The sequence below is a fragment of the Paenibacillus sp. DP01 genome (genome assembly GCF_044784315.1).
GTDB classification, from domain to species: Bacteria; Bacillota; Bacilli; order Paenibacillales; family Paenibacillaceae; genus Paenibacillus; species Paenibacillus polymyxa.
Genome location: NZ_CP173059.1, coordinates 182,501 through 297,843, shown reverse-complemented (window position 1 = coordinate 297,843; position 115,343 = coordinate 182,501). Strand labels below are relative to the sequence as shown.

General features: G+C 44.2%; 93 protein-coding genes, 9 tRNA genes, 1 rRNA gene, 1 other RNA gene and 1 pseudogene (2 of these 105 running past the window's edge). 21 read left to right on the top strand and 84 right to left on the bottom strand.

Annotation, left to right across the window (positions count from 1 at the left end; all coding sequences use genetic code 11):
* The 6 genes from ACH59B_RS01270 to ACH59B_RS01245 all read left to right on the top strand — a co-directional run.
* Positions 1-275, top strand: partial view of a response regulator transcription factor gene (locus ACH59B_RS01270; RefSeq protein ID WP_016820165.1) — the final stretch only. The gene continues 1,291 nt to the left of window position 1, outside the view; 275 of the gene's 1,566 nt are visible here — the last part of the coding sequence; its start codon lies beyond the left edge, outside the window; it ends in the stop codon at positions 273-275.
* A 39-nt stretch (positions 276-314) separates the two neighbouring features.
* Positions 315-2,129 carry a sensor histidine kinase gene (locus ACH59B_RS01265; protein WP_044786830.1) on the top strand — a complete coding sequence of 605 codons (1,815 nt, stop codon included), beginning with the start codon at positions 315-317 and terminating at the stop codon, positions 2,127-2,129.
* 344 nt (positions 2,130-2,473) lie between these two features.
* Positions 2,474-3,763 (top strand): ABC transporter substrate-binding protein, encoded by a 1,290-nt coding sequence (locus ACH59B_RS01260; RefSeq protein ID WP_016820162.1) that lies wholly within the window; start codon positions 2,474-2,476, stop codon positions 3,761-3,763.
* A gap of 101 nt (positions 3,764-3,864) precedes the next feature.
* On the top strand, positions 3,865-4,761 hold the full coding sequence (locus tag ACH59B_RS01255; RefSeq protein ID WP_016820161.1) for a carbohydrate ABC transporter permease: 897 nt from the start codon (positions 3,865-3,867) through the stop codon (positions 4,759-4,761).
* Positions 4,758-5,582 (top strand): carbohydrate ABC transporter permease, encoded by an 825-nt coding sequence (locus ACH59B_RS01250; protein ID WP_013368914.1) that lies wholly within the window; start codon positions 4,758-4,760, stop codon positions 5,580-5,582. Before ACH59B_RS01255 ends, ACH59B_RS01250 begins: the two co-directional genes overlap by 4 nt.
* 51 nt (positions 5,583-5,633) lie before the next feature.
* Entirely contained in the window at positions 5,634-8,678 is a 3,045-nt protein-coding gene (locus ACH59B_RS01245; RefSeq protein ID WP_019685818.1) for a glycoside hydrolase family 2 TIM barrel-domain containing protein, read from the top strand.
* Between the two features lie 117 nt (positions 8,679-8,795).
* On the opposite strand, the gene ACH59B_RS01240 is transcribed toward ACH59B_RS01245, so the two are convergent.
* The 3 genes from ACH59B_RS01240 to ACH59B_RS01230 all read right to left on the bottom strand — a co-directional run bounded on the left by ACH59B_RS01240 (position 8,796) and on the right by ACH59B_RS01230 (position 11,118).
* Positions 8,796-9,212, bottom strand: a complete 417-nt coding sequence (locus ACH59B_RS01240) for a hypothetical protein (protein WP_226888813.1) — start codon at positions 9,210-9,212, stop codon at positions 8,796-8,798.
* On the bottom strand, positions 9,172-10,110 hold the full coding sequence (locus tag ACH59B_RS01235; RefSeq protein WP_019685816.1) for a YwqG family protein: 939 nt from the start codon (positions 10,108-10,110) through the stop codon (positions 9,172-9,174). Before ACH59B_RS01235 ends, ACH59B_RS01240 begins: the two co-directional genes overlap by 41 nt.
* A 114-nt stretch (positions 10,111-10,224) precedes the next feature.
* Complete coding sequence (locus tag ACH59B_RS01230) at positions 10,225-11,118, bottom strand: AraC family transcriptional regulator (RefSeq protein ID WP_016820157.1); 894 nt, start codon at positions 11,116-11,118, stop codon at positions 10,225-10,227.
* 130 nt (positions 11,119-11,248) lie between these two features.
* On the opposite strand from ACH59B_RS01230, the gene ACH59B_RS01225 reads away from it, so the two are divergent.
* Positions 11,249-13,507: a glycoside hydrolase family 127 protein gene (locus ACH59B_RS01225; RefSeq protein WP_019685815.1), complete on the top strand. Its 2,259-nt coding sequence runs from the start codon at positions 11,249-11,251 to the stop codon at positions 13,505-13,507.
* 221 nt (positions 13,508-13,728) lie between these two features.
* On the opposite strand, the gene ACH59B_RS01220 is transcribed toward ACH59B_RS01225, so the two are convergent.
* Together ACH59B_RS01220 and ACH59B_RS01215 are read right to left on the bottom strand one after the other, a co-directional pair.
* Complete coding sequence (locus ACH59B_RS01220; RefSeq protein ID WP_044786821.1) at positions 13,729-14,877, bottom strand: RDD family protein; 1,149 nt, start codon at positions 14,875-14,877, stop codon at positions 13,729-13,731.
* Positions 14,861-15,727 carry a LysR family transcriptional regulator gene (locus ACH59B_RS01215; RefSeq protein WP_029514355.1) on the bottom strand — a complete coding sequence of 289 codons (867 nt, stop codon included), beginning with the start codon at positions 15,725-15,727 and terminating at the stop codon, positions 14,861-14,863. The genes ACH59B_RS01220 and ACH59B_RS01215 overlap by 17 nt, the downstream gene beginning before the upstream one ends.
* Before the next feature lie 134 nt (positions 15,728-15,861).
* Between ACH59B_RS01215 and ACH59B_RS01210 the strand changes: the two genes are divergently transcribed.
* A complete protein-coding gene (locus tag ACH59B_RS01210; protein ID WP_016820154.1) occupies positions 15,862-16,851 on the top strand; it encodes a zinc-binding dehydrogenase in 990 nt (329 codons plus the stop codon).
* Between the two features lie 85 nt (positions 16,852-16,936).
* Here the strand turns inward: ACH59B_RS01210 and ACH59B_RS01205 are convergent, their stop codons facing one another.
* The 3 genes from ACH59B_RS01205 to ACH59B_RS01195 form a co-directional block, all read right to left on the bottom strand.
* Positions 16,937-18,328: an MATE family efflux transporter gene (locus tag ACH59B_RS01205; protein WP_016820153.1), complete on the bottom strand. Its 1,392-nt coding sequence runs from the start codon at positions 18,326-18,328 to the stop codon at positions 16,937-16,939.
* A 277-nt stretch (positions 18,329-18,605) separates the two neighbouring features.
* Complete coding sequence (locus ACH59B_RS01200) at positions 18,606-19,976, bottom strand: MFS transporter (protein ID WP_016820152.1); 1,371 nt, start codon at positions 19,974-19,976, stop codon at positions 18,606-18,608.
* A 27-nt stretch (positions 19,977-20,003) separates the two neighbouring features.
* Complete coding sequence (locus ACH59B_RS01195) at positions 20,004-21,947, bottom strand: glycoside hydrolase family 127 protein (RefSeq protein ID WP_404303149.1); 1,944 nt, start codon at positions 21,945-21,947, stop codon at positions 20,004-20,006.
* 193 nt (positions 21,948-22,140) lie between these two features.
* Between ACH59B_RS01195 and ACH59B_RS01190 the strand changes: the two genes are divergently transcribed.
* Together ACH59B_RS01190 and ACH59B_RS01185 are read left to right on the top strand one after the other, a co-directional pair.
* The gene (locus ACH59B_RS01190) at positions 22,141-23,019 is read left to right on the top strand and encodes a response regulator transcription factor (RefSeq protein ID WP_016820150.1); all 879 of its coding nucleotides are present in this window, start codon (positions 22,141-22,143) and stop codon (positions 23,017-23,019) included.
* A gap of 110 nt (positions 23,020-23,129) precedes the next feature.
* Positions 23,130-24,527 (top strand): phytase, encoded by a 1,398-nt coding sequence (locus tag ACH59B_RS01185; RefSeq protein WP_285693933.1) that lies wholly within the window; start codon positions 23,130-23,132, stop codon positions 24,525-24,527.
* A gap of 151 nt (positions 24,528-24,678) precedes the next feature.
* On the opposite strand, the gene ACH59B_RS01180 is transcribed toward ACH59B_RS01185, so the two are convergent.
* From ACH59B_RS01180 to ACH59B_RS01145, 8 genes are all read right to left on the bottom strand, one after another.
* The gene (locus ACH59B_RS01180) at positions 24,679-28,419 is read right to left on the bottom strand and encodes an alpha-L-arabinofuranosidase C-terminal domain-containing protein (RefSeq protein ID WP_285693931.1); all 3,741 of its coding nucleotides are present in this window, start codon (positions 28,417-28,419) and stop codon (positions 24,679-24,681) included.
* Between the two features lie 205 nt (positions 28,420-28,624).
* Positions 28,625-29,617 carry an SPFH domain-containing protein gene (locus ACH59B_RS01175; RefSeq protein WP_031462610.1) on the bottom strand — a complete coding sequence of 331 codons (993 nt, stop codon included), beginning with the start codon at positions 29,615-29,617 and terminating at the stop codon, positions 28,625-28,627.
* 21 nt (positions 29,618-29,638) lie between these two features.
* Positions 29,639-30,433 (bottom strand): YgcG family protein, encoded by a 795-nt coding sequence (locus tag ACH59B_RS01170; protein ID WP_016820146.1) that lies wholly within the window; start codon positions 30,431-30,433, stop codon positions 29,639-29,641.
* Positions 30,430-31,464 carry a TFIIB-type zinc ribbon-containing protein gene (locus ACH59B_RS01165; protein WP_016820145.1) on the bottom strand — a complete coding sequence of 345 codons (1,035 nt, stop codon included), beginning with the start codon at positions 31,462-31,464 and terminating at the stop codon, positions 30,430-30,432. The genes ACH59B_RS01170 and ACH59B_RS01165 overlap by 4 nt, the downstream gene beginning before the upstream one ends.
* A gap of 26 nt (positions 31,465-31,490) precedes the next feature.
* Positions 31,491-32,150 (bottom strand): PspA/IM30 family protein, encoded by a 660-nt coding sequence (locus tag ACH59B_RS01160; protein WP_016820144.1) that lies wholly within the window; start codon positions 32,148-32,150, stop codon positions 31,491-31,493.
* Between the two features lie 178 nt (positions 32,151-32,328).
* Entirely contained in the window at positions 32,329-33,171 is an 843-nt protein-coding gene (locus ACH59B_RS01155; protein WP_016820143.1) for an aldo/keto reductase, read from the bottom strand.
* Positions 33,172-33,454: 283 nt separating this feature from the next.
* Entirely contained in the window at positions 33,455-35,839 is a 2,385-nt protein-coding gene (locus ACH59B_RS01150; protein ID WP_045244942.1) for a phosphoketolase, read from the bottom strand.
* 292 nt (positions 35,840-36,131) lie between these two features.
* On the bottom strand, positions 36,132-36,854 hold the full coding sequence (locus tag ACH59B_RS01145; RefSeq protein WP_016820141.1) for a GntR family transcriptional regulator: 723 nt from the start codon (positions 36,852-36,854) through the stop codon (positions 36,132-36,134).
* Between the two features lie 317 nt (positions 36,855-37,171).
* On the opposite strand from ACH59B_RS01145, the gene ACH59B_RS01140 reads away from it, so the two are divergent.
* The gene (locus tag ACH59B_RS01140; RefSeq protein WP_016820140.1) at positions 37,172-38,320 is read left to right on the top strand and encodes a glycosyltransferase; all 1,149 of its coding nucleotides are present in this window, start codon (positions 37,172-37,174) and stop codon (positions 38,318-38,320) included.
* Positions 38,321-38,533: 213 nt separating this feature from the next.
* On the opposite strand, the gene ACH59B_RS01135 is transcribed toward ACH59B_RS01140, so the two are convergent.
* The 20 genes and pseudogenes from ACH59B_RS01135 to ACH59B_RS01040 form a co-directional block, all read right to left on the bottom strand.
* Positions 38,534-39,484, bottom strand: coding sequence for a ring-cleaving dioxygenase (locus tag ACH59B_RS01135; RefSeq protein ID WP_016820139.1), 951 nt, complete (start codon positions 39,482-39,484; stop codon positions 38,534-38,536).
* A 72-nt stretch (positions 39,485-39,556) separates the two neighbouring features.
* Complete coding sequence (locus ACH59B_RS01130) at positions 39,557-39,955, bottom strand: DoxX family protein (protein ID WP_016820138.1); 399 nt, start codon at positions 39,953-39,955, stop codon at positions 39,557-39,559.
* Positions 39,956-40,024: 69 nt separating this feature from the next.
* Positions 40,025-40,252 (bottom strand): DUF896 domain-containing protein, encoded by a 228-nt coding sequence (locus ACH59B_RS01125; RefSeq protein WP_016820137.1) that lies wholly within the window; start codon positions 40,250-40,252, stop codon positions 40,025-40,027.
* Between the two features lie 354 nt (positions 40,253-40,606).
* On the bottom strand, positions 40,607-41,023 hold the full coding sequence (locus ACH59B_RS01120; protein ID WP_016820136.1) for a DUF4280 domain-containing protein: 417 nt from the start codon (positions 41,021-41,023) through the stop codon (positions 40,607-40,609).
* Complete coding sequence (locus ACH59B_RS01115) at positions 41,024-41,545, bottom strand: hypothetical protein (RefSeq protein ID WP_016820135.1); 522 nt, start codon at positions 41,543-41,545, stop codon at positions 41,024-41,026.
* Positions 41,546-41,559: 14 nt separating this feature from the next.
* Complete coding sequence (locus ACH59B_RS01110; RefSeq protein ID WP_016820134.1) at positions 41,560-42,810, bottom strand: pentapeptide repeat-containing protein; 1,251 nt, start codon at positions 42,808-42,810, stop codon at positions 41,560-41,562.
* Positions 42,811-42,887: 77 nt separating this feature from the next.
* Positions 42,888-44,303 carry a contractile injection system protein, VgrG/Pvc8 family gene (locus ACH59B_RS01105; protein ID WP_016820133.1) on the bottom strand — a complete coding sequence of 472 codons (1,416 nt, stop codon included), beginning with the start codon at positions 44,301-44,303 and terminating at the stop codon, positions 42,888-42,890.
* Complete coding sequence (locus ACH59B_RS01100) at positions 44,300-44,974, bottom strand: hypothetical protein (RefSeq protein ID WP_016820132.1); 675 nt, start codon at positions 44,972-44,974, stop codon at positions 44,300-44,302. The genes ACH59B_RS01105 and ACH59B_RS01100 overlap by 4 nt, the downstream gene beginning before the upstream one ends.
* A gap of 580 nt (positions 44,975-45,554) precedes the next feature.
* A complete protein-coding gene (locus ACH59B_RS01095; protein WP_025363703.1) occupies positions 45,555-45,797 on the bottom strand; it encodes a hypothetical protein in 243 nt (80 codons plus the stop codon).
* A gap of 12 nt (positions 45,798-45,809) precedes the next feature.
* A complete protein-coding gene (locus ACH59B_RS01090; protein WP_025363702.1) occupies positions 45,810-46,277 on the bottom strand; it encodes a hypothetical protein in 468 nt (155 codons plus the stop codon).
* 1 nt (position 46,278) lies between these two features.
* A pseudogene (locus ACH59B_RS01085) lies at positions 46,279-49,137 on the bottom strand (hypothetical protein); the annotation flags it as partial.
* Positions 49,138-49,721: 584 nt separating this feature from the next.
* Positions 49,722-50,435, bottom strand: a complete 714-nt coding sequence (locus tag ACH59B_RS01080) for an NAD(P)/FAD-dependent oxidoreductase (RefSeq protein WP_257126541.1) — start codon at positions 50,433-50,435, stop codon at positions 49,722-49,724.
* A gap of 34 nt (positions 50,436-50,469) precedes the next feature.
* Positions 50,470-50,796 (bottom strand): NAD(P)/FAD-dependent oxidoreductase, encoded by a 327-nt coding sequence (locus ACH59B_RS01075; protein ID WP_257126540.1) that lies wholly within the window; start codon positions 50,794-50,796, stop codon positions 50,470-50,472.
* Positions 50,797-51,089: 293 nt separating this feature from the next.
* Entirely contained in the window at positions 51,090-54,428 is a 3,339-nt protein-coding gene (locus ACH59B_RS01070; RefSeq protein ID WP_257126539.1) for a DEAD/DEAH box helicase family protein, read from the bottom strand.
* Positions 54,429-54,452: 24 nt separating this feature from the next.
* Positions 54,453-55,664: a restriction endonuclease subunit S gene (locus ACH59B_RS01065; protein WP_404303147.1), complete on the bottom strand. Its 1,212-nt coding sequence runs from the start codon at positions 55,662-55,664 to the stop codon at positions 54,453-54,455.
* Positions 55,657-57,150, bottom strand: a complete 1,494-nt coding sequence (locus ACH59B_RS01060; protein WP_404303145.1) for an N-6 DNA methylase — start codon at positions 57,148-57,150, stop codon at positions 55,657-55,659. Before ACH59B_RS01060 ends, ACH59B_RS01065 begins: the two co-directional genes overlap by 8 nt.
* 414 nt (positions 57,151-57,564) lie before the next feature.
* On the bottom strand, positions 57,565-58,050 hold the full coding sequence (locus ACH59B_RS01055) for a hypothetical protein (protein WP_404303143.1): 486 nt from the start codon (positions 58,048-58,050) through the stop codon (positions 57,565-57,567).
* A 200-nt stretch (positions 58,051-58,250) separates the two neighbouring features.
* Positions 58,251-59,150, bottom strand: a complete 900-nt coding sequence (locus ACH59B_RS01050) for a hypothetical protein (RefSeq protein WP_404303141.1) — start codon at positions 59,148-59,150, stop codon at positions 58,251-58,253.
* Positions 59,151-59,163: 13 nt separating this feature from the next.
* On the bottom strand, positions 59,164-59,949 hold the full coding sequence (locus ACH59B_RS01045) for a hypothetical protein (RefSeq protein ID WP_404303139.1): 786 nt from the start codon (positions 59,947-59,949) through the stop codon (positions 59,164-59,166).
* Between the two features lie 87 nt (positions 59,950-60,036).
* On the bottom strand, positions 60,037-61,224 hold the full coding sequence (locus tag ACH59B_RS01040; protein WP_404303137.1) for an AIPR family protein: 1,188 nt from the start codon (positions 61,222-61,224) through the stop codon (positions 60,037-60,039).
* 168 nt (positions 61,225-61,392) lie between these two features.
* On the opposite strand from ACH59B_RS01040, the gene ACH59B_RS01035 reads away from it, so the two are divergent.
* Positions 61,393-61,620, top strand: a complete 228-nt coding sequence (locus ACH59B_RS01035; protein ID WP_404303135.1) for a helix-turn-helix domain-containing protein — start codon at positions 61,393-61,395, stop codon at positions 61,618-61,620.
* Between the two features lie 38 nt (positions 61,621-61,658).
* Here the strand turns inward: ACH59B_RS01035 and ACH59B_RS01030 are convergent, their stop codons facing one another.
* Positions 61,659-62,882 (bottom strand): DNA sulfur modification protein DndB, encoded by a 1,224-nt coding sequence (locus ACH59B_RS01030; protein WP_404303133.1) that lies wholly within the window; start codon positions 62,880-62,882, stop codon positions 61,659-61,661.
* A gap of 12 nt (positions 62,883-62,894) precedes the next feature.
* Complete coding sequence (locus tag ACH59B_RS01025) at positions 62,895-63,200, bottom strand: GIY-YIG nuclease family protein (RefSeq protein ID WP_404303131.1); 306 nt, start codon at positions 63,198-63,200, stop codon at positions 62,895-62,897.
* A 246-nt stretch (positions 63,201-63,446) separates the two neighbouring features.
* Between ACH59B_RS01025 and dndB the strand changes: the two genes are divergently transcribed.
* The 6 genes from dndB to ACH59B_RS00995 all read left to right on the top strand — a co-directional run bounded on the left by dndB (position 63,447) and on the right by ACH59B_RS00995 (position 70,145).
* Entirely contained in the window at positions 63,447-64,550 is a 1,104-nt protein-coding gene (gene dndB, locus ACH59B_RS01020; protein WP_404303129.1) for a DNA sulfur modification protein DndB, read from the top strand.
* Positions 64,547-65,935 (top strand): DNA phosphorothioation system sulfurtransferase DndC, encoded by a 1,389-nt coding sequence (gene dndC, locus ACH59B_RS01015; protein WP_404303127.1) that lies wholly within the window; start codon positions 64,547-64,549, stop codon positions 65,933-65,935. The genes dndB and dndC overlap by 4 nt, the downstream gene beginning before the upstream one ends.
* Positions 65,932-67,965 carry a DNA sulfur modification protein DndD gene (gene dndD, locus ACH59B_RS01010; RefSeq protein WP_404303125.1) on the top strand — a complete coding sequence of 678 codons (2,034 nt, stop codon included), beginning with the start codon at positions 65,932-65,934 and terminating at the stop codon, positions 67,963-67,965. Before dndC ends, dndD begins: the two co-directional genes overlap by 4 nt.
* Entirely contained in the window at positions 67,940-68,329 is a 390-nt protein-coding gene (dndE, locus tag ACH59B_RS01005; protein ID WP_404303123.1) for a DNA sulfur modification protein DndE, read from the top strand. Before dndD ends, dndE begins: the two co-directional genes overlap by 26 nt.
* Positions 68,326-69,453, top strand: a complete 1,128-nt coding sequence (locus ACH59B_RS01000) for a cysteine desulfurase family protein (protein ID WP_404303121.1) — start codon at positions 68,326-68,328, stop codon at positions 69,451-69,453. The genes dndE and ACH59B_RS01000 overlap by 4 nt, the downstream gene beginning before the upstream one ends.
* A 311-nt stretch (positions 69,454-69,764) precedes the next feature.
* Positions 69,765-70,145, top strand: a complete 381-nt coding sequence (locus tag ACH59B_RS00995; RefSeq protein ID WP_404303119.1) for a hypothetical protein — start codon at positions 69,765-69,767, stop codon at positions 70,143-70,145.
* A gap of 348 nt (positions 70,146-70,493) precedes the next feature.
* Here ACH59B_RS00995 and ACH59B_RS00990 read toward each other — a convergent pair whose 3' ends face one another.
* From ACH59B_RS00990 to ACH59B_RS00930, 13 genes are all read right to left on the bottom strand, one after another.
* Positions 70,494-71,045, bottom strand: coding sequence for a suppressor of fused domain protein (locus ACH59B_RS00990; RefSeq protein WP_404303117.1), 552 nt, complete (start codon positions 71,043-71,045; stop codon positions 70,494-70,496).
* Between the two features lie 217 nt (positions 71,046-71,262).
* A complete protein-coding gene (locus ACH59B_RS00985) occupies positions 71,263-71,733 on the bottom strand; it encodes a DUF600 domain-containing protein (protein ID WP_404303115.1) in 471 nt (156 codons plus the stop codon).
* Between the two features lie 13 nt (positions 71,734-71,746).
* Positions 71,747-74,857 carry a DNA/RNA non-specific endonuclease gene (locus ACH59B_RS00980; RefSeq protein ID WP_404303912.1) on the bottom strand — a complete coding sequence of 1,037 codons (3,111 nt, stop codon included), beginning with the start codon at positions 74,855-74,857 and terminating at the stop codon, positions 71,747-71,749.
* A 557-nt stretch (positions 74,858-75,414) separates the two neighbouring features.
* Positions 75,415-75,779, bottom strand: a transfer-messenger RNA (tmRNA) gene (ssrA, locus tag ACH59B_RS00975).
* 255 nt (positions 75,780-76,034) lie between these two features.
* Positions 76,035-76,514, bottom strand: coding sequence for an SsrA-binding protein SmpB (gene smpB / locus ACH59B_RS00970; protein WP_090890846.1), 480 nt, complete (start codon positions 76,512-76,514; stop codon positions 76,035-76,037).
* A 263-nt stretch (positions 76,515-76,777) separates the two neighbouring features.
* The gene (rnr, locus tag ACH59B_RS00965) at positions 76,778-79,387 is read right to left on the bottom strand and encodes a ribonuclease R (protein ID WP_090890848.1); all 2,610 of its coding nucleotides are present in this window, start codon (positions 79,385-79,387) and stop codon (positions 76,778-76,780) included.
* Positions 79,388-79,575: 188 nt separating this feature from the next.
* Positions 79,576-79,809, bottom strand: coding sequence for a preprotein translocase subunit SecG (gene secG, locus ACH59B_RS00960; protein ID WP_013368823.1), 234 nt, complete (start codon positions 79,807-79,809; stop codon positions 79,576-79,578).
* A 330-nt stretch (positions 79,810-80,139) separates the two neighbouring features.
* Positions 80,140-81,426: a phosphopyruvate hydratase gene (eno, locus tag ACH59B_RS00955; protein ID WP_013368821.1), complete on the bottom strand. Its 1,287-nt coding sequence runs from the start codon at positions 81,424-81,426 to the stop codon at positions 80,140-80,142.
* A gap of 63 nt (positions 81,427-81,489) precedes the next feature.
* Complete coding sequence (gpmI, locus tag ACH59B_RS00950; protein ID WP_016820126.1) at positions 81,490-83,034, bottom strand: 2,3-bisphosphoglycerate-independent phosphoglycerate mutase; 1,545 nt, start codon at positions 83,032-83,034, stop codon at positions 81,490-81,492.
* A gap of 1 nt (position 83,035) precedes the next feature.
* Positions 83,036-83,788, bottom strand: a complete 753-nt coding sequence (gene tpiA / locus ACH59B_RS00945) for a triose-phosphate isomerase (protein WP_013308264.1) — start codon at positions 83,786-83,788, stop codon at positions 83,036-83,038.
* Between the two features lie 59 nt (positions 83,789-83,847).
* Positions 83,848-85,029 carry a phosphoglycerate kinase gene (locus ACH59B_RS00940; RefSeq protein WP_016820125.1) on the bottom strand — a complete coding sequence of 394 codons (1,182 nt, stop codon included), beginning with the start codon at positions 85,027-85,029 and terminating at the stop codon, positions 83,848-83,850.
* A 122-nt stretch (positions 85,030-85,151) separates the two neighbouring features.
* The gene (gene gap / locus ACH59B_RS00935; RefSeq protein ID WP_017427870.1) at positions 85,152-86,162 is read right to left on the bottom strand and encodes a type I glyceraldehyde-3-phosphate dehydrogenase; all 1,011 of its coding nucleotides are present in this window, start codon (positions 86,160-86,162) and stop codon (positions 85,152-85,154) included.
* A gap of 92 nt (positions 86,163-86,254) precedes the next feature.
* Positions 86,255-87,292 (bottom strand): sugar-binding transcriptional regulator, encoded by a 1,038-nt coding sequence (locus ACH59B_RS00930; RefSeq protein ID WP_017427871.1) that lies wholly within the window; start codon positions 87,290-87,292, stop codon positions 86,255-86,257.
* A gap of 260 nt (positions 87,293-87,552) precedes the next feature.
* Between ACH59B_RS00930 and ACH59B_RS00925 the strand changes: the two genes are divergently transcribed.
* Both ACH59B_RS00925 and clpP read left to right on the top strand, forming a co-directional pair.
* Positions 87,553-87,624 (top strand) — tRNA-Arg (locus tag ACH59B_RS00925).
* A 210-nt stretch (positions 87,625-87,834) separates the two neighbouring features.
* Complete coding sequence (gene clpP / locus ACH59B_RS00920) at positions 87,835-88,431, top strand: ATP-dependent Clp endopeptidase proteolytic subunit ClpP (protein ID WP_013368815.1); 597 nt, start codon at positions 87,835-87,837, stop codon at positions 88,429-88,431.
* A gap of 114 nt (positions 88,432-88,545) precedes the next feature.
* Here clpP and ACH59B_RS00915 read toward each other — a convergent pair whose 3' ends face one another.
* From ACH59B_RS00915 to ACH59B_RS00830, 18 genes are all read right to left on the bottom strand, one after another.
* Complete coding sequence (locus tag ACH59B_RS00915) at positions 88,546-89,655, bottom strand: PdaC/SigV domain-containing protein (protein WP_123796633.1); 1,110 nt, start codon at positions 89,653-89,655, stop codon at positions 88,546-88,548.
* A gap of 237 nt (positions 89,656-89,892) precedes the next feature.
* Positions 89,893-90,648: an SIMPL domain-containing protein gene (locus ACH59B_RS00910; RefSeq protein WP_045244937.1), complete on the bottom strand. Its 756-nt coding sequence runs from the start codon at positions 90,646-90,648 to the stop codon at positions 89,893-89,895.
* Positions 90,649-90,918: 270 nt separating this feature from the next.
* Positions 90,919-91,188 (bottom strand): HPr family phosphocarrier protein, encoded by a 270-nt coding sequence (locus ACH59B_RS00905; protein ID WP_013368811.1) that lies wholly within the window; start codon positions 91,186-91,188, stop codon positions 90,919-90,921.
* Between the two features lie 135 nt (positions 91,189-91,323).
* Complete coding sequence (whiA, locus tag ACH59B_RS00900) at positions 91,324-92,268, bottom strand: DNA-binding protein WhiA (RefSeq protein WP_013368810.1); 945 nt, start codon at positions 92,266-92,268, stop codon at positions 91,324-91,326.
* A gap of 5 nt (positions 92,269-92,273) precedes the next feature.
* Positions 92,274-93,260 (bottom strand): YvcK family protein, encoded by a 987-nt coding sequence (yvcK, locus tag ACH59B_RS00895; protein WP_045244936.1) that lies wholly within the window; start codon positions 93,258-93,260, stop codon positions 92,274-92,276.
* 12 nt (positions 93,261-93,272) lie between these two features.
* The gene (rapZ, locus tag ACH59B_RS00890) at positions 93,273-94,172 is read right to left on the bottom strand and encodes an RNase adapter RapZ (protein ID WP_013368808.1); all 900 of its coding nucleotides are present in this window, start codon (positions 94,170-94,172) and stop codon (positions 93,273-93,275) included.
* A 62-nt stretch (positions 94,173-94,234) separates the two neighbouring features.
* Positions 94,235-95,185 (bottom strand): ROK family glucokinase, encoded by a 951-nt coding sequence (locus ACH59B_RS00885; protein ID WP_404303107.1) that lies wholly within the window; start codon positions 95,183-95,185, stop codon positions 94,235-94,237.
* 405 nt (positions 95,186-95,590) lie between these two features.
* Positions 95,591-96,544: a thioredoxin-disulfide reductase gene (gene trxB, locus ACH59B_RS00880; RefSeq protein ID WP_013368806.1), complete on the bottom strand. Its 954-nt coding sequence runs from the start codon at positions 96,542-96,544 to the stop codon at positions 95,591-95,593.
* A 39-nt stretch (positions 96,545-96,583) separates the two neighbouring features.
* A complete protein-coding gene (locus tag ACH59B_RS00875; protein WP_017427877.1) occupies positions 96,584-98,353 on the bottom strand; it encodes a tetratricopeptide repeat protein in 1,770 nt (589 codons plus the stop codon).
* A gap of 233 nt (positions 98,354-98,586) precedes the next feature.
* Positions 98,587-99,411, bottom strand: a complete 825-nt coding sequence (hisJ, locus tag ACH59B_RS00870) for a histidinol-phosphatase HisJ (RefSeq protein ID WP_017427878.1) — start codon at positions 99,409-99,411, stop codon at positions 98,587-98,589.
* 36 nt (positions 99,412-99,447) lie between these two features.
* Positions 99,448-100,188 (bottom strand): bifunctional phosphoribosyl-AMP cyclohydrolase/phosphoribosyl-ATP diphosphatase HisIE, encoded by a 741-nt coding sequence (gene hisIE / locus ACH59B_RS00865; RefSeq protein ID WP_017427879.1) that lies wholly within the window; start codon positions 100,186-100,188, stop codon positions 99,448-99,450.
* A complete protein-coding gene (gene hisF, locus ACH59B_RS00860; protein WP_016820119.1) occupies positions 100,185-100,943 on the bottom strand; it encodes an imidazole glycerol phosphate synthase subunit HisF in 759 nt (252 codons plus the stop codon). Before hisF ends, hisIE begins: the two co-directional genes overlap by 4 nt.
* Before the next feature lie 11 nt (positions 100,944-100,954).
* Positions 100,955-101,686 (bottom strand): 1-(5-phosphoribosyl)-5-[(5-phosphoribosylamino)methylideneamino]imidazole-4-carboxamide isomerase, encoded by a 732-nt coding sequence (gene hisA, locus ACH59B_RS00855; protein ID WP_016820118.1) that lies wholly within the window; start codon positions 101,684-101,686, stop codon positions 100,955-100,957.
* A gap of 96 nt (positions 101,687-101,782) precedes the next feature.
* The gene (gene hisH / locus ACH59B_RS00850) at positions 101,783-102,412 is read right to left on the bottom strand and encodes an imidazole glycerol phosphate synthase subunit HisH (RefSeq protein ID WP_016820117.1); all 630 of its coding nucleotides are present in this window, start codon (positions 102,410-102,412) and stop codon (positions 101,783-101,785) included.
* Between the two features lie 3 nt (positions 102,413-102,415).
* Entirely contained in the window at positions 102,416-103,024 is a 609-nt protein-coding gene (gene hisB, locus ACH59B_RS00845; RefSeq protein ID WP_026065472.1) for an imidazoleglycerol-phosphate dehydratase HisB, read from the bottom strand.
* Positions 103,008-104,321, bottom strand: a complete 1,314-nt coding sequence (hisD, locus tag ACH59B_RS00840) for a histidinol dehydrogenase (RefSeq protein ID WP_123796630.1) — start codon at positions 104,319-104,321, stop codon at positions 103,008-103,010. The genes hisB and hisD overlap by 17 nt, the downstream gene beginning before the upstream one ends.
* Before the next feature lie 62 nt (positions 104,322-104,383).
* Positions 104,384-105,028 carry an ATP phosphoribosyltransferase gene (gene hisG / locus ACH59B_RS00835; protein ID WP_016820114.1) on the bottom strand — a complete coding sequence of 215 codons (645 nt, stop codon included), beginning with the start codon at positions 105,026-105,028 and terminating at the stop codon, positions 104,384-104,386.
* Entirely contained in the window at positions 105,025-106,230 is a 1,206-nt protein-coding gene (locus ACH59B_RS00830) for an ATP phosphoribosyltransferase regulatory subunit (protein WP_016820113.1), read from the bottom strand. The genes hisG and ACH59B_RS00830 overlap by 4 nt, the downstream gene beginning before the upstream one ends.
* A 571-nt stretch (positions 106,231-106,801) precedes the next feature.
* Here ACH59B_RS00830 and ACH59B_RS00825 point away from each other — a divergent pair.
* The gene (locus ACH59B_RS00825) at positions 106,802-107,101 is read left to right on the top strand and encodes a hypothetical protein (RefSeq protein WP_404303102.1); all 300 of its coding nucleotides are present in this window, start codon (positions 106,802-106,804) and stop codon (positions 107,099-107,101) included.
* 261 nt (positions 107,102-107,362) lie between these two features.
* On the opposite strand, the gene ACH59B_RS00820 is transcribed toward ACH59B_RS00825, so the two are convergent.
* The 15 genes from ACH59B_RS00820 to ACH59B_RS00750 all read right to left on the bottom strand — a co-directional run.
* Positions 107,363-107,857, bottom strand: a complete 495-nt coding sequence (locus ACH59B_RS00820; RefSeq protein ID WP_019685786.1) for a DapH/DapD/GlmU-related protein — start codon at positions 107,855-107,857, stop codon at positions 107,363-107,365.
* Positions 107,854-108,507 carry a pyrophosphatase PpaX gene (ppaX, locus tag ACH59B_RS00815; RefSeq protein WP_404303100.1) on the bottom strand — a complete coding sequence of 218 codons (654 nt, stop codon included), beginning with the start codon at positions 108,505-108,507 and terminating at the stop codon, positions 107,854-107,856. Before ppaX ends, ACH59B_RS00820 begins: the two co-directional genes overlap by 4 nt.
* Positions 108,504-109,559: a prolipoprotein diacylglyceryl transferase gene (gene lgt, locus ACH59B_RS00810; protein ID WP_016820104.1), complete on the bottom strand. Its 1,056-nt coding sequence runs from the start codon at positions 109,557-109,559 to the stop codon at positions 108,504-108,506. The genes ppaX and lgt overlap by 4 nt, the downstream gene beginning before the upstream one ends.
* A 43-nt stretch (positions 109,560-109,602) precedes the next feature.
* Positions 109,603-110,541, bottom strand: coding sequence for an HPr(Ser) kinase/phosphatase (gene hprK, locus ACH59B_RS00805; protein WP_016820103.1), 939 nt, complete (start codon positions 110,539-110,541; stop codon positions 109,603-109,605).
* Positions 110,542-110,882: 341 nt separating this feature from the next.
* Positions 110,883-112,007, bottom strand: a complete 1,125-nt coding sequence (locus tag ACH59B_RS00800; protein WP_019685783.1) for an ABC transporter ATP-binding protein — start codon at positions 112,005-112,007, stop codon at positions 110,883-110,885.
* Between the two features lie 103 nt (positions 112,008-112,110).
* Entirely contained in the window at positions 112,111-113,253 is a 1,143-nt protein-coding gene (locus ACH59B_RS00795) for a CdaR family transcriptional regulator (RefSeq protein ID WP_123796628.1), read from the bottom strand.
* Positions 113,254-113,411: 158 nt separating this feature from the next.
* Positions 113,412-113,484 (bottom strand) — tRNA-Lys (locus ACH59B_RS00790).
* Positions 113,485-113,491: 7 nt separating this feature from the next.
* Positions 113,492-113,577 (bottom strand) — tRNA-Tyr (locus ACH59B_RS00785).
* Between the two features lie 9 nt (positions 113,578-113,586).
* A tRNA-Phe gene (locus tag ACH59B_RS00780) sits at positions 113,587-113,659 on the bottom strand.
* A 78-nt stretch (positions 113,660-113,737) separates the two neighbouring features.
* Positions 113,738-113,814: transfer RNA gene (locus tag ACH59B_RS00775), tRNA-Asp, on the bottom strand.
* 19 nt (positions 113,815-113,833) lie between these two features.
* Positions 113,834-113,909 (bottom strand) — tRNA-Thr (locus ACH59B_RS00770).
* A 4-nt stretch (positions 113,910-113,913) separates the two neighbouring features.
* Positions 113,914-113,989: transfer RNA gene (locus ACH59B_RS00765), tRNA-Val, on the bottom strand.
* 10 nt (positions 113,990-113,999) lie between these two features.
* Positions 114,000-114,076 (bottom strand) — tRNA-Met (locus tag ACH59B_RS00760).
* 28 nt (positions 114,077-114,104) lie between these two features.
* Positions 114,105-114,196: transfer RNA gene (locus tag ACH59B_RS00755), tRNA-Ser, on the bottom strand.
* A gap of 130 nt (positions 114,197-114,326) precedes the next feature.
* Positions 114,327-115,343: ribosomal RNA gene (locus tag ACH59B_RS00750) — 23S ribosomal RNA — on the bottom strand; it runs 1,909 nt beyond the window's last position.

The window sequence follows — 115,343 nt, the reverse complement described above, 5'->3', positions numbered from 1 at the left end:
CTGAAACACTCAATTTGACGACCCTTGGGCAATATTTCCATTTTAACCCCTCTTATTTGTCCAGTTATTTCACGGCACACCATACAGAGGGATTTAGCGAGTACCTGAACAAAATTCGGGTTGAAAAAGCTGCTGAACTACTGCGATCGGGGACGCTGCCCATTTCAGATATTAGCAGTACAGTAGGCTATTCGGACCCCAGCTATTTTACTAAAGTGTTCAAAAAAGTGAAGGGCTACTCGCCCAGCCAGTACCGCCGGGAGCATCTCCATTAGAGAGCAAGCGCATATCTGCCAGCAGAAAAGAGATCGAATATGAAAAGATATATCCACAAGATCAAATATCAAGGTCTGTTCTTCAAAATCTTTATTGTTATGGTGGTCAGCATCACTGCGGTATCGTTGCTGACCTCTTTGGTGACGATTCGAATGTCTGAACGACTATTCGCTGAGACATTCAGTATTACCAATGCCAAGGTGCTTAGCCAGATTCAATCCAGCTTTGAATCCTTCAATGACTCTATCGTGAATGCTGTAACCCACGCTTCGGAAAATGGAACCGTCAAAAACTATTTGACTAGCGGCCAATCTGACTCGATTAACTCGGCAAGGATTTACTTCGGTATGGCACAGCAAATGAAGCAAATTAAATCGAACGTCGATGCTTATGATGTCGGTGTCGCTGTAACAGGTCTGAACGGACGGAGCTTTTACTCCGATTCCTCCTATTGGCCTGTAACTGCGGAGCAGCTTAAGAGCAGTGCTATTACGGCCCGAAGTGTAGCACGCCCGGCACAGCTTATGTATCAAATGGATACGGAGTTGTTTCATCAACAAATGACTAGCACCATGCAAAAACCCACACCCTATATCATCGCCTCTAAACCATTTATGGAGCGAACCAGTGGCACCTTGTACGGAATGATCTACATTGCCATTCGGGAGCCAGAATTTCGGCGTTTTTATAACAATTTCACGAGTAACGGTAATGATGTGCTGATCTTGGACAAAACAGGACTGATTGTATCGAGCAACCGTCAGGACCTAGTCGGACAACGCTCCAGTGAGCTGCTGGGCTATGCCACCAAAATCAATGAACAGGGACTAAACTATATTAATGCGGATGTAATGAATAAAGAAAGTATCGTTCTTTCCAACTATATCCCTTCATTTGATTTTTATCTGGTGAACATGATCGATAGGCAAACCGCAGTTGGGCAAATTATTGACGTTAAATCTGTTGTCTGGATCTGTATCGCCATTGTACTGATTGCTTTGGTGATTGTTTTTCTCATTTCACGTCGCCTGATTCGTTCTCTGACTCGGCTGGTCAAGCAAATGTCGACTATACGCGAGAAAAATTTTGATAATTATATCCCGGTCACGGGTAGCTACGAGGTCAGACAGTTAAGTCATGCTTACAACTACATGCTTGATGAACTAAATGATTATATTCGTAAGCTTTTAGAAACCCAAAAAGGCCAACGAAATGCAGAGCTAGCTGCACTACAACGGCAGATCAATCCACATTTTCTGTACAATACATTGGCTTCAATCAAAATGCTAGTGCTCAAAGGAAACAAGGAAACTGCCGCCGAGACGATCAATGCACTCATTTCCTTGCTGCAAAATACAATCAGCAATGTGAGCGAAACGATCACCATCGAGCAAGAAATGGCCAACATGCAAAATTATGTATTCATTAATCATGTGCGTTATGGGCAACGGGTACAGGTAAATTATTTTGTATCACCCGATTGTCTGGAGTATCATGTGCCCAAGCTGATCATTCAGCCTTTTATCGAAAACTCTTTTTTCCATGCGTTTAATGAGAAAAACACAGGGCACATCTATATATTGGTGTCGAAAACAGAGGATACATTGATCTGTGAGGTGGTCGATGATGGAGATGGTATGGATTTGGACGGGCATACAGCGCAGGACGGACTGCCGAACCCCAAGAGCAAACGCCAACTATTTACAGGCATCGGCATTCAGAATGTACACAATCGCATTACCCTTTTATATGGAGAAGAATATGGTGTGACCATCTCCAGCAAGAAGGGCGAGGGCACCAAAGTAAGAATGACACTGCCACTGATCGTAAAACCCGCTCCTCCTACCTCATAAAAAATATAGGCTGAACGAAACAAAGAAGTGAAACAAGAATGGAGTGGGCGGAATGGTGCTAGCCATCTAGGCACAACAGCGATGGGAAGCACCATCCGGCCGCGCAGTGGCGCTTCGTGAAAATCTTTAGTTCAATCTATAAAAAGTACCTAAACCTAAAGAAAACACAAATGTAAGCGGTACCTTTTTGGATAAATCATAATAATAAGACCAATCTGTATAAAGATATTCCTAACTGCCAGTAAAGCAAGGATGATAAACTAAATTCATAAACAAGGTAACCGCTTTCAAAAAAAGTTCTACATGGTTAGCAACATATAAAAAAAGAGTAGGGGTTGAACAAAATGAAAAAAATGTCTTTCCTTCTGCTGATTGCAAGCTTGATCTTGTTATCCGCATGCTCCAGCAATTCTGAGAAAGCAGCTACGACCACAGATTCAGGCAAGAAAGAAATTACAGTCTGGGCTTGGGACCCGAACTTCAACATCGCAGCCCTGAAGCTGGCAAAAGATCGCTATGTTGCCAAACATCCAGATGTAACCGTAAACATTGTCGAATATGCTCAAAACGATATCGTTCAAAAAATGAATGCCGGCCTCAACTCCGGTTCTACTAAAGGATTGCCAAACGTGGTTCTAATTGAGGATTACCGGGCACAGAACTTCCTGCAAGCCTATCCCGATTCTTTCCATGATATGACTAATTCGATCAAAGCATCCGACTTCGCTGATTATAAAATCGGACCGACTAGCTACAACGGCAAGCAATATGGAGTTCCTTTCGATTCCGGCGTTATGGGATTGTATGTAAGAACGGATTATCTGGAACAAGCCGGCTACAAAGTAGCGGACTTGACCAATATTGATTGGGACAAATTTATTGAAATCGGTAAAGCTGTAAAACAAAAAACAGGCAAAGATATGCTGACTCAAGATCCGAATGACCTCGGTCTGATCCGTGGCATGATCCAAACTGCAGGTTCTTGGTACCTAAAAGAAGACGGTAAAACACCAAACCTGGCTGGTAATCCAGCTCTGAAAGAAGCGCTCTTGACGTACAAAGCCTTGTTCGACGCCAACATTGTTAAAATGAATGCCGACTGGAGTCAATTCTTGGCCGCATTCAACAGCGGTGCAGTTGCTTCTGTACCTACAGGTAACTGGATTACACCTTCAATTAAGGCAGAAGCTTCGCAATCCGGTAAATGGGCTGTTGTACCTTTCCCTAAACTGAAAAATATACCTGAATCCGTGAATGCTTCCAGCCTCGGCGGCAGCTCCTGGTATGTCCTCAACTCGGACGGTCAAGATACCGCTGCTGATTTCCTGAAAGAAACATTTGGTTCAGATACAGAGCTGTATCAAGATATGCTGAGCAAAATCGGAATTGTTGGTTCATTGAACGCAGCTTCCAGCGGTAAAGCTTATGACGTGGAAGATGCTTACTTCGGTGGCGACAAAGTATACAAGAAATTTGCTGATTGGACTAAACAAGTTCCAAAAGTCAATTATGGCCTGCACACTTATGCAATTGAGGACATCATGACTGTTGAAATTCAAAACTACCTGAACGGAAAAGATGTAGATGCAGTTCTGAAGGACGCTCAAGGACAAGCGGAAGCACAGCTTAAATAAGACAGTCCATCTAGCCAAGGCTAAACAATAAAACGATAAGCACTTAAAACCTTGGGCTTGCGAGTTCAAGGTTTTATTGCTGCATAGGGAGTTGACATGGTATGAAGACAGCCGCGCCCAAAATGACTACAACACGTCTTAAAGCAGGTATGACAGGATGGTTGTTCATATCCATCGCAGTGATCATGATTGCCGCCTTTTATTTCTATCCGATGATTCAGGCGCTAATCTTATCCTTTAAGACGGGTACTGGGTCTAATCTGAGCTTTAACGGCATTGATAACTATAAGCGTCTGTTCACTGACAAAATGTTCATTACCGCTGTGAAGAATACGTTTATCTACTTAATTTTCCAGGTACCTTTAATGGTCATTCTGGCTCTGTTTATTTCCGTATTGTTGAATGATAAAAACCTGAAATTCAAAGGCTTTTTCCGCACCGCCATCTTCTTGCCGTGTATCACATCCCTTGTAGCCTATTCGGTTGTTTTCAAGTATCTGTTCTCGGCTGACGGTTTGGTAAACTCCTTGTTGCTGAACCTGCACGTGATTGGCACGCCAATCCAATGGATTACAGATCCTTTCTGGGCCAAAGTAACGATTATTATCGCGATCACATGGCGCTGGACAGGGTACAACATGATCTTTTACCTGTCGGGTCTTCAAAACATTGACAGTTCCATCTACGAAGCGGCCCGTATTGACGGAGCTTCCCCGATCCGGCAGTTTTTCAGCATTACCGTTCCACTGCTTAAGCCGATTATCCTGTTCACCTCGATTACATCGACGATTGGTACACTTCAGCTCTTCGATGAAATCATGAATATTACCAAAGGTGGACCAGGTAACGCGACATCTTCTATTTCGCAATATATTTATAATCTGTCCTTCAAGTATTCATCCGACTTTGGTTATGCGGCGACCGTATCTTATTCCATCGTCATTATGATCATTATCTTGTCGATTATCCAGTTTAAAGTGGCAGGTGAGAAAAAATGATGAAAACAAAAAGAGCATTTACGTACGCCTTTCTGATTCTTGTGTCATTCATTTCGATTTTCCCGTTCCTGTGGATGCTATCCAGCTCCACGAACCTGTCAGTCGATGTGACCAAAGGCAAGCTTCTGCCTGGCTCCCACCTGATGGATAACATGCACAATCTGCTCGAACAAGTAGACATCGTTACTGCGCTCAGTAACTCTGCAAAGGTTTCCATCTCAACGACGTTGCTGGCTATGCTCATTGCATCACTGGCTGGTTATGGCTTTGAAATTTACAGAAGTAAAGCGAAAGACGTTGTCTTCAATATCCTGCTGATGTCGATGATGATTCCGTTTGCGGCGATTATGATCCCGCTTTACCGGATGTTCGGCAGCATTTCTAATGTGATACCGTGGATCGGCATTGATACGCTCTCTTCTGTCGTTATTCCAACCGTAACTACGGCGTTCCTGATCTTCTTTTTCCGTCAAAGCACCAAGATGTTTCCCAAGGATCTGCTGGAAGCTGGCCGGATGGATGGATTATCCGAGCTGGGTCTGTTCTTCCGGGTGTATATGCCTACGATGAAAACAACCTATGCCGCTGCCGCAATTATCACGTTCATGTCCAGCTGGAACAACTACCTCTGGCCTCTGATTGTACTGCAAACGCCAGAAAATCAAACCATCCCGCTGTTGATCTCGAACCTCGGCTCCAGCTATGCACCGGACTACGGCGTTATTATGATTGCCATTGTCCTGTCCACATTGCCGACTGCACTGGTATTCTTCCTGATGCAGAAGCACTTTGTCGCAGGTATGGTCGGCTCGGTAAAATAATAGATTTCTGTATACGGTCTTCATTCAATTTAAAAATAAGGAGTGTTCGCCTTGACCATTCATACCCCTAGTCTGGACTGGCTCACCGATGTAACCAAATTCGCCGTAAATCGCTTGCCTGCCTATTCCGATCATAAATATTACACCACGCTTCAGGAAGCAGAACACCAGGCCGATATGGTCTGGCGTCACAGCCTGAATGGGAGTTGGAAGTTCAACTATGCGACGAATCCAGCCACTCGCCCAGCAGAATTCTATGCCCCTGACTTTGAATATGGCGGCTGGAGCGATATTCAGGTACCAGGTCATATTCAGACGCAAGGCTTCGGCCAAATGCAGTACGCCAATACGATGTACCCGTGGGACGGACATTCGGACGTTCGTCCACCTCATATTCCACAAGACCACAATCCGGTCGGTAGCTATATCAAAAGCTTTGTTTTGCCTGAAAATATGGCTTCTGACGCGCAGCCTGTGTTCATTTCTTTTCAAGGTGTTGAGTCGGCTTTCTATGTATGGCTGAACGGACAATTTGTCGGTTACAGCGAGGACAGCTTTACACCGTCTGATTTTGAACTGACACCCTACCTGCAAGCTGGCGAAAACAAGCTGGCGGTAGAGGTATATCAAAGAAGTACGGGAGCTTGGCTGGAGGATCAGGATTTTTGGCGTTTTTCCGGCATTTTCAGAGACGTATATTTGTACACGATCCCTACTGTTCACGTACGCGACCTGCATGCCAAGGCGGACCTGGATGCTACCTACACGCAGGGCCTGCTGGAATTGAAACTGACTTTGGAGCAACCAGCAACAGCCCATACAACTGTCGATGTGAAGGATGCCACCGGACATATAGTAGCTTCTTTGAAAGCTGACTTTACAGATGGCATCGCCTCGCTGTCAGCAACTTTGGAGCAAGTAGAGCGCTGGAGCGCGGAAAGGCCTTATTTGTACACGTTGTTCATTCAAATTTATGATGCCGATGGAACACTCGTCGAGGTGATCCCACAAAAGGTTGGTTTCCGCAAATTCGAGATGGTGAACAAGGTCATGCATCTGAATGGCAAGCGCATTGTGTTCAAGGGCGTGAACCGTCATGAATTTAACGCTCGTACCGGGCGTGCAATTTCCCGTGAAGATATGCTGTGGGATATTCGGACACTCAAGCAGAACAATATGAACGCTGTACGTACCTCTCATTATCCGAATCAGACACTGTGGTATGAGCTGTGCGATGAGTACGGGATATACGTGATTGACGAAATGAACCTGGAAACACACGGTTCCTGGCAAAAACTCGGCGCGGTCGAGCCTTCGTGGAATATTCCGGCCAATCTGCCTGAATGGCAGGATATCGTTATGGATCGCGCTATTTCCATGCTGGAACGGGACAAAAACCATGCATCCATTCTGATCTGGTCCTGCGGAAATGAGTCGTATGCAGGCGAAGTGCTACGCAATGTCGCTAATTATTTCCGGTCCACCGATCCGAGCCGTCTGGTACACTACGAAGGCGTGTTTCACAATCGTACGTATGATGATACCAGCGATATGGAGAGCCGGATGTACGCCAAGCCCGCTGATATCGAGCAATACTTGAATGACAATCCACAAAAGCCGTATATCAGTTGCGAATACATGCATGCTATGGGCAATTCTGTGGGCGGCATGCACAAGTATACCGAGTTGGAGAACAAATACGAGCTGTATCAGGGCGGTTTTATTTGGGATTACATCGACCAAGCGGTCATGAAAAAAGATCGTTACGGACGCGAGTACCTCGCGATCGGCGGCGACTTTGACGACCGTCCAACAGACTATGGCTTCTGTACGGACGGAATTGTCTATGCGGACCGGAAGGTTTCACCGAAGATGCAGGAGGTCAAATTCCTGTACCAAAATTTGAAGCTCATCCCGGATACCAAAGGTGTGACCATTCGCAATGAAAACCTGTTCGAGGGAACAGGGGACTATGAACTGGTATACAGCCTGTTGCATGAAGGTCAAGAGATCACGCGAAATGTGAGTCATGTGGATGTGGCGGCTCAGACCGAAGCCTATATTCCATTGACGTTCCCAAGCACAGACGGGAAGCCTGGGGAATATGTCATTCACACGGCGCTTGTATTGAAGGAAGCGACGCTCTGGGCTGAGGCTGGGCATGAAGTAGCCTTCGGACAGCATATTTTCATTGTGGAAAATCCAAATCCGCTGAAAGCTCCTACAGGTGGAGCCCTACGAGTGGTGCATGGCGATGTAAATATTGGCGTTCACGGTACAGATTTCAGCATCATGTTCTCCAAAGGAGCAGGCAGCCTGACTTCACTTCGCTACGCGGGACGTGAGATGATCGCTACGCCTCCTGCCCCGTTGTTCTGGCGGGCGACCACAGACAATGATCGGGGTACCGCACTCGGTTTTGAAGCTGGTGGCTGGTTCGCTGCAAGTCTGACGCGTAAATGTGTGGACATCGAGGTCACGGAAGAGCAGGCAGACCGTGTGACCATTACGTTCCGCTACACGCTGAGCATTCATGCCGACGTACAGGTAACGGTAGCCTATACCGTCTTGGCGGATGGCAGTCTGAACGTAAAATCCACCTATGAAGGTGTATCGGGACTGCCTAACCTGCCGATCTTTGCCCTTTCGTTCAAGGTTCCAGCGGACTACCGCCATCTGGACTGGTATGCGATGGGACCAGAGGAGAATTACATCGACCGGGCCTTCGGTGCTAGACTTGGCGTATTCCGCAACGAAGCTGCGGATAACGTGTCCGGGTATGTCGTGCCACAGGAATCCGGCAATCGTACAGGCGTGCGCCGTGTCGATATTACTGACGATTCCCAGCGGGGCATCCGCATTACCGCACCTGCCACCGCGCCGGTGGAATGCAATATATCGCCGTATACAGCGTTCGAGCTGGAAAGTGCATACCATGTGTATGAGTTACCAAACGTGTATTACACCGTTGTCACCGTAGCTGGCAAGCAAATGGGCGTAGGCGGCGACGACAGCTGGGGTGCTCCAGTACATGAAGAATATCAAATCCCAGCCGATCAAAAGCTGGAATTCGAGTTTACCGTGCAGCGGGTATAAATACACTCCCCGCATAGGCAAGTATATATAACAAAAGCCCTTCCGCTGCTTCCCTCATGGAAAGCCGGAAGGGCTTTTGTATTTACGTAATTGTAGAATAGGCGGCGGACGCCCTATCTATTTCAAAACAACTTCAATATCACGTCCAGGATCACTGTACTTGTAGATGCCAGGATTTAGTTCCAATCTTCCGTCTAATTTAATATCTTTATAACGATCAACATTAACGCCTGTGGATACCATACCCTTCGCAATGATCTCAGGTACTACTTCTTTGCCGTTAATTCGCATCGTTGTTTGGCTGACACCTTTGAAGCCAGGGGAACCGGATTTCGATTCGACAATCAAATCTTTTCCCTCTGTATAGTATGCAAAATCAATTTGATAACCGTCCGCTTTAAGGCCAGCGAACTGTTTCTCTTCTTTAGGTTTATGAAGTGTGACCCAATTTTTAGACGTATCACGTTTCTCAATGACAGCATCGGCGCCCCGGCTAGCTCGTAGCCAGATTGACATACGTTCGCGTGAAATCAAGGTTTTTCAAATCCCTTTGATCTATAAAAAACTCCAAATACCCTGCGTCCCACCAGCACATACCGACCTCATTCAAGGATGATACAGAGAGCAAAACATGCCAATTTTCCGAAGCTTGATCGTGCTTTTCCCGATTCGCCTGGTATTCTTGCAGCTGAGGCAGCACTTCAGATCGTAACTGCTCCGCATACTCCGTACTTCCCCTATGCATAGCTTGCTCGGCTTCCTGGTGGATCTGACTCTCACTCTTATGCCAGTTAAATAGAAGACCCTCCAGCCCGTTTCGGCGTAGATAAGCATCCCGACGAGTATTCCCGGCAAAAGACTGATGCTGTCCCCACACCGTGTCGCTATGTTCATATAGAAGCTCATAAAGCTCTTCGTACTGATCTAAAAGGATATCTCCCAGCTCACCCTCCGATGGCAGCGTCAAGATCGGCTGAAAAGAAATTGCATACGAGGTGAAATCCCTGTTCTCGGCACATACTTCAACCTTCCCATTCGGCGGCAAAGTTTTCTTCAAAGCGCTGCTGTCACCGTTATAGTAAAAGACTTTATGGTCAATATCATAAGCTGGCTCATCCAGCCCAAGAAAAAAGTATAATATGCCCTGATGAGGCAATCCCTCGAATGGTGAAAAAGGCAACTCGCTTAGATTGATCTGAGCAATAAACGTATAATATTCTCCGTCTGAATCACACGGCCACTCGATTGAGGGGGGCAAATCCGGGTAGCCAGCAATTCGACTATTGCCAACACGCTCGTAATTTTCTTTATGATCTAGATGAAATTGTATAGCAGCTTGAGCTTCTTGATTGATCTCTTTTTTTAATTCTTCACCAAGTGAATGCTCTTCGAGTATTCGAGTCAGTTCTTCCTTTAATGGTGGTTGTAGCATCTCACTCGCCCCTTTTAACAAAGTATTATGTATTGCACTCTCATTCAATCTCTCTTAAATCAGATTATCAAATTATAGTCTGATAAGCCATGCCTGCTGTAAAGCGGAAATGGACTAGACATTGTTCATAAATGTTTTGTGATAGGCATTCCGGTATTGCGAGGGAGTCATATGGACTCGCTTTTTGAACAATCGCATAAAATACTTCTCATCCGTGTATCCCGCTTCCTCCGCAACCTGCTTAATGCTCATATCTGTACGGGAAATTAGTTCCTTCGCTTTGTTGATTCGAATACTGTGAATGAACTCCAAGGGGCGCATGCCCGTATTTTGCTTGAATAAACGAGATATATAATCCTTGTTGTAATTGAACTTCCGAGCCAGATCGGTCACGGTCAGCGGTTCCTCAGCATGAATTCGAGTCCACTCGATAATCTTGTTCATACTCACGTTCCCCTGTGAATGGACAGGATTGGAGATCAAGCGACTGAGGGCCAGTTCAGATATCTCAATCAGCAGTGAGGTGAACAAATAGTTAGCACTGTGATATGTAAGATAATGTGAGTTGGCGACATGCAAAATTTGATTGACAATAATATGAATCCGATCTCCATTATCTGCCTGTACACTTTGCGGTAAATAGATATCGCGCATTACGCCATGACGCTGCAAAAGCCCGTCCATAGCACTTGTTTCCTGCTTCATTTCCTCACTAGATAATACATTCGGGGTCGCAGGCACATCGAAGTGAAACCAATAAAATTTAACCCCCGGCAATGATTCCCGGTATCCTCGGTGCGTACGACCAGGGTACAGCAATAGAATATCTCCTTCCCCTATTTCAAAATCCTCCTGTTCCTCCCGTATATATACCGTTTCTTGGACACCCAGGATCAACTCAAAGTTCTCAATGGAACGGCTCATATGCTTCCATGGCACCTCGGAAACAAACTCGCCTGCCGAGATTAGTTGGATCGGAGTATCTACATTCACTTTCAGATAGGTCATGTTATCGCCTCTTTAGATTCATGTTCGGATTTGTCCACCCATTGTATGGTTAAGCTACTGACATACCGCGGTTGCAATGCTAATGTAGTGGAGAAATATACACTTCCATCTTAGCTAAGGAGCGATGATTTTGAAAGCACAAGCTTTTGACTTGCATAAAGTAAGTATTGATTCCGGCCCACTTTACCACGCTATGGAACTGAATACGACCTATCTGCTGGGTTTGGAACCCGACCGTTTATTGTCACGTTTTCGTGAATATGCGGGCTTGGAACCCAAAGCGGCTCATTATGAAGGCTGGGAAGCACGCGGCATCAGTGGACATACACTTGGGCACTACCTGTCTGGCTGTGCACTAATGTTTGCCTCTACAGGCGATAAAAGATTGCTGGAACGAGTAAACTATGTGATCGACGAGTTGGAGATATGCCAAAACAGTCATGGAAACGGATACATTTCCGGTATCCCGCGCGGGAAAGAGATTTTTGAAGAGGTCAAATCCGGAGATATTCGTTCCCAGGGCTTTGATCTTAACGGAGGTTGGGTACCGCTATATACGATGCACAAGCTCTTCGCAGGCTTGCGTGATGCCCACCTACTCGCTCATCATCCCAAAGCATTAGCGATGGAAATCAAACTCGGCGACTGGCTGGAGGATGTATTCCAAGGACTGAGCGATGAACAGGTGCAACAGGTGCTCCATTGCGAGTTTGGCGGCATGAACGAGGTGCTGACCGATCTGGCGGAACATTCTGGAGAGACACGCTTTCTGAATCTGGCGGAACGCTTTTATCATGGAGAAGTGCTGAATGATCTGGCAGACAGCCGCGATACGCTGGCAGGACGACATGCTAATACGCAAATTCCTAAAATCATTGGTGCAGCACGGCAGTTCGAAGTGACAGGCAAACCTCTATATGCGGACCTCTCCCGCTTTTTCTGGGATCGGGTGGTTCACAAGCATTCCTACGTAATCGGCGGCAATAGCTATAATGAACATTTTGGTGAACCTGGCAAGCTGAATGATCGTTTGGGTGAGGGCACCTGTGAAACCTGCAACACCTACAATATGCTGAAATTAACAAGACATATGTTCGAATGGGACGCATACGCAGCTTATGCCGACTACTATGAACGGGCAATGTTTAATCATATTCTGGCTTCACAGCAGCCTGTAGATGGACGTGTTTGCTATTTTGTATCGCTGGAAATGGGTGGACACAAGTCCTTCAATTCTCAATATGAGGATTTTACATGCTGTGTCGGGTCCGGTATGGAGAGTCACTCTATGTACGGCACCGCGATTTATTTTCACACAGCAAATACAATCTATGTTAACCAATATGTCCCTTCTACTGTGACGTGGGGGGAAATGGATGTACAGCTCCAACAAGAAACTCTCTTTCCGCAAAATGGGCGAGGAACGCTGCGTGTCATAAGCAAGGAGCCCAAGTTCTTCACGATCAAGCTAAGATGCCCACACTGGGCGGAGCAGGGCATGATGATTAAGATCAACGGGGAAGAGTATGCCGCAGAGGCATGTCCTACCAGCTATATTGTAATTGAACGGGAATGGAACGATGGAGATACGGTCGAGTACGATATTCCTATGACAGTAAGAGTTGAGGAAATGCCAGATAATCCGCGACGAATTGCCTTCATGTACGGTCCACTTGTGCTGGCTGGAGATCTGGGTCCTGTTGAACAGGAGTCCAACGAGGAACGTCTGCTGGCATCTGTTCTGATCGGATCGGCTGATTCCTTGGCAACCAAGCTGACTGCTGACAGGATCGAGCCGAATACATTCCATCTAAGCGACCTGGGTTATATCGGAGAGTTGAAGCTTCGTCCGTTTTATCAGATATATGATCGTTCTTATACCGTTTATTGGGATCTCTTTTCCAAGGAGGAGTGGACATCAACAGAGGCAGAATACCGTACCGCGTTAGCGTACCAGCTGGAACTGGAACGACGTACAGTGGATGTTGTGCAGCCTGCCGAAATGCAGCCTGAACGGGATCATGCCTTTACTGGCGAACATGTAGGCTTGGGGTCCATCTATAACCGCAAATATCGCGATACATGGCCTGGGGGCTGGTTCTCTTTTGTCATGAAGGTGCTCCCTGATGAGCCTGTCCAATTAGCAGTGACCTATCTGAAGGACTCCGACCGCTCTCATCGTGACTTTGACATCATCGCAGATGGTCAGAATTTGGGAGAAGGCAAGCTGGAATCCGAGGAAATGAATAAATTCGAGACGTTTGCCTATGAGTTGCCTCTGTCTGTGACGAGCCACAAAAATGAAGTGACAATTCAATTCAAAGCCCATCCACAAGGCAAGGTGGCGAAAGTGGCTGGATTACGAGTGATCAGACATTCTATTGTATGACCAAATGATCTATATAAATCTACGATAACGCCACTACGCAGGCGGATAGTGTTTCCCAACTCCACCGCTTTGCTTGTCCAGCACTATTCTGCCTGCTCCGTTTTTTGATGTTCATCTTTTAAATTCAGCTTAAATACAAAAAAAACAGATGCTCCTATGAGCTATCTGCTTTTTTTGTTTACCCTAATAACTTCGAATATAGTGGCTGCTTCATGTTCACGTTACATCATGTTCATTTCACGGAAACTGTCTCTAATCTTGCGCAGCTCTTGCTGGGCTCGACCGTACCGGGAAGCGTAGGTCCAAGCAAGCACTTGATGATAATGCGAAGGCGTTTCAATCGTGGTCACATTATACATGATCGGAATCCCGTCCACTTCTCCTTTTAGGGTGAATTCAATGGCTGGGTATCCATTCACCATCCTGTCGGAGGTCAGCCCCAATTCGGGGTCCGTAATTCCTGACACCAAATGATCCTCAATGATCCCTTTATATTCTTGAAGGGTCATACTGCTGTCAAAGTCGCTTTTCGGTTCAGACAATACAATCAAATATCTATCGGTAAATTCATTTTTAATGGAAATATCCGCTTCCTCATTAATCATATTATCTCGTGACCAATTCCACGGAGCCGTAATCGCAAACTGGTTATCCTTACTGATAAATACCTCTGGCTTCACGATTTGAGTAATGAGCGTAGAAATTAAGGATACAGCCAAGACAATCGAAGCGATCGTCATCAGGATGATTGCTCCTGCAATAATTCCGTTTTTCTTTCTGCCTACCTTCCCCAAATCCCGTACCTTAACTACATATGTATTGGCGACCATATCTCCAATTCGTTGTTTCCGAGGTGTCACCAGCACACAGATGCCGGCGGGCAGCCCCCAGAAAAGCAGCGGATTCGTATCCACCAGATATATGAGCGTACGGATCAACGATTTAATCATGCCTGGCGGCCTTCCTTCTCCATTCACAACCTGAATACGAAGTACAAACTTGCCCAGCGTATAGCCTGTAAGTCCTTCCAGTAACAGATAATAGCAGAAAGAGCCAATCAAGAAGAGAATCACTACCATGCCCAGATTTGGAGTTTCCGTTTCAGATAGTTTCTTCGCTGCGAAATAAACCAGCCCTCCATACCCAAAGACGATAAGAATGAAGTCAATCATCCAGGCGGCCCATCTTCTGAAAAAGATAGAGGCTCCGTATGTCTCTGATAATACCGCCATCCTATCTGGTTCTCGTCGTTGATAGCCGCCATTCCTCACAAATTCTCCCGGTGCTACTGTAGATGGGTTTTTCGATAAATGATGTTCTTCCAAATGATACACCCCTGATGTCAATTTAATCCTAGTTAAGTATAGCATCCTTTTTCATCCAGTGGAGCAAGCCTGACAGCGCACTGGAGTAAGCCGAATCCCGCCGATGAACAAACCACACCTCTAATTTGCGATATGTTTCGGGTAAACGATGCGAAGCAATCCTTCCTGCCTCCTTCGCCTTTACAATTGACGAGTGTGGAAGCATGGACACCCCCAGGCCAGAGGCTACACCACCCACAATGACTTCCAATGTCCCAAATTCCATAGTCTGATACGCATCTACACCTGCTTCGCTCAGAAAGCTTTCCGCTCTTGCCCGATGCGTGCAGCCTATATCGAAGAACAGCATAGGCTTGGCGAGCAACTTGCTCATATCACTTTCTCCCGGTTCCGAAATAAGCACCAACTCCTCTTCGAAAGCTGCCACATGCTCTATATTGGGATCATCGACAGGGCCATAGACGAATGCCCCATCTAATTCGTAATTCAATACCTTTTGTACAAGAGCATGCGTCCCCCCGGTCATAAGCGACAGATGCACATCAGGGTATTGAGCGTGATATCCCGTCAATAATGAGGTTAGATGCGTAACCGCAGTCGTCTCAATCGAGCCCAGTCGCAACGGTCCCGCAGGCTGAGCCGAATATTGAGTAGACTTCTCTGCCTCGTCGAGCAAGGTAAGTATGGATTCCGCATACTCCAGCAGATTCTCTCCTGCCGATGTTAGCGTCATTCCGCGATTAGATCTGCGAAATAGCGGTACGTTCAATTGTGCCTCAAGCTGCTGAATCCGCGAGGTCACATTGGACTGTACATAGTTCAACACTTGTGCCGCCCTTGTGATACTGCCCTCGCGAGCAACCGCCCGAAAAATTTTCAAATCACTGCTTTCCATGTACACGTCACCTGCTTGGTATGATCATTTATGATACTGACGTTCGATTTTGTTCATTTTACCGGATGCTTGCCGCTCTGTACAATTCAAAGTACATGCAAATGCATCTAAAATCGACTACAGGAGGCTTTAAAATGAAAGCTGTAATACATACCGGCAAAAGCGGCCTTGAGGGCCTGATGTATAAGGACGTTACGGACAGACATCCGGGGCACGGCGAAGTGAAGGTCAGACTCAAAGCCGCGGGCTTGAATCATCGGGATCTGTTCCTCTTGGCGGATCGAACCGCCAACGACGCTCCACTCATTCTCGGATCGGATGGAGCAGGCGTGATCGAAGCTATAGGCGCTGGCGTTCCAAACTCGCTGGTTGGCACTGAAGTAATCATCAATCCTTGTATCGGATGGGAAAAGACGCACCTCGTTCCCTTGGTTCCTGCCATTCTGGGCGGTCCTTCGGATGGAACATTGGCCGAATCGGTCATCATTCCCGCTCAAAATGCCGTCAGCAAGCCAGCTTACCTGTCTTGGGAAGAAGCAGGGGTACTGCCTCTGTCTGCCTTGACCGCTTACCGCGCTCTCTTCACTAGAGGCCAATTGCGGCAAGGGGATCATGTCCTCATTCCCGGTATTGGCGGCGGGGTAGCCACGTATGCCATGCTTATGGCCTTAGCGGCGGGCGCACAGGTCAGCGTCACATCACGTAGCGAAGCCAAAAAACAAGCTGCTCTCGCCCATGGCGCTCATCATGCATTCGACAGTGATAGCGATTGGAAAGAAAGTATGAACGGAGACACCGTGGATCTGATCCTTGACAGCATCGGACCCGCTACGTTCGATAAATATCTGGATGTCATCAAACCGGATGGTCGAATCGTTACATTTGGCGCAAGCTCAGGAGATCACATAGAGATTCCACTTCGCTCCATATTTTTCCCACAGATTAGCATCATCGGTACCTCTATGGGGAGCAGCGAGGAATTCGCAGATATGCTCCAATTCATGGAGCGTCATTCCCTTCATCCCATTATAGACGGCGTCTTCCCTCTACAAGATACGGCGCAAGCCTTTTACCGTATGCAGCAGGGAGCGCAGGTAGGCAATATAGGGATCAGCATGGAGTAATACGCACCTAACCATATGCGTCTAGAAAAAAATCCACTACTATAAAGGGCCTCATCCGAGGTCAATTTTATAGTAGTGGACCTATTCAGTCGATCAAACGATGCTGAACCCATTTGTTGCCGCGGAAGCGCCAGAGGAAAACGATCCCCCGCACCCCCCATTCAATATCCATGGCCAGCCAAACACCCACAATTCCCCAATTGAACACAATACCCAAAACATATCCGAGCACTACCCGACATAGCCACATGGACAGCATTGAGGTGAGGGACGTAAATTTGGAGTCACCTGCCGCCCTAAGCGCAGAAGGTGTGATAAAGGCGATGGACCAGAGCGGAATCTGGGCCAACGTATTAATCAGCATGACCATAAAAATGTCATCTACAATTTCAGCAGGCGGATGAAACAGCCCTACCATCGGCTTAAACAAAGGCATTAGGATTAGCCCCATTACAATAAACGAAGCGGACGACAGCCAAATAAACGATTTGGTAAACTTGCGGGCATCGTGTACATTTCGCCGTCCCATGCATTGACCGACCACGGTCACAATTGTAAGAGCCAGAGCATTTGCAGGAATTTGGAACACATTAGCTAGGGATGAGCAAATGGCATTCGTCGCCAATGCATTGGTCCCCAGGTTCACAATGAAAATTTGGGTTAAAATTTTACCCCCATTAAAAAACATCTGTTCCGCCGCAAAAGGAAGACCAATAAACAGAATCTTTTTAAGCATAGCCAGATTAAAATAAAGCATATCCCTAAGCTGGACACGCAAGTCATCATCTACCCTGACCAAATAAATCAACGCGCAGGCAGCCCCTGCATATCTGGACACATTGACTGCAATCGTCATGCCCAGTACACCCATATCCAACAAGTTAATAAATACGACATTCAGCAGTACGTACGAAAAGTTCATGATAAGCGAAAGAGCCAGCGATGCCCTCGTCTTGCCGATCCCTCTCAGCGCTCCACATACCGCTTCAACAATCGCAATCCCTACAAAGGACATACAGCTTCCCAGCAGGTACACCTTGCCGTTAGCCAATACATCAGGCGAGGCGGAGCCAAACAGCACACTTAAAATTGGATTGTACAACACGATCATAAACAGACTGATGCATAAGGCCAGCAAGGAAACGGAGGATATGGTACCGGAGGTTGCTTTAGAGACCATAAGGTCATTACCGCTCCCCTTATACTGCGCCACGACAACCGTTCCCCCGGTAGACACAGCCACAAACACATTAATTAGAAAAATATTTAATGAATCAATCATATTTACGGCACTGACCGCCGCCATTCCTGACGAGCTAATCATAGCCGTGTTCACCAAATTAAGACCTACGATAAAAGCCTGATCAATCAGAAGCGGGATAAACAGGGCGATAATCTGCCGATAATCAATGGACTCTCCTGAAAAATGTCTATTTAGAAAGCCATGCGTTCTCATCCTTACACTCAGTTGACTCATATTATCACATTCTTTTTTATCAAATTGAAAAAAACCCTTCAGCAGAAGAGTCTTTCATGGCGAAAAAATGTATAAAGTTGCAAGGCTAGATGTCTCTGGCTCTTGATTCTGTACACTTTTCTCTACATAGAAGTATCACTCTAAAAGAAAATCCTGTCAATGGTTTTGCTCACATTTGAATAGAAAAAACCGAAAAAACCTGCTCAGCTTAATGAACAGGTTTTTAAGCAGTATGACCATGCTATGAAACGTTATTAACCTCTTGTTATAAGAATGATTATGATCTTCCCGCAATTAAATCTTGTTGAATAGAAGCTTCATTCTTCTCGAATTTCTTATAGAAAAACATAGGAATGATTCCGATTAAGAAGACGATAAACGGTAGCCAGATAAAGCTGAACTGAATGCCAGACAAAGCAGTCGGGGTCTGAACCTTTCCAGCAATATAGCCTGTGCTACCCATAACCCATGCTGGCAATAATCCGCCAATTCCGCTCCCCGCTTTAATACAGAATGCGCTTCCAATAGAAGTCAGGAATCCACTTGCCCGAATTCCATTTTTCCATTCCCCGTAATCTACTGTATCGGACAACATGGCAAATGGCATCGAGCACGCAAAGCCTGATCCTAAGGCACCTATGATCCAACCAGCAATAATAAGGGTTAAGTTTGTACTTCCCATTAAAATCACGACTTGACCTAGTGCAGCTAATATCAATCCGATAATCATGATCGTATTTTTACTTAATTTTCTGGCGAAAAACGGAATCAGAACCATCGAGATCAATTGCAAAGAGGTCAATCCATTGATTAAAGGCACCAAGTCCTTACTATCCAGATTGTATTGCAGATAAAAAATGAGCGTGGCAGAACGAATATTCAAGCCGATCCAGTAACACAGGTTAGCAGCTACAACGAGCATCCAGGGCCAGTTTCGCTTGATAGCTGTAAAGCTTTTAGCAATCGGGACAGCTTTCGTTTTCACTGCCGCATTTTCACGCAAATCGGCAAACGCTATGAAAAACATAATAATCGCCATGATTCCAAATAAAACGAGTGTTAAAGAAAAGCCTTTTTGATCATTTCCCTGTCCAAAGAAGGCTACGAGGGGTAATGTGAACGTCGTGGCGATGAAGAAGCCCACGTTTCCCCCGACCATACGGAAAGAGTTCAAGACCACACGTTCATTGGAATTGGTGCTCAGGTTAGGCAGAATAGACGTAATCGGCGTACTGATTCCCGTATACAGGATACCCGCTATGATATAAGTGATAGCCGCGTATGCAATTTTCCCCGATTCACTCCAATTGGGTGTCGTAAACGTAAGGACCATGAACACGGCAAACGGAACAGCTAGCCATAGAAAATAAGGTCTGCTCTGACCGTATTTGGACTTGGTCCGGTCAATCAGGATGCCCCAGATCGGGGCATCAATGGCATCAATAAAACGGGTGATAAATAGTAATGTTCCGGCAATCCCGATAGAAAGACCGAATACATCTGTATAAAAATATAACAGATAGCTGGAGATGACACAGTATAGTAGATTGCCAGCCGTATCCGTTAATGAATAGCTGATTTTACGATGAAAAGGAACGGTACTGGTTGCTTTTTCAGGTGGTTCCGTACTCACAATTCTCGTACTCATGATCTTTCCTCTCCTCATGCGAATGAATTATGATTCATAAACCCATACACGCATTTCCCCTTTGGCCCGATTACACCAGGCGTAGTAAGGAATAGCGGTAATTTGTTGAGGAACAAGTTCAAGGGGCTCGGAGCTGTATAATGCATTCGAACTTTTTACCCGATGTCCCTCTATGGTCAGCTTTACAATGCCACCTAGCAGATTTTCGCTAAACTCTTCTGTAATAGGACTATCCTTTGGTAATCTTAGCCCTGCCAGGTTCGCCCCATTATCCGCTTCTTCCAGACAGTACACGACTGGACCGCGTTGGAGAGCAATTTGCTGCTGGTTCATGGAGACAAGCGGGTTGCTCCGAATGCGCTCGACCGGCATAGCCAAATGCAAAGTGACCACATCGCCGTCCTTCCAAGTGCGCTGAATCTCGACATAGCCCTTTTCAAGCTGGTCTAGCGCTATAACTTCCCCATTCACCTTGACCTCTGCCTGCTTGCACCACCCTGGGATTCGCAGTGCCCATTTAAATGTAGTTGGCTCTGCTACATGGATCGAAAGAGCGAGATCCGCATCCCACGGATAATGATGAGTTTGTCTAATTTCAACGTCTTGGCCAGATAAATTCATGTTCACCTTGCTGGCAATATACAGATGCGTATACAATGTGTCCTCGGTCTGGGTGTACATATTGTCCTCCACCGATGCAATCATTCGCGCCAAATTGGGTGGACAGCAGGCACAGAAGAACCATTTTTGCCGCTCTGTTTTTACATGTTCCTGATCTTTTCTCGATTTTTGAAAAGGATTGACTTCCAGCGGATTTACGTAGAAAAACCGTTTCCCATCCAGATCCATTCCGCTGATCGTTCCGTTGTATAACGCACGCTCCAAAACATCGGCATATTTCCGGTCCGGCGCTAAGCGCAGCATGCGGTTAGCCCAGAAGGCCAGCCCTACAGAGGCGCAAGTTTCGCAGTACATGCTGTCATTGGGAAGATCATGATGGCAAGTGAACGCTTCCGCGTTCACCGTAGACCCGATTCCGGCGGTAATGTACATTTTGTGGTTCGTGACATCATCCCACAGCGTTTCACAGGCTTGTAACAGGGAAGCATCTCCCGTTTTTGCGGCCAGATCCGCCATCGCAATATACAAATACACTGCTCTTACCGCATGACCGACCGCCTCTTTTTGTTCCCGTACAGGTTGGTGTGCCTGCTGGTACTCAAAGCCTAGGCCAAAATTAATGTTGTTATCATCATTCCAGGTGGGCTCTGTTTGAATATGCTTTCTCTTTTCTTGCTCCTCCACAAAATAAATTGGATGCTGTCCCCGCTGTTGGATAAAATATTGCGCTAATTTAAGATATTGTTCCTTAGCCGTTACGTCGTATAATTTGATCAAGGCCAGCTCAATTTCTTCATGGCCCGGATAGCCTTTCCTTTTCCCTTCTTCTGTACCAAAAGTCTGCTGAATCAGGTCTACGTATTTCTCCATAATGTGAAGAAATTTCGTCTTACCTGTCGTTTCATAATAAGCAACAGCCGCTTCTATAAAGTGCCCGGCACAATACAGCTCATGATTATCTCTTAGGTTCGTCCAGCGATTATCGGGTTCCTTGAGCAGATAATACGTATTCAGATACCCATCCTCAGCTTGAGCCCTTCCCAACAGTTCAATAACTTCATCGGCTCGCTCTTCCAGCGCAGAATTTGGATGATCCCTTAAGCTAAAAGCGACCGTCTCCAGCCATTTGGCAAGATCACTGTCCTGGAAAACGGTTCCATAATACTCCCCACTGGATTCCCCGGCTGCAATTCTAAAGTTCTCAATCGCATGACTGGGTTCTGTATCTGGTAATTCATCATTTAATGCTTTCCACTGATAGGGAATGACCTCTTCCGCCACAACCTGCTTATACTTTTTCCAAAATGAATCATCGACGATGACATGCTTTACTGGCTTTGCCGTTTTCATTGAATAAACATCCCTTCCTGGAAATAGAACGCTTTCATTTTTGAAAAAATAAGGATAAAGTAATGATAATATCGAACAGGCTAACCTGAGCGCCCCTTGCTACAGTCCTTATTTTATCAACCTGAATTTATAAAAAAAATCGCGATCTTTAACTAAAACTTATACGATTTCACACACAAAGGAGCTGACTTCTATGAGCAAAACAGACTTTCTATCTTTCCTTGTCCCTCCATTGCCCTATTTCATAGAGGGGAATTTTACTACATATCAAAAAGGGGACTGGCATCCGAATCGCTATAACTTGGGTTATTTTGACGTAATTATCATTAAAGAAGGACTACTGCACATCGGTGAGGAAGATGAATCGTGGAAGATAACTGAAAATCATGCTCTCATTCTTGAGCCGGACAAGCACCATTTCCCCATAGAGGCATGTACAGAACAAACCTCCTTTTACTGGTTTCATTTTCAAACCAACAGTATGTGGTGTGCCCAATCCTCGCCGAATTTTATTATCCCTAGCACCCCCATTCCTGAACTGCATTTTCACTCAGAACATACCACCATCCATCTACCCAAATATCAGAAATTAATTAATCCCCATGAGCTGTTCTCCAAATTGGACTATTTACTAGCCTCTACTCTAAAAACCCGAAAGCTGGCTCTATGGGAGACTCAACAAACATTTGTGAATATTTTTCAGAGTTTGGAATATGATGAGAATTATAAAAGCAGTTCCTCCAAGTTAGCTGAACAGATCGAAATTTTCTTAAAACAAAACTACAGAAATGCGATTACTAATAAAGACCTGGAGGCGCATTTTCACGTACATCAAAATTATCTTGCTAGATGCATGAAGGCCACCTTTCAGCGCACACCACTTGAGTATTTAATGGACTACCGTCTGGATCAGGGACGCAGTCTTTTGCTGCAAACCGACTGGTCCATCCAACAAATTACGGAGGAAACAGGATTCTCCCAAGCCAGCTATTTTTCAAAGTGCTTCAAGGAAAGATTCGGAATGTCGCCGAAAAACTACAGACAGCAATACTGGAAACCAGCCACCAATTGAATGTTTACGTCTCTTTTACATTTCTTTTACATTTCGATTGTATTCTTTTGATATTGTCGCTTTATACTGAGTCGGTTATATCATTTTTACATCAGAAAAGGGGCATACATATGAAGTCAACTAAACTAGCATTATTAACCATGTTAACAGGGATTCTAGTATCACCAGACCTGATCCATGCGGCAGACACTCAACCATCTGGGTATGCACCACTACGAACACAAGCAGATAAATTGGGGGCAACTATTACATGGGATAGTGATGACCATTCAGTGTTGGTCAAGCTGAAAAATGGCATTGTGGGAACTTTTACAGTCGGTGAGAAGCAATATCGTCTAGCCGGCCAAACCGGAAAAGCAGACCGTGAAATTAAAATAATCAATGGAAATGTATATCTTCCTACAAAAGTGATTACTGCGCTTGAAGCAGAAAATAGCAAATATGCAGATCCTAAAGACGCAGTTCCCACCTATAAAGTGACCCCCTCTGTCGAAACAGAAGCCGTGGAGGATGGAGAAGATGCAGCTGATGACCCTGCGATCTGGCTCAATCCGGTTGATCCGGATAAAAGCAGAATTCTAGCTACCAATAAAGGCGGCGGAATTTTAGTCTATGATCTGGATGGCAAGCAACTGCAGAACATCAAAGTTGGAAAAATGAACAACGTGGATCTTCGTTACGGTTTTACACTGGGCGGTAAAAAGATCGATATTGCAGGCGCAACCAATCGAACCAACAATACGATCGATATCTTTGCCATTGATGGTGAATCAGGAACATTGACCAACGTGGTTGGCAAACCTATTAAAGCAACCATGAAAGAAGTATATGGATTTAGTTTATACCATAGCCTCAAGACAGATAAGTTCTACGCGCTCGTTTTGGGCAAAGAGGGCGAATTCGAGCAATATGAGTTGACTGACAACGGAAACGGCAAAATTGCCGGCAAGCTTGTCCGCCAGTTTAAGCTGGCTACGCAATCCGAGGGCATGGTCGCCGATGATGAATATGGTACGCTGTACATTGCTGAAGAGGATTACGCCATTTGGAAATATAGCGCCGAGCCAGACGGTTCATCCAAGCCGCTGCAACGTGTTGATATTGCAGATGGGCGCAGACTTCACGATGACATAGAGGGACTCACATTGTATTATGGCAAGGACGGCAAGGGGTACCTGATGGCCTCCAGTCAAGGCAACAGCAGCTATGCGATCTATGAACGACAAGGTGACAATGCCTATATTAGCAACTTCACGATCGGCGACAGCCCTACCGTAGATGGTACGTCTGTCACAGACGGTATTGATGTTCTTGGCTATGGATTAGGCAAGAATTTCCCTCATGGTATCTTCGTTGCACAAGATGACGAAAATCTCCAAAACGGCAAGAAGTTAAATCAGAACTTTAAAATGGTACCTTGGGAACGAATTGCTACAGGTGCTCCTACCCCGCTAACGATAGACGATGGCACCAATCCGCGTGAATTGGTAAACAGAAGCACGAAGTAATGCCCGTCAGGGAAATCGAGACGACAACGTTCTGACTTGATCCATAGAAAAAAGGGGTGTCCTAAAAGCCATAAAACGGCTGCTTGGGACACCCCTTTTTGTTTTTAAGCGGGAAAAGGTTCCAACATCCTTACCCTAACTATCTCGTACCCTACGCTTTAAGATCCAGTACCAGTACATTTACCGAATTAGCCGGTAATTGTAAGAGGACAGAATCCGTATGAAGTGTGACCTGATGTTCGGTAGGCACTACCTTTTCATCATTTTTCTTATTCACGTTAGGTACATGAACAAGCGAGGAATCGCCGGTTAGTGTAATCAGCTTGGCGCTGGACTCAACATTCAAATCTTGTAGATTCAGCTGCGTTGCCTTATCTACGTTGTCGGCATTCACAAGCTTCACATATACATGTTCAGCATCTCGGGTCACCGAATGAAACACGTCCCTGTTATAAGCCTCCAGCTTGTAATCCAGCACTTTGCTGGTTGTCTTGCCGTCCGTGTAGGAGCAAATCAGGTTGCTGCCCGTTTCTCCCCCATAGTTCACCGTGATGGTGTAGTCGGTATTATCGGCCAGTTCTTCATAGCTGGCTGCTCTCAAGTTGCCCGTAGCTGTACTGGAAGAGTAGTCACCCATGGTATAGCCTTCTATGCCTTGCTTGTAAACCTTCACGCCGGTAGCATTGCCGTCATAGCCAATCGCGTATTCGATGACGTTCTTTTTCTCAGCGGTAATATCCGTGAGACCTGCGCCCACATAAAAACCGTCCGTGCCGGAAATGCGGGAAGCAACGACCTCTACCTTATAGTTGTTCCAGCTGTCGTTCAAGATGTACAGGCCGTTCAGCCCGCTATCTTGGGCTTTGAGGACAAGCCCCTTGCCTTCCTCCACCGTATATCCCACGGAGCCAGGAATAACTTTCCAGGCTGAATTCAATGCCTTGGTAAAATCTTGATCCAGCAGCACACTGCCGTCCTTATTCGAAGTAACAGTCACACGCTTAACCACAACCTCGGCGTTACCTGTCGCGATCTCAATTCCACCCTGAGGAATGAGGTCGATCGGCTGGCCGTTTTTGTAAGTAGAGAACGAAGTGGCCAATACTTTATTGCCCAAATATTGGGCATACATTTGCTGCACATAATAGTTTGGTGTAAACCATACAGTTTCGTCATCGAACCAGATACAATCCGGTGTCCATCTGTACGTTCCGTCCGTCAGGACTTTGTTAAACAGCGGCGCATACGCGGCCAACCGGACGACGTCGGCATTATTTTCGAAGCCCGTCATCACTGCTGCTTCTGCTACTGCGCCTGCCAATGTATTTTTATCTGTCGAGGCATACTCCCCAACGAAAACCTTCGATGTTTCTTTCCAGTTGACACTGCCATCAGCGTTATAAGCTCTATAGTAATAATTATAGCGGTCCACATTATTCAACAGATACTCATTAGAACGGTAATAGTGCTCATCGGCAATGGTGTCCATATAGTCTTTTTGCTTCTCATACCAGGTTACAGTTTCTTCCGTCACCTGGTTACCGTCCGCAAAAGCAACCTTGGCAGAGCCCTTCATATTACCGCTCAGGAACTTCCAGCCCTGCTGGTAGGCATCGTCGTCTGCTTGAGCACCAACCGTAGAGATGATGTGCAGCTCATATCCTGGGTAGTTTTTCTCCATGTACTCATCAATCGATGTCTTGAACACTTCAAAGTTGGCGAAGAACTCTGTGCCCCAGTTTTCGTTCCCCACGCCCAGATAACGCAGATCGAACGGTGCTTCATGGCCCATTTTTTTACGCATGGCGGCCCATTCATTGTGTTCAAAATCAACGCTGATCGCAAAGTCGATCAGATCCGTAAAATTCTTGATATAGTATTCTCTTAATGCGCCGCCAGCCGGATGAGCATAATCCGAGCGGGCTTGGCAGAGCACACCACAGGCCATAACTGGAAGCGGAGCTGCATTGAGGTCTTCTGCCAACTGGAAGTATTCCATATAACCAAGACCCATGGTCATCATATAGCCCCATACATTAAAGTTTTCCTTGCGCAGCTCGATATCTCCAATGGATTCCTTCCAGTCATATACGTTTTCCCATATAAACGATCCTTCGGAAATACATCCCCCTGGAAAACGCAAAAACTTCGGATGCATGCCGACCAGTGCGTTCACCAGATCTTTTCTCAATCGGTAGTTCGGATTACCCTGATAGTTGGCGTGTGCCGATGGGGAGTGCTCTTCCTCTCCCGCCCCCCATACATCTTGTGGGAATAAGGAAACCATATCAATGGAAATGTCGCCTTCAAATGTAAGCGCCAGTTGTCCCAGAACCGTAGCTGTACCTGTCAGCACCAGCTTGGAATCGACGCCGTACTTTTTCCACGTGTTGCCACCTTCCACCTGTACGGTTACCGAATCACTGATGGCCTTCTCCTTCGAGTCTTGAAGTTGCAGTGTGATTGTACCCGCAGATTCGGCCTTTGCCCAGATGGTAAACTCATACTTGGCACCCTCCTGGATGGACATGGCACAATTCTGGTTAGAATCAGAAAACCCTTTGTTCCGAATCGTTGCCCCATCCGCTACTGTTACGTAATAAGAGTTCACATCCTTGTCTTTTGCGCCCAAAAACTCATTTAATCCACCGCTATGTTGTGGAGCCATCTTGTCCGTATCACCAGACCAGGCGAACAATGGATTGCGGTTCCGTCCTGTAGAGCAGCCGCATTCACCAGAAGCATGGGAATACGTATCAAACTCAAAGGATTCGAAGGAGCGATTTTGCACGAGTTCTGCATATATCCCGCCATCTGCCGCGTTATTGATATCTTCGTAGAACAAGCCGTACATCACTTCGCTGACATCCACAACTTCTTTATTCCCATGAATGGTCAGCGTGTATGGAGGCAACTGTTCTGGAAGAACGGAAACTTCAAAGCTTTCTTCTATCCTGTTTGAACCTCTGGTCAAAAGAGCCGTAACGGTGACTCCCTGTGCGGAAGTAATCGCCTGAACCTGACCATGGTCAGAGAGTATGCTAGGCTGGCTGGATTTCCAGGTCACTTCTACTCTTCCACCCATCAGAACCGTTGGCAGAGCTATGTCTTTGGTTATAATTGTCGTCGGAAATGATAAATACTTATCTCGGGCAAGCTTCACGATCTCTTCATCTGTCAATGAATCGCACATGACCTCAATAATTTCATCCGCCGTCAAACCTGCTTTATAAATTCGGAAGTCCGAAACCGAGCCAGCAAAGTCTACATCGGCTGCATGTTGGGAACGACCGATAAAATTGTTACTATAGTTGGTCGTATCTGCAAATGTTTCGAACCATTTGCGCAGCTTGGCATAGTTACCACTGGAGGTTTGGCTGATGGAGCCGTCCGCTGCCACTTCACCATTGACATATACCACTGGACCCGCACTGCTTAATGTACCGCCTTTTGTGCCGATGACAGACAGGGCGATGTGCATCCACTCATCCCTGACAAAGCCTCTTCCTGGGTCTACGGACAAATCCATCTCAGTGAAAAGAGTTCCGCGCAGATTCCGTGTCATAAACATATAAGGCCCAGTATGCGCTTTACCAAAGTCAAAAACACGTTCCCACATATCCGTGAATCTGCCGAAGTTTACCCAAGCCGTCACTGTAACACCGGTGTTATCGCTTACATCTTTAAATAGATCGGAAGGGAGCTGAATATAAGATGTTCCGTTGGGTCCTCCCTCAAGTGCCAAAGCCGCTCTTCCGGTAGCATGGGAGATCGTAGGTGCTGCTGTGCCTGAAGCAATCCCGTCATTACCTTGTCCGGAGCTATCCTTGCCGACGTTCTCTGCATCATCAAACTTGTACCGCGCAATGATTTGATCTTGGAATTTGGTCATCTTTGTGGCTCCTATACCTATAGTTTATTAATGTAATACCTAATTAGTTAATATAAATGCGTACTATATAGCTATAGTACCTTATCCTGTGTACTTTTTTCAATCCAATAAATCAGATTTATAAAGAAAATGCTTGAACAAACTACAATAAAAAAGCAGTTATCACAGAGAATACTCTGCAACAACTGCTGTTTGTTTTACAAAGCTACCCGTTCAATTTCTGTCCACAATTCGGACAAAAGTTAGCTCCCTCGTTTTTTGTACCACAATTCGGACAAAAATTTGGCCTTTTACCGTCGCCAGAAGGAGTGGGGGCATCGGGTGCAGGCTGAGTCTCAGCCTGAGGCTGTTGACTTGGGTTCAAATTTTTCATCATTTCATTGGCTATATTCATGCCCATCATCATACTCGCCATATCCGACGCAGCACCGCCGCCTTTTACATTCCCCGATGCCATACCGTCAGTCATCGTCACTTGTTGGTACTTTTGCAGATTACCGATCATTTCATGAGAAGCTGTCTTCGTAATCATATCCTGAATTTCTTGAGGATAATTGAAGCTCATCACATGAAAGCCTGTAATCGTCATACCGTTGTCCATCACTTGCATATCCAGGTCTTCTTGAATGCCCTTCGAAATATCAGAAGCATTTGCCTGTAGATTAAACATGTCCTTGCCTTCTCTGCTGATCCACTTCATCAATAACTGATCCAACACCGAAGTAATGCGTATTTTAACGTCCTCTACAAGATAACTGTCCTTTACCCCGGCAATCTTATCAATAAGCGTAACATAATCGTTTACTTTAAAATTAAACGTACCGTTGGCCCGAATCGGCATCCCGCCTGGCAATTGGGGAGTCGGGATCAAAACCGGATTTTGTGTTCCCCATTTGACCGTAAACTCCTTCGTATTAACGAACAAGACCTCCACCCGCATGCCGCTGTTAAAACCGAACTTGAACCCTTTTAATGTCGATAGAAATGGAATAATATCCGAGTCCATGTTATATGACCCTTCATTCTCAAAGATACCCTCGATCTTGCCGTTATTAACAAAAATCGCGTCCTGACCGGAGCGGATGATTAATTTACTGCCTTTTTTAATTTCACGATTGCTCCATTTCCAAAAAATCATATCATCCCTAAATTCTTCCCATTCTACTACATTTGCAAATTGATTTCTGAAGAATCCCATGTGCTGTATCCATCCCTTCCGTTAAAATGATCCTCTGCTGCCACTATGCGAGTGACCGCCGCTGGTGGTTCCACCCCCTCCGCCTGATGAGCTGCTGCTACTGCTCTTTTCAATCTTCCGCTTCGTTGTCGTGGTGTGAGTGTACAGATCTTGATGTGCAAGAACCCCTGACGTGCTTGCATCCTCGTAGGTCTGCCGATTTACCGTAACCCGACCGCCGGAACTCGAAACCATCTTACCTACAATAATAGACGCCAATCCCAGCGCAATCGCCAAGTGAAGCCAGCCTTTGAAAAATATACTGTCCGGATTCACCCCTGGGCGAATGGCCAAATATTTGTGCGCACCGAGAATATACTTTTGAAAGGCAAGTCCATAGTTGCCATTCGTCAGATCCGGGGTAATTTCATGGCGGATTTTAGTAAGCCTGTCGTCATCCAGATACCGTTCTGCCTTATAAAATCCGGCCAAGTACACCTCTCTATTCCTCATATCCATCGTTAAAATGACTGCATTTCCATGAGCCCTGTCATAACCCGGACCATGATCATCATAAAAATCCTGTGTCATTTTCATAACATCCATATTGTCGGGATTGTTGGTCGTATAAATAATAATGTCTGTCTCTCTTTCAGCTCCGTATTGATTAGCCATAGAGTTCAACACATCATACTCTTCCTGATTAAGTAGACCTGCCTCGTCAAAAATCAATGGCTTCATCTCTGTCGTTGCTGCTTCGCCCTTCATTTCCATAGGAACCGCTAGAAAAACAGCAAAGAACAACAACACAGCCACAATCGCTCTATATTTTTTCAATAGAATTCTCCCCCCATTATTAGCCAAGTTATGAACCTTAATGAAAAGAGAGTTATGCCGAAAATGCCTGCAAACCAAGCTGTCACTTTGAACTTGCTAATCGGAGGCTTACCAACTACTTTGCCCGTCTGACCGTTCATCGCAAACGTATGCTCCAATTGATTGTAGTCATAGTGGATGACCCATACTGGGAGCAGGACATAATCCGCTTGTTTTAATGTAGTATCAATTTGCTTTTCCGTGTAACTCACAGACGTATACTCTGACACCGTGGACTGAATATAAGCATCAATATATTCCTTCACTTTGTCTTTCACGCGCGGGAAAAGCTCCTCTTCGTTATAACTATACTTTTCCGCAATATAGCCCGCTAAATATGGCGTTTTAAAAGGTTTGAGCTGATCATAAGGAAAAGGCTCCAATTTATCCATCAGCTCGTCATTCATTTTCTCCGCAGCATCAATCGGAACCTTCACGTAATTCAAACGGATTTTCCGATATACATCAAAATGCTTCGTTTCTGTATATTCGTAATCTCCGCTCGTATAGGTTCTCACTTGGTTACCTTCACCTTGAACCTCAATTTGATTATGTAATTCATATAACCAGAAGGGGACATACATACCGGTTATTCCCTTGATTCGATCAGCTATCATAAATCGGTTCGGTGTCAGACGGCCATTCTTGCACCATTTTTTGAACGCAGCTATGGCTTCTTCCTTGCTGATCGAAAAGGGAATAACCTGCGCCGGAGCCAGCTTCCCGGTCAGTCGATCACCCAGTACCACGGCAGAACCACAAAAGCTGCACACCGTTGCACTCGTCTCCACTTCGGTCATAATTACTGCTCCACAGTTATTACAATGATACTCATGGGCCTCATCTTCTGAAAAAACACGATTGGTCAGAGGATCAGGAATCGTATCGATGTTGTCCTCTCTTCCGCAGCTATGGCAAGATAACATTCCTGTCTCACTGTCAAAGACCATACCGCTGCCGCAGTTGGGGCATTTGTATTCGATAACCGGCATCTGCTCACCTCTTCATGTAGAAACTATTATGATTCTTTGGAATTGATTTTCTGCTTGATTGCAGCCAGCTCATCTTCTGCATTGGTACTCTTCTCATATTGCGTGAATAACGCATCCAGGTCGTCCTTCGTCTCTCCCCGGAGCTCAGCTATCGCCATCGCTTCATCATATGCCTTGTTTGCCTTCTCTTCCAAGGCTTCGAATACAGAATCATGGTCGCCCATAGAATTCAAGGCTTGCTGTGCTTTGGCGATCGCCAGCTTCCCTTTAAGTTCGGCACGCCGCACTTCCAGACGCCCTATATCGGACACCAATTTCTCCTGCATTTGTTTCATATGTACGGCGTTTGCCGAAGCTAAGTCATAAGAGGTCTGTAACGATTCCAGTTTCTCTGCCTGCAAGATTTTACGTTCCAGAAACTTTCGAGCCTCATCTTCATTGCCAGCTTCCACAGACTTACTTGCATAATGCTGGAGCTTTTTGATCTCAGCTCTACATTCATCCAGTGCTCTTTTCGCTCTTTTCTCATCAGCTAGTACCGAGGCCGTTTCCGCTTTCACCTTGCCCAGATCACTGTTCAAGTTCCGCATATAATCATCAATGGTCTTCTCCGGATCGCTCGCCTTATCCAATAAGGCGCTGATATTCACCCTCATAATATCCCTAAACCTTGACAAAATCCCCATAATGACCTCCTTCGAAAGGACTACATTCCCCCATATCATACATCAAATCCGGTTAAAAATGTTCATCATTCATCATGGCTATATCCAGACTTATCGCATCCTTTCCACTATTACTAAAAAGCAAAGGGTTCAAAAACCCTCTACAGATTTTTGAACCCTTCGAATTCATTGTTGTAGATTACAGTTCTTCATAGGAATTGGGGTCCTGGTCCCATAGCCGTCCATCTTCCCTGCTAAGCGCTGAAATCACGTTCATTTCCTCTGGTGACAACTCAAAATCAAAAATGTCCAGATTTTCCGTCTGATGTTTTACAGAAGAAGCCTTAGGAATTGGGATCGCTCCCAGTTGAATATGCCAACGTAAAATCACTTGTGTCGCGGTTTTGCCATGAGCAGCAGCAATATTCCCAATCTCTTCGTTTTCCATCATGCTGTGACCGCGACCCAAAGGGCTCCACGATTCCGTCACAATGCCCTGTTCAGCATCTTTGGTACGCTGATGCTCCTGGTTAAACAATGGATGCAATTCAACCTGATTGATGCTCGGTGCGATACCTGTTTCCCGAATCAAACGTTCATTATGCTCAGGCAGAAAATTGCAGACCCCGATGGAACGAATATAGCCCCGCTTCTTCGCCTCAATCAACGCCTGCCAGGCTTCAACATAACGATCAATTTGGGGATTCGGCCAATGGATCAAATACAGATCATAATAGTCCAAACCGCCTCTATATAATGACTCTTCAATCGTGACAATAGCTTCCTGATACGCATGTCGACGACCTGGCAGTTTGGAGCAAATCAATAATTCTTCTCTCGGTATAGAACTCTGCTGGACAGCTTTCCCGACAGCGCCTTCATTTTCATAGTTAAAAGCTGTGTCAATTAGACGGTAACCCGCATCAATCGCGGCGGCTATCACTTTTACTCCATCTGCACCCTTCAATCCAGCAGTTCCAAATCCAATAACAGGCACCTTAGTGCCATCATTCAATACCTTCTCCGGAATTTGATGGTTCATATTAACAGCCTCCTCTCCTATTCCCTTATACCATAACACCTCTTCAATATTCAGACAAAATGCAGCGAACCACTCAGTTCCCATATACTTATTACCCACTTGCTCGTGACTTCCCTATTAAATTCTCAGTGTGCTACATCAAAAAGTGCCTGATCCCCGTTGAAATCATACTTGAAGTCAAGGGGTCAGGCACTTCTATACTACTACCAAATCATATATTCCAGCTCATGCTTGACTGCTTGGCTGTCCAACATAAAGCTGAAAAGTACATGTACTGTACTTTTTATTTTAGACCTTCCCATACCCAGTTCTCTACCTCTGGCAAGTCAATGCCTTCTTCACGAATGAATTGATGATGTTTCTTAACCATTGCATCCATTTCATCCGCAATATTCGCGTACTTTCCAGCGTCAGGTAAGTTTAGAACAGCTTCTTTCACCAAGTCAAAACGATCCATTTGATTCAATACACGCATATCAAATGGTGTTGTAATATCGCCATTTTCACGGTAACCATGTACATGCAGGTTATGGTTGTGACGATCAAAGAACAGGTCTTTGATCAGACCTTCGTAACCATGGAAAGCGAATACGACTGGCTTGTCTTTTGTGAAAAATTGATCAAACTCAGCGTCAGATAATCCACGAGGATCTAACTTTTGGCTTCTCAACTTCAGTAAGTCTACTACGTTGATGTAGCGAATCTTCAAGTCAGGCAGTTTTTTATGCAAGATCGAGATTGCAGCTAAGCTTTCAATCGTTGGCTCTGTACCAGCAGAAGCGATGACAATATCAGGCTCTCCACCTTGATCTGTACTTGCCCAGTCAATAATCTTCAATCCTTTGTCTACCAATTCTTTCGCTTCATCAGCAGAGAACCATTGTGGACGTGGGTGTTTGGACGAAACAACCAGATTGATCTTTTGACGGTCATTTAAAATGGTGTCAAAAACAGCTAGCAGAGAGTTGGCGTCAGCTGGCAGATACTCACGAATAAATTCTGGTTTCTTATCAGCCAAATGACCTAACAAACCTGGATCTTGGTGTGTATACCCATTATGATCCTGTTGGAAGACCGTTGAAGTAGCTACAACATTCAATGATGGGATGTCTGCACGCCATCCTTGATCCGTTGCTTTACGCAGCCATTTGAAGTGTTGAGTGATCATCGAGTCAACCACACGCAGGAAGGCTTCGTAACTTGCAAAGAAACCATGACGACCTGTTAACACGTAACCTTCCAGCAATCCTTCAGCTTGGTGCTCGGATAACTGGGAATCAATGACACGACCATACGATGACAAGAATTCATCATTAGGTTCAATAATTTGATCCATCCATTGGCGTTTGGTTACTTCAAAAACAGGAGCCAAGCGGTTAGACATCGTTTCGTCAGGTCCGAAGATTCTGAAATTGCGATTCTCTTCATTTAATACAACCACATCTTTAACGTATTTGCCCAAAACCGACATATCTTGCGCAATCACTTTACCAGGCGTGGAGTTATCTAGCGCATAGTTGCGGAAATCTGGCAATTTCAAGTCTTTAATAAGGTGACCTGCATTCGCAACAGGGTTCATTCCCATTCGTTTATCGCCTGTAGGCAAAATATCAGCAATCTCAGCTTTTAAACGACCGTTTTCGTCAAATAATTCCTCTGGTCTATAGCTATTCAGCCATTCTAATAAAGCAGGCGCGTGCTGCATATTTTTTTGATCAACCGGAATTGGAACCTGATGGGCACGGAACGAATTTGTATTCGGCACTCCGTCCCATTCCTTTGGACCCGTCCAGCCTTTAGGTGAACGGAAGATAAGTACTGGCCACGCCGGACGAGTAAGGTCATTATTTTCACGCGCATTCTTCTGGATAGCTTCGATCTTCTCGATGGCAGTATCCAATACTTTCGCCATTTCTGGATGCATGTGATCAGGGTCTTCACCTTCAACAAAAAAAGGTTCCCAACCTAAACCTTTAAAGAACGAGGTTAACTCTTCTTTCGATTGGCGAGACATAATCGTTGGGTTACTAATTTTGAAGCCATTTAAGTGTAAGATTGGAAGCACTGCGCCATCCGTGATTGGATTGATAAATCTGTTAGAGAACCACGAAGCGGCTAATGGTCCCGTTTCGGCTTCACCATCCCCAATAACAACAGCCGAAATCAGATTCGGATTATCTAAAATAGCACCTACACCATGAGAAAGGGAATAGCCCAGCTCTCCACCTTCATGGATAGATCCAGGTGTTTCAGGAGCAGCATGCGAAGCAATACCGCCAGGGAACGAAAATTGTTTGAACAGTTTCTTCATGCCTGGGATATCTTGAGTGATTTGTGGATAGATTTCAGTGTAGCTTCCATCAAGATATGAATTTGAAACCATAACCTGGCCGCCGTGACCAGGACCTTCAATGTAAAGCATGTTCAAATCATATTTATTAATAACACGATTAAGATGAGCATAAATAAAGTTTTGGCCTGGAATCGTGCCCCAGTGTCCAATAGGCTTAACCTTTACATCCGAATCTTTCAAAGGTTCTCTCAACAAAGGATTGTCTTTTAAATAAAGCTGACCTACTGAAATGTAGTTCGTTGCACGCCAGTATGCATCAAGTTTTTCCAAATATGTTTTAGACGAGTAATCTTCTAACACGGGTGATAAAGCCATGGTGTCCACTCCCTAGTAATTTTGTTTGTAATTTATTTCCGGAAATTTCATCTACATGTACATCATAACGCTACACTGAATTAATTCAACCTTTCTCACAAGTGATACGGTCCAATTTTGTGAAATTTTGAACATACTATGAAATATAAATTAAAAAGACAGTAAAAAAGCTCTTACATTAAAATATATAGCAGGATAAACCAATAAAATTTGTGATAAATGAAAAGTTTGCAGACTCTAATCCTTTTTCAAAACTATAAAAAAAAGACCGGAGAATTCTCCAGTCTTTTCATTAGTGTACCGATACAAAGGTATTAAATTTCAAATATTTGTAGTGAAATCGCATATGCGAAAATTCAAATGGGGTACCGTTATCCAAAAAGAAAACACCCTCCATAATGCCTACGGGTTCATTTTCTTTCAATTGCAGTAGCTTTTGATCATTCTCTTCAGACGGTTCTGCAAAAATAGATAAAAAGGATTTGGTGACGGCCAGGTTCCGTGAGTCCTCCAAATAATTAAAAATGGAACCCTCAATAATGGTCTGATTTAAATCCTGGACAATTTTAATGGGGATATAGCCCGTTTCGATCATAAATGGATCATCATCAAACAGACGCAAGCGAACGATTTTATAAACAAAATCATGAGTGTCCAAGAACAAATCGCGCTGTAGTTCTTCTGTCGGTGGAATGACCTCAAAACTCAATACTTTGATTTTTGGCTTTTTGCCATGCATTTGAAAATTATCAGTAACTCCTAGATTAGAGCCCTCGTAGTTAAAGATAGATTCATTTCTTATGTATAAGGGATTAATAAATGTCCCGGAACCTTGTTTTTTGAAAATAATTCCGACACTCTCCATTTTAGTCAGAGCACGTTTAATGGAACTACGACTAACCTGGTAAGTCTCACTAAGACTACGTTCATCTGGCAATCTCATATCTGCAAACTTTCCAGCGAAAATTTTCATTTTAAGATCGTCAATAATTTGCTTATAGACAAATTGTGTCATATAGTACTCCTCTTTCAGGTCTTCTATAACTCCATATAGTTTACCATAAACAAGCCCATTTCATCTCATGTTTGTTTGTGTCCCTTCTACTTTACATCCTTATGCATAATGCTACCATGACATATACATCACACCACTGAAACATATCTGCAAATCAGCAAAAAATACAGCACTCCCACATTAACATCCGCATAGGACCAAGCCTGTTTCGAACTTTGTGGGTTGTTTGACTAGACCAGGCTAAAATCCTTGAATACATTGTTATTATTTATCTCGTTCAAAGGTTGTCTAATTAGAATGGTGGGGGGGAGATCACATTGGCTATCCGCTACAGCGTCATCATTCCAACCTATAATCGCGCCCAGCAGCTGTTGCTCACACTCGCTTCATTTGAATCACAAACCTACCCGAAGCAACTATTCGAAGTCATTGTAGCTGATGATGGTTCTACAGACGGAACGAAAGAAATGGTCGAAGGCTTCAAAGCATCCTATCCTCTTATCTATGTGTCACACCCTGAACAACGCGGTCGATCTGCCGTTCGAAATTTGGGACTGCGCCGAGCAAAAGGGCTATACATCATTTTCTGTGACGCTGACTTTTTGGTGCTGCCTCATTTCATTAAAACCGTGAGCCGTTATCACCGCAAGTATCCCAAATCTGTGCTTTCAGGCATTCCGCACTCGTGGGACGATGCATTTACCCACTATCACCCTGATTTTTCTGTGGAAGAAAAAGAACATTGTCGGAGCATACTTACACAATCCGGCTTATGGAATCCTGACTTTGAAACAGCGAATGAAATTGTTCCAATCATCACCCCTGATGATGTCCTTCATCAAACGGGTGCACTGTCTAAAGTCGTTAGCCCCACAAGGGTTCCTCCCAATACGCAGAAACAATTTGCCTCAACGGACGTAGCTCCCTGGATGATGCTAGTAACTCGTTGTGTGGCCATCAGACGCAACCACTTAATTCGTATTGGAGGTTTCAATGAACGGTTTGTGCTGTACGGACTCGAAGACTGGGATCTTGGCTATAGACTGCATCGCTTAAAAATCCCTTTTTATTGCATCAAAGAGGTGGTCGGGTATCATCAGGAGCATCCAACCCATCTTAGAGGTAACGTTTTAAATACGGAAAATCTAAGAATCATGTATGAAACTTACGGGTTCAATGACTCCTCGTTAAATTTATTTGCTCTGATTCCTCCATCCGAGGATTTTGAGACCTACAAAAATACGCTGCGAGTATTGCGCAGGGGACTCCGTTCCAGGTTAACACGTTCATCAGCTATGTTGTTGAGAAGGACACTACGCATTGCTGCCAAGCAGTTTTATTATCACAACAACACCCCAGCATACCAACAATCATTACGAGCGATACAAAGGAAAGCTGAGAACCGGAAAAGCCGAGTCGCTCATGTGTTACGAGAAATGTTAGTAAAGTCTGAAAAGCTGGTGTAATAACAAGAGGGCGGAAGGTCATGAGATATATACCTGGAAGCAGGTTCTGTCTTGGATAGATAATGTCGTATATTAGATTAGTCAAATCATAAATATAGGTTAATTGCGGAGGATTTTATTTTCAGGGAGTAATCTATCAAATGAAAAATCCACAATCGAATGAGATTGTGGATTACGTGACTTCATCTGGATGCAAAACAGCAGCCATTTCATTTACTTTTGTTTATCTGTTAATGTTCTCACTTCAATAGGATGCAGGTTTGCCTCGATCTGAGCCCGCTGCGGTTCATACCACTCTGGTAGCATTAATTTCTGCCCCAAAGATTCCGCAGGTTCATCGTTAGCAAATCCCGGTGGATCTGTAGCAATTTCAAATAGTATGCCGCCCGCTTCTCTGAAATATATTGCATTAAAATATTGGCGGTCGATGATTGGGGTCGGCTGATAGCCATAATGCTGGACTGTGCTTCTCCACTCTTCATGTTGCTCGAAATCTTTTGCGCGCCATGCAATGTGATGTACCGTGCCTGCTCCACCAAAGCCTAAGCCCATTTTGACCAGCGGAACATCCACAATGTTGCCGATTTCTCCAGCGGACTGATAACGAGCATATTCGACGTCTTCGTCGATTTTCGTAAATCCGAGTATGCTCTCCAATGCATACATCGTTTTCTGTGGATTGACGCTAAATAGTACGGCGCCTCCGAACCCTTTAATGGCATTATCAGCCGAAATGCCATCGTAAGACCAAGTACTGTTCGCTCCTTCTGCACGTTCAACAAGCTCAAGACGCAGGCTCTCATTATCCTCGAATTGAAGATACTGTTCATTAAAACGGCTTGTTTTCGTAACTTCAATACCAAAGCTTTGCAAACGGTGCTGCCAAAAATCAAGTGAACCTGGCGGTACCACATACGAGGTTATGCCCACCTGACCGCCTCCGACTCGCCCTTTGGGAGTTCCTGGTGCCGGGAAAAAAGTAATAATCGTTCCAGGACTTCCTGCCTCGTTACCAAAATACAAGTGGTAAACCTCAGGAGCATCGAAGTTGATCGTTTTCTTCACTAACCGAAGTCCAAGAATACCTGCATAGAAATCGACATTTGCCTGCGGATTACCAGCAAAAGCTGTAATATGATGAATACCTGCAGTTTGAAGTGACATATAAAATCCTCCTTTTAATTGTAGAAATCCTTATTTTTATCATTGGTAATTTATAATGACTTAGTTCATGTATTAATGAAGTATTGCATCAATGGAGTATGGACCTGCGCCTATCAACGCAATACCGACTACGACAGCAATAAGAACCAGCGGATATTCATAGCCATTAGCGGTGGCCCAGATCCCGTTTTGACCATGTACTTTGACAATCGCTCCAAGCATCGTCATCGTAATCAACAGTGCAGCCAGTGGAGTAAGCAGTCCTACAGCAAATAGAGCTCCTCCCAGCAATTCCATCAACCCAGCAGCCACGGCCATCAATACTCCGGGCTTGATCCCGATTGATTCCATCCAACCACCGGTACCTTTTGGACCATAACCGCCAAACCAGCCAAAAAGCTTCTGAGCCCCGTGCCCCACAAATAGCAATCCTACTACCAAACGTATCAACAACAATCCACTCGCCAACATAAAATCACGCTCCATATTATATTTATTATTTAAAGATTTTTAAATTAGAGATATTTAGCAAAGCTAAATTCATGGTTTAACGATTTTAGCCTGCTCTCTTCTAAGTTTTTCAGGAGTTACATCATCACCATTTGGATCGTAAATCGTAGCGTTCAAGAGAATACTTTGTACAGATCCCCGAAAGATTTGAAGGTATTCCTTGCGAAGATCCATTTGCTCCGTTTTTTCAATTTCAGTTAACCCAACTTCTTTTGCTTTGTTTGCCAACTGATTAATTCTTTCTAAAATCGCAATCATGTGTATACCTCCCTATGCAAAATTTTCTGTTTGTTTTTATCTTTAATTTATTTATCTCGATATAAAGATATAATATATTTTTATTCTTGTCAATACTTTATTACAAAGAGAAGAAGATGATGAACTCTTGAGTTGCTTCTCACCCCCATAATATCAAGGCCATCTCCATACTGATATTACTTGTATTTTAAACGTACTATTGCAGTGACCAGACCATCGTAGGTACGATGGATATCCTGATAAGATCGCTTCTTTATCTGGATATCCATCGGATACGAATGCGAAGCAGCCTTCAGTTCAACTGTATACACGTCCCGAATACAATTCGAAACCTAACAGCTTTGAAACAGACCCTTAGTCCAGCTCCTGTCCATCATTTTCAATTTGAATATGACCACAATACAGACATTGATGGGTACAGTTTTGTGTCAAAGCCGGCTGTCCTTCGATCTTCACATCACTTTTCCCATTCAGCCACGGCATGGTCAGGACTGGAACACACGGAGCCTTCTTCACGCCATAGATGTCTACCATCTCACTAGCCTGCACAGCTGGATTTAAGGGACTGGAGCAATTTCCAAAAGACTGAATGTTCACTCCTGGAACGTAATCTCCAATGTTCATTTGTGCTTTGTTTTTTACGTAGACTCCATGGCTAAAAGGTCTCTTCAAACGGGTAGGTTGTGTGCCATAACTACAACTTAAGATCGCTCCTGCCACGACATAGCTTTTTTTTGCACCCGTTCCCGGTCTCACCTGGGCTTCTCCCACTTACCCCATCCTCCTTAGTGCTTCTATCTCGACTCTTAGCACTCGAATACCTGTAAAAGATCGGCGCAGCAGGCTTTCTGCCACAGCCAAATGGATATAGATATAAGGTTCGATCAGTCCCTCAATCCGAAAAACAGGAGGCTCTATCTCCCCCTGTCTCAGTAGCAAACGCTTCAACGTACCATTGAGGTACCATTCCGTTTGTGCGGACAAACAGTCCACCATCGGCGGACGAAGCACCCAGTATACCTCCTGTCTGGCCTGCTGGAAATCGGTAAGGATGGCTGCTTTCCACTTCAGTTCCGGCATATATTTCTCCAATAATACTTTCATCCGATCGGACACCAGTGGTAGGGGAAATTCCAAAAAATCCGGGTACACTGTTCGTGGATCGGTATGTACAGCCAAAAAAAGAGGTTCATCCTGCTGTTGCTGTCCCTCGGCCTCCGTCAGGATATCTTCTACTTGCAAAGGAGACAGCGCAGCAGGCTCCACCCGATGCTTTACCCGCTCGTCTACCATCAGTCGAAAACATCTCAGTGCAGCCACCCCCTTTTACTAGCAGCATCCCTGACCTGTGTAGACCACTCCAAACCAATGGCTCCTCTACGCTGTTCATCGGTTAAAATGACTCCTTGTACGTTTGCACCCGTAAAATCAGTCCCGATCAGGCAAGCCCCTTTAAAGGATGCACCTGTCACATCTGCTCCAACAAAGCAGGCATCCGTGAGGTCTGCCCCGTCCAAGGACGCTTTTTGTAGTAACGCCTCTTGAAATATGGCTCCCCGCAACTGTGCATCTTGAAAACGGGCCCCCTGCAAGCTCGCCCCTGTGAAATCTACGCCAGCAAAACCCAATGGCTCCCAATCTAGTGAAGCATCTGATCCATATCCGGCGTTACCTATAACGACATCCAATATGGCCTCTTTCAACGAGCATCCGCTAAAATTGGCTCCATGAAGTACGCTGTATGTCAAATCGATTCCATTTAGCTGACTTTCCTGCCACACCGTTCCTACCAGGATACAACCATGCAGACGGCTGTGTTCCATTCTGATTTGGCGAAAGGCTGTATAACGTAAATCCAACAGGCTGTAATCCCCATCCGATAGTTCAACTTGGGTCAACGCCTGATAGCTGTACGCATGTTCTTCTCTTTCCTCCAACCATGACCGAATCTCATTCGCCCCCATGGCTCTGCGATCTTCTCGATATACCGACACACTATGATCCATATATTCCCCCACACGAATCTCGAACGTCTCATCTCGCTCCAGCTCTTGAAACTCCGGCAAGCACACCGCCTGTTTCATCGCCAAACGCAACGCATTCACAACGAGCGCATGAATGTGTACTGCTGCCTCCAACATTATCTGCTCCCATTCAAGCTCCGATAGAGAAACATGCTGCTTCTCTACCTCCCCTCGCAATTGTCGCTGCAAATCGGTCCAGTAGGAATATGTCCAGCTTGTATCCCATTCAAATCGGATCGGCTGCGGATCAAGCATCCATAAGGCATCGGAAATCTCTACGAGATAACCAGGCCGTTCTTCCAGCCACATGGTACGTAGCATAGAGTACGTGATATAACCGATCCTTCCTTTTCTTCCTTGAAGCTGCTCTTGCCGAATGTGCTGGCAATATCCCCGAAACTCTTCGACACAGGCCTGAATCCGTTGCTCCTGCGTCCCCTTGAACTTCAGTGCCCAGTCTCTGCGGATGAGAAACCACGCCTGATTCAAAATGGCTTGCCATTGCGGTTCTAACTCATCCATAGGCTTCTCCATTTGTACTCAACCACCACCCAAAGCTCTTCATATACTCATATCTACAGGCTGATGCCATTCGTCCGCTGCCCTACAGCCTAATTCGACTTCACTTCACTGCCCTTCATATCCGCTGATCCACTCAATTGAATATGACTGCCATTGCAATCCATACGCAGCTCGCTGCCTGCCGACAAATTCATCGTTTTCCCAGCCGACAAGCTCAGATTACCACCCGCCGAGATACTTACCTGTTTATTGCTCATAATATGAATGCCTTCCTTATCGTCCAGCTTGATAAAAATAGCACCATCTTTACCCGTCACGACCAGTTCATCCGGTCCCAAACGAATTTCTTTTCCATGAGGTGTTCGCCATATTTTCATCTGCGGATTGGAAAGCTTGTTATGCCCGCTTCCTCTGTCTGCACGTCGGACTGCACTGCCTGCTACCCCATCCTCTTCACGACTGCCCGGAAAATAGAGTGAAACCGGGTCCCCTTCTTCCGGCATCACATACCATCCTGTATGTCCCCCACCGCTATACACCGTCGAATAGTTGAACCAATGCGCCTGATCGACCGCCTGCTTCTCGTCGCAGTCCAGATGGATACGTACCTGATCCTGACGTACGTCTACGACCACCCCGCCTAATGAAGCACCCGCCAGATTTTCCTGATAATAGCCTTTCTGCCGTAAGCCTTTGTACGAGGCAAGCACATATTGATGCCGCAACAGCCCTTGCCTCATCTCTGTATAAGCCTCAATAACATACAAACTGTGTCCCTGAAAGGTCAACTGAGCGCCCAGATCCAGCACCTCGTCTGTCTCCACCTCATAAAAAATAAAATCATTTTCGTTCACCTTCGCCTGCTCATTTTCCTGAAAGTAGCGAAAAGGCAGCATCTGCTTGCGTACTGTATAACGGGTATGATCTAGCACGGCCTGTGCAGGGCTGTCTTCAATGCCAAAATAAAATTTAGGACTGTCAAAACGCGCCACAGGCATCAGGCTCGTATGATAGCGAGAAGCCATGCGTCTTAAAAAAGCCCAATCCGTCTCCTGATACTGGATGGCAATCCGTCCGATAGGCTCTCCACCTGTCGCTCCATCAATCACATCCAACCCTTCATAATCCTTACCAATCTGCTCCAGCATCTGGGGAATCGTCATTTTGGTATATTGAAAAGAACGGGTGCGTTGCTGGATATCCATCCGATAAGTATGGGAGATGGCCTCTACCTCCAGATAGTACACATCCCGCACAACCTTCACTTCGACCGAGAGCGCAATCCCGCTGAATAGCGGCTTACTTTCACCCGATTCATTGCGTTGGCTCACCTCAATCACCGTGTTCTTTTCCGTCGTTTCCACATAGCTGTCCTGCATGTCTTCCGGGATGATCCCTGTAAAATAGAGCCGAGTATGCTCGTTGATTTTCTTCGTGAGGGTAAGCTGCTCCAACTCAACCAGCTCGTAGGGATGGATTTGGATATTATCGTAGCCCAGACTCATAGCGAATCCGCTCCTTTCTCAAGCGTAGTTTGTAAGGGCAATGAAACTGCATGAAGCGACTGCACTGTATTTTCCGCTACAGGTATCCATACCTCCATGTCCGATTCCGTACAGTTAAACGTTCCCATCATCACCTGTCCTGCATGGGTGAACAGCAGGATTTCGTTGTACAAATTCGTATCCACGCCTGCAGCTATAAAACGGATCATGCCAATGGATAGACCAGACTGATTTACGATCACTTGAGTGCCCAACCAGTTACGGATTGGTTGTACAGCTCGCAAAGTGTCCGCCATTTGCTCCACAAACTCAGAAAGCTCCTCGTCCGCCAAAAATGATTCTGTCCGATTAAAAGTGATATTCACCGTTCCATCCTCCGAGGTATAAATGACCTCTGGACGATACTCTGATGGATACTTAAATTTGGCCTGCTCCAGTGGCATCAAGCTAAAAGATTTTGGGACGCTTACCTCCAATTGTCCGTCCAAAATCATTCTCCATTCCAACGCAATGAACTCATCACCTAACCGCAACGCCATACTTTTTCCAGACACGGATTGATCCTGATCAGATATAGCAGTTTGAGAAAGACTCGTATTTACGTTATTAGATGCAACATCATAATTAAGCCTATTTTTTAGACTTAAAATATGATCGTCCATATAGCTCATAGGGTTAGTCCCTTCTTCGTAAAAAAGATAAGTATTTAATTCAAAATATAAAAGCAAAAGGGCATATTTAACAATAACCCATCTTATGTATGTATCGGCCAGAATAGAGAGTTTGTTTACAGAAAGAACCATCCCATGTGTTATTTTCAATGTATATTTCTGAAATTAATATGGAGAAGGAGATTGATATCGGAACGGACAATGGATCGAATTGAAACCTTCCTTGCTCAGAGTAAAAGTAGTTATTATGACTTGGAAAGGCCGCTCCCTTAATGCAAGTGATTTTATCAAGCGGTTTGGATAATGGGGGTTTGTAGAGTTGGAATATACTTAGTCCGCAATCGATCCTACTAAAAAGCAAAAACCCACTTTATGAGCGGGTTTTTCAAATGGAGGCGAATCATGGCATGGAAAATCCACAATTTGGCGTATTGTGATGCTCAGAACTACTGGGGGAGGTTACTTAGAATAAATTCATTTTTTTAGATTACTAGGATTATGTTCAGAAAGCTCTGATTTGAATTTAATAAAATCTTCGACTTGTAACAATTTACCATTTTTTAAACCTTAATTCTGTTCTCTAATAAATGAAGATAGCATACTCTCTATCAAGCATATATAAACCATGTTTTAAATCAACAAACTTGCTTGTTCCCTCTGAAATAATCAATGCTTTATAATCTATACCTTTTAATAGCACACAAAATACATTTTCACTCGGATACTTTTGTTTAGCTATATACTTTTCAAACTCTTCGTGAGAATGAAGTCCATAATTAGCTATACCTTCATTAGACTCATTAATAATTTCCTGAACTGACATTGTAAATTTATTTTAGTTAGATAAATCTTTTTCAATATATGGATATTTTAGCGAATCAATTATTCTATTAGATAGATAGTTCTTTTGATACTGGTCTAAATTTGTGTTTACAATTACAGTATCATTTTCTTTTCTAAATAGTTGATCTGTACCATTTTCCAAAAACACCATATCAGGATTAAAGCTCTTTAAAATCTTCCCAATAGTTTGAAATAAGACCTCCAGTCCTTCATAAAATGTTTTCCCAAACAATTGAACACTAATTTCTGTATTTATTTTCATACCGTATTCTTCTCTTAAAAAATCAATGCTAGTAATATCTTCTGTTTCAATATCAATTGTGAAATATCTGCAGCTAAGACGAGAAAAGTTTTCGTAATTAATTACTTTATCTTTAACTGTCTCGCTTACTATGTTATAAATTGTTCTCTTTAATGCTTCAGGTCCTAAATTTGAAACTAAAAGTAATTCACAGTCCATCTCACTTTTCTCCTCCAAATACTTTTGTAATTGTGCCATCTTTAACACTAATTAATTCTTCAAGTCTTTTTAAATCACCATTCGGATTTGCTTTCCTTAAAATTGTTCCAGTAATTTCTGCAATTTTTTCATCTGGAAAGTTGTCTAAGTTAAGAATAATTCTTCCAGATTGGTTCTTTGTCTTTCCTGCTATTTCTTTTATTATACTTTGTACCTTACCATCTGGCTTAGGCGCATAACAATCGAATACTTTCCCTTCGATTAAAAAATCTGGATTCGATCCTTCTTTAATCCCATAACCATTTCCACCATCAATTTCATCCAACATCTTAATGTCATAACCTTTGTCAGCCAAGAAATCGGCTGTTTCATTTTGTTTCTTTATTCCATGTGAATCTCCTGCTCCATAATTACCTTTAGGTTTACTACCCTTTGGTAAAGAAGGTTCTGTAAGTTTAATATTACTAACAACGTCACCTGTCCCCTTAGTCCCGGACGGATTCTCGTTGGGTTTGCTCGGTTTCTGTGAAGCAGGTGTTCCTTCGCTCTTGCCTGACTTTCCGCCAGAAGGTTTAGACGGCGTTGAACTATTTGGACCCTCGCTTTTAGACATTCGATAAAGATCCTTAGTACTTTCCACACTATTAGATGCTCCGGTATACATTACCGTTGTTCCTTGTACTCCCATAAAGGCAGATTGTGCCATAGCAAGTACACCTACGGGTGCCCCTACTCCCGTAGTCGTTATCAAACCACCTAAGAATCCTTCCCCCACAGCACCAACCGTTTCTACAGCTCCGGCTACAGTTGTTAAGGCATGTCCGATCACTTCACCTGTTTTACGTGCCTTCGGATGATCTGAGGCGTATTCCTTATTCATTAATCCATACGAGTAATCTGTTACAACTGCTGATCCTGCTCCTAATACAACTTCTCCACTCACATCTGCGGCATACTCCAACTCGTTCGCCATCTGCTTCGCCATAATGGCTTCGTTTTCCGCATTCTGGAACTGGGCTTCCGCCATAAGATCCCACCAGGACTGAGATTCTTCCTCTTGCTTCGGCTGCGGCTGTTGAGCCATGTAACTGTCGTAGTTCGCCCTCCAGCGTTGTCTCAACTCGGTGGGAATTTGCTGATAAGCATAAACTATAGTGTTCGATTCTTTCAGCAAGTTTTGAACGAGCTCTAGGGGACCACCGGAATGCGCTACATGACGTGCACTCGTATATACTTTGCCTAAAATCCACTTGCTATAATAGGCTTGTTTCGCTTGCTCATGCTCATACTGAGTAATCAATCCTTGAAGCGCCAAACCTGCCCAATGTTTTAAGGGATGTATGCGTGCTTCTTTAGACGCTCCCAAGGTAGGCGTTCCTTTGCTTCGGACAGGGATTGCTGCGGATACTTGTAAAACCGTTGCCGCCACTTTACCTGCTAGTCCACCCGATGTATTCAACATCACATTGGCTACTTTCCCGACTGCTGGAATGGAACCTAATAGCTTGGATACTGTACCCAGTAAAGCATTGGCCTGTTGAAGCACCGCTGGACTTGTAACCTTTGCCGTAGGAGCAGAAGTCGCACTACTGGAAGAAGCGTTGGCTGCAGCAGATTGCGCGGCCTCATACGCCTTAATATTCATCAATGGAGGCTCAGGTACAGGAGGGAGGTCAGCTACGAAAACTGGAGCTTTTACCGTACCTTCCTGATAAATCACTGGGGCTTTGGTGTCCGTCTCACCATCTAGCACCATACTGCTGGCTCCACCTTTTAAATATAGTGCGGTTCCAGCTTCCAGTGATAGTTCCTGGCCTGCATCCAGCTTTACATGACCGCCCTGAATCTGTACATTCCCCGGACTGTTGACGGTGATGCCTGTATCATCATGCAGTGTAATCGAAAACCCATCGGAAGTGGACAGGATCAGCTCCTGCTCAGACATTTCTATGCCGCTACCTTGTACGTGTCTCCATGCCTTCACATCTGGCTGTCCATTGACGTGGCGATGTTGTCGCAAGGAATCTGCCACATAGGCTTCCTGTTCACAGTGTGTAGGTAAATACAGCTCCACTTGTTCCCCAGCTTCAGGCATGTCATACCAGCCACTATGTTCTTCCGCGACATAACGGGTAGCTACGGGAAACCAGCAAGCTTTAGCTAGGTCTTGCTTCGGATCAATTTCCAGTTGAAGTTGTACGAAATCTTGTTGTACCTTCAGCACCGTTCCCGTGAGTGAAATCCCGATAGCTTGATCGTTTTCATACCGATCATACTGAATATCCTGTTCAGCTTGGAGATCATAACGAGTTTGGAGTAAACCGTCCTTTAACTCTGTCATTGCCCGAACAACAACCAGTTCTTTGCCTTGTCCGATGGGTAACGTGATCAAGTCACCCAGTGCATAGTATTGCAGATTATCAATCGTATAGGTGACATACACACCAGCACGTTCCCCCAGGTTCCCTCTATCTAAATCATGAAATGTTTTCCGTACCCTATAAAATACATCTCGCTCCACCTTATACTGCTTGCCTTCTGGCATCCCAAAGAAAATCTTAGGTGATGCAGCCGTAATCTCCGGTACAAGTACCGAACCAAAGCGAGAGACAAGACGCTTTAAAAAGGCCCAGTCGGTTTCTTCATATTGTAAAACAAAAGTACCTAATTTAGCATAATTGGTCACCGTATCAATCGCATCTCCATACATGTACTTCCGAACCATTGTAGTGACCAGATCATCATAAGTACGGTGAATATCTTGATAGGAGCGCCTTTTCTTCTTGGTATCCATTTGATAGGAATGCGAGGCCGCCTCCAGTTCAAAAGTGTATACTCCCCGTATGCAGTGCACAGACAGTAAACCATTCTTATGTATGTATCGGATAGAATAAAGATTTTGTTTACAGAAAGCCCCATCTATTCTGTTATTTTGAATTAACATGGCTAACGAATGAATGCATGAAGCTCCCCAAAACCGTCTTGCCCCTAAAAGATAAGAGATATTAAAATAGCGAATCACATTCACATCGGTTCTTCCCTAACCCAAAAGAATGAACTTATTGAAGACAAATATTATTGCCTTGCTTCAGAGCATATTGTTGAAGAGGGCGTCGATACTATCGAAAAGTACCTTGTGCATGAGAGAGTTCCATAAGGTTTCTTAGAAAATATGGGGTGTATCCGCATGTAAAAGAGTGGATATTATAGCGTGGAATCGCTTGATATAAACAATAGATGAAAGGCAAATCGTCGTGACTTAACTATAATTAGTACCAAAATCAGTTGTAAGGCCTCTTTATCTCAATTATTAAAACCATAATAAAAAGCCATTAACCAGAAACACTGGCTGATGGCTTTCTTGTCTTACTCAAATGGAGGCGAACCGTGGCTGTGCAAATCCACAATCCGCCGATGCGTGTTTCCTGTGTGAGAGCCAAACAACTATCCATCTTTATACACTATGCCTGCCAAGTTGATCAGTAATTGCCTTCGCGGCGGAATAACCGGAGCTCCAGGCCTAGGCTCTTGATCAATCTTAGCTTCCTTCAGCAGGACGGAGACGATTTTCTTGTGTAGAAAACTGACAAAGGACTCCGCGAACGTTCGGTGCGGGAACTTCCTCTGATTCGTCTCCAGAAATTCGATAACCTCTTCCTCCGTGCGGTTCGGCATCAAATCGATGGATAGATACGGTGTCCCCTTTCGCGAGATGAACGGCTGCCGTCCAGCCAAGCTGTAGTATCGGTGGGACTGGAGAAGCCGTAATCGGTGTAATGTATTCCGCCCTGTTTCACTGCTTGCGACTTTGCTGTTCACGAGGATGTCGGCACGTCTTTGGAGTTTAATACCGGAAAGTGCCTTCTGATATGGATATTTCACCTTCAATTGCACGAGGGCTGGAACAGGCTCCCCCAAGTAATGCCCCATTTGCTGGGCGATTGTATATCCTGACCCATCCGTCCCCGCATTCTGGCAGGTAAGAACACCCGTACAGAGAAACAGATATTCGCTAGTGTAGACCACCTGCTCCTCTGTTTCCGTTCGGCATGTAATTTTAAATCGCGGATGATCTGCTGATACGGTGACATCAAGCACTTTGTTGTTAAGGTATACCGGAATGTTCCGGTCCTCTAGAGCAAGCTCGAAAATATCCACCACAGATGCCGCCTGTAGTACATTAAACCCTCTTTCAATTTAGTAAGCAGCAGCCCGAGCACATGAAAGAAAGACCGATGCCGAATTGTTGCAACACAGGCAGCGTAAATTCAGCCTGACTGCTGTAATACTTGCGCGATAAGGCTACCGCTTCGTCATCCTTACCCATCGCAGTGGAATCGTTCGTAATATTACAACGACCGTCGCCTGTCATGGAGATTTTCTTCCCAATCCGGTCGTTCCCCTCCAGAATGGCGGTATCAATACCTAAATCCCGCGCAGTAACGGCGGCCATGAGTCCTGATGCGCCTGCACCGATTATAATTAACTTGTGGTGCAATAAAGTCTGATCATCGTGCACAGTTAGTCAATGTACTCCTTGTCCAATGGATTTATATATAGAAATGTGAAATGTGATTTTTCAAAAAATATTGTACTTATTAATTATAACATAGGATTATGTACCGCATAATCCCGCTAAAGTATTCCTGACACCACTCCCTATTACAGTTATGCCCTAAATATGAAAAACACCATCCTTAAAAGATGGTGTTCGGGTTGTTGGAGGCGAACCACGGCTTTGCAAAACTATAATTGGTGTCATCATATAAGCAAGGATTCACCTGGTATGCAAAAAGACTTTGTAAATAGCCCTCAAGATATATCCTCCGCATTACGGTTAATATGATCGATGATATCTAAAATTCCACGAGCTTTTGGAAGCTGGTCCTTGAACACAACCATAATCCCACCTACTGAACTAAACGGATCTTGCTGCAATACTTGGCGTTCTAATGTGCCATTCTTAACGATGTAATCAATGATCAACTCAACAAATTGCGTTTGTTGTAAGTTTAAAATCTGTTCAGAAATAAACGTTGAAAATGCTTTAACAGCAGCTTGGCGGTCAAGACCGACAATTTTACGAACAAGCTTTGTGACAGGGGTATCCCCATAGTCTTTTTCGTACTGTTCTTTGGAACCAAGTTCACTCCACAAAATTTGCTCTAAGTATTCTACATCTTGCTTCGTTAATGGTTTGTTGTTACGCAGCTTATAAATCGCTAATGTATCCTCATGTTGATGCTCTTTTAAGTAATGCTCTACCTTTTTACGATAGCTTTGTAAGTCATTCACATTATAAATCGACGTATTTTCTGCAACAGTCATCACTTCATCCTTGAAATCAGTGTAATAAATTTTCTGGTTTGAACGTTCAATATAGCGAATTAAATCACGTAGTGCAACACGAACCCTTTCTAGATCAGTAAGCGAAACCTCTTCCCAGAATTCCATCGTTCGTACGTCATCAATCACATCTTTTTGTGCTAATACTTGTGGAATTGTACCTAGTTTTGAAAGTGCTTCTGCAGTATCAATAACCCGGCGAATAGACTTTGTAGCATTATTCGACTGCAAGCTCGCTAGTTCAATTGTCAGCATTAACAGGTCGAAGCGTTTGGCCAGCTCATCATCTTCAATCGGAGCAATTAACGGTGAAATGTTTTCTTTCACTTCATTGGTCTGTACCACCGATAACGCTTGCCAGCTCTCCTCATTTTGATACTTGTGCACATATTGTAAGTATTGGCGCACCCGGAAGTTCTCATCATTTAATGCTCGAACGTCCGATACGATTTCCTTCAATAGCTGTTCTCGATAAGATATAAACGGTGCTTCTTGATATTGAAGCGATTGTAATTCACGTACAATGTCAACCTTTGTGTTAAATAACCCTTCCGTTAATGTTTGAGTTATTTTGGCTTCTTCACCTTTTTCATTCACACGGAAATATTCAAAATTTCTTAAATAATCAAATATTAAGAAGTAGCCCTTATCCAATCCTGGTCCAAATAAGTCTTTACGGAGACGTGTTCCGCGACCGACCATCTGCCAAAACTTCGTTTTTGAGCGTACCTTTTTGAAGAAGACTAAGTTTAATACATCCGGCACATCAATTCCCGTATCTAGCATATCAACCGAAATCGCAATTTGTGGCATCTTGTCCGGGGTTGAGAAGTCATCAATAAGCGTCTGATAATATTCCACACTATAGTCGATTACCTCGGCAAAATCACCATCGTTTTCAGGGAATTTCAAATCGAAGCGTTCTTTAATGGCCATCGCATGCTTGTGGTTTTTGGCGAAAATAATAGTCTTTCCTAACTTGTCTCCACCTTCAACCTTCAAGCCATATTCCATTAAGTCATTTAACACGTGATCGATTGTGTTCTTGTTAAATACAAAATGATTAATGGCTGAGCTATCAATATCCCTTACTTGCGGTTCATCTTCAAAAATCTCTTCAAATTCTTCTTTTTCGTCCTCGGATAAATCATCATAACGAATACCATCATCTAAAATTTTCAACGTGGTTTCTCGCGTGCGATAATCAACTAAGTAGCCATCCTCTACAGCCTTCGCTAATTCATAGGCAAAGGTCGGTACACCGTTTTCTAAATCAAAAATCGTGTACGTATTTTTATCAAGTTCATCCTTAGGCGTTGCTGTTAAACCGACAAGCATCCCGTCAAAGTAATCAAAAATGCTTTTATACTTCTGATAAATCGAACGGTGTGACTCATCGATAATAATTATATCGAAATGCCCTATTGTAAATAAACGGTTGCCGTCCCTACGCTTTACTTCATCAATCGCATTCATCATCGTTGGATACGTCGAGAACACCATACGAGCAGCTTCAGGGTTCGAATTTTTTTCAAGCATATTGCTTAATGATAAGTTCGGAAGCAGTGTGTTGAAGTTACGAAAAGCTTGCTTCACTAGAGATGTACGATCTGCAAGAAACAGTACATTTTTTACCCAATAATTTTTCGTTAACACATCGACTAATGAGATCGCTGTACGTGTTTTACCACTGCCTGTTGCCATTACGAGTAAGCCTTTTCGTTGGTTGTTACTGAACGTATTACAAATCGCTAGAATCGCTTCTTTTTGATAATATCGGTTCGTAATATCATCATCTATTTCAATATTCGTTAAAGGCTGCTTGATTTGATGACGGTCGATTAACAATTGTAGCTCATCTTGTGTATAGAAGCCTGACACTTTACGTGCTGCATAGTGATCATGCCAAATATGCGTTTCAAAGCCGTTTGTATAAAAGATGACAGGTCGTATCCCCTGCACCTGCTCTACACAATCTGCATACAGTTTTGCTTGGTTGCGCCCTTCTTTGGGATCACGTGAAGCACGTTTTGCTTCAACAACAGCTAAAATTTTACCGTTTGTACCGCGTAACACATAATCCACGTAACCTTCGCCTTTTGCATTTGGCATACCTGTTACCGGATATTCTATCTCAACGTTTTTGCCAATTTCCCATCCAGCTAACTTTAAGTCTAAATCGATATAGCGTTTACGCGTCTCAAACTCTAAAATCGTATCGACATCAAAATTGTAATCTCGTTGTGAATCTACACGATTAGCCGTTAGTTGTGCCCGGAGTTCTTCATTCTGCTTACGAAGCTCTTCAAGTGACTGATCCTTAGCACTTAGCTTGTCATATAAATCACTTAGTTCCTCTGGACGCTCTCGCTTGTATACTGCATCATACAATAACGCTTCATCAAACGTAGATGCGGTATGTTCCTCGGCGTAACAATAATCAATCCATGCCACAAACTGATGTAAATTATGTAAAGACAACACCGCTTCATCACGAGTAATTGCCACATTCGTATGTACAGCTGCATTTCCAAGCTTCACCACATATTTCATCATCGGCAACAGTTCTTCATCAATGATGCCCAAAAAGTGACGATTATGAATCAAGCTTGAGAGGTTATCTTGATAGGGTATTCTCACATCGTTATCAAACTGATAGACCCATTTCACCGCAAGCTCGAGCGCACGGCGCGATAAAATCGCAACCGTGGCTGGGCTAACTTGCATCGCCTTTTCCGCTTCATAACAGGCATTGGCAAAGCTAGTGAATAACTGTTTGTACTTTAAAAAATCGAAGTTCAACATATACTTTTCTCCTATGCTAGATAGTTATTGTTCTTGGAAGAGCTCGCCTTTGAAGGCTTTTTGGAGTAGGGAATTGTATAATATTTCATATGAAGATAGGCTGTTAATAAAATCATTTCTTATCTTTTCTAAAGAAATAATTTTATTAACAAATTCCTTCTGTAATTCAATAGGAGGTACTACAATTAGAAGCTCATTTAAATTTTTCTTAGATATATTAGGCATCGACCCTGAACTACCCGATGCTAGTTTACTTAATTCTTTTTTCATTGAATTGTTATTCAATAATCTCCATAGATAAATCGGTTCTATCAAAGTTATATTCTTAATAATTAATTTAAATATTAAGTCAGAAAACATCAGTTTTGAAGACGTTTCAAATATATAGGAACAAGCCCCAACTAACTCTTTTGTATTCTTTCTTGTTAAAAGGATATCCCCGGCATTCACTTCATACTCACTTTTAAAAGGTGTCCCATCAAGTAACTTTTTATTTTCTTTAAAGTTATACCTGCCTCCCGTAACAGCACTTAGTTTCAAAACTCCTGGTTCATTATTAGTAGCTGGTTCTTTACTAGCAACAGGGCTCCACCCTGTTTGTATGTCCGATATAACATTTTTTATTGGCATCTGCTTGAATTTTTTTATGTTTTGAATTGGATCTCCAAACATCTCTAAAAACAAACTTTGTGTTAATTCGTCTAATGCTGTGATTTGGGATTTGCGTTTTTCTATAATATTATTGAGATTTTCCAATACGATAGCTGCCTGTTTTTGCACTTCAATACTAGGGATAGGGACCTTAATTTCTTCAACTATTTTTTTAGAAATTTCTTTAAATGTAGCACCTCTTCCAAGGCTATTTAAATATTCAGTTTTATCTGACAACCAATAAGCTAAATATTTTGGAAACACTTTATTCTCGTCACAAACAATATTTTTGAATCCTTGATTTGTACAGAATTCACTCCCTGCTATCGCGACCTTACCAATTGGCGCTCTGGAAGTAAGTAAAATTGTATTTTTAGGAAGTAAAGGTATGCTCTTTTTACTCCTAGCTTCTTCAGTGATCTTTCTTTCAGAATGATATACATATTCCGGTTTTATACCATTGATCTCTGCAGGGGTATACCAGTTTATATCCCCCAGAAAGTTTTCACTATTCTTAGTATCTGGAGTTGTACCTGAATAAACGGTGGCTACATCTTTAATTTTTTGAAATTCTATTTTACTCATCCTCTAACAACTCCTTAAGAGCATTAAGGTCATTAAGAACTTCTGTCTCAAGTGTTAGAATTTCATTAATAATAACTTTAGGCTTTTTATACTCCACTTCCTCATACTCAATCTCCTTATACTTGTTAATCGACAAGTCAAACCCTTTCTCACGAATCTCATCCACTGACACAAAGAATGATTGCTCTGTACGTTTACGTTTTTCTTCACCTTGTAGGTTACTGAACCGTGCAATAATATCATCAATATCGTTCTCTTTGATTGGTACACGTTTATCATCTAACGAGTATCCATCTGCTTTCATATCATAGAACCATACGTGATCCGTTCCACCTGTACCTGTTTTCGTAAAAATCATAATCCCTGTTGAAACTCCTGCGTACGGCTTAAATACGCCACTTGGCATTGAAATGATTGCTTCTAACTTACTGTTATCGATAATTTCTTTACGAATGGCTTTATGTGCATTTGAACTGCCGAACAAAACTCCATCCGGTACGATCACAGCAGCACGTCCACCGGCCTTTAGCGTACGTAAAATAAGCAACACGAATAATAGCTCTGTTTTCTTTGTTTTTGCTACTTTTAACAAGTCATTCGATACAGCATCATAGTCTAATGATCCTTTAAATGGTGGATTCGCTAGTACTAATGTGTATTTGTCCGCATCTTTATTTTCCTCAGATAGTGAATCACGATAATCAATATTTGGAGCGTCTACCCCGTGCAACATCATGTTCATAGCCCCAATACGTAACATCGTTGTATCCATATCGTTACCATAGAACATGTGGTTGTGGAAATGCTCATTTAACCCTTGTACTAAAAATAAGTCTTGATGGTTCTTTCGTAAATATTCACTTGCTGAAACAAGAAACCCCGCTGAACCCATTGCCGGATCAATAATGATATCTTCTGGTGACGGCTTCATGAGTTCTACCATCATATTGATGATATGACGTGGTGTACGGAATTGACCGTTTGTACCCGCTTGTTGTAGCTTCGATAATAAGTACTCGTAAATGTCCCCTTTTGTATCGCGCTCTTCCATTGGGATGCTATCAAGTGCTGTTACTACTTTTTGTAGTGTAGCAGGCTTATTAATTTGAAACATTGCATCTTTCATGTACTTTGAGAATGCAGATTCTTCTTTACCACCTAACGTTTTGATGAATGGGAAAATCGTACTCACCATTACTTCATACATTTCTTGGGCTGGTAAGTTCTTAAACTGTGTCCAACGCATCATTGGCCAGTGTTTCTTTTGCACTTCATTGAAGTCTGCTGGCATTTCCGAGAAAATCCCTTTATATTCAAGCCCTAAGAATTCTGCTTCGTTTTCTTTCTTAAGTTCGCCTTCATCTATGCCTTTAATGAAGAGTAAGTATGTTAATTGCTCAATATTTGTTAAAGGGTTTGTATTTCCCTCTGTCCATAATGTTGTCCATATAATATCGATCTTGTTTTTGATCTCACCTGTAATCATATTGTAACCCCCATTATATTAAGGTACCTATTGCAGACACCTTCTCTTACGGTCTATTTTATACTAAATGTGTGACCAGTGCCTTTTGATTATAATCAATCATCTTGTACTATGTAAAAATCTGTTATAGTTCATTTTCAGCTCTAGTTCTTCTTTGAACAAGTCCTTAACGATTCCTTGTTGTTTCTACATCCAAATTACATTTCATCACTCATTATTAATAAATAAAACCCGCTCACTGAGCGGGTTTTTAGAATGGAGGCGAACCGTGGCTGTGCAAATCCACAATTCGCCGCCAATTGCTGCTGAGATTGTTTGGTGAGGTGGCTTAGAATTTAGCACATTTTGAACTCGAAATAAGTTCCTTACTATCACTTTCCCAACTTCTTGCCTTTTTCATCACTCCCATAGACCTCAGTTCTCAACATTTAAAACACTTAATGTACAATCAACTTTTGAATATTTAACATTCAATTTAGAACCTACCTTGAATACATCTGGAAATTTCTTATATAAGTGGACGCCATTAATGCGTCCTCTTACTGAAGGAGGAATAGTCCCTTCAATGGATACACCTTCATAGACCACTTTAACCGTTCCACTTGTTGGTAAATTCTTAGCCATATTGGACTTTATTTTGAATCTTAGATTGTTATAAGCTAAATCTGCATCTGTAAGTGTGGCTTCCCCAAGGACCTCAATAACAGTTGATGGATCTTCAGAGGTTTCAATAGGAGACTCATGGACAGGTGAACTTTGATATTTGAAAGAAGCATCATCTTTTTCCAAAATAGATAGTATGATTCTGCGCTCAATTTCTAAATCTCTCAAACGAGCTCTTAGTATCTCAGGATCAGTTTTAAAAAGCTGATTGAGAATTTCTTGGAAATTGTTCTCCATCCGTTGTCTCCTCCTTCCTGTTTATGTTTATAATCATACATCACGCACTATCTCCAGTCAAGAGTCTTCAAGAATACTGTCATGAGTTTTGTTGTTTTAACTACGTTTACACTAAAACAACCTCTACCCATATTGGAAGGAGGTTGCTTACTTTATTGAGGAAATACACTTTTCGGCATCTGCTTATATATGAAAATTCTTCAAAATAATTTAAGCTGGTTTAAATCTTCTTCCTCAATTTCTAAATGTATCGAACGCAAGTATATTTCAAGCGAAACCTCAGACACTGATTCTTCATAAGTATCATCTATAGTTCCATCTTCATTAAAACCAATAATGTAATTTCTAATTTGAAGATAAGATACAAGGAGCATCTGTATGTTGATAGCTAGTAGATATGAACTTATCTCTATTATTTCTTCATAAATATATCCCTGATCATCTGGCTCAGGGAATCGCATATTACCGTGTGCTATCTTGTTTCTGATTCGCTTTATTACATTTAAACCCATACCCGAAAAACCCACATAATCTTTGTAGCAGAACTCTTTTATCACTTTATTAAACTGATTGCGGCCTTCTAGTCTTTCAAAAAGACCATTGAGGAACTCTTTATAAAATAACGGTACAACTCTTGGTTCATACAAGGTCTTTAAGTAATAACAAGCTGAGTTATATTTACCCTTACTTTCTTTAAAGGGATACTTTGAAGGAGTATCTATAATAGTAATAATTGACTCAAGGGCTCCCCATATAAAATTAAACCTCAGTAAGTTGGTAGTAATCCCCGATGTCATTGTTCCTCTACCTTGCTCCAGTTCCCAAATATTCTCACAGCACACCGCCGAATAATCAAATTTTGTAAAGCTAACCGAAACATCATTGACAGCCATCGCCAACTGCAGCCATTGAATAACGTCGGACCATTCAACTTCGTCTGAATTGTTGGGGAGTTCACCGTAATAACCCCCATCAAAATAGACAATTATTTCAGCTAGATCATTACAAATCCTATCAAGTCCTTTAAGCGTATGTCCAGACATCGTATAGATAATCGGGTCTGGTATGTTTTTAGCTTCTTCCTCATAAAATAGCTGCATACCGTTCCACCCTCTAACGTCTTTTTTGATTACGTGGAAATAAGTCCTCTTCAATAATTTTAATATACTTATCCACATAGAACATATCTGGCTCATGCTTATTTGCGCGGACCCGTATTTCAAAGTTTGGGGTCTCTGGGTTTTTACTATCAAACAAAACTAGACCTATTCCTGATATACGACAGAGTCCATCAAGTCGTGTAATATCAGCTTTGTCTGATTGACTAGGAATTACAATGTACGACTTATGACAAAAGAGCTTGTAGGCACTCGCCTGACCAAATGCCGTTATCAAATCTTTAGTATCGACCTTTATTTCAGCCGAAACTATTTCTATAGGAAATTGAATAACAGCACTCCTTCTTGATTCACGAATACCAATTACATCTGGTGTACCCCACTTATCTCGAAATCTACTACCTCCTAAAGGTATCGCATGTGTGCATTCTTCAATATCATCTGTTAGCCAATCAGCAAAAGAAGAATAAAAATTCTCTTCCCTTATCTTTTCAATAGTTTCAGATATCGGTAAAAAATTCGAGCCTTCGGTTACTGTATTCTGATTCTCAGCATATCGGGAGTGCTTAAAAAGCCCTTTATCAACCTTGATTACGACTCCTTTTGTCTCTTGTTCAAGATTTACAATCGTTGATCCTATTGTACTGTTACCTATCTCAAAGTATTGTTCGTTAATCTTTTTCTTAAGCTCGGAGTATCTCAAACCCTCAGGTCTATCAAGCAACAGTTCTATAGCACTATTTATTATTTTTCGTTTTTTAGTTGGTAGCGTCTCCCTCACTTAGCTATTTCCCCTTCATTTATTATTTTTCATAAAAAGCCTCCAGTGCATCCTCTTCGGTATGAACTGGAGGCCCTCTCTAAAGGGCTATACCATTTGTTTAAGTAGATAATTAGTCAGCACATTCTGATACAATTGCTTCCAATGTCCATTATCCTTACCAACCGAACCTGGGTTATTTCCTAAAGTCCTACTTCGGTCAACCGTTTCAAACACCAAGCCCTTACCGATTTCCTCAAAGTAATCAAATGGATTAGCCTTCCACTGATATACCCCGTCTTTTTCCTCGACAATAGCCCGGAAAGCACCAAGAATGGGGTAGATGAAGCCTTTTGGCGAACGGTATTCAACAGGTTCTCCATAGAACTTGGAAGTCCCAATTGCTTTCTCAACACCCTTTACGCTCCCATACTTCCCAGTTGAATTAGCTTCCCGGTACTTTCGCTCCATCTTAATTTCAATTAAATCATATAGCTTAAAGATATCCACCATAATACTACGCATCTTAAAGTAAGGATTTTGATGTTGGTTTCCATGTTGATCTTGATTAGTGTCATACGCCTCCGTATAAGCTTTGATACATGTTTGCTTTCCACTAAAAGCACTTGTTGGCATCTTGTCAAGATTAGGGGACTTCTCAAGGTTAAACATATATAAAATCGTAAGGATATCAGAGATATCAATGTCCTTATCTTCATTTTCCTTATAAGCAATATTGTCACTGAACGGCTCATCTTTGATGGTGTCTTTAATGATGAGATCAAACTTATTCTTCAATTCAGCAATTGACTTATCATGAACCTGGACAGATGTATTACGGGCCGCCGCAACATCTTCAAAAATATCCTCAATGCCAGTTAAGATTTCAATTTTGACATATTGCTGGTTGTTAGGGTCCATTTCATGACGATTTTCTTTAATCGTTCGATATGTATGCCCACCATCAACAACCCCATGAACCACTTCGTCTTCAAAAAAGATGGTAAGCTCGGAGTTAATATTGTCGAATTTCACTTCTTTAGATGATAATAAAATCCCTCTGTTAAAAAGGTAAAACGCACTATTGTCAGCCAGAAGCCCCTCACAAATCCGACTTGCTACCTTAGTCCTCATGTTTTGCTCGCGCGGATTCGTCTTTGTCGGTAAGTCATCCGGAATATTCCGCACATCAACCAATGTTACGTACATCTCGGGGGTCTTTCTCTGATCGTTGAACATACCATACGGATTGGGGATTTTACGAAGACTCTCGACTTTGAACTGCACTTTTTTCATTTGACATCCTCCTGGTCATTAGCTGATCGCTGGATCGGCGATTGCCTTGATAATTTTGGTACAAAACTAATTTAGCTTGTACACACTTTATTTACAACGCTTAATTTGACACACTTTAGTGTGTCTGGTACACTTTAATGTGTTATCGAAAAATCAGGTGGTGAATTTGTGTTTAATGAAAATGAATTCCTAAGAAAAGTTGGTGAAGGTCTACGTTTGGAGCGAAAGCGAAACGGACTTTCCCAATCTGAGCTTGCGGAACTTTCAGCTCTTCATAAGAATTTTATTGGTCATATTGAGCGTGGTGAAAAATCCCCTACATTAGTTTCCTTATTACGCATATGTTCCGCACTTGGGATTAACTTAGGGGAATTTTTCCAACAACAAAATTTGTGAAATGTAGAAATAACAGCTTATTTGCGCTCCCTAACACTTCATTCGACTGGATCAGGAAGCATAGCATTAGGCTCTTTCTTTATACCTCGGAAGTCGGTTATGAGTTGGGCTTTTTCATCGTCGCTATAATTCACCCCTATCATATAAGCAATCACACGAGCAGCTAGCTTACGTGACGTACTGTTAGCTTTTATTCTTCCACTAGGCTCATACATGACATGAAGCCATACGTTTGAATCTGCTTGCCAATTCACTTTATTCAAACTAGCAATAATCTGAGATAAGTCTTCATATTCATGTTCAAAGCAAATTTGGATTGCCTCCACTAAAGCCATCTGACCAACTGGTTTACCGATCAGAAGCTGTTCACGGAATTTTCCAATTTCAGTAGAGTGAATCATTTCAGTAAAAGGTTCAAATTCCTTAACCAGTTGCTCCCACACTGATTTTACGTGGTTATAGTATCTTGAAAGATCCTTTGGTAATTGGTTTTTTACTAAATTCTTTTTACGAAGAAGTATCTCAGCACTTTCATAAAGAGTACCGATCGTAGTAAACTGTTTTGATGTCTTGGATAGTGTATTAGATCTCCAGTTAACCTGGGCTTCTTTCAAAGGAGCATCAGGCCCTATTAACTTGCGTGAAATTAAAGCGAATGGATCGTCTTCTGAGGTTATTATATTATCTCCCTTAGAAGTCGGTTTGGCGTTTTTATTAATTTTATTGAAAATTTTTCTGATTTTTTGAGAGTTTCCTTCGTGACGAATAAAGATTACTGTTATATCTTCCTGTCCAAGATCTGGATTATGGCTCAGATCATCAATAAACTCTCCATCCTTCCCTTTGCCTGTAATCGCTACCTGAAGCGCTTTAAGACGATGCTGGCCATCCAAAGCAAAGAGACTCTCACCCCCACTCATAACTAAGAAGCCAAATGCTTGTGCTGCACTTTCATAAAACTTGTTATTAGTTTTAAATGTAGCTGAAAGTGGCTCAAACTCAACTCCCTGATCGTTGTAGATATCCACAATTAAAGATCCAAAAAATCTATCTTCCTCTTCTATTAAATAAGGAGCCAGTTCCGACTTTATTCTACCCCAGTTAATTTCACGTTGTAGCCTCTCTTCTATGGTAAAGTCCTTCCATTCTGCAAGCTCATCAGCAGAACGAATATCTCGGATAACATCGGCTGCTTTCATTACTGTCAAATAGTATTCTGTGTTCCCCAATTTTCCTTTTAAAGATGGATATAGCCTTGCCATGTTTCATTCCTCCTACTCTTGATAACGTATTTCGTTATAAACAGGATTGTATCTCTGAATATAATCTTTCTCTTTTTGTTTCATTTCCTTAGTAGAGATAGTAATTTCATACGAAAATGAAACATTGCTATTACCGGATATATTCTTTTTCAAACGCCAATTATGAGTCTTTTTAAGATGTCTTTTAAATCGTGTTCGTAAGTTATTAGTTCTACCGATGTAGAGCACATAAGGTGAACTTTGCTCTTGAATTAAGTATACCCCTGGTAACTCTGGAACCGAATATTCTAATCCTAGATTAAACTCGTAATCTTTCATCCTTGACCCCTTTCATATTCCAGTATTTATATCTTGACTATAATATAATTGTACAAGTTAGTCAAATAATTGCGCAATTTATTTTTAAAATTGTTCAAATTATATATTTCGTTGTTCAATATGAATCAAACAAATCTATTAATCTAGGCTATTTTTTGAGTTAAATCGGGTTTGTTTATCCTTTGGACAAAAAAATGTTTATCTTGTATCATATATATAATACGCACGTAAAGGATGTGATTTACTATGGATTCTACCTTCAGTTACAGTTTCCCAGCTTTGCGAGGGACTCAGGCAGGTAAAGAATATTATGTTGGAATGTGTCCCTTGCGAGTTATCCCGAAAATCTTTTCTTTTGATGAAGAAGAAGTAGGGCCTGAACATAGAGCACAAAGAACGCTTAATAAATCTCGGATTCCTGAGATAACTTCTTATATACTGAACAACCAGAACGATTATGTCTTCTCTTCACTTACGGCATCTGTTGACGGTGATATGGAATTTATGCCATATTCGGACGATCCACATTTCAGTGACATTGGTCGTCTGGTTATATCAATGGATGCTCGCTTCTTGATTAACGATGGTCAACATAGAAGAGCTGCCATTGAAGAAGCTTTACGTACTTCATCAGAATTAGGACAAGAGACCATTTCTGTGGTGTTCTTTAAAGATATTGGACTCACGAAAAGCCAACAAATGTTCGCAGATTTAAATCGCCATGCGGTGAACACAACTTCATCACTCGGTATTCTATATGAGCATCGAGATCAGCTTGCTAATATTACTAAGGAGATCATAACTGAGATCCCGCTCATGGATAGGTATACCGATAAAGAGAGACCTTCACTATCAAAATTGTCACCAAAGATTTTTGCTTTGAATAACATTTTCCATACCAATTGTCGCATCCTGAATAAGAAAAAAGGTGAATTCATTTCTGATCAAGAGAAAAAGTTCTTAAAAGAATTTTGGCTTGAACTGTGCGATGCAATGGTTGAATGGCAGCAAGTATTTCGCAAAGAGCTTTCGCCAAGCGAACTACGAATTAATTTTATTAATGCTCATGGTGTCTTCCTTGAAGCTATGGGGATAATCGGGAATTATCTCTACAATAATCACCCAACGGATTGGAAAAAGTACCTCCAGAAACTATCGGCTTTTGATTGGAACCGAACCAACTCAACTGAATGGCTCGGACGAGCTGTCGGTTCAACTGGTCGAATTAATAAAAATAACGATACTATTCAATTAACGGCTAATTTAATAAAGGTAAAATTAAATCTTTCATTAGATGAGAATGAACTGCGTATTGAAGAAAAACTCATGACAGGGAGCGCAAATATATGATTACCGATCTGCTTAATCAGCATAAAATAGAACATGCCAAGTCACTTATTAAAGATATATATCTTCAAGATCAACGTCCTTGGGTAGTTGGTTACAGTGGCGGGAAAGACTCTACCGTGCTTGTACAACTTGTTTTCCAAGCATTAAGTGAGTTACAACAGGCTCAACTTCATAAAAAGGTATATGTGATTTCCTCCGATACTCTTGTTGAAACACCATTAATTATATCTTCCATCGACACAACCTTAATGCGTATCCAAAAGAAGGCGCTTGAACTCGGTCTGCCCTTCGAAACCCATAAAGTCCGTCCAGAGATTGACAAGACTTTCTGGGTTTCTTTAATCGGTAAAGGCTATCCTTCTCCTCGACAAAAATTCCGTTGGTGTACTGATCGGATGAAAATTGATCCTGCTAATCGTTTTATTATGGATAAAGTTTCTACATTCGGTAAGGTTGTAATGTTATTAGGTGTTCGTGATGATGAGAGTGTAACAAGAGCTCAAGTCCTAGAATCTCATACAGTTGAAGGCAAAACTTTAATGAAACATTCTACGCTATCTAATGCCTATGTCTTCGCACCGATACGTAATTTTTCCGTCGATGATGTATGGAGCTATCTACTTCATGAAGATTCTCCCTGGGGCAATGACAATCATGAATTGATGGCTCTATACCAGAATTCACAAAGCGGTGAATGTCCTCTAATCATTGATAAAGATATTAAAGAAAGTGCTGGTTCTTGCGGCAATAGTAGATTTGGCTGCTGGGTTTGTACTGTTGTTCAAGAAGATAAAGCGCTCATCGGATTCATTGATAACGGAGAAGAATGGTTGACTCCCTTACTCGAATTCCGCAACTGGCTCTCTGAGATTCGAGATGTACGAGAATACAGGGAAAAACACCGTATGGATGGAACAATCTATTTCGTAGGACAGGACGAGGATCGGAAACTCGGACTTGGGCCATTTACACTCGAAGCTCGTCAAATGATTCTTCGCAAACTTTTGGAAACTCAAAAGAATGTCAAGAATCCATATGATCCGAATTACGAATTAATTTTACCTGAAGAATTAAAGGCCATACGACAACTTTGGCTAAAAGATGGTGAGTGGGCAGATACTCTTCCTACTATGTATAATGAAATTTTTGGTGAGGATTTGGACTGGGATTATGATGATCGTCCCTTATTCGAGCCAGATCAACTTACTGACCTTGAAATACTATGCAAGGAGCAAGACATTAGCATCGGTCTGATAAAGAAACTAATCAGTATAGAAAAAGATCATTCCGGTTATCGCATCCGAAGAGGCTTGCTTCAAGAGTTTGATAAAACATTACAACAAGATTGGTTACATTATGAGAAAGTGGATGGTTATAAGCAATGAAACTAAACCGGCTTCGTCTTAAAAATTTTGGTATTTTTTACGGTGATTACGATTTCAATCTAGCTCCTAAAAATTCTAATCAGAAAGTTATATTATTTGGTGGAAAAAACGGGTCTGGAAAAACTACTATTTTAGAAGCCCTTCGCTTAGCTCTTTATGGTCCATTAGCTTATGGCTTCAAAGTGGATTCACCTGCTTACATTGAAAAAATCCAAGCAAAATTAAACTCATTTGCAGTTAAAGCAAAAGAAACAAAATATCAAATCATGCTTGATATTGAATTGGTTGAAAACTACGAAAAGCAGTATTACACAATTCGTAGGTATTGGGAGAAATATAAGAATGGCTATCGAGAAAGCTTGGAGGTTCATTGCAACGGAAAAACTATTTCCGGACAAGCATTGGATATATTTCAAACAAAAATCAGGGAAGAAACTCCACCTCATTTGTTGGAGCTCTTTCTTTTTGATGGGGAAAAAATTTCACAAATTGTAACTGAGAACTCACTTGCAGCTTACTTGAAAGAATCTTCGCGTGTACTGTTTAATCTTGACCTATTTGAATCATTAGAGTCAGACCTTACTAACTATCTGAAGTCAGAAGACAGGTATAACAACCTAAGTAAAGAGGAACAACATTACTTCACGGCTAAAGAGGATTTTTCCGAAAAGAAAAACCAACGAGTTGAACTTCTGACACAGTTGGATATACTTCACAAAAGTCTTCAGGATAAAGAAGCTTCTTTGAGCGAGCTAGAAAAATTATTTGATACTCATGGTGGACTTCAAAAACAACAACGTGATTCCTTACTATTCAAAATGAAAGAAATAGATAACAAGAGAAATATAATGATGGATAAGACACGTGAAATTATCACAACAATTTTCCCTTTTATGCTTGTTCACGATAATTTGAAGTCCATTTCTCTAACGATGCAGAATGAGGCTCATCTACTAGCAGCAAGAGAAGCTCAGTCTATTCTAAATGCTCCTTTCTTTCAGTCTCTATTAGAACCATTGATTAAAAAAGGATTGTTACAGTCAGAAGTTAGCTCTAGTGGTATTGCTGAAATGATGCATGAAGCTTTTTCTAATACGTCCACTATTGTAGATGAAAGTTCCTTCATTCATTATGCTTCTTATGAACAGCGGGCACAGATTGAATCAATTCTACAACGACTAAAGTCATTCAATCCAGATGAAATCGCTCAAAACTATAGTAGTAATACAAAGTTACTCAAGGAGATCAAGACGCTTAAAAGGCAAATTGATGCTAACGACTCTACAAATGAACTAAAAGACATGTTGAAGGGCATCCACAATTTGTCGCTTGAGATTGACCGAATGAGTCTTGAAAAAGAACATTTGGAGTCCTCACTCGTGATTTTAGAGGAAGAACTTTCGCTAAAAGAAAAAGAGTTGGAATTGCTCAGCAATAAGTTTATGCAGTCCAAAAAATCAAAAAGCATCGTAAATATTAGTGATCAGGTTATTAGTATTAGCAAATCATTTCGTGATCTCCAGACAAGGAAGAAACTTCAACAGGTCGAAATTGAATCGGCTAAAATGCTCAATTCCTTATTTAGAAAAGAGATGTTTGTAGTTAAACTCTGGATTCATCCGGAAACCTTTGAAATTCGATTATTTGATAGTAATGGCGAGGAAATCAGTAAAGATACTCTCTCCGCTGGAGAAAAGCAGCTACTGCTTCTTTCTATAATTTGGGCTATGTCCACTTGTTCAAATCGGAGATTACCTTTTGTATTTGATACCTTGCTTGGTCGCTTGGATCAATCTCACAAGAAAAGTTTGATTGAACAGTTTATTCCTAGATGTGGGGAGCAGGTGGTAATTCTTTCGACCGACTCTGAAATCGACAAGAAGCACTTCAAATTTATTCATAATAGCGTTTCTCAAACGTATACCATCGAGTACAACAAGGATAAAAATGATGTTCTAATCTCTGAAAATTATTTTGGACAAACACTCAAGGAGGTGAATCCTGTTGAACTTTCGACTCAAAACGTCTAAATCAACTGCAGAAAAACTCAAGCTTTTGAATGCTTCAACAGGTTTAACACCTAACATTCTAGCTAGATATGCTGTATGCCTATCACTTCGCGATCCCCAGCCCATAACAAAACTAGTGAAAGATATGGGAGGAATAGAGTTTAACCGTAATACCCTTACGGGTGAATACGATTTTATTTTCAAAGCTTTGATCGCACAACATGAGAGCAAAAACATTACAGATGAAGAGTTTTTCCCCGATCTATTTAATGCTCATTTAGAGCGTGGAATTCGCATTCTAGCTAGCGAGTATAACTACGCTGGAAACTCAGAGAAATTAATACTCAACCTGATCCATGTCACAAAGGAGGGACATGCTCAATGATTTACTTTGACAATAGTGCAACAACCTCAATTCATCCTGAGGTACTGGAGGCAATGCTCCCCTATTTAAAAGAAGAATACGGAAATCCATCAAGTCGTTTTTACAGTCTGGCTGAGAATGCAAAAAAAGCGGTGGAACAGGCGAGAGAACAGGTTGCTGATCTCCTTGGCTGCCGACCTGATGAGGTTATCTTCACTAGTGGTGCTACGGAAAGTAACAATACCATTATAAAAGGCATAGCTGACTACTACGGAACAGCAGGTAAGCAATTAATAACGACTGAAGTAGAGCACCCCTCTGTTTTAGAAACTATTAAGTATTTAGAAACCAAGGGGTTTTCGACTAAGTATTTACATCCTGATAAATTTGGGCGCGTCACGGCATCGCAACTTTCAGATTCAATAATTGAAGGTGAAACAATCCTTGCCAGTATCCTCTGGGGAAACAATGAAATTGGCTCACTCAATGATATTGATTCATTAGCGCGTGTATGTGATGAGAAAAATATATTCTTTCATACAGATGCTACACAGGTACTTGGGAAAGTTGAAATTAAATTATCCAAACTTCCAATAAACTTTCTATCCTGTTCTGCCCATAAGATACATGGTCCCAAAGGAGTCGGGGCCTGTATCATTCGTAAAAAACTTGGACTCAAAACTAAGCTTACCCCGCTACTTCATGGGGGCGGCCAAGAAAATGATTATCGCAGTGGTACACTGTCAGTTCATAACATAGTCGGATTTGGGAAGGCTGCAGAAATTGCAAACAGTAACTTACACAAAAACAGAGCTGCTCTATTCGCTTTAGAAGATGTCCTCTTCCAGCAGCTAACCGAACGTTTCAATGATAGTGTTCTGTTCAACAACGATGCAGAAAATAAAATTCCTGGATTAGTGAGCATACAATTTAAAGGCACAATAAATGAGTTACTTATTAAAAAGTTAGCCCATGAAGGATTTCATCTCTCTTCTGGATCAGCATGTAGCTCGACAAAACCTTCACATGTGCTTACAAGTATTGGACTATCGCTATCAGAACTAAGATCAACGATTAGAATATCATTGTCACCCTCTAACACAGAAGAAGAAATCCATAGTCTTGTAGAAACATTATCAAAATAGACTTATTGAGGGGGAACCTATGAATATTCAAGAAGTGAAAAATAATCTAGAATCAATCTATAGTGACTATTATGACGGTCTCTACTCAGAACATGAATTAAAACACATGTTGAACAAACTTTACATGAAAGCAAATATTTCGATTGATGTATGATCTGAAATGATTTTAGATTCACAATGGCAGAACGCATCTAATGATGATTACTAAGACGAGTTCCTGATCTCAATTTAGTATGTCATTTTTGTGAAATCTACAAGAAAAGCTCCTTAATTATTTGGGATAACTATAAATACTATCATGGAGGGATACTATGAACACAAAACACAATCAAATTTTGAAACTACTTGAAACAGCCTTCAATCCCGAAGGCGACATTCACTTCCTGGCAATTACAGAAACACAAATCCAAGTCCAAGAAAAAGAGCGGCCCGTACACCAAGTACGGGTCGCTCTTACGTTTCAGGAAGGAGATACGGTAAACCCTTATTATGACGGTACAGATTTGTTTGTGATGATAGGCGAAGACAGCATCCAATTCACTCTGGAAAAAGAATGGGCAGATGGCCCTCCAGCTATCGAAGGAAGTCCCATTGCGTGCGCAATAGATGAAATTATACATCCCTTCCAAAGATCGTGTTTATTCCATCCTTTAGTTATCATTATAGGCTTCATTATGGTCTCCCTTTTTTAGGTTTTGAAATTGAATTGGCTTTATCTCTTCTACTTCATCCCTAGTCCTAAACCCCTTCCTTCCCAGCGTGATCAGACTTTCATCCCTATGTTATAGTCCATACCGAGTGCATAATGAAAACCCACTATGACCAGTCTTATCATAGTGGGTTTAGCCCTATTGAAATTAATCTGTCATCATCATATTTTTCTAAAACAGTATGTTTTTCATTACTAGGCAATCTCTGCAACAAGAGAAAAGAGATACACCCTGTTCTTGCTTTCAGCCATCTCAAAACGTAGTCCAATTCGAAGACAGTCATAAAATTATTCTGCACGTTAGAGGAGCCTTTCTCACCTTTAAGGGCTTTTAAATATTCGCCTTTGCTAGGTTAACCCTATTAACACTGTATATATCATAGTCCTTGTTATGCCAAAAGTCTTTGATCCCTATTCTTTTCATTAGATCAAATTCCTCTTTGTACAAAGGGTACATCCCAACTAACTGTATTGTTTTATCGGGCAGTTCAATCACCGAGTCTTCTTTTTCTAGTATTGCAGAGGCAAAAACAAAATAACCTGTCATATCAGACTCTTGTGATATAGGTTCATCTAAAGTAAACAAATCTGCATAAGAGAATGCCTTTACTCCCCTAAATTCAGCAGCAAAATAGGCAGCAGCCAGCCCCCAACTTTCATCTTGCGTTTCTAGACTTATGATTAGTTCTGGTTTCGCGTTCTTCCAGCCTATAAATTCACCATCAGATAAACCATACGTCACCGCTGTTAGCATACCTTCTTCAGGTAAATCATAGTTAAAGAACACATGTATTGGCGCACTTTCATCTGAAGGATCTACTTTTCTTATAACGTCTTCCTGACCAAATATTCCCTCAAGCTTATTCATATAAAGTTCCGCCATTGTTTGCTTCCCCCTTATATTTAAACATGCAAAAGAGGTTCATTCCTCTTAACCATTCAAGTTGGAATGAACCTTTTAAAGCTTATCAAGTGTTTTTACCAAGATTCTTAGTGTTTAGTTTGTTGGTCATACTGTCTATACCATCTTATTATTGTGATTGTAAACTGATTTACACAAAATTTTTAGCACACCCAGATGAAATATATACATTAAGAGTTTATTTATTGTTAAAATCCGCTTCGATCTGTTCAAACCACTCCATAGCAATGTCATCAGCAGTTTTAACCGGATCATTGGAATATACTAAATCATATTTATACTCAGCTTTCAGGCTATTTTCCCTCACATCATAAACTAATTTAATCTCTGTGGGCATTTCTCTTTTGTATTCACTACATAACTTGTATATTTTTTTGATATCATCATTAATAATATTCATAACAGCCTTTTGACGCTCTACAGAGGTATTATATTCCATATTTTCTGTAATAGCATCTACTGCATCATTAAGCTTATGCTTCTTAACAGCTTTCCCGTTGATACAATAAAAAAAATCGTTTGAAATAACTCTTTCTTCAAATGAACAATATATAAAGATTTTTTCAGCTTTATCTCTGACATATTCCATACAAATTGAAACCATGTCTGCTTGTAATTCACTAAAACTATCTTCAAAAACTTTAGTCATATTAATCTCCTTTTCAATTTAATAAACTCTTGGTGAAAACCTCACCATCTATTTCATACTGTACATTAAATTCGGACGGTCGCAAACTATCCCCCTCATATTTAACTTCTGCGTCGACTTTCACCTGTTTTCCATTTTTCAAGGCTTTAGCCCACTGGTTCTCTATTTTTTTGTATTGGCTTAAATTTATATTACTAGACTGTGAAACCAAATTGTCCAGATCTGGTGAACCACCAAATCTATCTCCTGCTAAATGACCCGCATGGTCGCCTGGCTCTTTGCCTGGCGTTTTCGGATTATGTGGTAAACGTTCTTCTCTTGTTGTTAATTTTAAATCATCAGTACTAAATTTATCAATTCTACCCAGATGATCTGTTTCATAATCATATTGGTGCTCACCAGCTTTATACTTCACATTCGGTTTAAGTTTCCCTGCATCATCAAATGGATTATCGGCAGAAGCCTTAGTAGGAGCTTTATCCTTCCCCTTAGTCCCGGACGGCTTCTCGTTGGGTTTACTCGGTCTCTGTGAGCCAGGTGTTCCTTCGCTCTTGCTTGGCTTTCCGCCAGAAGGTTTAGACGGCGTTGATCTATTGGGACTTGGCCCCTCGCTTTCAAACATTCGATAAAGATCCTTAGTACTTTCCACACTATTAGATGCTCCGGTATACATTACCGTTGTTCCTTGTACTCCCATAAAGGCAGATTGTGCCATAGCAAGTACACCTACGGGTGCCCCTACTCCCGTAGTCGTTATCAAACCACCTAAGAATCCTTCCCCCACAGCACCAACCGTTTCTACAGCTCCGGCTACAGTTGTTAAGGCATGTCCGATCACTTCACCTGTTTTACGTGCCTTCGGATGATCTGAGGCGTATTCCTTATTCATTAATCCATACGAGTAATCTGTTACAACTGCTGATCCTGCTCCTAATACAACTTCTCCACTCACATCTGCGGCATACTCCAACTCGTTCGCCATCTGCTTCGCCATAATGGCTTCGTTTTCCGCATTCTGGAACTGGGCTTCCGCCATAAGATCCCACCAGGACTGAGATTCTTCCTCTTGCTTCGGCTGCGGCTGTTGAGCCATGTAACTGTCGTAGTTCGCCCTCCAGCGTTGTCTCAACTCGGTGGGAATTTGCTGATAAGCATAAACTATAGTGTTCGATTCTTTCAGCAAGTTTTGAACGAGCTCTAGGGGACCACCGGAATGCGCTACATGACGTGCACTCGTATATACTTTGCCTAAAATCCACTTGCTATAATAGGCTTGTTTCGCTTGCTCATGCTCATACTGAGTAATCAATCCTTGAAGCGCCAAACCTGCCCAATGTTTTAAGGGATGTATGCGTGCTTCTTTAGACGCTCCCAAGGTAGGCGTTCCTTTGCTTCGGACAGGGATTGCTGCGGATACTTGTAAAACCGTTGCCGCCACTTTACCTGCTAGTCCACCCGATGTATTCAACATCACATTGGCTACTTTCCCGACTGCTGGAATGGAACCTAATAGCTTGGATACTGTACCCAGTAAAGCATTGGCCTGTTGAAGCACCGCTGGACTTGTAACCTTTGCCGTAGGAGCAGAAGTCGCACTACTGGAAGAAGCGTTGGCTGCGGCAGATTGCGCGGCCTCATACGCCTTAATATTCATCAATGGAGGCTCAGGTACAGGAGGGAGGTCAGCTACGAAAATTGGAGCTTTTACCGTACCTTCCTGATAAATCACAGGGGCTTTGGTGTCCGTCTCACCATCTAGCACCATACTGCTGGCTCCACCTTTTAAATATATTGCGGTTCCAGCTTCCAATGATAGTTCCTGACCTGCATCCAGCTTTACATGACCGCCCTGAATCTGTACATTCCCCGGACTGTTGACGGTGATACCCGCATCCTCATGTAGTGTAATCGAAAACCCATCGGAAGTGGACAGGATCAGCTCCTGCTCAGACATTTCGATGCCGCTGCCTTGTACGTGTTTCCATACCTTCACATCTGGTTGTCCATTGGCGTGGCGATGCTGTCGTAAGGAATCGGTCACATAGGCTTCCTGTTCACAGTGTGTAGGTAAATACAGCTCCACTTGTTCCCCAACTTCAGGCATGTCATACCAGCCACTATGTTCTTCCGCGACATAACGGGTAGCTACGGGAAACCAACAAGCTTTAGCTGGGTCTTGCTTCGGATCAATTTCCAGTTGAAGTTGTACCAAATCCTGTTGTACTTTCAACACCGTTCCCGTGAGTGAAATCCCGATGGCTTGATCATTTTCATACCGAGCATACTGAATATCCTGTTCGGCTTGGAGATCGTAACGAGTTTGGAGTAAACCGTCCTTTAACTCTGTCACTGCCCTCACAACGACCAGCTCTTTGCCTTGTCCAATGGGTAACGTAATCAAGTCACCCAGCGCATAGTATTGCAGATTTTCAATCGTATAGGTGACATACGCGCCAACACGTTCCCCTGGTTTTCCTGTATCTAACTCATGAAATGTTTTCCGTACCCTATAAAATACATCTCGCTCCACCTTATACTGCTTGCCTTCTGGCATCCCAAAGAAAATCTTAGGTGACACAGCCGTAATCTCCGGTACAAGTACCGAACCAAAGCGAGAGACAAGACGCTTTAAAAAGGCCCAGTCGGTTTCTTCATATTGTAAAACAAAAGTACCTAATTTAGCATAATTGGTCACCGTATCAATCGCATCTCCATACATGTACTTCCGAACCATTGTAGTGACCAGATCATCATGGGTACGATGTATGTCCTGATAGGAGCGCCTTTTCGTCTTGATATCCATTTGATAGGAATGCGAGGCCGCCTCCAGTTCAAAAGTGTATACTCCCCGTATGCAGTGCACAGACATGCGAGTAATTAACCCATGAAACAAACGTCTAAGCGACTGTCCTTGCTCATTCAACTGACGTATGACAATCGGTTCCTGCTCCATGCTCTGTCCAACACACGCGGCTCCCTGTTCTTCCGACAGCATTCCGCTCACGTACAGGTATGCATGATCGTTAACGGTCCTGATAATTCGCAGTTGTTCCATATGCTGAGGTTGAAAAGGACCGTATAAGCGTAGACTTTCATACCCTATTCCGTTTTGCAGTACGTCCAGATGCTTTCATATCTCCTTTCCAGCGGCACAAGGCACGTTCGCCAGCTACCTTGTGTTTACATGTGTTCGTAGCTATCACACCATTCAAACATGAGTTTAAGAGGTTATTTTTAACAGTAAACCATTCTTATGTATGTATCGGATAGAATAAAGACTTTGTTTACAGAAAGCCCCATCAATTCTGTTATTTTGAATTACCATGGCTAACGGATGAATGCATGAACTGTAATGGTACAAAAGGAAATAGATATTAAAATAGCAAATCACATTCACATTAGTTCTACCCTAATCCCAAATGAGTGAACTTATTGAAGACAAGTATTATTTCCTTCGCTTCAAAGCATATCGTTAAAGAGACCGTTGGTACTATCGAGAAGTAGCCTTGTGCATGGGAAATATTCCATAAGGTTTCTTAGAAAACATGAGGCGTATCCGCATGTAAAAAAAGTAGATATTGTAGCGTGGAATCGCTTGATTAATGACTGATTTCTAAGCAATAAATGATAATAAAAAGCCACCAACCAGAAACACTGGCTGATGGCTTTCTTGTCTTACTCAAATGGAGGCGAGGGGAGTCGAACCCCTGTCCGAAGATAACGACACATAAGCTTCTACGGGTGTAGTCACAGTTTTGATGTCACCCGAGTATCGCCCCGTAACCGGCTATACGTTGGGTCAGCCTGATTGTCTTCTTCAGCACACCCCAGGCGGAGATGTGACAGCGTATCCCACTATAGGTTAGCCCCTACATCCGGCACATGGGCGATGCAGGAGAGGAGCACGCTCACAGGTTATTAAGCTGCGAAAGCGTAGTTGTTTTGTTGTTTGCCGTTTAATAGGCTTTAGCGTTGATGAAGTGGACGCGTCCCCACTACCCGCTACCCATGCTCGAACTATCCCCGTCGAATCCATAAACGCCCCCTTATTATAAAAGGGCTCCACGGATAAATCCGGAAATACCGGAGCATAAGTGCATAATATCAAAAGCTGAATCCTAAGATTCAACACTCGAATCAAGTTAAATCAAGATGCATTGAAAATTTACTACTACGTTAGTATAACATATTACATGTCATAACGAAACGGAATGAGGCCATTAAGGCTCGATAAAATAGCACCATTACAGGAACAAGTAACTTATCCACGTAATTTGTACCATACAGAGTAAGTAGACTGCTTATCTTGCAATTTTTTGCTTCTCTCGTAAAGCACGTTGGATATCACGCTGTGCATCACGTTTGGCAGCTGTTTCGCGCTTATCATACTGCTTTTTACCTCTACCCAGTCCAAGTAGCAGTTTGGCATAACCGTTACGAACATAGATCTTGAGCGGCACGATGGTGTAGCCTTCCTGTTTGGACAGACCAATAAGCTTACGAATCTGCTCTTTATGCAGCAGCAGCTTACGCGTACGCGTCGGATCGATCGGATTGTTACGATTACCTTGTTCAAAAGGGCTGATATGCATATTGTGAATATGAATTTCACCATTACGGATCGTAGCAAAAGCATCACTTATGTTAGAGCGACCATTCCGCAGAGACTTAATTTCCGTTCCCGTTAACACCATGCCCGCCTCGTAGGTGTCCTCAATAAAATAGTCATGGGAAGCTTTTTTGTTCTGGGCGAGCACTTTCCCGTCTGCCTTCTTACCCATGAATACCACTCCTTATACATAACTTAATTCAACTAGAAATCCAGCTACAAAGAGCTACCCTAGAAATATATTGTAACAAATTTCAGATGGTAAAAGCAAGAAAGGTCAGGGCTGCTACATTTCTAATTACCCCCATAGCACATTAAAATCAAGCGGCTTCTATCCATTACTACTGACAGAAACCGCTCATATACCTAAGCCTCCGTAAGCTTCATTCACTACTCTTGGAAGCCATAGTCACCTCACAAATAATTTATATCAACCTACTTTTTCTTTTTCCGTACAAACCCAGCGGTGCTATTTCCACCGTTAGCGCCCTTTTTTTTCCGCTTGCGACGTGCTGCGCCTTCACCGCCTGATTTGGCATCATTACCTGGGGTAGCTGCATCACCAATGAAGATCCCGCTGGCAGACGTCTTCTTCCGCCGCTTGCTTGCCCCGGATGCTGGCGAGTTATACCCGCCCTTGCCACTGCCAAAGCCGAAGCTGCTAGCTGAACCAGTTCCTGCTCCGTTAGCACTGCCGCGCCCTGAACGCCCTGCGGTGCTGATGCCTCCGTTACCGCCCTCTTTAGGCTTTCCAGCCGCCTCACGACCGCCTTTACGCTCTCTACCAGCCTTGTCCTTGCCGCCCTTGCGGTCACGTCCTTCTCGGCCCCTGCCTTTACCGCGGCCCTCGCCACGTGCAAAATCTCCGCCCTGGCTCGATCCACCCGTCCGTTCACGGCGTTGCCGTTGCTTCATATCGACGAGTTCAAAGTCAATTGTGTAATCTTCCATATTCACACGTGCGACGCGAACCTTAACCTCATCCCCAATGCGGAACACCTTAGAGGTGCGTTCTCCGATTAACGCCATATGCTGCTCGTCAAAATGATAATAGTCGTCCGTAAGTGCACTCAGACGCGTCAGACCCTCGACAGTGTTGTCTAGCTCAATGAACATCCCAAAGCTGGTTACACTGCTGATGATCCCCTCGAACTCCTCGCCAACCTTGTCCAGCATGTATTCAGCCTTTTTCATTTGCTCTGTGTCACGCTCTGCATCCACAGCCACACGTTCACGCTCGGAGGATTGCTGAGCAATGTCTGGCATGCGTGCAGTCAAGTATTCCTGACGCTCATCTGTCAAAGCCCCGCCATTCTCCAACACCTCACGAATAACACGGTGAATTACCAAGTCAGGGTAACGACGAATCGGTGATGTAAAATGAGAGTAATACTCCGCGGCCAGTCCAAAATGTCCTGTTGACTCTGCATCATACTTTGCCTGCTTCATCGAACGCAGCATCATCGTGCTAAGCACCGTTTGCTCCTTCGTACCCTGAATGTCTTCCAACAATGTTTGCAGTGCACGCGGATGAATGGAATTTCCTCGACCTTTGATCTGATGACCAAAATTAGCTGCGAAAGCCATAAAATTTTGCAGCTTCTCTGGATCGGGGTCCTCATGAATTCGGTACAAGAACGGTACCTTAAGCCAGTGAAAATGTTCGGCTACCGTTTCATTGGCCGCCAGCATGAACTCTTCAATAATTTGTTCGGCTATCGTACGATCCCTTTTCACAATATCGACAGCTTTGCCTTCGTCATCTACAATCACTTTGGCCTCATCAAAATCAAAATCAACCGCACCCCGGCGCATCCGATTTGCACGCAGCTTCAACGCCAAATCCTTCATCGTACGGAATACATCAACCAGGTCCTTGTAGCGTTCCATCAGTTCTGCATCTTCCTCTTCGAGGATTTTGCGAACGTTCGTGTAGGTCATCCGTTCCTTTGTTTTAATCACGCTGGTGAAAATATCATGCTTTACGACCTTCATATGCTCATTGAATTCCATCTCACAGGATAAAGTCAGTCGATCCACCTGAGGATTCAATGAACATATTCCGTTTGAAAGTCGATGTGGAAGCATCGGAATGACGCGGTCAACCAAATACACACTACAACCGCGGTTATATGCCTCCTGATCCAGTTTGGAGTTCTCACGCACATAATACCCTACGTCAGCAATATGAACGCCCAGACGGTAGTTTCCATTCGGCAAGCGCTCTACATTAACCGCATCATCGAGGTCTTTGGCATCCTCACCGTCGATGGTAACAATGACCTTATCGCGCAAATCACGCCGTCCTTGACGTATAATTTCTTCTTCCGTAATCGCATCAGGAGCCTGATCCGCTTCCGCCATCACTTCATCCGGAAAGGCTTCCGGAAGCTGATGCTTGCGAATAACGGACAATATGTCGACGCCCGGATCATCCTTATGACCCAGCACTTCCAGCACTTCGCCTTCCGCCGCTGCACGTCCTTCTGGATAGCTCACAATACGTACGACGACCTTTTGCCCGTTCACAGCTCCGTTGAAGCTGTCCTTAGGAATGAAAATGTCCCGATTAATACGTTTATCATCCGGCAAAACAAAACCATATGCTTCGTGGCTCTGAAACACACCGACTACCTGAAGCACTGCGCGCTTCACGATTCGCACAACTTCGCCTTCTAATCGGCCACCCGCAGGTCCCTTTGACGTCACTCTTACCAGTACCGTATCTCCATTCATTGCGCTCTTTAAGTCGTTAGCATGAATGTATACATCCGGGTGCTCCCGGTCCTCTGGAATCAAAAAAGCAAAGCCCTTGGCATGGGCCTGCAAACGCCCGCGCTGCAAATCCATCCGTTCTGGAACACCATAACGGTTCGTGCGGGTCAGCAAAATTTTCCCGTCTTCCTCCAATGCGTTCAAAAGCTTAAGGAATTCACGAAACTCTTCTGCATCCTTAACATCAAAATGTTGCTCCAGCTCCTGGTATGTCATAGGCTTGTATGCGGTCTCGCGCATGAAATCAAGTAGTTGTTGCTCTGTTATCATAATTTTGTCCACCTCGGGTGACCTTTAATTTTCAGTAATAAATCCGCATGTTCCTTGTTCCTGATACAAGGCTCTTAATATACTCATACCCTAGTATACACGAATTTAATCGACGGCATCCCTGCCTGTCCAAAATCCAAAAAAGCCCCCGTTTCCCATGAAACGAAGGCTTAAGGTATATACTTATCTTATTTTGCGAAAAATGCAACCAAAACGGAAACGATCATAAAACATGCACCCAAAACAGCAGTTACGCGTTGTAAAATCAAATCCATACCGCGAGCTTTGGTCTTGCCGAACAGATGCTCAGCACCGCCAGAGATGGCACCGGACAAACCTGCGCTTTTCCCCTTTTGCAGTAAAACAACCGCTATAACAGCAATCGAGAACACAACGAGCAGCACTTTCAAAAAGATTTCCATGAAAAATCCCACCTCCTGAGCTTATACATCTGTTTTGCAAAACAACACAGCCTCTTTTATGAAAACATGCACATATCATGCTTTAAATAGCCGGAAATTAACGCAAAACACTATTTTTATTCTACCACAGCTTCCAGTAGATAACAACAGCTACAGTAAGACACTTAGCCATTAAGCTTGTGTAGATAATAGATACATTATTCATAACAAAAACCAGACCTGCTTGCATATAGCGAGCAGGTCTGGTTAATTCATGCGTAAAAGCTTCGGGCCTCAGACTTCGTGATCATAAACCATCAATCTAAGACGCTGTCAGCATTTTTCGCAATATTATTTTTTCAGGTTGTAGAAAGATTTCAGGCCATGGTATTGAGCCAGTTCGCCCAGTTGATCCTCAATGCGGAGCAATTGGTTGTACTTCGCAATACGGTCAGTACGGGAAGGAGCACCAGTTTTGATTTGGCCTGCATTTGTTGCAACAGCGATATCAGCGATTGTGCTGTCTTCGGATTCACCGGAACGGTGAGAGATTACAGCTGTGTATCCTGCGCGTTTAGCCAATTCGATAGCATCGAATGTTTCAGTCAGCGTACCGATTTGGTTTACTTTGATCAGGATAGAGTTACCGATGTTTTCATCGATACCTTTAGCCAGACGCTCGGTGTTAGTTACGAACAGGTCGTCACCAACCAATTGGATTTTGTTGCCCAGTTTTTCAGTGAGCAATTTCCAACCTTCCCAGTCATCTTCGGAGCAGCCATCTTCGATTGTGATGATTGGGTATTTATCAACCCAAGAAGCAAGCAGGTCAACGAACTCAGCAGAAGTGAAGGATTTGCCTTCGCCTTCCAAAGTGTATTTGCCATCTTTGAAGAACTCAGTGGAGGCAACGTCCATACCGAGGAATACGTCAACACCTGGTTTGTAACCAGCTTTTTCGATTGCTTCGATAATAGTGGACAGAGCTTCTTCGTTGGATTTGAAGTTAGGAGCAAAACCACCTTCATCACCAACAGCTGTGTTCAAGCCTTTGGAATTCAGTACAGATTTCAGGTTATGGAAGATTTCTGCGCCAACACGCAGAGCTTCTTTAAATGTAGGAGCGCCTACAGGCAGAACCATGAATTCTTGTACGTCAACGTTATTGTCGGCATGAGCACCACCATTAACGATGTTCATCATTGGTACTGGCAATTGTTTAGCGTTGAATCCACCCAGGTAAGTGTACAGTGGCAAGCCCAGAGCTTCAGCAGCAGCGCGAGCGACAGCCATGGATACAGCCAGAATTGCATTTGCACCCAGTTTACCTTTGTTTGGAGTACCATCCAATTTGATCATCAGTGTATCGATTTCTACTTGGTTCACAGCATCCAAGCCGATTACTTCAGGAGCAATAATTTCGTTCACGTTTTTAACTGCTTGCAGAACACCTTTACCCAGGTAACGGGATTTGTCGTTATCGCGAAGCTCTACAGCTTCGTGAGCGCCTGTGGATGCACCAGAAGGAACGATAGCGCGACCAATCGCACCGGATTCCAGATATACTTCAACTTCAACCGTAGGGTTACCACGGGAGTCGAGGACTTCGCGAGCGTACACGTCAGAAATAATAGTCATTTGTACTTAATCTCCTTTGTAATTCATAATTTATTGGTCAAACCTATACTTATTAAATCAAGCTTACTTGCGGGATGCAATCATAGATTTTCCTGTCATTTCCGCAGGTTGCGGAAGTTGCATCAAATCCAGAAGCGTTGGAGCTACGTCAGCCAGAATTCCATGCTCACGTAGAACGATATTTTCGTCAGTCAAAATGAACGGAACCGGATTCGTTGTGTGAGCTGTGAACGGACGTCCCTGCTCATCAATTTCCATATCCGCGTTACCATGGTCAGCGATGATAATTACCACGCCGCCTTTGGCTTTAACTGCATCTACAACACGTCCAACACATTCATCCGTCGTCTCTACTGCCTTAATTGTTGGTTCCAGCATACCGGAGTGTCCAACCATATCCGGATTGGCAAAGTTCAGGATAATCGCATCATGCTTGTCGGCTTCGATTTCCTTAACAGCAGCATCCGCTACTTCATACGCACTCATTTCAGGCTGCAGATCATATGTAGCCACTTTAGGCGAGTTGATCAAAATACGAGTTTCGCCAGGAAGCTCCACATCGCGTCCGCCACTGAAAAAGAAAGTAACGTGCGGATACTTTTCTGTCTCAGCAATACGCAATTGCTTTTTGTTGTTTTGTACCAGCACTTCGCCAAACGTGTTGTCCAGGTTTTTCGGTTCATAGGCAACAAAGCCTCCAACCGTTTCACTGAACAAGGTCAGGCAAACAAAGTGCAGATTTTTAGGCCATTGTGGCCCACGGTCAAAACCACGGAAATCTTCATTGGTAAATACTTGAGACAATTGAATCGCACGGTCAGGACGGAAATTCAGGAATACGACAGAGTCATTGCTTTCAACCAGCCCTACAGGGCTTCCATCAGCCTTCACAATAACAGTTGGCTCCACAAATTCATCGAACACTGATTTTTCATACGATTCCTTCAATGCTTCGAGTGGGTCGGTATATTGAGGGCCTTCACCGTATACGATTGCACGGTAAGATTTCTCAACACGTTCCCAACGTTTGTCGCGGTCCATTGCATAATAGCGTCCTTGTACGGTTGCAATTTGGCCAATGCCCACTTCCTGAATTTTAGCGACCAGTTGTTGCATAAAGCCTACGCCGCTATCAGGCATAACGTCACGTCCATCCATGAAAGCATGAATGTACACTTCGGTTAATCCTTCTTTTTTAGCCAGATCCAGCATAGCGAACAGATGGCTGATATGGCTATGCACACCACCGTCGGACAGAAGTCCGTACAAGTGAAGTTTAGTGTTGTTCTTCTTCGCATGCTGCACGGCTTTAACCAATGTTTCATTGTCGAAGAACTCGCCTTCACGGATGGACTTCGAAATACGAGTCAAATCTTGATATACGATTCGGCCTGCGCCGATGTTCAAGTGACCTACTTCGGAGTTACCCATTTGTCCTTCCGGCAGACCCACCGCTTCACCAGAAGCCGTCAAAGTAGTATGTGGATACTGTTTTAAATACCGGTCGTAATTCGGTTTATTGGCCTGTGCAACCGCATTGCCTTCCACAGTGTCACGCAGTCCGAATCCGTCCATAATAATTAAAGCTACCGGTTTTGGTGCTGTCATCTTACTTCGCCCCCTCAACAAGCGCGATGTACGACGCCGGTTGAAGACTGGCACCGCCCACGAGCGCGCCGTCGATATCGCTTTGACCCAGGTACTCAGTAACATTTTCAGGTTTTACACTACCACCGTACTGAATACGTACAGCATTTGCTGTATTTTCATCATACAGCTCTTTAATCAAACTACGGATGTAGGAAATCACTTCATTCGCATCCTGCGAAGTGGAGGATTTGCCTGTTCCGATGGCCCAGATTGGCTCATAAGCAACTACAACTTGTGCCGCTTGATCTTTAGCCAGACCAGCAAAAGCTGCTACAGTTTGCACTTTTACAACTTCTTTGGTTTGACCTGCTTCACGGTCTTCCAGCTTTTCGCCTACGCATACGATTGGTGTCAATCCATGACGGAATGCTGCATGAACCTTTTTGTTCACCGTTTCGTCTGTTTCGTTGAAATACTCACGACGCTCGGAGTGTCCGATCACAACGTAGTCTACGCCCAGATCTTTCAGCATTCCGCCGCTGATTTCACCTGTAAATGCGCCATCTTCTGCAAAGTGCAGGTTTTGTGCGCCGATTTTAATAGATGTACCTTTTACTGCTTCAACCAGAGCAGGAAGATTTGTAAATGGAGCACAGATAACGCTCTCCACTCCTGCAACCTCTGCTTTACCTTTGATCTCTTCGATGAAGGTTTTAGCTTCTGGTACGGTTTTGAACATCTTCCAGTTACCCGCGATAATCGGTGTTCTCAATGGTTTCAACTCCTAACTATTAGGTGCCCTAAAGCCTTTATTACGCGTAATGCGTTTGATTATTTATCGTTAAGTGCAACAACACCCGGAAGTGCTTTGCCTTCCATGAATTCCAGGGATGCGCCGCCGCCAGTGGAGATGTGATCCATTTTGTCAGCCAAGTGGAATTTTTCAGCCGCAGCCGCAGAATCACCGCCACCAATGATGGTGTATGCTTCTGTTGTAGCACAAGCTTCCGCTACTTCACGAGTACCGCCAGCGAAAGGCTCGATTTCAAATACACCCATTGGTCCATTCCAAACAACCAATTTGGAGTTTTTGATAACATCTGCATAGATTTTGCGAGTTTTCGGTCCGATATCCACGCCTTCCCAATCTGCAGGAATGCCGTCGATGTCCACAATGTTCGTGTTCGCTGTAGCGCTGAAATCGTCAGAAATAACGATATCCACAGGAAGGTAGAAGTTTTTGCCAAGCTTCTTCGCTTTTTCAATAAATCCAAGAGCAACGTCCAGTTTGGATTCATCCAGCAAAGATTGACCCACTTCATGACCTTGAGCTTTGAAGAATGTATAAGTCAAACCGCCGCCAATAATTACGTTATCTGCAATGTTCAACAGGTTGTCGATTACGTCGATTTTGTCTTTTACTTTGGAACCGCCAATAATGGCTGTAAAAGGACGATCTGGATTCGACAGGGCTTTACCAATAACAGACAACTCTCTTTCCATCAGCAAGCCGGAAACAGCCGGAAGAAGATGCGCGATACCTTCTGTAGAAGCATGAGCACGGTGTGCTGCACCAAAAGCATCATTCACGAAAATGTCAGCCAGCTCAGCAAATTGCTTCGCCAGTTCAGGATCATTTTTCTCTTCTCCTGGGTAGAAGCGTACATTTTCAAGCAATAGCACATCGCCGTTTTTCAGTTCAGCCACTTTCGCTTTAACAGCCTCGCCAACTGCTTCGTCCACCTTAACAACAGGCTTATTAAGCAGTTCTGACAAACGCACACCAGCAGCAGTCAGACGCATGGATTCAACAACTTGACCCTTTGGACGTCCAAAGTGACTCGCCAAAATAACTTTTGCACCTTTTTCAATCAGGTAGTTAATGGTTGGCAAGGTTTCGCGAATACGCTTGTCATCGGTAATTTTACCATCCTCAACCGGAACGTTAAAATCTACACGAACAAACACCCGTTTTCCATTCAGTTCTATATCACGTACGCTCTTTTTGTTCATCTCCATATTCCTCCGCACCCTTATAATTTTACGAAACAGGAATTTAAGGCACATTTTGATATATAAAGAGCGGAAACAATAACACCTGTTTCCGCTCTATGATGTTGCTCGATAAGGAATTCTTATTTAGCCAATTTAGCGAAGTATTCCAACGTACGGATCAATTGTGCAGTGTAGGACATTTCGTTGTCATACCAAGCTACAGTTTTAACCAATTGTTTGTCGCCAACAGTCAGAACTTTAGTTTGAGTTGCATCAAACAGGGAACCAAAAGTCAGACCTTTGATGTCAGAAGAAACGATTTGATCTTCAGTGTATCCGTAAGTTTCAGGATCGGAAGCTTCTTTCATCGCTGCGTTGATTTCTTCAGCAGTTACGTTTTTCTCCAGAACTGTTACCAGCTCAGTCAGGGAACCTGTTGGTACTGGAACACGTTGAGCTGCACCATCCAATTTACCTTTCAGCTCAGGGATAACCAGACCGATTGCTTTAGCAGCACCAGTAGTGTTAGGGATGATGTTTTCAGCTGCTGCGCGAGCACGACGGAAGTCACCTTTAGCATGTGGAGCATCCAAAGTGTTTTGGTCGCCAGTGTAAGCGTGAATTGTAGTCATCAAGCCTTCAACGATACCAAATTTGTCTTGCAGTGTTTTAGCCATAGGAGCCAAGCAGTTAGTTGTGCAAGAAGCACCGGAAATTACAGTTTCAGTTCCGTCCAGAATTTCATGGTTTACGTTGTAAACGACAGTTTTCATGTCGCCAGTAGCTGGAGCGGAGATAACAACTTTTTTAGCGCCGCCTTTCAAATGTTTCTCAGCAGCTTCTTTAGTTGTGAAGAAACCTGTGCATTCCAGAACGATGTCTACGCCCAGGTCTCCCCAAGGCAATTCTTCAGGGTTACGGTTAGCCAAAACTTTAACTTCTTTACCGTTTACTTTGAAGAAACCGTCATGTACTTCTACTTGTCCTTGGAAAGTACCTTGTGTTGTATCATATTTCAACAGATGTGCCAGCATTTTGGAATCTGTCAAGTCGTTAATTGCTACTACTTCAATACCTTCTACGTCTTGAATACGGCGGAAAGCAAGGCGTCCAATACGTCCGAAACCGTTAATACCAACTTTAACTGTCATGAGTGAGTTCCTCCCAAAGTTCGTTTAGTTTAGTTTTATATATTCAAGACAGACCCGAAAGCCCGTCAAGACAACACAATTAAAAAACCTTATCAATCTCTTAAATAACGGCTTACAATCTCGGCAGCAGCGCCTTCGTCGGTGACAAGAATGTCTTCCTGTCCGAAACGCAATACTGCATGAATAGCAGCAGCCTTGCTCTTGCCTCCAGCCACACCTAACACCGTCTCCGTACGCCTGATGTCCTCCAAACGGAGTCCGAGCGTCAGCATTCTGTGAACAACGACGCCGTCTTCGTTAAAATAATAACCAAACGATTCGGCGACCGCACCCTCATTGCTGATCTGGGCAAAGGTTTCAGGGTCAAGCTTGCGTCTGTGGGCCATTGCTATGGCGTTGCCTATCCCGTGAATGATAATACGACTCTCTCGAATCAGGCTTAATATATCCTGAATATTCGTATCCTCAAGCAAGGAGTTGTAAGCATGATTGCTGAGCAAATCCGGTACATGGAGCAGACGGTATTGAGCGCCGACCTTGCGAGCCATCGTGGAGGCAATTGTATTTGCCTGCATTTCCATGCTCTCTCCCAAACCCCCGCGTGCCGGTACAAACCATCCGCCCTTAAGCGGGCCGTTAGCAGGTAATGCCAGTTGTTCCGCCACATCTGCAATCGTCGTGCCACCTGTTACAGCGACCACGTCCTCGTCATCCATAACACTCAGCAGCGCCTTTGCGCCAGCACGGCCCAGTTCCTGCTTCGCTAACGGTGAAGCATCCGAATCCCCTGGAACGACAACCACCTTCCTCAAACCGTAGGCTTGACGAATCTGATCCTCCAATTGGGACAGGCCGAACAAGTTGTTCGCAATCGGCTCCAGCTGTTCCAGCAGATCCAGTCCTGCTTTGCTCACCTTCATGCCCACACTCTCAATCTCAATTAGCCCTTGCGCTTTAAGGAGATCAGTCTCAGCGCGCAGTACGCGCTCGGTCATATCCAGTGAAGCTGCCAGTGTTCTGCGTCCGATAACTTCGGACAACATAATCTGATGCAGGATCGTGTACCTTTTTTTCAAAACATCCATGAGGTCGGGCAGAAGCTGCTTCTGTATTTCTAATATCTTTCGCATGCTTTCCACTCCCGCACACTTCTAAGTTCTGTCTCTATGCTATATCTCTAACTGGTCTTAAAATGTCCCGGGATAACTTTTTAAGTCCCACGTATATCTTACCCAATATTTGCTTCACATGCAAGTCTATCTGAACCTATATTTCTCAACTTTTTATGTGAATATGCGCACGTAATAAAAGCTTGCAATTCAATGCCGTATATCATATAATCATCTTTGTTTCCAATTAATTAGTTGGTTGCTTGTAATGATTCATCTTTGCGCCCGTGGTCCAACGGATATGACGTAGGCCTCCGGAGCCTGAGATCGAGGTTCGATTCCTCGCGGGCGCGTCGTTTTATATGATTGGCTAAATGTTCCATATAATGTTTTTAACCAAAAAGAGCGCTAAGCGTTCTTTTTTTTAATCAATAGTTTGACTTTCTTTGACTTTTTGTTTGAAATTGTTTATCATGTGGTTAATACGGTAACAGTTTATAAATAGGGATGTGTATTCGGCATATCCACCAAATCCACTAACGATTTAAGGGAGGTTTTTTGACGTGAGCTATGTTCCTATGGTAGTAGAACAAAGTAACCGCGGCGAACGCGCCTATGACATTTATTCCAGACTGTTGAAGGATCGCATTATTTTGTTGGGCTCGGACGTCAATGACGTTGTAGCCAACTCAATTATTGCCCAAATGCTGTTTTTGGCTGCTGAAGATCCTGAAAAAGACATTCACTTGTATATTAACAGCCCTGGCGGTTCCATCACAGCTGGTATGGCCATTTTCGATACGATGCAATACATTAAACCTGACGTATCTACCATTTGTGTAGGTATGGCTGCTTCCATGGGTGCTTTCTTGCTGAATGCAGGTGCCAAAGGTAAACGTTTTGCCTTGCCAAACAGTGAAATTATGATTCACCAGCCACTAGGCGGTGCACAAGGACAGGCAACGGATATCGAAATTCGCGCCCGTCGCATTCTGAAAATGCGTGACAAGTTGAACCGCATTCTCGCAGATCGCACAGGTCAACCACTGGAACGCATCGAAAAAGACACAGACCGTGACTATTTCATGTCCGCTGATGATGCCAAGGAATACGGTATTATTGATAAAGTGTTAACTAGCTCCTCTCCAGAAGGTGTATAAGAAAAGTGGTTTTCTTCTGAATAGCTGGTAAATAAAAAGGCTGCCTCGGATTTTCGTATCCGGTAGGCAGTCTTTTTTATTTACTATTAATTTTCAATATATAACTAATCCAGATTATTGATTTTGTCCCGCAAAAGGCTTACCGCCCTGAGGCAGCAGTTGAGCGAACGAGTAAGTAAACTCCGGAATTCCATAAGCGTATGGCGCATAATCATACAAATCAAACACGATGGTTACTCCACTGTTGGTCACATAAAAATTCTGATCTGAGGCCAACTCTTTAAATTTCTCAAAACCTTCGCCAGCCTGGAGCGCATCAATTTTTTTCTTCAAATCAGCATTCAGGAACTTTTTGTAGTTAGGATTTGCCTTCAATACGTCAGACAATTGCAACAGCTTACCATCAGCAAGCGAGAACGTATATCCTTTACGTGCCGTCATACCGTGTGCGCCACCTGTATACGAGTAGTCCTGCATAATCACACTTAGAATACCGTCCTTATTATAGGCAATTGCAAAATCATTTTCGAAATCATACGGTCTTTCTGCTGTAACCTCTCCCTCTGCCACCATCTTTTTGCCTGCTGCCAATACTGTCTCTGCATGCTTTTTAAGCATATTATTAATGGCCTGTTGAGCCTCAGGATTCAGCTGGCTGCCGCTGATTTGCGGATACTTAATCTTATAGGATACCTTTGCATTACTCGAAGCTGGAAGCGTCTGAGATGCAATTGTGATCGGATTTAGCTGGCTTTTACTCAATGTTACTGTTTTCTGAGTTGCATTCCACTGCGCATCGATACCCAGATAGTCTTTCAGCAGACTCATAGGAATATATAGCTTCCCGGCGATCATTTTGGCATCCATGCTGCGCGTGTTGATCCCGTTCACATTGGCATAGGCATCCGAGGAGGAGACCACGATATAGAGCTTGTTGTACCCGCTCCCCACTGTATATGTCCCTTCCTTGGTGTCATAGCTCACCGGAATTCCCAAACTATCACGCAGTGCTGCCACTGGAATCATTGTGTTCCCGTTCACTTGTACACCTTTAGCGGCCAACGTTTTACCATTCCATTGGATGGTGACCCCTGGTTGCTGTGTTGTCGCTTGCTGCTGTTTGGTCGAAGCTGCCTCAATATAGGAAACGGGAACGACCGCAACCCCTGCTAAGATTCCCGCTGCCAGCAGTGCTGAGCCCCATTTTTTCGTATGCTTGTTCATCGTAAGTATTCCTCCTATTGTGAATCTGTATTATCTATGTGTTTTGATCACTTTTCTTATTATATCTATACCCTATTGTATGTGGTTTACAATCTGTACACTCACTGATTTCAATCTGTACACCTAACAGCCATTAGCTATGACAGACTCATTACAAAACGGTTTCAATAGACAAAAGAAGCCAACAAGTCACCCTGCAATGTTGCAGGCGCTTGCGGCTCCGTTTAATGGCCTATACTAGTTCATCTCATATTGGGCAGACACTTGGACTTTCACCGTTACTTGGCCCGACTGTATCTCTGTTCCGCCACTCATATCCATGAGCGCTTTGGACATGGCATTCTCACGTTGTGTGAAAACCTGAGCTTCCCCGCCATCTACTGTCACATTCACCAGAGCCCCTAAGCCGCGTTTAGCTGATTTTGCTACGGCACTGGCTTTGGATTGAGCGTTATCCAACGCTTTTGCAATAGCAGCTTCCTCATAAGAAGAAGGATTCTCTACGGAAAACTGTATATTATCTACGTTGTTTGCACCGGAGTTTGTAGCCTCATCCAGCAGCTGACCAATTTTGTCCAAGTTGCGATATTTCACAGAAAGTGTATGGTTAGCAATGTAGCCTTTGAGCTTCTGTCCTTCTTTCTCGTTATAGGTATAGTTAGGTTGTACAGAGAACTGGCTTGTCTGAATATCGTCTGCACTGATACTCCATTTTCCTTTTAACAGCTGTGTGACCTTGTTTATTTTCGCAGCATTAGCTTTTTGAGCAGCAGCAGCAGTATTTCCTTCCGATTGCACCCCAATGGAGAGATAAGCGATGTCTGGCTTAGCCATTATTTCACCACTTCCACTCACATTAATTACACCATTCGCCGTCGTCGCCGTTGCAGCATAAGCGCGATCAGCTCCCGTCCACAGCCCTCCTGCTACTCCTCCAGCTAATAATGCTCCTGCAAGAATTGCTGTGCTTACTGTTTTTGTCCAAACTCTCATCGTACTCAACCTCTTTCTTGAAAATGTTTGTACCTTCCAGACGGAAAAAACGGTAAAAGGTTGCAGTCAAGCGGTATAAATTTCCGAAACAAGGCATACCACAGGGGTTTTAATTATTTGTAGCTTGGACTTAATGCGGTCGCTATATTCAAATAAATATACATCAATAGCTTAATGGTGGGACGGGTTGAATGCTTTTCTCTGGATACAAAAAAAGCCCCCGAGGGGGCTTTCACTAAGAGTACATCATATCACAAAGCAGATGTTCGTTTATTGATTTTCCAGTTCAACCTTACTAACCAGACTTACTAAAGCGTTTACAGCCTGTTCGGCGTCCGCACCTTCGGCACTAATATTGATTTCAGTACCTGTACTGATGGCGAGGCTCATAATACCCATGATGCTCTTGGCATTAACCTTTTTGTCTTCTTTTTCCACAAAAATTTCTGATGAATATTTATTCGCTTCCTGTACGAACAACGCAGCAGGTCTGGCGTGCAGTCCTGTTTTCAAGCGTACGACTACTGGATGTTTTGACATGTCAGCTTACCCCCTCATCAAATAAATCTGGACGCTATTTACTCCATTTTATTTATCACATTATAACATTAACCCGGGACAGACACTAGAAAAAAAACTAAAAAAACCGGGGCTAAGAGCCCCACAGACCCTTTTTTACGGAATCAGGCCGTTTTCCCCCCTGATTTTGTCAGCCATCTCATCAATTTTGCGAAGTCGATGATTTACACCCGATTTACTCACGACCCCTTTGAGCATTTCCCCGACTTCTTTCAAATTCAAATCGGGATGAGCGAGTCGAATTTCTGCCACTTCACGCAGCTTATCCGGCAAGGTCTCCAAACCAACTTCCCTCTCCAGCAGCTTGATATTCTCAATTTGCCGGACAGCGGCTCCGATCGTCTTGTTCAAATTCGCTGTTTCGCAATTAACAATACGGTTTACGGAATTGCGCATATCGCGCATAATGCGTACATCCTCAAACTTGAACAGGGCTTGGTGCGCCCCAATGATACTGAGCAGCTCAATGATCTTCTCGCCTTCCTTGATGTAAAGGATAAAGCCTTTTTTTCGCTCAATACAGCGGGCGTTGAGATGAAACTCATTAGCGAGATCAACTAACGCCTGACAATGCTCCTCATACATCGAAGAAATCTCAAGGTGGTAAGACGACCCCTCTGGATTATTCACAGAGCCACCTGCCATAAAGGCACCCCGCAAATAAGCCCGCTTACAACAGTTTTTCCGAATGATATCACGATTAATCCCGTCAGTGAACAAGAAACCTTCTGAGACAATATAAAGCTCCTTTAGCAGCTCTTGTACACCATTGGGGATACGGACAATATACACATTATTTTTTTTCAAGCGCATTTTTTTCCGTACAAGCAGTTCGATGTGAAGTTGAAAATGCTTTTTGATCAAGGAGTAAATCCGCCTTGCAATCGCGGCATTTTCTGTGGACACGTCCAATATCACCCTTTTATTCGACAGTTGTACGGATCCGAGCATACGTATGAGCGCAGACAGTTCCGCTTTTTCACAGCAGGGCTGGCTTTCAATCATCGTAAGCTCTTTTTTCGTTTGTGCCGCAAAGGACAAGGGACTCACCTCCTTCTTAACATCCAGTTTTGTACCAATTGGTAAATATGCTGGCTCAGTTTGTCGGCATCATGCCGTAAATACGTACGGAACAGAACTAACGTATCTGCCACTACTTTATATCCTCGATCAGCCAGCTCGCCCATGTCTACCTGAACAGGCTTAGCTCCCTGCTCGGCATACATCTCCTGTACTTGGGGTGGAATTTCCCCGTTATTCACAATGACATAGTCAAAGAGGTGATGCCCAACATGCTCATAGATCGCTTGCAGATGATCTCCCACTGTATAGCCGTCGGTTTCCCCTGGCTGGGTCATCACGTTGCAGACAAATATTTTGATCGCATTTGATTTCACCACAGCCTCAGCAAGCTTTGGCACAAGCAGATTCGGTAAAATGCTGGTATATAGACTGCCGGGACCAATCAGAATCGCATCGGCTTCATTAATGGCTTCCACAGCCTCAGGCAACGGCTCCACGTGAGTCGGTTCAAGAAAAACACGTTTGATGCGTCCGCCCGCTTCCGGGATTTTGGACTCCCCGGTGATCACCGTGCCATCCTCCATCTCGGCGCTGAGCACAACGCCTTCTTCAGCCGCTGGCAGTACACGCCCCCGGACAGCAAATACACGGCTAAGCTCACGCACCGCCGTTACAAAATCCCCCGATATATCAGTCATCGCTGCTAAGATCAAATTCCCCAGACTATGGCCTGACAATCCTGATCCAGCACCGAAACGGTATTTTAGCATATCTGACATTACTGGTTCCACGTCAGCCAAGGCAGTCAGCACATTGCGGATATCCCCTGGAGGGGGCATCTGCAGCTCACTGCGCAATATCCCGGAGCTTCCGCCATCGTCAGCGACTGTAACAATAGCCGTAATATCCAGCGGCTTTTGCTTCAAGCCCCGCAGCATGACGGACAAGCCGGTTCCGCCGCCCATAACAACAATACGTGGGCGCTCCCGTTGTGATCCGGTCTCTTTCATGATTTCACCTCATTAATGCCGGTCCCGATCAGCATCCCGATGCGAAACAGAAACGGATTCTGTCTCGCTGGCACCCAGCATTTTTCCTAAATACTCCGATATTGCAACTGAACGATGCTTACCTCCAGTACAGCCAATACCGATAATGACCTGGCTTTTACCTTCTTTGCGATACTGCGGAATCAAAAAGTGCAACATATCCAACAACTTGGTTAGAAACGCCTGGGTCTCCGGCCACTTCATAACATAATCATATACATCGCTATCCTGTCCCGTGTGTGGACGTAGTTGGTCCACATAGTGGGGATTAGGCAGGAAACGCACATCGAATACAAGATCGGCATCAATGGGAATACCATACTTGAAGCCAAAAGATGTAATGTTCACGGACAGCATACTGCTCTCCAGATGGGAAAATCTCGAAATAATCCTCGCCTTTAAGGTTGCGGGCTTCATCGTACTGGTATCAATAACCTGTGTAGCGGAGCTTTTGAGTTCTTCCAACATCTTACGCTCCAATCGAATCCCGTCCAAAGGCATACCATCTGGAGCAAGCGGATGCCGTCGACGGCTTTCCTTGTACCGTTGTACAAGAACACCGTCATTCGCATTCAAGAATAAAATTTCACAATGAATCGTAAAATGATCTTTAATATAATTTAGCGATTCTGACAAGGCGGTGAAAAATTCTCGTCCGCGTAGATCAATGACGAGAGCCACCTTGCCAATTTTACCGTTAGACTGCTCAATCAACTCGGCAAATTTGGGAATCAGCACAGGGGGCAGATTATCAACGCAGAAGAAGCCCAAGTCTTCAAGGCTTTGCACCGCAATGGTCTTCCCTGCGCCTGACATCCCTGTAATAATAATGAGCGTTGCCCACGGTGCAGCATTTTTTAAATTATCTGTCATATGGACTTCCCTCTCCTTTTGCTTCTTTGCTCTATGTCAGTACCCCTATCGTCAACCCCGGATTAAGAGCGCAGCAGCAACCCAGCAGCCCCTACGATACCCGCGTCATTGCCTAAAACCGCTGGTACGATATATACCCCTTTTTGAAGCGGCTCAGGTGCCAGCTTGGCGTATACGCGACGCATCTCTTCAAACAAAAAGTCGCCTGCTTTAGAAACACCGCCGCCTATAATAAACAACTCTGGATTAAGCACAGCGGCAACCGCTGCCATCGATTTCCCCAAATAAAAGGCAGCCCGGTTCACGATACGCAACGCGACTTCATCCCCAGCTTTAGCAGCATCGAATACTTCCTTGGCAGCAATGTGATCTTCCAGCGCCAGAGAGGTCCGGTCGCCACGTTCCACAGCATCCTTGGCCATACGAATGATGCCTGTTGCGGAAGATACAGTTTCCAAGCAACCCATTTTGCCGCATCCACACTGAATAGCCTCCAGATCAGGCACGACGCTGATATGTCCAAATTCCCCAGCCATACCCGAAGAACCTTGGTATATTCTACCATTTATAATAATACCGCCACCTACACCTGTTCCCAGGGTATAGCATACACAGTTTTCTATGCCTTTGCCTGCGCCAGCCCAAGCCTCACCCAGCGCAGCAACATTCGCATCGTTGTCTATTTTTACAGGCTTGCCAATCCGGTTCTCTAGGAGCGCACGGATCGGTACGTCACGAAAGCCAATATTAGGAGCGAGGACAATAATACCATCACGAACATTCGTAAAACCTGCAACACCTGCACCGACACCTTTTAGTTGATCCCACTCATAAGGAGATTGCTCAACAATATGCCGCACATATTTTTCGATATTACCGATGACAACGTCTACACCTTTATCGGTTTCGGTTGGTCCCTCATATGTGTGCAAAAGCTGTCCGTCTTCATTACAAATGCCGACTTTAATCGCGGTACCGCCCAAATCGACACCTACATAGATACTTTCAGACATGTTCCAAGCCACCTTTATGTTTACTTAAAAAACTGGTATAAAATATATGCTTAAAATTCCTGCCTCGTAGGAGTAATCCTACGTTCCAACTATAATTGAAGCCCCCGTTACGGTCAAGGACACTTACCTGTTGAAAAATGTACGATTAGCTGAACTTTTTAACTCATGCCTCCGTAAGAAAAACGTCTATTGACGTACTTTCAAGGAAGCCAGACCACGCTTAACGGAATTTTTCTTGTGATTATAGAATTGTTCAGCTCCGCTGAAAATTTATAAATTCAATAATCATAAAAAGGAGAAAGCCTGTGCAAATGCACCAGGCTTTCTCTTCCTGAACAAACAACGGGGCTTAACAGAGGGGGCTTAGCCCCTCACATGAGCCACTTTGTGTATTATAGACACTCTTTATTGATCCAGTGTTTCGCTCCAGTCGTGGACAGCGCTGCCTTCAAGATACTTCTCGCAATCCATAGCCGCCATACATCCCGTTCCCGCAGCCGTAATGGCTTGTCGATAACGGTTATCCTGCACGTCCCCACAGGCAAAAACACCCGGGATGTTCGTTTCCGTCGTGCCTGGCTTCACTTCAATATAGCCGTGTTCATCGGTATGAATTTGTCCGTTCAGGAAGCCTGTGTTCGGTGTATGGCCAATCGCCACAAACACGCCATCTGCCTCAATCAGCTCATCCTGGTTGGTCTCATTATTGTGTACTTTCAAGCCCTTTAAGCCAGTTTCCCCTGTTACAACTTCCAGAGGAGTACGATTTAATGCCCAATGTACTTTTTCATTTTCACGTGCGCGGTCTTGCATAATTTTAGATGCCCGCAATTCGTCACGACGATGGACCAAGGTTACGCTGGAAGCGAAACGGGTCAAGAAGCTCGCTTCCTCCATGGCTGAATCGCCACCGCCGACCACGATAATCTTTTTCCCACGGAAAAAGAAGCCGTCGCAAGTTGCGCATGTGCTAACTCCGCGACCTACATTGTCCTGCTCACCCGGAATGCCGAGATATTTGGCGGACGCGCCTGTAGCAATAATAACCGACTCCGCCTCAATGATGCCTTTACCCTCTACCTTCACTTTAAAAGGGCGCTTGCTGAAATCGACTTCCTCTACCCAACCGGAAGTAAACTCAGCGCCAAAACGTTCGGCCTGCTTGCGCATGTTATCCATCAGCTCAGGTCCGAGAATACCTTGCTCAAAACCCGGGAAATTTTCAATTTCAGTCGTTGTGGTAAGCTGCCCACCGGGCTGCATTCCTTCAATGATCAGCGGATTCATGTTGGCGCGTGCCAAATAAATAGCGGCTGTGTAGCCTGCAGGACCTGTACCAATAATTATGGATTTATACATACGTTTGTTGCCTCCTTTAAGTGATGTTTGGAGCAGATGTTAGACCTGCTTTTTAAACGTGGAGAGCGGCTGCTTTAGCTTCTGTTTGATACCACACACGCTGTCAATTTGACGTGCGTAGCGGCTTACGGTCGATACGGAAATACCATAGCGGTCAGCTACTTCCTGATAGGTGACGGAATGATGATGCATTTTGGCTGTCAAATATTCTAGTGCAGCTGCCCATCCCTCAGTATGCTGAACCATCGGGACCTCTGGAGCAAGCCGATCCAAATACTCCTGCCAAAGTGATCTCAAATCATGCTGCATGGCCGGATCGGATGATTTGCTCATGACGGTTAGTACCTTGTCCAGCACGGCCTGCCATTGTGGATCAACTGGTGAAGCAGAAATGTCACCTTCAGTTGTATGCGGATCTTGCTCAGCCTCTAACCGCTCAGGATGTTCTGTTTCCGTGTGTGTATGCTGCACATCCTGCTCTGCCAGCTCTTGCAATACTTGCAAAGCACGGCGTTTGAGTTCACTCTCCTGATCAGGATCTTCTACGAAGGACTCCAGTGCCTGACGCACTTCATCGTCACCGATCAAGCTTAACGCCTGAATAACCTGTAGCTGAGTCGCTCGGTCTCCGTGGCGCAAGGCCCAGAAGAAAGATGATCGGATTAGCGGGTCCTTCTTCATACTGTCAGGCACCTGCTCAGCGCCAAACTTCTCCCACATGCGGAATTGCTCCTCAAACGGGAGATGATAGTGATAGCTGAGCACTTGCAGCGGTGTACCTTCCTGCTGAAGCTCTTCCAATCTGGATAGGAAAAACCTTGGAACCTCCGAGGAAGCATCCTGCTTTTGCAAATGACTCCATAACCGCCGAGCTTCCGCATATCTTCCCGTATTGCTGGCAGCCACCGCTGTGTAATGGTACAAAGAAGCGTCCGCATTGTTCTCTCCATTGCTATGAAGCAACCTGCGGAAATGCCTGTAGGCCTCCTCATGGCGCCCGAGAATCCCCATAGTGGTCGCCAGCTTGAACACCTGTTCCTCCTGAAACGGTATAGTGACCGCCAAGGTTTGAACCAGACGATCCAATTCTGGGCCGCCGCCTTCGTGCTGATAAAAAATCGCCAAGTTGCACAATGCGTGTAAATTACCCGGCTCATCCTCCAACACTTGAATAATGGTAGCCTTAGCATTTTGGAACAATCCCATGTAGTAATACGCTAGCGCCAGATTATTCCGCGCAGCGAACATGTCCGGTTGCTCCTCCGAAATTTGCTTGAGCAGTTGGGCTGCCTGAGCAAATTTTCCTTCCTCCAGCAGAACACGGGCCTGATCATGCTCGACCACTCCCTGCCGGGCCTTAATGCGGTTCAGCTTCGTTGGACGGTCCAGCTCATAATAGAGCAGCTCCATCATTTCCTCGGCTTCATCAAGAAACTGGCCTTCTTCGTCCTCCTCCAGGTACGTGACCAATGCTTTTTCCGCTTCTTCAAACTGCTCCATATTAGCGTAATTATTCGCCATATAGAAATAACATTCTGTCATCGACGAGTCTACGTCACTCAGAACAGAGGACAGGATCTCATTCGAGCCTGCATAATCCCCCATCTCTGATAATATACCCGCCATATTGCAATGATTCACCGGATTATCCGGTTCATATTCAACGGCTTTGCGAAAATATTTCAATGCCTTGTCATAATGATTGCGATCAAGCGAGCGCACAGCTTTCTCAAAAAAGAAAGATGCGTCGAAACGCAAAGCAATAATCTTAGGGCTAGGTTCCGAAACTCGCAGATGTTTCCCTTTCATAAATAACCAAGGCACCTCCTTTAAAAGTAACTGGCATGTTCATACCCTTCAGTATACCACAACTTCAAAACGACTTGACAGTCGATCCTACCTCATTCCAAAAAACGGTTCCGTACTCGTACCCCAATAGATACATATGCAAAAATACGCAAAATAGCCGAGCGCATTTCCCCTGTATGAAAGGCGCGTTCGGCTAGCAACTAGATATAACATTAAGACCCAATAAATAAGTATTATAGTGCTAACGGAACCCGTGAACGTTCACGGTGCTGAAATACAGCTAGCTCGCGATAGCCAACTTCATATAAAAGCGCTCGCGCCTTCTCCAAGTGCTCAGCCAGCTTTGCCGGATCATGGGCATCCGAGCCGATGGTCAACGGGATACCTAGCGTGAAAGCTTCCTCTAGCATGCGTCGGCTCGGAAACATTTCGGCACAGGGTTTGGAAAGCCCTGATGCATTCAGTTCCATTGCCCGACCACTGCGGGCTACGGCTGAGAGTGCGGAGCGCTCCAATTCACGTAGCTCCTCCTTTTCCTCCGGCTTCGGATGATGGCCGAAACGTTTAATGACATCCAAATGACCCATGATGTCATATAAACCCGTAGCGGCCGCCTTGGAAACCGCATCATAATATGTGCGGTATACCTCCAGCACATTTTTGCCTTCCCAATGGTGTACCTGACGGAAGTCGGTGACATCCCACTCACCGAGAAAGTGGACGGAGCCAATCACATAATCCCATGGGTATGCATGGATGATATCTTCAATTTCGCGTTCCCAGCCCTCGATATAGTCGCCTTCCAAGCCAACACGAATATCAATTTGCCCTTTATAGCGCTCCTTCAGATCCAAGCATTCTTCCACGTATCGGGGCAGCTCATCCATAGGCATCGCCATTTCTGGATAATAGTTGGCCGGTTCTACATGCAGCAGCGGCATATGATCGGACAAACCGAGCTGATCCAGCCCCAGTCGAATTCCCCGCTGTACGTACTCCTCCAGACTTCCTATCGCATGCCCGCAGCGGGAATGATGCGTATGATAGTCAATTTTCATGTAGCCCTCCCCCTTTCAAACCCTACAATACTCTTCCTAATCACGACGAGGGCGTTCATGACGGCGATTCAGCTCAGCCAGCACGTCATCGAGTGGAAGCTTGCGCTCCTGCAACAGCACCAGCAGGTGATAAATCAGGTCGCTGACCTCCAGGCGCAGCTCCTCATTATCTTTGTTTTTAGCTGCAATAATCGTCTCGGAGGCTTCTTCGCCAACCTTCTTCAGGATTTTGTCTACGCCTTTATCAAAAAGATAGGTCGTATAGGCTCCTTCAGGACGTGTCTCCTCGCGCTCCTTAATAATTGCCTCCAATTGGGCGAGCACCTCAAAGCGGCCTTCTGAAGCATTGGAAATAGCATTGGTACGAGCTTCCAAAACTTGAGCGCCTGCATTTCCTGCCACAGGTGCTACAGCTGTTCCTGGCACGGAAATATCACGAGAAAAGCAACTCGTTGCGCCTGTATGACAGGCCGGACCGCTCGGAATGACACGCACCAATAGAGCATCGCCGTCACAATCCAGCTGGATGGAAGAGATCTTTTGCGTATTCCCAGAAGTTGCGCCTTTGTGCCATAGCTCCTGTCTGGAACGTGACCAGAACCAGGTCTCTCCTGACTCCAAAGACAATTTCAGCGACTCGCGGTTCATATAGGCCAGCGTCAACACCTGAAGCGTAGCATCATCTTGCACAATCGCCGAGACAAGCCCCGCCTCATTCCAGCGGACATTATCCAATATCTGCTCCAGAGTTAGCTGTTGGTTCAATTCACTGCTCATCGTATCTCCACTCCTCTGCGCTTCAAATCCCGTTTCAGCTCAGGGATTCCGATTTCTTTATAGTGAAAAATCGTTGCTGCTAATCCAGCATCTGCTTTACCTGACGTAAAAACGTCATAGAAATGTTCCTGTTTGCCGGCTCCGCCGGAAGCAATCACTGGAATCCCTACGGTATCCGAAACAGCGGAAGTCAGTGGCAGGTCAAAGCCATCCTTGGTTCCATCTGCGTTCATGCTGGTCAGCAGAATCTCACCGGCTCCCAGTTGCTCTGCTTCCTTAGCCCAGGCCAAGGCTCGAATACCCGATGGCGTGCGGCCTCCGTGCGTGTATACCTCCCATTCGCCCCACGCCTCATTGTACTTGGCATCAATGGCAACAACGATACATTGTGAACCAAAGCTGCGCGCACCTTCCGCAATCAGCTGCGGGTTACGAACAGCCGCCGTATTTACGCCAATTTTATCAGCACCGGCACGCAAAATGCGTTTCATATCATCGACATGAGATATCCCGCCACCTACAGTGAAAGGAATGGCAATTTCCCCGGCTGTCTGGCGAACTACTTCTTCCATCGTGGCGCGACCTTCAACCGAAGCGGATATATCCAGAAACACGATTTCGTCCGCCCCTTCCCGGTCATAAAGCGCAGCCAGCTCCACCGGGTCACCTGCATCGCGTAAGTTCACAAAATTAACGCCCTTAACCACCCTGCCATCCTTTACATCCAGACAGGGAATAATACGTTTAGCCAGCATGCCTACTCCCCCTATGCTTTTGCTACAGCTTGTACGGCAACCTGTAAATCAATGCTCCCTGTATACAATGCTTTACCCACAATAGCTCCGCCTACGCCTTCTTTCGCATAGGTGCTCAGTGTGATTAGATCATCCATCTTGCTGACTCCGCCGGATGCAATCACGGTTCGTCCACTGCTTTTGGCAAGCGCTGCGATTGCCTCCACATTCGGGCCCTGCATCATGCCGTCACGGGAAATATCTGTGAAAATAAATGTTTCCGCTCCCTTGGAGGCCAACTCAGCAGCCAATTCATCTGCTCGAACCTCCGAGGTTTCGAGCCATCCACGTGTAGCCACATAGCCATTTCGCGCATCTAGACCGATGGCGATCCGATCACCGTAGGTACCCAATACCGCTTCCGTAAAAGCACGATCCTCAATAGCTGCCGTGCCCAAAATCACCCGGCTCACGCCCAGCGACAACAGCCGCTCCACATGCTCGCGCGTACGTAAGCCGCCGCCCACTTGTACAGGTACTTGCACCGCAGAAGCAATCCGTCCAATGAGCGCATCATTCACCGGTTGACCTGCTTTGGCACCGTCCAAATCAACCAAATGAATGTAGGAGCCGCCCAAGCGCTCCCATTCTCGTGCTACTTCCACCGGATTTTCGTTGTATATTGTCTCCTGGTTATAATCACCTTGTACCAGTCGTACACATTTGCCATCGCGAATATCAATCGCCGGGTATATCGTGAACAAAGTTAAGACCCCCTTGTGAGCTATTCAACATCTATATGCCTTTACATCAATCAGCGACCAAAGTTGGCGTACCACAAAATGCAGACTCACGAATCGTTACGCTCGCTTTTTCGCTTCTGCTAGTTCCAAAAACTGACGAAGCAGGCGCATCCCCATTTCTCCGCTTTTCTCTGGATGGAACTGCATGCCATACACATGGCCTCTGCCCACGATAGCCGTTACGGGCCCACCGTAGTCGGTCACCGCCAGCAGATCACTTTCGACCTCCGGCTTCGCATGATAGGAATGCACAAAATACACATGCCCTTCCTCCAAGCCCTGCAACAGCGGGTGCTCCGGCTGAGTCATACGCAGACGATTCCAGCCCATATGCGGCACTTTAACGCCCAGATCAGGAGCAAACCGAACGACCTCGCCTGGTAAAATATTAAGTCCTTCATGACTGCCGTATTCTTCACCACGAGTGAACAATAGCTGCATTCCCAAACAAACACCGAGCAGCGGTTGTCCAGCACTTGCAACCTCCTGAATAACCCGATCCAATCCGCTGGAACGCAGATGCTCCATCGCATCCCCGAAGGCCCCTACACCCGGCAAAATCACACCGCTGGAGGCACGAATCACTTGAGCATCTCCTGTCACTACAGCCTCAAAGCCAAGGCGCTCAACCGCCTTGCTCACACTATGCAGATTCCCTCTGCCGTAATCCACAATGGCAATGGACATGGACTACAGCACTCCCTTCGTTGAAGGCACTCCTGTCACCCGCGGATCAATGGAGGTCGCCTCATCCAAAGCACGCCCCAGCGCTTTGAACACCGCCTCAATCATATGGTGGGTATTTTGCCCGTAGTGAACAATGACGTGCAACGTCATGCGAGCCTCCAACGCAAATTTCCATAGAAATTCATGCACCAGCTCTGTCGAGAAGCTGCCTACCTGCTGAGACGGGTACTCTGCACGATACTCAAAATGAGGTCGATTACTCAGATCAATAACAACCTGCGCGAGCGCCTCATCCATCGGTACAAAGACGCTGGCATAGCGCCTTATGCCTTTTTTATCACCCAATGCTTCCAGCAAGGTTTGCCCCAGACAGATCCCAATGTCCTCGACGGTATGGTGGTCGTCGATATCCACATCCCCTCTGGCCTGTACATTAAGATCAAATTGTCCGTGCTTGGTGAACAAATCTAGCATGTGATTTAAAAAAGGAACATCCGTTTCAATCTCTGCCTGCCCTGTCCCGTCTACTGCAAATGACAGCTGAATGTCTGTTTCATTCGTTTTCCGGCTGACACTGCCTGTACGCCCTGCTTCGTTATTTTCGTTCCCCATCGCCATCCACCGCCTTCTTCTCATTGTCCAATCGAACTTGTATCGCCCGTGCGTGGCCTTCCAGCCCTTCATGCCGGGCAAGCTGCATAATGGTCTCTCCATTGCGCAGCAGTGCTTCCTTGCTGTAATAGATCATACTCGACTTCTTGATAAAATCATCAATGTCCACTGGCGAGGAAAAACGCGCCGTTCCATTCGTCGGGATGATGTGGTTAGGTCCGGCAAAATAATCGCCTACCGGCTCCGAGCTGTACGCTCCCAGAAAAATAGCTCCTGCATTTTCGATCATCCCCATATGTTCCATCGGCTGCTCTGTCATGATCTCCAAATGCTCGGGCGCAAGCCGATTGACAATACGAATGCCCTCTTCCAAATTGTCAACGACAATGATGGCTCCGTATGCCTCTACCGATGCAGCAGCAATATCTCTGCGCGGCAACTCCGCCAATTGGCGCCCTACCTCGGCTGATACTTCTTCGGCCAAGCGTTGCGAGGGCGTAACCAGTATGGCTGAGGCCATTTCGTCATGTTCTGCCTGTGAAAGTAGGTCAGCCGCTACATAAGAGGGATTGGCCGTGTCATCAGCCAATACGACAATTTCACTCGGTCCTGCAATACTGTCGATATCCACTGCACCGTATACTTCTCGCTTAGCCAGCGCTACATAAATGTTGCCGGGACCGCAAATTTTATCGACCGGTTCAATACTATGTGTCCCGTATGCAAGAGAGGCAATGGCCTGCGCTCCGCCAACCCTGAATATTTCCGTTACACCAGCCTCTGCCGCAGCTACCAGTGTATAGGGGTCGATCCCTGCCTTGCCGCCTGTCGCCGGGGGTGTCACCATGACGATCTCCGGTACTCCAGCCACCTGAGCGGGAATGACATTCATCAACACCGAGGATGGATAGGCGGCTTTACCGCCTGGAACATACACGCCTACACGTTTCAACGGCCGGATGATTTGACCGAGTAAGCTACCGTCCGGCTGTAAATCCATCCATGAGTTACGCTTTTGCTTGAGGTGAAAAGCGCGAATATGATCCGCCGCTTCTCGAATTGCCTGTATAAATGAAGGCTCTACCTTGTCATAGGCCGACTTTAATTCTTCATCTGTCACACGAAGCTGCTCCGCTGTCAGCGATACACCATCAAACGTTTCCGTATACCGCAGAACAGCCCCATCCCCCTCTTGGCGTACCGATTGAATAATCGTACGCACAGCCTCGTTTTGCTCCGGTGTTCCGTAATCCACCTCTCGTTGGAGGCTGAAATCACGGGCTGCTACGATCTTCATTTGCTCATTCCCCCTACCTGCTGCTTGCTTGCAGAATGTTCCTGAACTGTTGCTCCGTTCCTTTAATCCTTCGGTACTACTTCAGTTGGGATCACCTGATGCAATCGATCACACAATGCCTGAATCGGACCATTTTTCATCCGGTAACTGACCCGGTTGGCAATCAAACGACTGGTAATATCCAGTATGCTAATCTGCTCAACCAATCCGTTCTCCCGCAAGGTCTGTCCCGTCTCCACCATATCTACAATGCGATCTGCCAGACCAATTAACGGCGCCAGCTCGATGGAGCCGTTCAGCTTAATGACCTCCACCTGCTGACCTTGTTCCCGAAAATACTGGGAAGCCACATTTGGATATTTGGTAGCGACCCGCTGACGAATACCTGGTTGCCAATCAGGTAAAGCAATTACCGACATCCGGCAACGGGCAATCCCCAGATCCAGTAGCTCATATACATCCTTGTTTTCTTCCAGCAAAACATCCTTACCGACAATGCCGATGTCAGCTGCACCATACTCCACATACGTAGGAACATCGACGGGCTTCGCCATAATAAATTCCATTCCCAGCTCAGGCAATGGGATGACCAACTTGCGGGTTTCATCCACATCCAGTGGAATTGGAACCCCTGCCTGGCGGAACAACTTGGAAGCCTGCTTGTAAATCCGTCCCTTCGGCATGGCTACCTTCAATGTTTCCGTCATGACAATTCCCCCCTTTGTACGGGCCGTCTTCCTTCAGCTGTATAGCTGTATACCTCTGCGTACAGATCCTGCTGCTCACGACGTCGATCCTCCGGTCCCCCCGTGAGTCCTGTCACCACAGTAAAACCCTCTGCACGTAGCTGTGCTGCGGCGGATAGCGCCTCTTGTCGTTCCTGCTCGTCATAACGGATAAATATCGGACGCTTCGTCTCAATTGAAATACCATCCACACCATCGACGATTCGGTTCGTCTTCAATGCGAATCCCGTTGCCGGTACCGATCGCCCAAACTGCTGAAGCAGATTGTCATAACGACCTCCGTTGCATACCGGAAACCCAATTTCCGCTGCATAGCCCTCAAAAGTCATTCCTGTATAATATGAAAAATCACCGATCATGGTAAGGTCAATTAACACATGCTCAGATACGCCGTATGCCTCCAGCACTTCCCACACCTCGCACAAATGTGCAATGGATTGAATCGTCTGCTGCTCCACACTAAGGCGAGTAGCCTGCTCGCAAATTTCCTTCCCACCACGAAGCCGAAGAATGGCCTCCAGCTTATCCCGATGCGCGGGGGCCAAACCTAAAGCTTCAATCGCCGCTCGGTAGCCCACTACATCACGACTGAGCAACAGTTCTTTTAGTGCTTGCTGTTCAGCCTGGCGACCTGGAATGATCTCTTCAAATAACCCGTTCAGGAATCCCACATGTCCCATGGCAATTTTAAAAGAGTTAACACCCGCTGCCTGCAATGATGCAATGGCCAATGCTACAACCTCTGCATCAGCCTCAGGTGAATCATCCCCTACCAGCTCCACGCCTGTTTGAAAAAACTCCGCCTCTCTTCCTGCCTCTTCCTCAATCGCTCGAAATACATTGGCGTGATAGGACAGGCGAAGCGGTACTTCTTCTTCCTTTAGCAACGAAGACACCACCCGTGCAATCGGAGCAGTCATATCAGAACGAAGTACCAACGTAGTCCCCCGGTTGTTGAGCAATTTAAACAGCTTCCGATCAGAAGTAGAACTAGCCACTCCCACTGTATCGTAGTATTCCATCGTAGGCGTCATAATCTGACGGTAACCCCAACGCTCCATACATGCGAGTACATTCAGTTCAATGGCCCGCAGCTTCGACACTGCACGTGGAAGATAATCTCGAACCCCTACAGGAATCTCAAATCCTTTTGGCTTAGACATCTCTATCACCTCATGATTTCACAATATCTTTATCATGGTAAAGTGCTAACAAACTAAAGTATATTCGATATATTATCATGCCCTACTTATGAACGTCAACCAAACGTAGCAGCCCATTTTTACAGATTAAACAAATCGCTGCCTCTCATCATATTTTATTCAATGCCGAATTCATAAACCTTACAAGAAAATATCTATCGGTATACTTTCACGGAAGGGAAGGTATCGCTTAGCGGAAGTTTTTCTTGCGATTATAGAATTGTTTAGCTCCGCTGAAAACTTATAAATTCTATAATCTAAAAAAGACTGTCAGCTTTTCAGCCAACAGTCAAACCACTATTCAACCACTCATTTGTTCACTCTTACCCCGCGATGGAAACTTCAAAGCATCCAACCTAAAACTTTTTAGAGTTTAAGTATCAGATATTTTAGCCCAAATACTAAGTTGCATTTGTAAGTGATATGACCTTTTTACCATATAAAATATATTTTTTACAATTATTGTTGTTTTGTTGTTCTACAATATATATAATGAAAGCGTAGCTAAATATTTTATTAGGAGATGATCATTTTGAGGATTAAAAGAACATTGAGCTTGGCCGCACTATCCCTTGCTTTAACTGCCTCTTTTTCTACTGCCGCTGTTTTCGCGGACGCTCCTACTAACGCACCAAAGTCACATAATGTTAGCCCAAATCTCGAGTCAAAGCCCTTCGATGGTATTTTATATTTTCCTGTTGGATGGGGAATACAAAAAGTTATTACAAATTATAAATCTGAGGATGGCTATGTAGGAACTATTATTATGGTTAGCTATGAAATTAAAGATGGTATTGTTGCTGTCAGATACCAAGGAACTTTATACAAATAATAATTTTTTGTGCATAGGCAAAGACAGAACATCTAATATATCATATAACAACGTATTATTAACCTGAATTCAGTACTTCGAAAGAACAAGAAGGCGCACTTTTAGCCCTTATGGTTCGAAACAAGGAGACCGAAGGGGCTTTATTAATGTTCCAAGAACCTATCCTTAAATATGGACAACACAGATTAACCTACTTAATGCACCATAGGCGTAACGCAAAAAGCCCTTTATACTTAAAGGGCTTTTTCCTTATCCTATTTCCTACTCATCCACACCAGAGCGTCTTAAATCACGCAATGGATTACCGCCTACAAAAGCACCTGCCGGTACATCTTTATGCACAACCGCTCCGGCCGCTACCACAGCCCCGTCACCGATGGTAACACCCGGCAAAATGGTTGTGTTTGCGCCGATCAGCACACGATCCCCGATCACCACTTTACCGATGCGATACTCCTGTATAAGGTATTCATGAGCCAGTATGGTCGTGTTATATCCAATGACCGAATTGTTCCCGATTGTGATATGCTCTGGAAAAAAAACATCCACCATCACCATCAGACCGAAGGCTGCATGTTGCCCAACCTTCATCCCCAGCATTCTGCGGTAGATAACATTTTTCAGAGAAAGCACAGGACAATACCGGGCAATCTGTATAAAAATGAAGTTCTTAACGCCTTTCCAAGGGCTCACCGTCCGATAAATTTGCCACAATGCATTGGGACCTTCTACAGGATAGCGGTTCACCTTTCTCACGATACATTGACACCTTGAAGCTCCAGCTTCAGCAAATCCCTCATATCATATAGCATGTAGTCTGGTCCATATCCGCGCAGAGTTTCCTCACCCTTGAGCGACCAGGCCACTCCCGCAGATTTCACACCTGCCGCCTGAGCTGACAAAATATCAAAGGAACTGTCTCCAACCATCAACGTATGTTCCACTTTAGCATTCAAACCTGCCAAAGCCTTGAGCACTGGCTCCGCGTGAGGCTTCGGATGCTCCACATCGTCTACCGTAACAATATAATCCATAGAGGAAGTCAGATTAAACAGGTTAAGTACACGTATCGTGGATGGTCGTATTTTAGTTGTCACAACCCCCAACTTAATTCCTCGTGCACGTAGCTCCTGAATAACCTCAATAACATATGGAAATGGCTTCACCATTTGATCATGATGAATTTGATTATAAGCACGGTAGTCTTTAACTAGCCCAGATACATCCGTTAATCCCGTAAAAGTACGGAGTTGATCGTCCAGCGTTCCCCCCATATGAGGAATAATGTGCTCCCGCGTTAGCGGATCCGCATCTGGATGGTTCAAAATGTGTAAAAATGTGCTGATTATCAACTCATTCGTATCCATAATGGTACCGTCTAAATCAAACAAAATCGTATTTATCATAGATGCTCCTTCTTGTCCTCATCCGTGTCTTCCTTAGATAGCTTATCCGCTGTGGCTGTTGGAGAAACCGCATCCTGCCCAGGACGGGATACTTGTTCTGGCGTCATATCAGGTACCTGATCAATCCCCGTCTTGCTGGAGACAATCGGGTCGCTATATCTCGCAACGGCCGAGCCCTTCCGACGACGAACCAAGATAAAAATCACGGCAGCCACAATGATGAAAATAGCAAGCAACTGTGAGATCCGTACATTACCGTAATTCGGGTCCAAGTACCCCGGTTCAAACCCTAGCCATACCATAGGGGACCACAGAGCATTCACAAAGGAAGCCAGCCAGTCCGGTCCCTGAAAGGCCAAGCTGTCCGTCCGCACCCGCTCGATGAAAAAGCGACCAATAGAGTACCAAATGAAGTAAAATGCAAACATTTCACCCGCACGTACAAATTTCATCCGGCGAATCACAAGCAGCAAAATCACGCCTACAATACTCCACAGCGATTCGTACAGGAACGTAGGGTGGTGAAACACCCCGTTAACGTTCATCTGATTCACAATGAAATCCGGTAGATGCAGCTGACTGCGCAAAAAAGTCTCCTCCGTTGGTCCACCGTAAGCCTCTTGATTGACAAAATTACCCCAGCGTCCAATCGCTTGACCGATTAATAGACCCGGCGCACAAATATCAGCAACACGCCAGAAGTTATATCCTTTATAACGGAAATAAATAACCGCACATATAATAGCACCAATCAAGGCACCATATATCGCGATACCGCCATTCCAAATTTTAAAGATATCCCATAGATTATCCCGGTAGTCTTCCCATTTGAAGGCTACATAATAAATACGCGCTCCAATAATGGCCGATGGAACACCCAGAAGCAGCATATCCATAAAGAATTCCTGCGGAATACCGAATCTTTTTCCCTCACGGATGGCGAGATATAAACCCACAAGCGCCGCCAGCCCCAAAATAAGCCCATACCAATGGACCTTGATTGCCCCGATCGAAAAAGCAATCGGATTCAGCAGTAATGTTGCCGTTGACATATGTTTCTCTCACTCCTTGTCCTTCCTTGCAACCGAACGAACCTTAATCCATCTCTTCCATATCTTCAGAAATCGTAGCAGTCAGCTTGTTTGTAAATTGCAGGGCTGCATTAACGCCCATTTGTTTCAAACGATAGTTCATCGCCGCTACCTCGATAATAACAGCCAGATTTCGGCCTGGACGAACTGGAATCGTAACGAGTGGAACATCTGTATCAATAATGCGTGTAGTTTCTTCATCGAGACCGAGACGGTCATACTGCTTGTCCTGTTGCCATGCCTCCAGGCGGACAACCAGTGTAATTCGCTTATTATTACGAACTGCACCAGCACCAAACAGTGTCATCACATTAATAATGCCTACGCCTCGAATTTCAAGCAGGTGACGAATGAGTTCAGGTGCTGTTCCATGCAACTGAAAATCGGACGTTTGCCGGATTTCTACCGCATCATCTGCTACCAAGCGATGCCCACGTTTGACAAGTTCCAGTGCTGTTTCACTCTTACCAATTCCACTACTGCCTGTAATAAGCATTCCCACGCCATACACGTCACATAATACGCCATGAATAGTTGCCGTAGGTGCCAGCTTTCTTTCCAGAAAACCTGTGATACGGCTCGATAAAATCGTCGTCGCCATATTAGTCCGCAGTACAGGAATATCTCGCTCTGTACTTGCTTCCACTAGCTCGGCCGGTACCTCCAGGCCACGTGTGATGATAATACATGGAGTCAGCTCTGTACACAAACGCTCCATTCGATCCCGTCGCTCCTCAGGAGGCAGCATACCCAGAAAGGCCAGCTCAGACCTTCCCAAAAGCTGTACCCGCTCCTGTGTATGATATTCAAAATACCCGGCCATCTCCAGGCCTGGGCGATTCAAATCGTCCACGGTGATCAGTCTGCGCAGACCCTTTTCACCGGAAATAACCTCCATTTGGAATTGCTGTACAAGCTCGGATACCTTTACCTGTTTAGCCATTGTATTCTCTCCTCATCTGCAAAAACCGGATTCTATACGCCATTTGATTTATGTAGCATTATTCTATTAACCATACAACCCCACGCAGTCTATCCTGAATGAGTCCACACTTCACTTGATTTAACAATAGGATTCCAGGCTATCCCTATCCTGACAGTTGGAGGCCCCAATCTGGAACTCCTGCCAACGAGCCTTGTCTAAATCTAGACCTGCACCATTGTACACCCATCGTATCGGAATTTTCCATTGAATGCAATGCCGAAGCTAGTAGCGGATATGATATACAAAAGAGTCGCAGTTCTCCGCTTGGGAAAACTGCGACTCTCTTCCAGAGGCTGATCTTATTCGCCAACCAGAATGCTCAATTCCGATTCCTTATCAAAAATATGAACTTTGTTCATATCAACAGCCAACTTCGCTTTGACACCATCACGAGTATTGGAACGTCCGTCTACACGGGCAATAATCGTATCGTTTCCAGCACCGCTCAGGTACAACAGCATTTCATGACCGAGATTTTCCGTTACATCCACAGTGGATGTAAAGATCGTGTTCGGAGAAGCCTCCAAAAATACAGGCTCTTCATGAATATCCTCAGGTCGAATGCCCAAGATCACTTCTTTGCCAATGTAGCCTTTCGCTTTCAAAATCTGTCCCTTACCTTCAGGTACAAACAGATCCAGACCTGGTGCTGTGAAATGCAATGCACCTTCTTTTTCAACCAGCTTACCTGAGATAAAGTTCATTGTAGGAGAGCCGATAAAACCAGCAACGAACAGATTCACTGGACGGTTGTACAGTTCATCCGGGGATGCAGCTTGTTGAATGATACCATCCTTCATAACTACAATCCGATCACCCATCGTCATGGCTTCAACCTGGTCATGTGTTACATAGATAACGGTCGTTTCCAGACGCTTAGCCAACTTCGTGATTTCTGCACGCATTTGACCACGCAACTTGGCATCCAAGTTGGACAGTGGCTCATCCATCAAGAAGACTTGTGGGTCACGCACAATCGCACGTCCCAAGGCAACACGCTGACGCTGACCGCCTGATAACGCTTTCGGCTTGCGATCCAGCAGATGCTCAATATCAAGGATTTTAGCTGCTTCACGTACGCGTTTATCAATTTCTTCCTTTTTAACCTTGCGGAGCTTCAGACCAAAAGCCATGTTTTGGTATACATTCATATGCGGATACAAGGCATAGGATTGGAATACCATCGCGATATCGCGGTCTTTTGGAGCCACATCGTTCACAACACGATCACCAATGTACAATTTACCGTCTGAAATTTCCTCCAGACCAGCAATCATACGAAGTGTAGTAGACTTCCCACAACCGGAAGGACCAACCAATACGAGAAATTCTTTATCTTGAATGTCCAAATTGACATCAACAACCGTAGCTTTTTCTGCACCCGGATATTTCTTAAAAATATGCTCTAAACGTACGCCAGCCATAGCTTTTGCCTCCCCAAGGTCAAGTTTTGAAATCGAATACATTTTCTACTTGTATCTTACCCTAGTACCTAAACCCTGGCTATTCGCAAACTGCACAAAAATGCTATTTCCTTTTTGTCACTTTGTACAATAACAGATATAGTTTGACCAAAACTGCATCATTAAACGTCCGCACGTCCAATCCGGTCTCCTGTTTAATCTTGTCCAAACGGTAAATCAACGTATTACGGTGAACATACAGACGCTTGGCTGTCTCACTCACATTACAATCCAGTTGAAAAAAGATATCCAATGTAGCCATCGTTTCTGAGTCTTCCAGTATGACAGATGACTTCATTACCTGCTCCAAAAATAGTACACGCTGCTCCTTGGGAATGCGATTTAACAGTCTCTCCAAATGAAGCTCCCATGAAAGGTGGATGTGCTCTGTTACATGAAAAAGCTTGCCAAGATGGATCGTCTCCCATAATAAATTCAGCTCGTGGGGGAAACTTTGCAAAGGGACCGAAGGCTTGGAAATTGCCAAATGGAATACACCGACCCATTCATTCGCGATAAGCTCATATAACCCCAAGCTAAAAGCCGTAAGTACCTCCTCAAGTGGTTCCGCAAAATCTGCCTCTCTAGTCTCAGGATCTTTATCCCGTTCATCGTCGGCCCCTAATAAAAGCTCCTTTTTTGCGAGAATCAGCCAAGATTGTTCGTCTAATGGAGTAAGCAGCACATTCCCTCCAAAATAGCTCGCTAACAATCGGTGAAGCTGCGTATAAGTAATAGCCCCATCCTGTGTTCCCTCGCCATTCAGTAAAAAAGGCACCATACACGCTGATAACGAATCACGAAGCTCCAATTCAGTGGGAACTTCTTCCTCACTGTTTAGGTCGGCAGCCTGCTGTATGAGCCATTGTCCAAAACGATTCATCCGCTCTTCCTCGCTATAGGCTGGGTTGATCGACAAGCGTGAACCATTCTGCCAGACTTGTTCCATGTTCCCCAGTAACGCTTCTATCAACTTCCGTTCTCGATCCGTCAAATATCTGTCCTCTACCGCAAAAGCAGCCAGTTCACCTGCCGATGCACGAAACGGAAAATATAATTTATTCTCACTAACAAACGATCTATCCGGTATAACTGAATCGGCTGTTTCTCCTTCTGCCATCATTTCTGGGCACCAAGGCACTATGGTAAAAGGCGCTTGAATTATATTCTGAAGCTGTTGCTGAATCCATTCTGTATCCAAAGTCACGCGATCACCACTTCACTTTTTTTAGAATATAGATTAAACACTAAGCGAACATAATGAACTCATTATAACCCGTCGATACCTTAAAATAAAAAGCTATATAAAAACATAACTTATAACAATACAAAAAAAGCCATCAACTTATAGTTGATGACTTCTGATGAGCCATGAAGGACTCGAACCTTCGACACCCTGATTAAAAGTCAGGTGCTCTACCAACTGAGCTAATGGCTCGTAAAACTGGTGGAGGATGATGGATTCGAACCACCGAACCCGTAAGGGAGCAGATTTACAGTCTGATGCGTTTGGCCACTTCGCTAATCCTCCATATAAAGGTGGCTCGGGACGGAATCGAACCGCCGACACGAGGATTTTCAGTCCTCTGCTCTACCGACTGAGCTACCGAGCCATATCCATTGGCAAAAAAATAAAGTGCGGAGGGATACCCCTTCCCACTTTAGTACGGCGAAAATACTAAGCTGAAAAATGGCGGAACTGACGGGATTCGAACCCGCGATCTCCTGCGTGACAGGCAGGCATGTTAGGCCTCTACACCACAGTTCCCTATATTTTTCAAAAAAAATGGTGCCGGCGAGAGGACTTGAACCCCCAACCTACTGATTACAAGTCAGTTGCTCTACCAGTTGAGCTACACCGGCACAATGGTGGAGGCTGAGGGGATCGAACCCCCGACCCTCTGCTTGTAAGGCAGATGCTCTCCCAGCTGAGCTAAGCCTCCTGGGTATGTATGGTAGCGGCGGAGGGGATCGAACCCCCGACCTCACGGGTATGAACCGTACGCTCTAGCCAGCTGAGCTACACCGCCATAACATAATTTACTAGCTTGTCCTAAATGGCGGAGAGAGAGGGATTCGAACCCTCGCACCACTTACGCAGTCTAACCCCTTAGCAGAGGGTCCCCTTATAGCCACTTGGGTATCTCTCCATATAAACGGACTCGCTTAGTGAAATTCTACAAGATATTCAGATTATCAATAAAATGATATTGAATATCAAGCGTAATTCCAAGGTTACACCTTGAAAACTGGATCCGAAACTTCATTGCGTCTTATCTTTAGGATAAGCCCTCGACCGATTAGTATTGGTCAGCTCCATGCATTACTGCACTTCCACCCCCAACCTATCTACCTCGTCGTCTTCAAGGGGTCTTACATACTGGGAAATCTCATCTTGAGGGGGGCTTCACGCTTAGATGCTTTCAGCGCTTATCCCTTCCGTACATAGCTACCCAGCGGTGCTCCTGGCGGAACAACTGGTACACCAGCGGTACGTCCATCCCGGTCCTCTCGTACTAAGGACAGCTCCTCTCAAATTTCCTACGCCCACGACAGATAGGGACCGAACTGTCTCACGACGTTCTGAACCCAGCTCGCGTACCGCTTTAATGGGCGAACAGCCCAACCCTTGGGACCTACTTCAGCCCCAGGATGCGATGAGCCGACATCGAGGTGCCAAACCTCCCCGTCGATGTGGACTCTTGGGGGAGATAAGCCTGTTATCCCCAGGGTAGCTTTTATCCGTTGAGCGATGGCCCTTCCATGCGGTACCACCGGATCACTAAGCCCGACTTTCGTCCCTGCTCGACTTGTAGGTCTCGCAGTCAAGCTCCCTTCTGCCTTTGCACTCTTCGAATGATTTCCAACCATTCTGAGGGAACCTTGGGGCGCCTCCGTTACTCTTTAGGAGGCGACCGCCCCAGTCAAACTGCCCACCTGACACTGTCCTCGTACCGGATTACGGTACCAAGTTAGAACCTAGATACGATCAGGGTGGTATCCCAAGGATGCCTCCCTTCAAGCTGGCGCTCAAAGTTCTACGGCTCCCACCTATCCTGTACAGATCGTACCCAAATTCAATATCAAGCTGCAGTAAAGCTCCATGGGGTCTTTCCGTCTTGTCGCGGGTAACCTGCATCTTCACAGGTATTAAAATTTCACCGGATCTCTCGTTGAGACAGCGCCCAAGTCGTTACGCCATTCGTGCGGGTCAGAATTTACCTGACAAGGAATTTCGCTACCTTAGGACCGTTATAGTTACGGCCGCCGTTTACTGGGGCTTCGGTTCATAGCTTC

Bases quoted from the DNA above. Each gene is read 5' to 3' on its own strand.
- ACH59B_RS01265 (WP_044786830.1), top strand. From the start codon at position 315: ATGAAAAGATATATCCACAAGATCAAATATCAAGGTCTGTTCTTCAAA.
- ACH59B_RS01260 (WP_016820162.1), top strand. From the start codon at position 2,474: ATGAAAAAAATGTCTTTCCTTCTGCTGATTGCAAGCTTGATCTTGTTA.
- ACH59B_RS01255 (WP_016820161.1), top strand. From the start codon at position 3,865: ATGAAGACAGCCGCGCCCAAAATGACTACAACACGTCTTAAAGCAGGT.
- ACH59B_RS01250 (WP_013368914.1), top strand. From the start codon at position 4,758: ATGATGAAAACAAAAAGAGCATTTACGTACGCCTTTCTGATTCTTGTG.
- ACH59B_RS01235 (WP_019685816.1), bottom strand. From the start codon at position 10,110: ATGCTACAACCACCATTAAAGGAAGAACTGACTCGAATACTCGAAGAG.
- ACH59B_RS01230 (WP_016820157.1), bottom strand. From the start codon at position 11,118: ATGACCTATCTGAAAGTGAATGTAGATACTCCGATCCAACTAATCTCG.
- ACH59B_RS01220 (WP_044786821.1), bottom strand. From the start codon at position 14,877: ATGCTATACTTAACTAGGATTAAATTGACATCAGGGGTGTATCATTTG.
- ACH59B_RS01215 (WP_029514355.1), bottom strand. From the start codon at position 15,727: ATGGAAAGCAGTGATTTGAAAATTTTTCGGGCGGTTGCTCGCGAGGGC.
- ACH59B_RS01210 (WP_016820154.1), top strand. From the start codon at position 15,862: ATGAAAGCTGTAATACATACCGGCAAAAGCGGCCTTGAGGGCCTGATG.
- ACH59B_RS01205 (WP_016820153.1), bottom strand. From the start codon at position 18,328: ATGAGTCAACTGAGTGTAAGGATGAGAACGCATGGCTTTCTAAATAGA.
- ACH59B_RS01200 (WP_016820152.1), bottom strand. From the start codon at position 19,976: ATGAGTACGAGAATTGTGAGTACGGAACCACCTGAAAAAGCAACCAGT.
- ACH59B_RS01195 (WP_404303149.1), bottom strand. From the start codon at position 21,947: ATGAAAACGGCAAAGCCAGTAAAGCATGTCATCGTCGATGATTCATTT.
- ACH59B_RS01190 (WP_016820150.1), top strand. From the start codon at position 22,141: ATGAGCAAAACAGACTTTCTATCTTTCCTTGTCCCTCCATTGCCCTAT.
- ACH59B_RS01185 (WP_285693933.1), top strand. From the start codon at position 23,130: ATGAAGTCAACTAAACTAGCATTATTAACCATGTTAACAGGGATTCTA.
- ACH59B_RS01180 (WP_285693931.1), bottom strand. From the start codon at position 28,419: ATGACCAAATTCCAAGATCAAATCATTGCGCGGTACAAGTTTGATGAT.
- ACH59B_RS01175 (WP_031462610.1), bottom strand. From the start codon at position 29,617: ATGGGATTCTTCAGAAATCAATTTGCAAATGTAGTAGAATGGGAAGAA.
- ACH59B_RS01165 (WP_016820145.1), bottom strand. From the start codon at position 31,464: ATGCCGGTTATCGAATACAAATGCCCCAACTGCGGCAGCGGTATGGTC.
- ACH59B_RS01160 (WP_016820144.1), bottom strand. From the start codon at position 32,150: ATGGGGATTTTGTCAAGGTTTAGGGATATTATGAGGGTGAATATCAGC.
- ACH59B_RS01155 (WP_016820143.1), bottom strand. From the start codon at position 33,171: ATGAACCATCAAATTCCGGAGAAGGTATTGAATGATGGCACTAAGGTG.
- ACH59B_RS01150 (WP_045244942.1), bottom strand. From the start codon at position 35,839: ATGGCTTTATCACCCGTGTTAGAAGATTACTCGTCTAAAACATATTTG.
- ACH59B_RS01145 (WP_016820141.1), bottom strand. From the start codon at position 36,854: ATGACACAATTTGTCTATAAGCAAATTATTGACGATCTTAAAATGAAA.
- ACH59B_RS01135 (WP_016820139.1), bottom strand. From the start codon at position 39,484: ATGTCACTTCAAACTGCAGGTATTCATCATATTACAGCTTTTGCTGGT.
- ACH59B_RS01130 (WP_016820138.1), bottom strand. From the start codon at position 39,955: ATGTTGGCGAGTGGATTGTTGTTGATACGTTTGGTAGTAGGATTGCTA.
- ACH59B_RS01125 (WP_016820137.1), bottom strand. From the start codon at position 40,252: ATGATTGCGATTTTAGAAAGAATTAATCAGTTGGCAAACAAAGCAAAA.
- ACH59B_RS01115 (WP_016820135.1), bottom strand. From the start codon at position 41,545: ATGGTAGACGAGCGGGTAAAGCATCGGGTGGAGCCTGCTGCGCTGTCT.
- ACH59B_RS01110 (WP_016820134.1), bottom strand. From the start codon at position 42,810: ATGGAGAAGCCTATGGATGAGTTAGAACCGCAATGGCAAGCCATTTTG.
- ACH59B_RS01105 (WP_016820133.1), bottom strand. From the start codon at position 44,303: ATGAGTCTGGGCTACGATAATATCCAAATCCATCCCTACGAGCTGGTT.
- ACH59B_RS01100 (WP_016820132.1), bottom strand. From the start codon at position 44,974: ATGAGCTATATGGACGATCATATTTTAAGTCTAAAAAATAGGCTTAAT.
- ACH59B_RS01095 (WP_025363703.1), bottom strand. From the start codon at position 45,797: ATGTCAGTTCAGGAAATTATTAATGAGTCTAATGAAGGTATAGCTAAT.
- ACH59B_RS01090 (WP_025363702.1), bottom strand. From the start codon at position 46,277: ATGGACTGTGAATTACTTTTAGTTTCAAATTTAGGACCTGAAGCATTA.
- ACH59B_RS01070 (WP_257126539.1), bottom strand. From the start codon at position 54,428: ATGTTGAACTTCGATTTTTTAAAGTACAAACAGTTATTCACTAGCTTT.
- ACH59B_RS01065 (WP_404303147.1), bottom strand. From the start codon at position 55,664: ATGAGTAAAATAGAATTTCAAAAAATTAAAGATGTAGCCACCGTTTAT.
- ACH59B_RS01060 (WP_404303145.1), bottom strand. From the start codon at position 57,150: ATGATTACAGGTGAGATCAAAAACAAGATCGATATTATATGGACAACA.
- ACH59B_RS01055 (WP_404303143.1), bottom strand. From the start codon at position 58,050: ATGGAGAACAATTTCCAAGAAATTCTCAATCAGCTTTTTAAAACTGAT.
- ACH59B_RS01050 (WP_404303141.1), bottom strand. From the start codon at position 59,150: ATGCAGCTATTTTATGAGGAAGAAGCTAAAAACATACCAGACCCGATT.
- ACH59B_RS01040 (WP_404303137.1), bottom strand. From the start codon at position 61,224: ATGAAAAAAGTGCAGTTCAAAGTCGAGAGTCTTCGTAAAATCCCCAAT.
- ACH59B_RS01030 (WP_404303133.1), bottom strand. From the start codon at position 62,882: ATGGCAAGGCTATATCCATCTTTAAAAGGAAAATTGGGGAACACAGAA.
- ACH59B_RS01025 (WP_404303131.1), bottom strand. From the start codon at position 63,200: ATGAAAGATTACGAGTTTAATCTAGGATTAGAATATTCGGTTCCAGAG.
- dndB (WP_404303129.1), top strand. From the start codon at position 63,447: ATGGATTCTACCTTCAGTTACAGTTTCCCAGCTTTGCGAGGGACTCAG.
- dndC (WP_404303127.1), top strand. From the start codon at position 64,547: ATGATTACCGATCTGCTTAATCAGCATAAAATAGAACATGCCAAGTCA.
- dndD (WP_404303125.1), top strand. From the start codon at position 65,932: ATGAAACTAAACCGGCTTCGTCTTAAAAATTTTGGTATTTTTTACGGT.
- ACH59B_RS01000 (WP_404303121.1), top strand. From the start codon at position 68,326: ATGATTTACTTTGACAATAGTGCAACAACCTCAATTCATCCTGAGGTA.
- ACH59B_RS00995 (WP_404303119.1), top strand. From the start codon at position 69,765: ATGAACACAAAACACAATCAAATTTTGAAACTACTTGAAACAGCCTTC.
- ACH59B_RS00990 (WP_404303117.1), bottom strand. From the start codon at position 71,045: ATGGCGGAACTTTATATGAATAAGCTTGAGGGAATATTTGGTCAGGAA.
- ACH59B_RS00985 (WP_404303115.1), bottom strand. From the start codon at position 71,733: ATGACTAAAGTTTTTGAAGATAGTTTTAGTGAATTACAAGCAGACATG.
- smpB (WP_090890846.1), bottom strand. From the start codon at position 76,514: ATGGGTAAGAAGGCAGACGGGAAAGTGCTCGCCCAGAACAAAAAAGCT.
- rnr (WP_090890848.1), bottom strand. From the start codon at position 79,387: ATGATAACAGAGCAACAACTACTTGATTTCATGCGCGAGACCGCATAC.
- secG (WP_013368823.1), bottom strand. From the start codon at position 79,809: ATGGAAATCTTTTTGAAAGTGCTGCTCGTTGTGTTCTCGATTGCTGTT.
- eno (WP_013368821.1), bottom strand. From the start codon at position 81,426: ATGACTATTATTTCTGACGTGTACGCTCGCGAAGTCCTCGACTCCCGT.
- gpmI (WP_016820126.1), bottom strand. From the start codon at position 83,034: ATGACAGCACCAAAACCGGTAGCTTTAATTATTATGGACGGATTCGGA.
- ACH59B_RS00940 (WP_016820125.1), bottom strand. From the start codon at position 85,029: ATGAACAAAAAGAGCGTACGTGATATAGAACTGAATGGAAAACGGGTG.
- gap (WP_017427870.1), bottom strand. From the start codon at position 86,162: ATGACAGTTAAAGTTGGTATTAACGGTTTCGGACGTATTGGACGCCTT.
- ACH59B_RS00930 (WP_017427871.1), bottom strand. From the start codon at position 87,292: ATGCGAAAGATATTAGAAATACAGAAGCAGCTTCTGCCCGACCTCATG.
- ACH59B_RS00915 (WP_123796633.1), bottom strand. From the start codon at position 89,655: ATGAACAAGCATACGAAAAAATGGGGCTCAGCACTGCTGGCAGCGGGA.
- ACH59B_RS00910 (WP_045244937.1), bottom strand. From the start codon at position 90,648: ATGAGAGTTTGGACAAAAACAGTAAGCACAGCAATTCTTGCAGGAGCA.
- ACH59B_RS00905 (WP_013368811.1), bottom strand. From the start codon at position 91,188: ATGTCAAAACATCCAGTAGTCGTACGCTTGAAAACAGGACTGCACGCC.
- yvcK (WP_045244936.1), bottom strand. From the start codon at position 93,260: ATGAAAGAGACCGGATCACAACGGGAGCGCCCACGTATTGTTGTTATG.
- rapZ (WP_013368808.1), bottom strand. From the start codon at position 94,172: ATGACAGATAATTTAAAAAATGCTGCACCGTGGGCAACGCTCATTATT.
- ACH59B_RS00885 (WP_404303107.1), bottom strand. From the start codon at position 95,185: ATGTCTGAAAGTATCTATGTAGGTGTCGATTTGGGCGGTACCGCGATT.
- trxB (WP_013368806.1), bottom strand. From the start codon at position 96,544: ATGTATAAATCCATAATTATTGGTACAGGTCCTGCAGGCTACACAGCC.
- ACH59B_RS00875 (WP_017427877.1), bottom strand. From the start codon at position 98,353: ATGAAAGGGAAACATCTGCGAGTTTCGGAACCTAGCCCTAAGATTATT.
- hisJ (WP_017427878.1), bottom strand. From the start codon at position 99,411: ATGAAAATTGACTATCATACGCATCATTCCCGCTGCGGGCATGCGATA.
- hisIE (WP_017427879.1), bottom strand. From the start codon at position 100,188: ATGAGCAGTGAATTGAACCAACAGCTAACTCTGGAGCAGATATTGGAT.
- hisF (WP_016820119.1), bottom strand. From the start codon at position 100,943: ATGCTGGCTAAACGTATTATTCCCTGTCTGGATGTAAAGGATGGCAGG.
- hisH (WP_016820117.1), bottom strand. From the start codon at position 102,412: ATGTCCATTGCCATTGTGGATTACGGCAGAGGGAATCTGCATAGTGTG.
- hisB (WP_026065472.1), bottom strand. From the start codon at position 103,024: ATGGGGAACGAAAATAACGAAGCAGGGCGTACAGGCAGTGTCAGCCGG.
- hisD (WP_123796630.1), bottom strand. From the start codon at position 104,321: ATGAAGATCGTAGCAGCCCGTGATTTCAGCCTCCAACGAGAGGTGGAT.
- hisG (WP_016820114.1), bottom strand. From the start codon at position 105,028: ATGACGGAAACATTGAAGGTAGCCATGCCGAAGGGACGGATTTACAAG.
- ACH59B_RS00830 (WP_016820113.1), bottom strand. From the start codon at position 106,230: ATGTCTAAGCCAAAAGGATTTGAGATTCCTGTAGGGGTTCGAGATTAT.
- ppaX (WP_404303100.1), bottom strand. From the start codon at position 108,507: ATGATAAATACGATTTTGTTTGATTTAGACGGTACCATTATGGATACG.
- lgt (WP_016820104.1), bottom strand. From the start codon at position 109,559: ATGTCAACGGCAACATTACTGCTGAATCCGATTGCTTTTTCGATCGGG.
- hprK (WP_016820103.1), bottom strand. From the start codon at position 110,541: ATGGCTAAACAGGTAAAGGTATCCGAGCTTGTACAGCAATTCCAAATG.
- ACH59B_RS00800 (WP_019685783.1), bottom strand. From the start codon at position 112,007: ATGGCTGGCGTACGTTTAGAGCATATTTTTAAGAAATATCCGGGTGCA.